Raw genomic sequence first — 112,466 nt, 5'->3', positions numbered from 1 at the left:
ACTGGTTTACGGTTGACTATCCTGAAGCTGGTGCGATGAAACAATTTAAAGCCCATTTCTCATTAAAAAGATAAAAAAACAATGAAGATTAAACATTTTTTACTTGCTTTAGTGGTATTAATTACTAAGCAATCTTATTCACAAGAAATTTTACCTGTATATTCAGATTATTTATCTGATAATTATTTCTTGTTGCATCCATCTATGGCAGGTGCTGCAAATTGTGCAAAAGTTCGTTTAACTGGAAGACAACAATGGTTTGGTCAAGAAGATGCACCTGCGTTACAAACTTTAAGTTTTAATGGAAGTATTACCGAAAAAGACGGTATGGGCATCATTTTAATAAACGACAAAAATGGTTATCATTCTCAAAAAGGATTTCGAGTAGCTTATGCGCATCATATTATGTTTTCAAGAGATGATGTGGATTTAAATCAATTGTCTTTTGGAGTTAATGTTGGATTTGCACAAAGTTTATTGGATGAAACAGATTTTAGAGATAATAACCCTGCTTTTGATCCTAATATTGATGGTACAATAGTTCAAAAAGCTAATTACTTTAATGTTGATATTGGAGCATCTTATAATTTCTTAGATTTCTACGCACATTTTACTGTTAAAAATGCATTAGCTAGCGAAAGAAGAATTTATTCGGTTAGAGAGCCTGTGAATTTGAAGAGACTTATTTACAATATGGGATACACTTTTGGTGACGCAGATAGAATATTATTGGAGCCATCACTTATGTTTCAGCATACTTTCTTAACTAAAGAGTCAACAGTAGATTTGAATATTAAAGCATATAAAAATCTTGAATTTGGAAGAGTTTGGGGTGGATTGTCTTACAGAAGAAGTTTAGACGGTGCTGAATATTTAGATGGTGTTGCAATTGCAAATCAAAAACTGCAATATATTACTCCTATATTAGGTGTTAATTATAAAAACTACATGTTTGCTTACACTTATTCTCAATTGATGGGAGATATAAAATTTGACACAGGAGGTTTTCACCAAATCACTTTAGGTATTAATCTGTTCTGTAAACCAGAGAAATATCACTGTAATTGTCCTGCAATTAATTAATAATATAATAAGTAATCCTGATGTAAAATATCAGGATTCTTTTTTAGTATTCTATGATAATAAAATCAGTAAATGGGAAATCACCAAAGATTCCTGAAGATTGTTACGTAGCTGAAAATGCTACCATTGTTGGTGATGTTGAGTTTGGTTCTCAATGTAGCGTATGGTTTAATGCTGTCATCCGTGGTGATGTTCATTATATTAAGATTGGTAATAAAGTGAATATTCAGGATGGAGCTGTTATACACGCTACTTATTTAAAACATCCTACAAATATTGGTAATAATGTTTCAATTGGACACAATGCCATTGTTCATGGTTGTACATTACATGATAATGTATTGATTGGAATGGGAGCAATTGTTATGGATAATTGTGTTGTGGAAAGCAATGCAATTGTCGCTGCTGGAGCTGTTGTTACTCAAAATACTATTGTAGAATCTGGGACGATTTATGCTGGTGTTCCTGCTAAAAAAGTTAAAGATATTAATGCTTCAGATTTTGCTGGTGAAATTGAGCGTATTTCTAATAATTACGTAATGTATTCGAGTTGGTTTAAAGAAGAGGAATAGGTTTTTGAAACTTTGATTCTATTCAAATCGATTACTAACTAGCCCTGATGTGAGCAACTACCGTGTAGTGCGGACAGCAGGAATAGGGTTTGCAAGAATTACTACTGATTCGCTTCTAAATTTTAAGTAAAGTCTTACCGTGAATCAGTACTTGAGGATCTATTAGTACAATACAGAAAACACCTGATACAATCAAAAATTTCAAAATAATATGCAATTGTAAATACTGTGTTTTATTCTCTGCTTTCCATAAAAGAAGTAAAAAGAATATTAGGATAATTAAACTTACGTAAAAATAAATATCCATATATCCTACATCATATATTTCTACCAATAAGTAAACCGGAAAAATAGTGAGTATGGTTAAACCTGTAATGATTTTTTTGGTAAACTCTTCTCCAAATTTTACAGGAATTGTTTTATAATCATTTGCAATATCTCCTTTTATGTTTTCTAAATCTTTTATCATTTCTCTAATTAATATTAGAAGGCACAAAAATGATGCATGAGCAAATATCTGTGGATACAAGTTTTTGTAGTATAAAAGCACAGCAAAGAAAGGAAGCACAGCAAGAAATGCAGCTGTAAGATTACCAATAATTGGGTATTTTTTTAGTTTGTGTGAGTAAAACCAAATTAAAAATATATAGACAGAGAAAAACAAAACGGCTCTAAAAGAGACTAAAAGCGCTAAAAGAACAATGACAAAATTAATTGTAAAATAGACTTGAAGTTTTGTTCTCTGACTTACTAATCGATCAATTTTGGATTTGTTTGGTCTATTTATTAAGTCTTTTTTGCTGTCGTAAAAATTGTTTATTATGTAACCAGAAGCAATTGTTAAACTTGATGCAAGAACTATGATAAAAAGATTAAAATCTAAAATTACGTATAAGGCTCTTTTCTCTGGAGCCATAATAAAAATTGCAGATAGATATTGTGCTAAAGCAATAACAGGAATATTGTAACCACGAACCACAGAAAACATACTGAGTATTTTCAGTATGGTGAGTTTGGTTTGTCTGCTTAGCATGATTTATAAGTTAAAATTGATAAACAACTTCTAACTTATAATCTTTTAGTGATTTTTTAGCTTTTTCTAAATCTTCTGTGAAACCCAGAATGTAACCACCACCACCAGAACCACAAAGTTTTAAGTAGTAGTCATTAGTGTCAATTCCTTTTTGCCAAATTCCGTGAAATTGTTCAGGAATCATTGGTTTAAAGTTATTTAAAACTACTGCTGAAAGTTTTTTTGTATTAGAAAACAATGATTTTTTATCACCACCTAAAAAGTTTTCTACACATAAATCGGTGTATTTTACAAATTGGTTTTTCAACATAGCACGGAAACCTTGGTCTTTTAGGTTTTCCATGAAAATATTTACCATTGGAGCAGTTTCACCTACAATTCCAGAATCTAACAAGAAGACAGCGCCTTTACCTTCAGAACTTTGAGAAGGAATGCCAGTTGCTTCAATATTATCTTTAGAATTGATAAGTATTGGAATACTCAAATAGCTATTTAAAGGGTCAAGACCAGAACTTTTTCCGTGGAAAAAAGATTCCATTTGAGAGAAAATTGTCTTTAGTTGCAGTAATTTTTCACGAGTTAAATTTTCTAAAACTGTGATTTTATCGTTTGCATATTTGTCATAGATAGCAGCAACTAATGCACCACTACTTCCTACGCCATATCCTTGTGGGATACTTGAATCAAAATACATTCCTCTGGCAACATCAGCTTTTAAAAGTTCTATGTTAAACGTAACTAAATCTGCTTGTTCGTTTTGTAGCTCTTCTAAATAAACTACGAATTTTCGTAGACTTTCATTAGACTTGATGGCTTCTTGAGTTGGATTTTCATCCACTTTTAAAGCGCCATTGTAGAAATTATAAGGAATAGATAAACCTTTAGAATCTTTAATGATTCCGTATTCTCCGAAGAGTAATATTTTTGAATAAAATAGTGGTCCTTTCATATTCTGATTTGAGGTAATGTTAAATTATAACTTTTGTGCTCCAAAACCAATTTCATCACAAATATACTGACCATTTTGACAATAGCCAACTAATTCGTCCTTAATAAATTGCAAAGTTTCAACTCTAACGTTTTCGGGATACAAAACATGAACGTTTGCACCAGCGTCTAATGTGAAACATACCGGAATTTTGGTTTCGTTTCTAAACTTCCAAATTTTATTGATGATTTCTAATGTATTAGGTTTCATTAAAATAAAATAAGGCATTGAGGTCATCATCATTGAATGAAGTGTTAAAGCTTCACTTTCTACAATTTTAATAAACTCTTCTAAATTTCCATTTTCTAAAACGGACTTTATAGCTGATAAATTGTGATGAGCTTGTAAAAACCTTTGTTCTGCAAATGGATGATTGTGCATTAAATCGTGTCCAACAGTACTCGAAACTTGTTTTTCGCCTTTGTCAACAAGCAAGATAGTGTCTTGATAGTTCTCGAAATTTGAGTGAACTTTTGATGAAAATTCAATTCCAAATAAATCGGAACTACCTTCAAGTTCTTTATGTTTTCCCCAAACAACAATATTTCCTTTTATGCTTCTGCAAGCACTTCCAGATCCTAATCTTGCTAAGAAAGAAGCTTTTTGGTGAAAATAATCATCTGTTATTGTAGGATTTAACGCTTTTTCTAAATTCATTATATTCATTGCCAAAGCCGCCATTCCCGATGCCGATGATGCAATTCCTGAACTGTGAGGAAAAGTATTTTGAGTGTCAATTGTAAAATGATATTCTTTTAAATAAGGACAATAAACTTCAATTCGTTCGAAAAATTTCTGAATTTTTGGTTTGAAATCCTCTTTAGGTTTTCCTTCAAATAATAAATCAAATGAGAAACTATTGTCTGTCACACTGAGAGCAGTCGAAGTGTTTTTTTTCTCAAATGATAATTTTGTAATTGTTTTACAATGATTTAAAGTAAAACTTATTGAAGGATTTGCCGGAATCTGATGGTCTTTTTTACCCCAATATTTCACTAATGCAATATTACTTGGAGCACTCCATTCATATGTTCCTTTTTCAATAGTGTTTGAATGTGATGTAGAAATAAAATCCTTTTCGGAAATCATATTATCTTAATTTTAGTACAAAGATACTTATTTTACGAAAACCACACGTTTTTGTTTACTATATTTGTGAAAATTTTAAACAAGATGCAAAAAGTTTTAAGAATAGCATTAGTAGTAATGACCTGTTTGGTAATAGGTTATTTGTCTGGAATGGTTACAAGAGAAAGTATAACTACATGGTATCCAACTTTGATAAAACCTTTTTTTAATCCACCAAATTGGATTTTTGCTCCAGTTTGGACTTCCTTATACATTATGATGGGAGTCGCAGGTGGATTGGTATGGAACAAGCTGGATGGTAACGAAACACTTGTAAAAAAAGCTTTTTTGTTTTTTATAATTCAATTAGCTTTAAATGCGCTTTGGTCGTTGATTTTTTTCAAATTACACAACTTACTTCTCGCATCAATTGAAGTGGTATTGTTGCTTCTGATGATTTTTGAAACTTATACTCAGTTCAAGAAAATTGATAAAATAGCAGGACTACTTTTGATTCCTTATTTAGCTTGGGTAAGTTTTGCCACTATTTTGACAATTAGTATTTGGTATTTAAACTAACATAAAAAAACCGATTCATTTACGAATCGGTTTTTTTTAACTATTGAATTATTAATTTCTTGGTGATTTTTAAGTCAGATTGTGTTGTAATTTGAACTAAATAAACACCTTTTGATAGATCTGAAACATCAATGTTTACATCATTTGATGAAGAGTTGAGCACTTCTTTAATCTTTTTCCCAAGTAAGTCATGAATTTCTACTGAGTTAATTGCCTCTGATGAATTTAACAGACTAACATTAATATTAGAATTTGTCGGATTTGGATACAATACAAAATTAGAACTATCAAAATCTGTAGTTTTTAAAGATTGTACAAATTCAGTTTGAAATTCATTTGTTATAATTGGTGGATTATAATCAAAGTAAATGAATGCTTTATTAGGAATTATATCGCCTAGCGCAAAGCCAGCTGTAGGCTTAATTTTAAATTGAATAAACCCATGACTTCCTGTTGGATTGATTGAAGTTGGAGGTAGATTAATGTTATAAAAATTCCATATCAATTGATTTCCAATTCGTCTCATGTTGTAAGCATGACTTGAACCCAACATTTCTATCGAACTTGGATTTAAAGAGGCATCAAGAAAATCTTCAACTCTTACAAATTCGGCATTTGCAGTTCCAGTATTTTCAAATTGAATGGTATACGTTAAATAATCATTTGAAGTAAAATCATCAATATCAATTTTGCCACCATGAGCTTCTGTTTTGTCATTTGGATCATACGAACCAAAAACTATTTGAGACAAACTCATTTGATTGTCATCAGGAAAAGCATCACCAGTTAATGGAGTAATAGTAACAGAATTTGTAATTAAATCTCCTAAATTAACAGTCGGAATTGTTGGAACTTGCAATGTAACTATAATAAATCGTTCTTCATTTGGTAAAAGGTTTGTAAAATTGTAGGTAAATCCATTTGAAGTTGGAGTAGTACCAGTTTGTGAAATTGCGGTTATTGTAACTAATGGATTGTTTACAAAAGTTACTATTCCATCTATATTCTGAGTACCATTGTTTTTATAGGATACTATATTTGCATAAGTAAATCCTGGTCTAGGTTGTCCAGAAGGAGTAAGAGAAATTTTCAAATCATTATAGGGTTGAAGTAATGTAACTGGAAAATAAAAAGGTGTGATTCCGCTTCCTGCAGGAATTGTTATATTTGAGTAAGTACTTGATGAACTATAGTATGTTGATAAATAGGAATTTACAGCAAAACTTAAATTATAAGTATTAGTGGGATTACCATCAAAAATGCTGAAAGTACCAGAATTTGAATTTGCATTTATTGGTGAGCCAGAATTAATATTATAAACAAAATTTCCTTGCGTAAAAATGTTTTCATTTAAATCTTTAGTACCATTATTATTTAGATCAAAAAAAGCAATTAAATACAAACTATCTGGACATTGTGCGTTGTTTGTGCAACTTGTTGTACAAAAAGTCATTGGTCCGGCCCAAGCGCTTGATTGAGGAGCGTTACATAAGCTTCTTACATAAAAAGAATAACATGTGTTTTGTGTTAAACCAGTAATACTATATCCTTGACTTGTTGTAGCAAATCCTAAAGTAGCTGCTGTTGGAGCAGGAGATCCGTAAGGCACTATTAAAACTTCCCAGCTAGTAGCAGTTGCAGCTTCATTCCATAGTAAAAAAGCACCTGTGTCAAATGTATTTGTAACAGATAAATTACTTGGAGGTAAACATGAATTTGGTCCACAAGAGTTTATAATGACTATTGCTTCACTTGAATCATTTATACATGGAGCAGTTCCATTTATTATATAAATAAATGTACTTGTTGTTGAGTTTGGAGAAGGAGTAAAGGTTCCTGTTACTGTGCTAAAAGTTCCACCAGTTCCTGTAGTTCTTATCCAAGTTCCTCCAAGTTCTTCGTTGGTTATTAAGGAATATAAATCTATAGTTGTCATAGAAGTATCACATATTGTTATTGAACCATCTAATCCTGCGTTTGGTTGATGGTTTAAGTTTACTGTAGCAATACTTGTATCATTAATACAAGGCGCAGTTCCTGTTAAAGTATAAGTAAAAGTACTCGTAGTTGCTCCATATTCTGGAGTGTAAGTTCCTGCTGCAGCATAGAAAACACCACCTGTTCCTGCAATTCTTGTCCAAGTTCCACCAGGTTGTTCGCCAGTAATTAGTGCAAACAAATTAATTACATTTGTAAATGCATCACAAGCAGTAATGCTTCCATCACTTCCGGCATCTGGTTGATTATTGATGAATACTGTAGCTACACTTGTATCATCAATACAAGGTGCTGTACCTGATAAAGTATAGGCAAATGTACTTGTGGTAGCTCCAACAGCTGGAGTGTAAGTTCCAGATAATGAGTTAAAAGTTCCGCCAGATCCTGAAGTTCTTGTCCAAGTTCCTCCGGGCTGTTCACCAGTAATTAGTGCAAACAAATTAATTACCGTTGCTGATGTTTCACAAACTGTAGTTGAACCATCGCTTCCTGCATTTGCTGGTAAATTTACAACTAGATTTAATTGACTTACCCATAATTGTGAAGTTTGTGTATTAACAACTCTTATCCATATAAATTGTGAAAAGGGTTGATTGTTAACATAAGGAACTGATGTAACAATAGGATTAGAACCAAATTGAGCATCTGTATTAGTTGTATGGAAAGAAATATTGTGAATACTTGGATTTTCATTTCCTAAAATCTCAGGTATTTTAGTGTTTAAATCAAATTGAGCAATTCCATCAGAATTTGTATCACAAACATTGTAATTACTCACTTGTGTATTGATTTGAGCGTTTACAAATGAAAATGTGATTAGTAATAAAAAGAGTAGAAATTTTTTCATATCTGTAAAATTTATTTTTTAGCGGTCACATATGGTATCGCCTTTTTATTTATTGGTGTTTGCTTGCGCAAACTTGTTGTTAATGGCGATTTCATAACCTGAAAATTAAAGTTAATCAAATGTAGCTTTTTTATTGCAAATAAAAAGTCCCGAGAAAGTTAATTTTTCGGGACTTTTAAAATTTTATTTTTATTTTTTAGTTGATTACCAATTTCTTAGTGATTTTTAAATCCGATTGTGTTGTGATTTCAACCAGATAAACACCTTTCGATAAGTTAGAAACATCAACTTTCATTTCGTTTGAATTATTTGCAGAAATGGTTTTAACTGTTTTACCTAAAACATCGTAAATAATTACGTTTTCAAGCAACTCAGATGTGTTTTGTAAATTAACTTGAATAAATGAATTTGTTGGATTCGGATATAAAACAAAGTTTTCTAATCCAAAACTTGCATTTGCTAAAGCAGCTGTAAATTCAGTTGTAAAAGTATTAGTAACAATCGCAGGATTAGTATCAAAGTAAATAGAAGCAGTGTTTGGAACAATATCTCCAACAGCAAATCCTGGTTTCATTTTGATTTTAAATGTTACATATCCTTTACTTAAATCTACATTTTCTAAGAAACTTGGTAATTGAATAAAATCAAATTTCCAGATGATGTGATTGCCAACACGCTCCATGATGTAATTGTGACTTGCATCAACAACTCTTATACTTGCTTCATCCAATTGAGCATCTAAGAAATCTTCAATTCTAATATTAATGGCATTAGCTGTTCCTTCATTTTGGAAACGAATAGTATAGTACAAATAATCATTTTGACTAAATTGATTGAATGGAATTTGTTCACCATGAGCTTCCATTTTATCATTTGGATCGTAAGAACCTACAACAACTTGAGTATTTGAATGATTATTATTAGTCAAGTTGATGTCGTTTGCAGTAGCAACAATACTTGCTGTATTAGTTAACAAATCTCCAAGATTAACTGTTGGAATAGCAGGAACACTCATTGTTACATAAATATATCTCGTTTCATATGGAGCTAAATTTGTGAAAGTATAAGTAAAACCTGTTGCATTTGCAATTGTTCCAGCTTGAGAAACATTGGTTATAGAAACATTCGCATCTTTATTAAAGGTCAAAGTTCCGTCAGTAGCAACAACACCTAAGTTTTTGTAAACGATTTTATTTACATAATTGAATCCAGGAACTGGAGCGCCAACTGGTACAATAGTTACAGAAACATCATTAAATCCTTGAGTTAAAGTAATTGGGAAATACAATGTTTGTGTTCCACTATTTAACGGAATATTGATATCATTATAATTTACAGTACCTAATGTATAGTATGGAGCATATTCTGTATTGATTTGATATCCAAAGTCATAAACGTTTGAAGGATTTGCATCATACATTGTGTATGTTCCAGATGGAGATGAAATATTGGTAACATTTCCTGCATTATTTTGTAATGAAGTGAACGAACCGTAAGTAAAGTTTACTTCGTTAGTATCTTTAATTCCATTTCCGTTTTCATCTATGAATGCTACAAGTTCAATTTTGTCAGAACATTGTGGTGGACCAGAAGCAAAAGTTCCTGCTTCAATAAATACAGACGAATCATAAGCAGTATCACTTCTATCTGCAATTACCAACTTAATATGATAATTATGATTTGGAATAATGTTAGCCGATGCAGTCATTTTAACGGTTTGGCCATTATAGTTTGTTGCTGAAGCTGTTTGATTATTTGCATAATAAGAATCAAAAAATAATGGATTAGCAGAAGCACAAGAATTGTTGTGTAAATTATTTCTAATAGTTACAACAGAGACTGGTATAGTTGTTCCTGGAATAACTGCTAGATTAGTTGTGATTCCAGTATCTAAATCAGTCAACAAGAAAGCAAAAGCATCAGCAAAATCACATTGAAAAGTACCATATTCGTCTGAAGCTAATAAGAAATTAAAACTCATGTAAGAATTTAAACTAGTAAAATCAAATTCTAATTTTGTAGCATTTTTAGAAACCATTGGTACACCAATTGCACTTGAAATTATTCCTTCTAATTGGGCATCTCCTGTCCAAGCAGAACTTCCTTCACTTAATATTGAAGTATTCGGACCTGGAGCACTCATTGCGTTTCCTGATGAAAGTACTATTCCTGATGAAATTGGAAATAATGGATTAGTATTCGTAAACGAACCAATTCCATTAACAGAACCAAAGTTAGTTCCAGTACTAGAAGTTATGTTTGAAACCGTTAGACAAGGATTATTAATTAAAACATTAGTAACCAACTGGTCAACTGTATATTGATTAGTACTAGTTGTTAATGGAGGCAATGTAATATTTGGTGTAAATGATCTAGATGTCCAACTACTTACTTCAGTAGCTGAACATACAGCTCTTACATAAAAACTATAAGTTGTTCCTGTAGTTAATCCAGTTGCTTGATAAGAGTTTGTTGGAACCAATATACCAATTGATGTTATTGTAGGTGCTGGTGAACCAAAAGGTAAAACTAAAACTTCCCATTGTGAAACAGAACCAGATTGAGTCCAGCTTAAATTTGCACTTGTTGGTGTAGTACTATTTACAACAACATTTGATGGTGTAATACAATTGGTTTGAAGTGTTGTAAATGCTCTAGATGTCCAATTACTTATTGCTGTTGACGAACAAACTGCTCTAACATAAAAAACATAAGATGTTCCTAAATTTAAACCAGTTACTTGATAAGGGTTTGTAGAAATAAGCGTTCCAGTTGAGGCAGCTGTTGGAGCTGGAGAGCCAGATGGTAAAACCAAAACTTCCCATTGTGAAACCGTACCAGATTGAGTCCAACTTAAATTGGCACTTGTTGTTGTGATATTGTTTGCTAATACATTCGTTGGTACGCTACAAATGTTAGAAAGTGTAGTAAACGTTCTTGCAAAAGACCAATAACTTGAATCTGTTGCCGAGCAAATTGATCTTACATAAGCATTGTAAATTGTAGCATAATTTAATCCAGTAACTTGGAAAGGGTTTGAACTAGTTATTGTTCCAACTGAAGATTGAGTTGGAGCAGGAGCTGTTGAAGGTACTACCATAACTTCCCATTGTGTTGCTGTTCCATTTTCGGTCCAATTAATAGTTGCTGTAGTACCTGTAATATTTGTAGCTGCTAAAATTGTTGGTTGTAAACATGTTGCTTGAGGTAAACATTCAACATTAGCTTCCCAACCAGCTCTGTTTACAGAACTATCACTTCTAAATCTAAAAGTCAAACAACCACTAGTATCAGATGAAACAAATGGACCCGGAATAACAGTTCCCCAAAATGATCCAACTAATCCTCCAGGAACACTTCCAGCTGGATTTCCACTTGAAATTTGTGGTGAAGAAATTGTTGGTCCGTTAAAAACATACAATCCGTCCCAGTTAGCTTCTGTATTAAATGCTGTAAATGTAACAACAACTTGCTCGCCAGGAGAAGTTGGGCAAATGGTATAGGTATTGTCAGAGTTATTTGCATAATTAGCAGTTAAACCACCATTATCTATAAACTGTCCACCACAAACAGGTGATGGTACTGGATTTGCTAAAGTTGTAAATGTAATAGGCTGTGACCATGGACTAGTAAGTGTAGTAGAACAAACTGTTCTAACAAAGACTTTATAACAAGTGCTAGCATTTAATCCAGGTGCAAGATAAGTGTTAGTGGTAACTGACAATCCAGCATTATTAGGTGTTGGATTTGTTGCAGTACATGGTAAAACTAATACTTCCCATTCATTAGTACTGCTTGTCAAAGTCCAATTTATTACACCACTATTATTTGTAATTCCAGTAACAGATTGAATGGTTGGCTCAATACAAGTTACTACTTGTGTAGTGCTAAAAGTGTATGGTGTTGACCAATCTCCAGGCATACCATTACAGATAGCTCTTATGGTAACCATATAAGTGACATCAGGAGTTAACCCAGTTAATTGAAAAGGACTAGAGCCAGCTATAAGCGAACTTCCTCCTAATGCTGGAGTAACTAATATTTCCCAAAGATTACTAGATTGATTAATATCTACCCAAGATAGAGAAACCGTATTGCTATCAATTTGTGTTGTGCTTAATGAAACTGGTGCTAAACAAGGAAAATTTGTTGTTACGCAATCAATCATTGCTTCCCAACCACCACTGTTTCCTGATGTGTTAGATTGAAATACAAATGTTACACATTGTCCAGGATTATTTGTACTTAATGTCATTTGTGTTGGGCTATTGCTATCAATAATTGAAAGTAAATTTCCATTTGGACTAGAACCTTCATAAACATACAGCACATCATCCATTTCCAAAGAAATAGAATTAAAACTAATCAGTAATGTTTCGTTTGGTGTGTTTGGACAAAAAGTATTGATGTCATAAGCGGAATCAGTATAGTTTCCATTTTGACCACCATTGTCATAAAAGAATTGACTACATCCTGTTTGAGCAGCGCTATAAAAAATAGCCCCAAAAAACAAAGAGAATAGGGTTAAAAGTAATTGTTTTTTCATTTTTGATTGATTTATAGTAAATCAAATATACATTGATTTTTAATAACTTATGTTTAAAATCTAAAGTTTTTTTCATAAAATTCTGCAAACTCAATAAAACCAATATCTCATCAAATTTATTTACAAAAAAATTCCCAATTATAAATTTATAATTGGGAATTATGATTTTGATTAACTTTTAAAAATTATTTTATTACAAGTTTTTTATTTTGTTTTAAACCATTTTCAGTAGTTATTTCTAATAAATAAACACCTTTAGATAAACTTGATGTGTCAATTGTAACACTATTAGAAGAAATTGATTTTACTTCTTTAATGATTTTGCCTAAAACATCATAAATAATCACATTGTCAATAATTTCAGAAGTATTATTTAAACTGATATTTATAAATTGACTTGCTGGATTTGGATACAATGTAAAATTAGTACCATCAAAAGCTTGATTGTTTAATGCTGCTGTGAACTCAGTTGTAAAAGTATTTGTTACAATTGCAGGATTGGTATCAAAATAGATATTTGCGGTATTTGGTATTATTGAACCAACAGCAAAACCTGGGTTTAATTTGACTCTAAATTGCACATATCCCATACTTAATTCTTCATTTACTGATATAGGAACTAATTGTATGTTATTGAAATTCCAAACGATATTATTATTAACTCTTGTCATAACATAATTGTGGCTTGAGCTTATCATTCTAATACTTTCAGGGTCAATTTGTGAATCTAAAACATCTTCAATTCTAACATCAATAGCATTTGCTGTTCCATAATTTTGAAATCTAATTGTATAAATTAAATCTTCATTTTGGTTAAATTGACTGAAAAGAATTTCTTCACCATGCGACTCCATTTTATCATTTGGATCATAAGAATTTACTACAATTTGTGTAATTCTAGTTGAGTTATTTGTTAAATTGATATCGTTTGCAGGAGCTGAAATTGTTGCATTTGCAATAAGTAAATCACCTAAGTTTACTACTGGACTTGCTGGCACACTCATTGTAACATAAAACACTCTTGTTTCATTAGGAAGAAGATTTGTAAAGTTATACGTAAATCCAGCTGCATTTGCAATAGTTCCTGCTTGACTAATTGTAGTTATGGTTACTTGTGATGGCTTTTCAAAAGTTATTGTTCCATCTGTTGCAGCTACTCCTAAATTTTTATATACAATCTTATTTGTATATGTTAAGCCAGGTCTAGGTGAACCCATTGGAACAATTGATATTGTAACATCATTATAAGCTTGAGTTAGAGCAATTGGAAAGTAAAGAATTTGAGTTCCACTTCCTACTGGAATATTTATGTCGTTAAATGTTGTTGTTCCAGAACTATAGTAAGGAAGATATTCTGTTTGGATACTGTATGAGAAGTCATAAGTATTTACAGGGTTTGAATCATAAACTGTTTGTCTTCCTGTAGAAGAAAATGCATTTGTAATTGGTCCAGTATTATTTTGCTGATAAACAAATGAACCATTAGTAAAGTAGGTTTCACCAGAATCTTTAATTCCATTATTATTTTGGTCATTGAAGGCAACAAGTGTAATTTTATCTAAATCTGGACCACAAGTAATATTTGCAGACCAACCTGGTTTTACCACTGATGCATCACTTCTAAATCTGAAGGTAAGACAGCCACTAGGATCTGAAGATGTAAACGGTCCAGGAATATTTGTACCCCAAAAAGATCCTGCTAAACCACCTGGAACATAAGCGGCTCCATTTGTACTTGGGATTTGAGGTGAGGTAATTGAGTTACCATCAAAAACGTATAATCCATCCCAATTTGTTTCAGTATCAAATTGTGTAAATGTTACTGTTACAACCTCTCCAGGATTTGTTGGACATATAGTATAAGTATTGTCAGCGTTATTGGTATAATTAGCGTTTGAACCACCATTGTCAACAAATACACCTCCGCATATTGGTGGTGTTGGCATAGTATTGATACTAATTCCGTTTGACCAATCACTTGAATCACTTGCTGAACAAATTGCTCTTACAAAAATACTATAGCAAGTGTTTGCTGTTAGTCCATTTACAATAAATGGATTAGTTGTTGTAATTGTACCTGTTGTTGAGCTGTCAGGAACTGTGTTGCAAGGAAGAGCAACAACTTCCCATGAAGTGGCAGTACTATTGTTTGTCCAAGCTATCGAAGCAGATTGTGATGTAACTGCAGATGTAATCAAGGCTGTTGGTTTTGGACAAGTTGCTGGAGTGTTAAGAGTCGCGCCAATAGACCAATCGCTCATATCTGATGGAGAACAAATTGCTCTAACATACAATTGGTAGCAACTATTTGTAGTTAAGTTTGTAAATGTATAAGGATTAACAGTTGTTACTATACCTACTGATGTTGCAGTTGGAGCAGTTCCGCATGGTAAAGCGATTACTTCCCAACTTGTCGCTGAGCTATTGTTTACCCATCCTAAAGTTGCTGAAGTTGTTGTAATTCCAGTAACAACTAAGTTTGTTGGCTTCGGACAAGTTGGCGCTACACCGCATGTAATATTTGCTATCCAACCAGATTGAACTACTGAAGTATCACTTCTAAATACAAAAGTTAAACATCCACTAGAATGTGTTGAAGTAAATGGACCAGGTAGCGTTGTTCCCCAATAAGCTCCTGCTAAACCTCCGGGAACGTTTGCTGCTCCATTAGTACTTGCTATTTGAGGTGATGTAATTGAATTTCCATTATAAACATATAATCCATCATAATTTGCTTCAAGAGAGAATGAAGTGAAAGTTACTGTAACTTGATCGCCTGTATTGGTTGGACAAATTGTAACAGTTGAATTAGTATTATTTGAGTAATTTGCATTAGCACCTGCAGGATCTGTAAAAATACCTCCACATGTAAATGGGTTTGTTGTATTTGCTAATGTAGTGAATGTATAGGCTTGCGACCAAGAACTAGTTGATGTAGTAGAACAGATCGATCTAATAAAAACAGAATAGCAAGTATTTGGATTCAATCCAACGGCTTGATAATTATTTGTAGTAACAATTACTCCGGTATTATTTGGTGTTGGATTTGGTGTTCCACATGGCGCAACATAAACTTCCCATTGAGAATTGTTAGAAGAAATGGCCCAATTTAAATTAGCTGTAGTTGATGTTATACCAGAAACAGCTATGTTAGTTGGTTCAATACATGTTGCTGTTGTTCCTGTTGTAAAAGTTATCGGAGATGACCAATCACTTGTAGTATTTCCACAGATTGATCTTACAGAAGCTGTATAAATTACACCAGGTGTTAATCCAGTTAAGTCAAATGGATTTGATTGTGCTATAATTGTTTGGGTAATTGCAGTACCATTTGCAGTTAACAAGATTTCCCATGGACCAGTTCCCTGATTAGGGTCTATCCAATTCAATACTGCAGTAGTATTGCTTGTTGGAGATGCATTTACGGAAATAGGTGCTAAACATATTGGAGTTGATCCACAAGTAATGTTTGCAACCCAACCTGCCTGATTTATAGAAGAATCAGATGTGAAAACGAAAGTCAAACATCCACTTGAATCACTTGATGTGTATGCAGGTGGAATTGTATTTCCTGTTAAATCTGCAATTAAAGTTGCACTTGCAGAAGTTCCGTTATAGATTTTTAACCTATCAAAATTGTTTTCTAATGCAAATGATGTAAAAGAAATAGTAACAAATTCTCCTGGATTTGTTGGACAAATAGTTGTTGTTACGTTAGAATTATTTGCATAATTTGTTGTTGCACCTGCAGGATCAGTAAACGTTTCTCCACAAACAGGAGTAGTTTGTGCAAGAGTTAAAAATGTCCCTAAAAAGAGTGCAAAAAAACTTAAAAGTAATTGTTTTTTCATGTTTGTTTGTTTTTTGGTAAATCAAATATAGGTTGATTTTTAAACACTTACAAACAAAAGGTAGTTTTATTTTAATAAAACTGCCTCACGTGTAATGAAATTAAGGGTTCAAAAAACAAACAAGATTTCTAGTTAACGATTAATTTATTGACTTGTTTAAGCTCATTGTTAGTTGTAATTTCAATCATATAAATTCCTTGTGAAAATTCTGAAGTATTTACTTGAGTTTGATTTGAATTTACATTTTCAATTGATTTAATTGTTTTTCCTAAAACATCATTAATAACAATTGATTTAATACTTTCTGAATTATTTAGTAAATAAATTTGAACAAAATCTGATGCAGGATTTGGAACCAACACAAAATTTCCTGAATCAAATGTTGAATTTCCTAAAGCGGCAACAAATTCTGTATTAAAAGTATTAGTAACAATGGCAGGATTGCTGTCAAAATAAATGTTTGCCGTATTTGGGATAACGTCTCCAATAGCAAATCCTGGTTTTAGTTTAGCTTTAAAAGTTACATATCCTTTGCTCATTTCTTCATCAATTGACATTGGTTGTAAATATATATCATTGAAGTTCCAAATTAAATTATTTGAAGTTCGTTGCATTGTGTAAATGTGACTAGCACTAATCATTTGAACACTTGTTTCGTCAATTTTTGAATTTAAAACATCTTCAATTCTAACATTTATTGCATCGGCAGTTCCTTCATTTTGAAAACGAATGGTATAAAATAAATAATCATTAGCTGCAAATTGATTGAACTGAATTTTATCTCCATGCGATTCCATTTTGTCGTTAGGATCATAAGCGCCAACTACAATTTGTGAGTTTGAAAATGAATTATTTGTTGTAATAATATCACTTGTCGGAACAGTTGTTGTTGCACTATTTGATAAAATATTACCTAAGTTTACCGTTGGAATTGAAGGAACACTCATGGTTACATAAATAGTTCTTGCTTCTCCTGGAAGTAAATTCAAGAAACTATGCGAAAAACCTGTTGGAGTTGTTGTTGTAGTTTCGGTAACATTTGTAATAGCAACTTGTGGCGATTTTACAAAATCTAAAGTTCCAGAATAAGTTGTTGCACCAGTGTTTTTTAATTCAATTGCATTGGTGTAATTAAATCCCGGTCTTGGTTGTTCTATTGGAATAATTGAAACAGAAATATCTTCAAAAGGAAGTGTTTGCGTTATAGGAAAATATAATGTTTGTGTGCCTAAAGGCGAAATTGATATTCCTGAATAAGAAGTTGTTCCTGATGAAAAATAACTTGAAAACTGAGGATTTACTTGAAAACTAAAATCATATACATTAGATAAGTTTGCATCATATATTGAATAAGTTCCTGTTGGTGAATTAATATAGTTAGGAACACCTCCATTTTTTTGATATACAAAATTTCCATTAGTAAAATTAATTTCATTTGATTCTTTTACACCATTTGAGTTTAAGTCAAGAAAGGAAACTAGTTCAATTGGAGAACATGAACTTGAAGAAAAACTACCTGCTTGCAAGAAAACAGCTGAGTCAAGAGATGAATCACCAACGTTAGCAATCGCTATTTTGATATGATAAGTTTCGCCGCATTGCACTGTTGAGTTTGCTGTAAGAACTGTCGTAAACCCATCAAATTGAATAGTTGGATTTAAAGTTGGAGTAGATCCATTTCCATTATTTACGTAAAAAGTAGAATTTGAAACGTTATTTACATTATCAATTGAAATTGGAGTAGTAGTAGCTGGTACTAATGCAATATTTGTTGCGCCTCCAGTATATGGCCCAACAATACCAGGACCACTCAAAAAGAAACCAAAAACATCATTAAAACCTGCGTTTACAAACTCTAAGTACTCCTCTGAACCAAAAACAAAACTGAAACTCAAATTTTGACCTATTGGAACAAAATCAAATTCAATGATAGCTTTAGTGTTAATCGAAGCTGACGCTATTGCTCCTAAATCAGCATCTCCAGTCATTGGGTAAATAGAAGGACTTGTTTTGCCGCTTGTATCATTTGGTCCAATAGCTACTGTTGCTTTTCCAGTTGAAAGTATGATTCCATTATTTAAACCAATATTTGTTGCAGAACCATTTAAAAAATGTCCAACCTGATCTCTAACCATAGTAGCATTTGAGGCAGAACCATTAAATGTTACATTTGAAACAGAAATTCCACTTCCTAAAAGTACATTTTGAACTAATTGTGCAGGAGTTTGTGTTGTATTGTCAACTATAAGTTGAGCATTAACTAAGGTAACAAATAATAATGAGATTGAAAGTAATAATTTTTTCATACAAAAGAATTTTGTTTCAAATGTAATTTAAAAATTAATTAGTTAGCACTTTTAGCAAATGTTTTCTGCTATAATAAAACCGCCTGTCCAAGCATTTTGAAAATTGAATCCGCCAGTTATTGCATCAATATTTAAAATCTCTCCAGCGAAATATAAATTTGGATGTAATTTACTTTCCATGGTTTTGAAGTTTATTTCTTTTAAATCAATACCTCCAGCTGTTACAAATTCTTCTTTAAAAGTACTTTTTCCATTGACTTGAAATTCGCCATTAGTTAATTGATTGGCTAAATTAGTTAGTTGATTTTTAGATAAATCTGCCCATTTGGTATCTTCCAAAATTTCAGATGCTAAAACCAAACTTTCCCAAAGTCTGTTCGGAAATTCAAATGGAGATTTTTTTGAAACTGCTTTTTTAGAATGTTCTAATTTTAGTTCCTTAAGTTTTTCAAGTGTTTCTTCAAATGTTAAGTCGTTTAACCAATTGACTTGTAAAACAAAGTGATAATTTTTATCTGCCAAAATTCGTGCGCCCCAAGCGGAAAGGCGCAAAATTCCTGGTCCAGACATTCCCCAATGGGTTATCAATAATGGTCCAGACGATTCCAATTTTGTGTTTTTAACTTTTACAGATGCAAAAGCCGACAAACCCATCAAATCTTTAATTCGTTTGTCTTTTATATTAAATGTAAACAATGATGGAACAGCCGAAATAATAGAATGACCAAGTTCAGTAAGCATTTCCCAAACTTTTGGATTACTTCCAGTAGTCATCACTAATTTTTGACAAGAAAAAGTTGCTACATTGGTTTCTACTTTCCAATAATTTTCTCCTTTGAAAAGTGATTGCACACTTTGATTGGTAAGAATATCAATTTTTAATTTTTGAGCAGCATTAAAAAAACAATCAATGATAGTTTGAGAAGAATCGGTTGTGGGAAACATTCTTCCATCGTCTTCAATTTTTAATTCAACTCCATGTTTCTCAAACCATTCAATCGTATCACCAGAACAAAATTGATGAAAAGGTCCACGAAGTTCTTTTTCGCCACGAGGATAAAATTTGACTAAATCATTTGGAACAAAACACGCGTGAGTAACATTGCAACGTCCGCCACCAGAAATTCTTACTTTAGATAAAACTTCTTTTCCACGTTCTAAAATAGCGACTTTTAACTTCGGATTTTTCTCAACAATATTTATTGCTGTAAAAAAACCTGCTGCACCACCACCAACAATTAGTATGTCGTATTTTGAATTCATTTTTTGTAAATCTTTGTTAGAGTTTTAATCTTTGACAAAGATAAACTTTTAAAGCACTAAACTTTAGTGCAATCTTTCAGGATAATTACAAAAAATTCCGTCAACACCTAAACGAATCATTTTTTTAATGGTATCAGGTTCGTTGACTGTGTAAGTATAAATTTTGAAACCTTTTTTATGAATAAGGTCAATATTTTCTGATGTTAAAGTCTTATACCAAGGATTAATGCTTTGAGCTTTTAATTTTTCACCAATGTTTATGGCATCAATTGGATTTTCTTCTGTTAAAATTCCAATGGAAATAGCATTGTCAAGTTGTCTATAATTTTCTAATTCATCCCAGAGGAAACTTGAAATATTAAAATTATCTTTTGTCCATCCTTTTTCATAAAACGTTTGAACTATATCAAAAACAGGTTTGGCAGTTTTGCTTCCTTTTAGTTCAATGTTTAAAGGAGTTTTTTTATTTATTGTAGAGATTACTTCTTCTAAAAGTGGAATTTTATGGTTTCCTTTTACAGTTACTTTTTTAAGTTCTTCCCAATTATAGTCTTCTATTTTTCCTTTAGCATTAGTCAAACTATCTAAAATGTCATCGTGAAAAACTACAACTTCACCTGATTTAATTACAAAAACGTCAATTTCAATCATATCAACATTAAGCTCCAAAGCTTTTTTGATGGAGGAAATAGTGTTTTCAGTTTCGTGTCCCATTGCTCCTCGATGTCCAATATTGAGTGGTTTTTTCATCACGTTGCATTGAATAAATAAAAATGAAATTAAAAATAAATAACAGATTTTCATTGTAGTATATTAAATTGAAATTATTATTTCAAAACTAATTTGTTGAAAATTATTACTTTAAACTATTGTGTTATGATATTGTTATTAATTTTTTTCCAACAATACTAACCCAAATTCACTATCAATCGCAACTTTTCCATCATTAACTTCTGATGTTGTTCCAGAATAAGCATCTTTTACTTTTGTGCCGTTTTCGAAAATAGTTCCAATGGAAATTTCTTTTTTCCCGATAGGTAAATCCAATCCGACAACAACTTTATCAGAATAATTTCCATTAGAATAGTCTCGACTAAAAACATATGGAGAACTTGTAATTTGCCTGTGAATTCCTGCTCCAACCGATGGATGATTTTTTCTAAATTGTCCTAATTTTTGCCAATGATTTAAGACTTTGAACGTCATTTTATTGGTTTTCAAATCGTCCCAATTCATCATCGAACGCAAAGTAGCATCGCCATTTGTTCCTTCAATATCTAAAGAACGAGCAGTTTCATCACCATAATAAACTTGAGAAACACCTGGAGTAAGCAATAATTTGGTTCCAGATTCAAATGTTTTTTCACGTTTTTTATCAAACGGCCAACCATCATCGTGAGACGAAACGTAGTTCATAACGGTTTTTCCTTTCAAATCATTCTGAAGAATATTGGAATATTTTGAAAACAGCTCTTCATAATTCATTTTGGCTTCATTTCTAAAATCAAAATTGATTAAACTAGTAAATCCGTTGGCATAATAATCTACTTTTTTGTCGCCATAATCATATAGTCTTTTGCTTCCAATGTTGTAACCATAAACTTCTCCAACAGTAAAAAACGCATTATTGTCTAAAACTTTAGATGGATTTTTAGCTTTAAATTCGGCAAAAGTCATTTCGCAAACTTTTCCAAAGTCATACCAAACATCTTCTGTAGTATGCTTCACAGTATCTACACGATAAGCGTCAATTCCGAAATCTAAAATATAATCAGCAAGCCATTTCATAATGTAATATCTTGGCGCTCTTGGATAACCTGTTTTTTTGAAAAAAGCATCCAATTCGGCTACTTCTTCTTCATAACGACCTTCTTTTTTCCATTTTGCAATCAAAAATGGTGGTAATTCAACATTTTCTTTGCTTTCTGTTTTAACGTCAAAAAGTCCTGTAACTAAAGTACAATTGATGTTGGTATCATACGAATTGTATTTGCAATTTGGAGTAGAACGAACCCAATCATCAGGATATTTTTCGTCAAATTCTGTGGCATGACCAGTGTGGTTTATAACCGCATCAAGCATAATTCTAATTCCTTTTGCGTGTGCTTTATCAACTAATTCTTTCAAATCTTGGCGCGTTCCATAACTTGGATCTAATGCTGTCCAATCTTTTGTCCAATATCCATGAAATCCATAAGTATTTCCTGTTCCTTCATCAACTGAACCGTGAATTTGTTCTACAACAGGCGTCATCCAAATGGCGTTGATTCCTAAATCGGTAAAATAACCTTCGTCTAGTTTTTGAATCACACCACGAATATCGCCACCTTCAAAACCACGCAATTTTGCTGTTGGTTTATTTCTTTTAATTATAGCATTGTTGTTTGGATTTCCATCCAAAAATCTATCGGTTAATAAAAAATAGACATTGGCACTTTCCCAAACGAAAGGTGTTTTGGTTTTTTGAGTATAAGTTACCTCTTTGCTTGAGTTACAACTTGAAAAAGTAATAGCAAGTAGTAGGAGTAAGGCTGTTTTTTTCATCTATAGTTTTATTTCAATTTTTTGATTTTTATCTAATTCACATTGTAAAGAAATGTAGATTAGATTATTTTCAAATTTGTATTGGTTATTATTTAAAATCTTATTATTCAGAAGAATTGTTGTTGGATTTTTGTCAAATCCGTGAATAATTATATTTATTGTTTTGGAGGTTGTGGTAGAATAGGTTTTGTCAAATTCAACATCTAAAAAAAGTGAGTTATTATCAATAGCACTTTCAAAATCAAATTCTTCATAAACCGATTTTTCAATGGAAGTAGTTGATAATCCATCATCATTAAACAATTCTAGTTCCGATTTTTTTGTTTCTTTATCATAATAAAAATGCACATCAAAATCATTTAAAATATAATTCTGTGTGTTTTGAACTACTTTACTCATCGGAATAAAACTACCACCACGAACAAACGTTGGAATGTTATTTTTATTTAATTCTATTTTTTGAGTTGTTCCAGCTTCGTATTTTTTTCCAGTGTAGAAATCATACCAATTTGAATTTTTCGGAAAATAAACTTCTTTTTGAGTTTGACCTTTTTCTATAATTGGATAAACTAAAAAATCATTTCCCCAAAGGTAACCATCAGATTTTGAAAGTAATTCTTTGTTGTTTGGTTCATTAAAAAACAATGGTCGCATTAAAGGTGTTCCTTCTGTAGTATTTTCAAAAGCTAAATTGTAATTGTAAGGCAGTAATTGATAGCGTAATTCGACAGCTTTTTTAGCAATTTCTCTCGTGTCAACGTCTTTATAAGCCACTTCTGAAGCTACATCTTCTTGTGCGTGCGGACGAAAAATTGGGTTGAAAACACCATATTGCAACCAACGCAAATACAATTCGTTATCAAAATAATCGCCAGCAAAACCACCTAAATCGCTGTGCATATAAGCCATTCCTTGCATTCCCATTTGAAGCGCAATTTCCATCTGACTTTGCAATCCGCCCCAACTTCTTGAAACATCTCCACTCCACGGAATCATTCCAAAACGTTGGCTTCCTGAATAACCTGAACGCATTAAAATAAAAGGTCGTTGATTAGAAAAATCTTTCTTGTAACCATCAGCAATTAACTTTGCCCAATTGTGACCGTAAACGTTGTGAATTTCATCGGCTGTTCCTGCAAAGGTATTGGCATAAGAAGGAAAAACTTCAGGTTCGCCCAAATCACCCCAAAGTCCGCCAACTCCTTTATTTATTAATCGTTTATAAACATTCCAAAACCAATCTTTTCCTTCGGGTTTGAATACGTCAACAATTCCGGTGTTTCCAAAATAGAAATCCCAAATAGCAGGTTTTCCATCTTTTAAGGTTGCTAAAACTTTTTTATCAACGGTTTCTTGCCATTTAGATGAGGTTGTTAAAATAAAAGGTTCTGTTATTAAAACTGTTTTTACGCCTTTTGCATTCAAATCGGAAATCATTTTATCAGGATTTGGGAAGTTATCTTTATCCCAATCTAGATTTCCCATTGTGCCTTGAACGGTTTTCCCGAACCAATATAAATCTAGAATTATAGCATCGACAGGAATTTTACTTTCTTCAAATTTGCGAATGGTTTTTTCAACTTCTTCTTGTGAATGATAACCAAAACGAGAAGAGAAATTTCCGAAAGCCCAACGTGGTGGCAAAGGTTGTTTTCCGGTTAAATCGGTGTAGTTTTTTACTAAATCTTCCCAAGAATTACCTACAATAACTTGATAGGTTTTTCTACCAGAAATTGTTTCGTACTCTAAAGTGTTATCTTTTTTTGAATCTAAATCCAAATATCCTATGGCTTCGTTATCAAAATGAACTGCATATAATTTGGATGATAAAACTAAAGGAATACAGAAATTCATTAGTTCGGCACGTGTTTCATAACCATATTGAGCTCTGTTATAAAGTGCTAATTTATTTCCACGACGATTCATTCCTATAGCTCTTGCTCCACCACCATAAAGTACTTCGTCTGATGAAATATTGAATTGTAAAACTTCAGTAGAATCGGCAGTAATATTTCCTTTAACATTATCTAAAGGAATATGTTTGCGTTTTAAATAACCTGATTTTTCAGAAATAATTTCTTGGTTATTATTTAAATAAGATATTTTGAATGGTGTTTTTTGAATGAAGATCTTCAAATTACTTGATTTGGAACTACATTCAACTGAGTTTTTATTCTCTTTGAAAGAAATGTTTTTCAATTTATTTTTTAATACAACTGCATCTGATGGATTGTTATTTTTTTCTCCTTTTGGTGTAAATGAAGTTTCAATAATTTTGTCATTTAGAAAATTTATTAAATAATTTCCATCTGAAACTTTAACCGAAAATCCACTAGAAAGTTTTTCAATTTTAAGGAATTTTCTATCTGCATTTTGAGCAAATGAAATTGTTGATATAAATAATAGTGCAAATATTTTTTTCATTTTCATTGTTTATTTTTCAAACATAAATTCTACAGGAATATTAATTCGTTTTTGCCAAGAAGCTTCCGAATGGTTTTCTCCTTCAAATTTAAGACTTTTATAATTTTCTGTTGTATATCCTTTTGATTGTAACACTTCATCAACACGATATTCATACTTTAAATAACTAGCGTCAAGTGTTTCAGTTCCGTAATCGAAATAGATTTTATGATTTTTTGAATCGGGTAAATTTTGCTGCATATAAGTAAAGAAACTTTCAGGAATAGGATTGTTCTCAAAATCACGAAATCCAACCCAATGCGTTGATAGACAACTCGCTTTTCCAAATACATTTGGATATTCACAAATCGCATACATCGAAATCAATCCACCCATACTCGAACCCATAATTCCGGTATGTTCAGCATCCGTGTAGACAGAGTAATTTTGATCTATATAAGGTTTTAATTCTGTAACAATAAATTGAAGATAATTATCAGAATTTATCTTTTTGTCATCAAAAGGGAATTTTGCCTTTTTTACTTCTGTTTGAATTTGTTCTTGAATTTCTTTTGATAGTAATTGATAAGGTTTGTTTGGATATAAATCCATATGACGCAAGTTTGGAATGTTCCAAATGGCAACAACAATAATATCTTGAATTTTATTTTCAGAATTCAATTTTGAAACTACTTCATCAACCATCCATTCTTGTTTGTTCCAAGTTGAAGAGGCATCAAATAGCATTTGTCCGTCGTGCATATACAAAACGCTGTATTTTTTATCTTTAGAATAATTGGATGGTAACCAAACGTCAACAGTTCTCGGAACAATGAATTTTGTTGGAAAGCTATCAATTCGATTGATAATTCCTTCAACTTTTTCTTTGTTAATGATTTGGTGGCTTTCAATTTTGCTTTGGGCAAATGAAAATGTAGCGGTTAATAAGATTAAAAGTAGTTTTTTCATTTTACTTCAATTCTAAAATTAAAACTGATTTTCCTTCAATTTCAATATCATTTTTTAAATCAAATGATTTGTCAGTAAGGACATCTTTTCCTGAAGTATTATTCTTGATACTTTCTTTAAAGTGATTAATGTTTATTTTTTGTTTTTCAACACTATTATTTATTATGACCATTACACTTTCATTTTCACTATATCTGAAATAAACATAAACATTGTTTTCTGGAATGTAGTGTGTTGTTTTTCCTGTGTGAATTACTTCTTTGTTTTTTCTCCAATTAAAAAGTTTCTTAGTTACTGCATGATATTTTTCTTGTTCAGCAGTTCTTCCTTCTTTTGTAAACGCATTTTGTTTATGGTCAGACCATCCGCCAGGAAATTCTCGACGAATATCGCCATCACCAACATTTTTACTTCCAGTCATTCCAATTTCTGAACCATAATACAACTGAGGAATGCCTCGAATAGTAGCAATTAAAGCCATTGTAATTTTGTAATCTTCAAATTTTGGATAGACGAAATTGATACGTTGTGTATCATGATTTTCTGCAAAAACAAACATATTGTTGATGTTTGGATATAAGAAATCATTTGAAAAGGTGTCATAAAATTTGGTTACACCTTCATTCCAATTTTGCTTTTCTTCTTTCAAAACACCTTTTTCTAAAATGGTTTGCAACATAAAATCCATTATAGTAGGGCAATAAGAATTATAGCTTTGAATAGCTGCAATTTTACTGTCTTTTTGCCAATAAGAAATTTGTGCATGAGAATATAACCATGCTTCAGCAGCAATATTGAAATTTGGATATTCGTCAGTTACAGCTTTTGTCCAAAGAGCAATTGATTCCTTATCAGTGTAAGGATAAGTGTCTACTCTAAAACCATCAAGATTTGCATATTCAATCCACCAAATGGCATTTTGAATTAAATAGTTAAGCACTAATGGGTTTTTCTGATTCAAATCGGGCATTGATTTTACAAACCAACCACTTGTTGCTAAGTTTTTATCAGTTTCAGAGGCATTTGTATCGGAATGTGTTGTGGTTTTAAAATTGGTCTGCTTGAATCCTGGAAATTGATGAAACCAATCGTATGTTGGCATGTCTTTCATCATCCAATGGTTATAACTCCAGTGATTAGTTACATAATCCATGATTAATTTCATGTCGCGATTATGAAGTTCATTACTTAATTTTACATAGTCTTCATTTGTGCCAAATCGTGGATCAATTTTATAAACATCTGATTGACCATAAGTGTGATATGAGCCTCTTTCGTCATTATCTTCACAAAGTGGTGTTGGCCAAAGAGTTGTTGCACCTATATTTTTAATGTAATCTAAATTTTTAATCATCCCATCAATATCGCCACCATAACGACCATCAATTTTTGTTCTATCAGCTTTTTCAATTACCGATGGATGGCTGTCATTGTTTGGATTTCCATTTGCAAATCTATCAGGCATTAATAGATAAATCATATCAGAGCTATCGAAACTCTTTCTGAATTTAGAATTTTCCTTTCTCGATTTTAAAGAATAGTTTTGAGTAAACGACTTGTTTTTGTTTTTGAAAGTGAAAACTAAATCTTGAGCCGTTGTATTTTTTGTGTCGATGGTTACGAAAACGTAGTTAGGATTTTCGGTTTTTTGAATACCTTTAATGATAATTCCATTGGAAACGGAAACTTGATTTTCTGCGATATTTTTTCCGTAGAACATTATTTGAACATCAGAATGTTCCATATCACTCCACCAAAAAGGAGGTTCTACTCGTTCAACTTGAGCGAATGATAATGAAGTTACTAGAAAAAGAAGGAAGAATTTTTTCATTTTTTTTTATTTAAAAACCCTTTCAGAATCCAAAACTCTGAAAGGGTTAAATTAATCTTTTTATTCTAAACCGTTACTAAACTATTCGGCTCAACTAATACTTCTTTTCCATTCACGAAAACAGATATCTCTTTGCTTCCTTCTAATGAAAATTTAGTTTCATTTTGTTGCACTTCAACTTTTAAAATTTGATTTCTGAAGTTTATTTTGAACGAATAACCTTGCCATTGTGAAGGAATTTTTGGTTCAAAATGTAAAGTGTCATTCTTAACTCTCATTCCACCAAAACCTTCTACAATACTCATCCAAGTTCCAGCCATTGATGTGATGTGACAACCTTCTTCTACTTCTTTGTTGTAATCATCTAAATCTAAACGAGAAGTTCTTAAGTAGAAAGTGTATGCTTGTTCCATTCTATCAAGAGTTGCTGCTTGAATAGAGTGAACGCAAGGCGAAAGCGAACTTTCATGAACAGTAAATGGTTCATAAAAATCGAAATGTTTTTCTAATTGCTCTTTGGTAAAATGATCTTCAAAGAAATAAAAACCTTGTAATGTATCCGCTTGTTTTATGTATGGCGAACGCAAGATTCTATCCCAAGACCATTTTTGGTTAATTGGACGTTGACTCTTGTCTAAATCATGAACTTTTACCAATTCTTTATCTAAGAAACCATCTTGTTGTAAGTAAACATCATGTTCTTTTGAATATGGAAAATACATATTATCTGCAACCGCTTTCCAATGTGCGATTTCTGCATTATCCAAATTCACTTTACTCATAATTCGAGCATAATCTGATGTGTATTCTTTTTCTACTTTACTTATTTGTTCAATAGCATAATCAATACACCATTTGGCTAAATAATTAGTATAGAAATTATTATTCACATTATTTTCGTATTCATTCGGGCCTGTAACTCCTAAAATCACATATTGATTTCTGTAAGTAGAGTAGGTTGCTCTTTGGTGCCAAAAACGTGCAATTCCAATCAAAACTTCTAATCCTTTTTCAGGAATATAAGAGTAATCTCCAGTAAATCTAAAATAATTAAATATCGCAAAAGCAATCGCACCGTTTCTATGAATTTCTTCAAAAGTGATTTCCCATTCGTTATGACATTCTTCGCCATTCATGGTAACCATTGGATACAAGGCAGCTCCATTTTTGAAACCTAGTTTACCTGCATTTTCAATTGCTTTATCTAATTGATTGTATCTGTAAGTCAATAAATTTCTTGCAACTTGTTGGTCTTTGGTTGCCATATAAAAAGGAATGCAATAAGCTTCTGTATCCCAATAAGTAGAACCACCATATTTTTCACCTGTAAATCCTTTTGGACCAATATTTAAACGAGAATCTTTTCCTAAATAGGTTTGGTTTAATTGGAAAATATTGAAACGAATTCCTTGTTGCGCTTTTACATCACCATCAATAGTAATGTCGCTCATTTCCCAAATTTTTGACCAAGCTTGAATCTGATTTTCTTTCAAATTTGAATAACCAATTTTCAAACCTTCAGCAATAACATTTTGAGCAGCAACTTGTGTGTTTTCATGGTTTAATGAAACCGTATAACCACCTAATTTTTGAATTGTAGCAGTTTGTTCTTTAGCTACATTTATTTCATACGAAAATTGAACTTTTTCGTTGTTTTTTTCAATATTAATAGGTGAAGCATTTACGTTTGAACCATTCAACAGAATGGTATTTTGCATAAAAGTTGTTGCTGTAAAATGCGTTTTGAAAGTCCTAGCAGTTACAAATGCTTCATTATTTGAATGTTGAACGTTCAATGGTTCCCAGAATTTTTCTTCCCAGTTAGCATCTTCGTTGTGAACTCCGGCATCAATATAGGGTTTGTAAATAATTTTGGCATCACCATTTAATGGAGTAATCTCAAAATTAATCACACCTAGTTCGTCAATATCTAATGACAGAAAACGAGTTACTTTAACCGAAATTTCCAATCCGTTTTGCAGTGTAGCAGAGAAAAAACGATAATAAATACCTTCTTTCATATTCAACTCACGTTTAAAATTGGCAACAGTTTTGCATTTAGCCAAATCGAAAACTTCATTGTTTATTTCAATGTCAATTCCAATCCAATTTGGAGCATTTAATACTTTTGCAAAATATTCAGGGTATCCATTTTTCCACCAGCCCACTTTTGTTTTGTCAGGATAATAAATCCCTGCAATATAGCTTCCTTGAAATGTTTTGCCTGAATAGTATTCTTCAAAATTGGCACGTTGTCCCATAGCACCGTTTCCGATACTGAATAAACTTTCAGACGATTTTACTCTTTCTGCATCAAATCCTTCTTCAATGATGGACCAATTGTCTGCTTTGATATAATCTTGGTTCATTTTTATTTTAAGTTTAAAAGTTTAGAGGTCTAAAAGTCTAAAAGTTAATTCTTAAACTTTCAAAACATTTATTCTCTATGTTCTATTCTCTTTTTTCTAATTTATTAACGATTCTATAAAAGAAACATCAATAAATGTAAAATCTTTAAATATATATTTTGCTTCGTGTAATGTTGCTGCTTCTCCAATTCCAATGCTAGTCATATTTGCAATATTAGCGGCTTGAATTCCTGCAACTGAATCTTCAAAAACAATTGAATTCTCGTTGGTTGCGCCTAATTTTTTTGCAGCTTGAAGAAATACTTCTGGATCAGGTTTTGCATTGGAAACATCATTTCCATCAACGATTGCATCAAATAGATTTAGAATACCTGTTTTTTCTAAAATTGGTCTTGCATTTTTACTTGCAGAACCTAATGCAATTAGTTGATTTTTATCTTTTAAATAGTGCAATACAGGAAGTACACCTGGTAAAATTTCACTTTCATCAATATCTACCAAATAGGATAGATAATCTTCGTTTTTTTGAATAAGCCATTTGTTTTTGTCTTCTTGAGAAGCTTGAATTTCTCCAAGCTCTAAAATAATATCAAGAGAGCGAACACGGCTAACTCCTTTTAATTCTTCGTTGTGTTCGGGTGTAAATTCGATTCCTAGTTCTTGAGCTAATTTTTGCCACGCCAAAAAATGATATTTTGCTGTGTCAACAATTACTCCATCAAGGTCGAATATGAATGCTTTTTTGTTATTCATTTAAATTAATTTTCGATTCGTCATTAATTGTCAAAGCAATTATTCCGGCAAGAATCATTGATGCTCCTCCAATTAATAAAGCGTAAATCGGTTCACTATTAAAAAATCTGGATACTAAAAATCCTAAAATTGATGCGGCAACTAATTGAGGAATTACAATAAAAAAGTTAAAAACTCCCATGTAATATCCCATTTTACTGGAAGGTAATGAACCAGAAAGCATTGCATAGGGAATAGATAAAATACTTGCCCAAGCAATACCAACTCCAATCATTGGAAGCCATTCCATTGTGAAAACTGTTGGTTCAGAAATAAAATAAACAGAAATTAAACCTAATCCTCCGCAAACTAATGCAATGAAATGGGTGAATTTTCTACTTGTATATTTTGCTAATAATGGTAAAAGAAAAGCTGCTAGTGCTGCAATTAAATTATAATTTGCAAACATTTCGCCAACTTGATTTGCGCCAATGTTGTATGCTTCAGAAGTTGTATCTGTTGTTTTGTAAATGTGTTGTGTAACGGCAAGTGTCGTGTAAATCCACATTGAAAAAAGTGCAAACCATGAAAAGAATTGAACCCAAGCCAATTGTTTCATTATTTTAGGCATAAACTGAAAATCATTCATAATAGTAACAAAACCATTTTCAGTTTTACTAGCTTTTTGCATCAAGCCAGAAATTAACATAGCTATTCCGCCAAGACCAATTAGTCCAATAGAAAGAACGTATAAATCTTTTTTCAAGTCATAATTATAAATGGCAAAAGAGAATAATGCACTTATAACTAAAAATAATAATCCTTTACTTAAATGTGATTTACCATTAGCTAAAAACCATTCTTTTGAATGCGTTTCTTTTTGGTAAGTTTCTTTGTTATGGTTTTCAAAAGCTTCTAACTCTTCAGGTGAATATTCTTTAGAAGTTAAAACTGTCCATAAAACTGTAATTAGAAAAGCAATTCCACCAAAATAAAATGAATATTTAACTGAGTCAGGAATGATTCCCAATGGCGCTGTATTGCTTACTCCAAAATGAGTAAAAATTAATGGAAGTTTAGAAGCAAAGTAAGCACCAATTCCAATAAAGAAACTTTGCATAGCAAAACCTGTAGTTCTTTGTGAATCAGGTAAATTGTCACCTACAAATGCGCGAAAAGGTTCCATGGAAACATTTATTGACGCATCCATAATCCATAACATACCTGCCGCAAACCATAACATAGGAGAATTTGGCATTATAAACAAAGCAGCTGAAGCCAAAATTGCACCAGCAAGAAAATAAGGTTTTCTTCGGCCCAATTTAGTCCATGTTCTATCTGAAAAATATCCGATAATTGGCTGAATTATTAATCCAGTCATTGGAGCGGCAACCCAAAGAATTGGTATGTCATCAATTTCTGCACCAAGTGTTTGAAATATTCTACTTACATTAGAATTCTGAAGGGCAAAACCCATTTGTATCCCTAGAAATCCGAAACTCATGTTCCAAATTTGCCAGAAACTTAACTTACGCTTTTCCATTATCGTAATTTATTGATTAGAAATACGATAAGCGCGATGCTTATCAAAACTTATTTTTTGTTTTCGAAGTAAAAAGTATAAGCTTTGATTCGGTAAAGATATTTAAAAATTTCAGATTTCAGATTTCAGATTTCAGAAATTTGAATAAATGAGTAACGAAAACGTTTTTTTGTTGATAAAATTTTTGAAGTTATTTTGTAGATTCTCTCTCAACTAACTCGGTTTCAATCACTTCTGTCTTGTATTGTTCTTCGTAGTCTTCTTCTTCAATTTCAAGTTTTTCGAGAAGCATTCTTGCTGCTTTTTCACCCATTTTTACACCATTTTGACTAACAGTAGTAATGGAAGGTGAAGAATATTTAGAGATAATTCCATCGGTAAAACCAATTACAGAAATATCATTAGGAACTGATTTTCCTAATCGAGTTGCAACTTTAATTGCAGTTACTGCAAAAATTTCGTTTACTGCGAAAATTGCATCTAAATCATTGTTCAAAACTAAGTTTTCAATTTGAGCTTCAAAGTTGTCGGTATCTTCTATTTTAACAATTAAATTTTCATCCACTTTAAGATCATTAGTTTTTAAAGCTTTGATGTAACCTTCAGTTCTTAATTTTCCAACACTAACATAATCTACGGTTGTTAATAACGCAATTTTTTTAAATCCTTTATCGATTAAAAATTGAGTTGCGTTGAAAGCAGCTAAGTTGTCGTCAATAATTACTTTGTCGCAAAGAATGTCGTTTGTAATTCTATCAAACATTACTACTGGCATTCCTTGACTAATTACTTCTGTAATATGATGAAAATCTCTTTTTTGTTGGGTTTCTTTTGATAATGACATGATGAATCCGTCAATGCTTCCATTGGCTAACATTTCCATGTTAATTACCTCTTTATCAAATGATTCGTCAGAAAGACAAACGATTACATTGTAGCCATTTTCATTGGCAACATGTTCAACACCACTAATTACGGTAGCAAAAAAATGATGAATAATTTCAGGGATTATTATGCAAATAGTTTTAGATTTTCTATTCTTTAAACTTAAAGCAATATTGTTGGGTTTGTAATTGTATAATTTGGCAAAAGCTTGCACTTTTTGTCTTGTATCTTCACTGATTTCTGAGCTGTCTCTCAATGATTTTGAAACTGTTGAAATTGATACATCTAATTCCTTGGCAATTTGCTTTAAAGTGACTTTTCTTCTCATTATGTGATTTTGATAAATGTTTAATTTTCAATAAAGGTATATTTATTTTTTTATACTATCAATTTTGTAACAAAAAATATGAAATATTCAGAAAGTTTTCAACACGAAAACGTTTTCGGTGACATATAATTAAGGTGTCATTTTTTTATCTGAAAATTTATCTTAAATTTAACATTCGAAGTTAAAGTATAAGCAAAAAACAAATTTATTAACCTAAACAAAATGTATGAAAACAATTTATAAAAAGTTGTTATTTTTATTGCTAATGCTCCCATTAAGTGTTTTGGCTCAAACCACTGTGGAAGGAGTTGTTGTTGATTCAAAATCAAATCAACCGATTCCAGGAGTAAATGTAATTGTTCAAGGTACCCAAGTGGGTACATCAACTGATTTTGACGGTAAGTTTAAGTTAGCCAAAATTAAAAAAGGAGACAAATTGGTGTTCTCTTTTATTGGTTATAAAAACGAAACTGTTACATTCGATGGTCAAAAATCGATTACTGTTTCTATGACAGAAGAGGCTAACGTATTACAAGAAGTTGTAGTACAAGTTGGTTATGGTGCTGTTAAGAAAAAAGATGCTACAGGTGCTGTAGAAGTTTTAACAACAAAAGAAATGAACAAAGGTTATGTTTCTACTGTTGAAGGGCTTTTGAATGGTAGAGCTGCTGGAGTTGTAGTGACTCAAGGAGGTTCGCCAGGTGCAGGTGCGGCAATTAGAATTCGTGGAGAGTCATCTTTATATGCTAAAAATGATCCTTTAGTGGTTGTTGATGGCGTTCCAATTGAAAACGGTATTAATTCTATTAACCCAAATGATATAGAAACTATCTCTGTTTTAAAAGATGCTTCTTCAACGGCTATTTATGGTAACAGAGCTTCTGCTGGTGTAATTTTGATTACTACCAAAAAAGGAGCAAAAGGAGATTTGAGAGTTTCAGTTAATACTACACTTACAGTTAATACTCTTGCCAAAAAATTAGAAACTACTTCAGCTGCTGATTTTAGAGCATTTATGACAAACCCTGCCAATATAGCTCAATATAATATTGATCCAGCTAGAATTGCTAAAATGGGAACAGCTTCAACAAATTGGCAAGACGAAATTTTTTCTAACTCAGTTACATTAGATAACTTTGTTTCTATGAGAGGTGCATTGTTAGGGAAACTTCCTGCTTCTTTCTCTTATGGGCACTCCTATATACCAGGTATTTTAGAAACTTCAAAATACGACAGAACTACAACAGCTTTAAGATTAAATCCTTCTTTCTTGAAAGATCATTTAAAATTTGCTGTTAATGGTAACTTTACAGTTACTAAAAATCGTTATGCGGATGAAGGAGCAATTAAAGATGCTGTAACTTTTGATCCTACCCAACATGTAATGAATGGTAATCCATTAAATGGCGGTTATTTTGAATGGTATGATAATTCTGGTAATCCAAATTTTCAAGCAACAGATAATCCAGTAGCTAAATTACATCAAACTAACAATATAGATAAGTCTTATCGTTATTTAGGAAGTATTCAAGCAGATTATAAATTTCATTTCTTGCCTGAGTTAAAACTTTCTGGAATTGCTTCTATTGATAGAACTACTGGAGAAAAATCTTATTATTTAAGCAACCAAAGTATTGGTGGTCTTTATAATGGGACTGTTAATTTAGGTAATTCTTCTAATGGATGGTGGGTTAATTCTCAAAAATCATTAGAAGTTTATTTGAATTATGCTAAAAAGTTTGGTAAAATTAATGTAGATGTTACTGCGGGACATAGTTTTCAAAGTACTAGAAAGGAAAATTTTAACTCTGGAAATTTAAATGATCCAACTAATGTAATCAATTCTTTTGATTACTTTTTAAATCCTGTTATTAATATGGAATCTTATTTTGGTAGAGCAAATTTAGGATTTGATAGCAAATATTTATTAACTCTTAATTTAAGAAGAGATTCTTCAAACAGATTTGATCTTTCAAATAATACTGAGATTTTTCCAGGTGCAGCTTTTGCTTGGGTAGTTTCTAATGAAGGTTTCTTGAAAAATAGTAATTCTTTAACTAGCCTTAAGTTAAGAGCTGGTTGGGGACAAACAGGACAGCAAGATTTAGGATATGATTATTTCCCTTATTTGCCTAGTTATTTATCTTCAAATATCGGATCTTTTTATAATTTTGGAAATACTACTTATCAACCAGTTAGTGCATTATTCTATTCAGCATTACTTAAATGGGAAACAGTTACTTCAACAAACTTCGGTGTTGATTTTGAATTGTTTAAAAAAGTTAAAGGTAGTTTAGATTTATATCAAAAGGAAACTGAAGAATTGTTAGCAAAAGATGTTCCTTATCCAGATGGTGCGAACTTGTCAAATAATGGACCAAGAAATTTTGGTAACTTAAGAATTAGAGGTGTTGAGTTTAATTTGAATTCAGATATTGTTAAAAGTGATAACTTCAATTGGAATTTAAATTTCAATACAAACTATCAAAAAAGAGAAATTACTGCTACAGCTTTAGATGGAACTGATGCAGCTGGTATTGCTTGGGGTGATTTTGCGGGAGGTGTTGGAAATAAAATTCAGATACAATCAACAGGTCATGCTCCAAGTTCATTCTATGTGTATGAACAAGTTTATGGTACTGATGGTAAGCCACTAGAAGGAGTATTTGTTGATAGAAATAATGATGGTTTAGTAAATTCTAAAGATATGTATCATTATAAAAAACCTTACGCTGATTTTACTTTTGGTTTAATGTCAAATATGACTTATAAAAAATGGGATTTCTCAATGGCATGGAGAGCTAGTTTAGGAAACTATAACTATAATAATACAGATTCATCTCTTGGTTATTTACAAAAATCTACAAGCCAACTTACTCCATTAAATAACATTAATCCAAGTTTCTTTGATACTGGATTTGTTTATGAAGGAAATAATAGATATTTTTCTGATTATTATATTCAAGATGCGTCTTTCGTTAAATTGGATAATGTTTCTGTTGGATATAGCTTTAATGAGCCATTTGGTAAATCTACATCTGCCAAATTGTCTTTTGGAGTTCAAAATGCACTCACTATTACTAAATATAAAGGAATTGATCCTGAGATTTTTGGTGGTATTGATAATACAATCTATCCGAGAGCAAGAATGTATGTTATAGGATGTAATGTTAACTTTTAATAAAAAACGTTATGAAAAATAAATTTTTTAGTCTTTTATTCATAGTGGCAGTAGCTTCTATGTTTATGGTGTCTTGTTCTAAACAAATTGAAGAAACAGAACAAGATTCAGATTACTTTACTTCGGAAGTATTCTTCAAGGATGAAGCTGCTTATAAGCAATTTTTAGCCAAATTGTATATGGGATTGGCAACATCTGGTCAAGGAGGGCCTAATGGAGCTCCAGATATTGCTGGTATTGATGGTGGTTTTGGGCAGTATTTAAGAGCTTATTGGCAATTAAATGAGCTTACAACTGATGAGGCAATTATTGGTTGGGCAGATGGTAATTTACCTTCTTTAAATACTCATACTTGGGGTTCTAGTAATGAGTTTGTTTATGCTATGTTTTCACGTGGTATGTATCAAGTATCTTTGTGTAATGAATTCTTGCGTCAAACAACTGATGAGAAATTAAACAGCAGAAATGTTACAGCAGCAACTCGTGCTCAAATTGTTAATTTTAGAGCTGAAGCTCGTTTCTTAAGAGCATTTTAATATTGGAATTTAATGGATATGTTTGGAAATATTCCATTTACAACTGAAAACGATGCTGTAGGATATTTTCTTCCACAACAGAAAGATAGAAGCTTCATGTTTAGTTATATAGAGAGTGAATTAAATTCTATTGATGGAGATTTATTAGCTTCAGGTACTAATGAGTATGGTAGAATAGATAAAGTTGCTGGTAAAATGTTGTTAGCAAAATTGTATTTAAATGCTAAAGTATATATCAATCAAGATAAATTTGCTCAAGCTTCTACAGCTCTTGCATCTGTATTAAGTTCTACTTACTCAATTAATACTAGTTCTAGTTATGGAAAAGTATTTATGGCTGACAATGATACAAATGGTTCTCAAACGGAAATAATTTTTCCAATTCGTTTTGATGGCCTTGTTACACAAACTTGGGGAGGAACAACTTTTATTACACATGCTTCTGTAGGTGGTTCTATGAATCCATCAAGTTCAGGGATTAATGGTGGTTGGGCTGGTTTAAGAACTAGACCTGAACTTTATAATAAATTTGCTGGTGATCCAAGAGGAATGTTCTATACATCAGGACAATCTCTATTAATAGGTAATGTTGGTACATTTACAGATGGTTATGCTATACAAAAATACAAAAATATTAAATCAACTGGAGGTCAAGGATCTGATGCATCAGGAACTTTTGTAGATATTGATTTTCCTTTATTTAGATTAGGTGATGCTTACTTAATGTATGCTGAATTAGCTGCAAGAGGTCAAGGAAGTACTTCACAAGCTGCTACTTATGTTAATACTTTAAGAACGAGAGCTGGTGCTTCTGCTTCAATTGTTGCTGGAGATATTACTTTAGATTTTGTACTTGATGAAAGAGCACGTGAATTGTATTGGGAAGGTCATAGAAGACAAGATTTAATTCGTTTTGGTAAATTTACTGGATCAGCTTATAACTGGCAATGGAAAGGTGGAGTTCAAGCAGGAACAAGTATTGATGCCAAGTATAACGTTTTTCCAATTCCTTCACAAGCAATTGGTTCTAACCCAACATTACAACAAAATCCTGGTTATTAATTATAACAAAATATCCTCGGAAATAATTTACTATTTCCGAGGAATTTAAAATAGAAAATTATGAAAAAAATATTTTTAAGTTTAATTTTATTGGCAGGAACATTGACATCAATTGTTTCTTGTAGTGATGAAAATTTAGATCCAGTTGCTTCGTCTAGTTCAATAAATATGACGTCACCAACTGGTGGAACTTTTGTATTAACTGGCTCAACAGCAGGTACAGATGCTTTTACAGCAAAATGGACTCCTGCAGAATTTGGATTTTCAGCGGCAGTAACATATTCATTGCAAGCGGTAAAGAGTACAGAAAGTTTTTCTAATACTTCACAAGCAATTGTGTTAGGAACTTACAGCTCTGATGCAGACGTAAATGAAAAAGCAGTTACTCAAAGAATTTTAAATAACTTGTTACTAAGTGCAGGAGGTTCAATAGGAACTTCTGGTGGTTTTAAATTAAGAATTATTGGAAAACCATCTACACAACTTTCAAGTTCAAATAATGGTGTTAGCGCAGTTTCTAATGAAGTAACTATTACTGCAACTCCTTATGACACTTTTGATGAATTTGAAAGATTATATGTGCCAGGTGGATATCAAAGTGCTAGTGGTTATGGAAATGATTGGTCTCCAGATCATGCGAATGTAGCTAAATTATTTTCTGCAGGAAACGATGGAAAATATGAAGGTTTTGTTTGGATGGATGTAGCTAGTCCAGCATTTAAATTTTGTCCTGTTCCTGCTTGGTCAGGAGATAAAGGAGATATTGCTGAAAATCCAAATACTTTTACAACTTTAGTTCAATCTGGAGGAAAAGACATTAAGCCAACTGATGGTGCTGGAACTTATTTCTTAACAGTAAATTGGAATGCTAATACTTACTCAATAGCTAAAAGACAAGTTGCAATTATTGGTCAAGCTACACCAAATGGTTGGGGTACACCAACTTACTTAACTTTTGATGAAAATCCTTCATCTCCATATTATCAAATGTATACTATAGATTTAGCTTTAACTAATGATGAGTTTTTAATTCGTTTAAAAGATGATTGGTCTGTAAAGATGGGAACATTATCAGGTAATACTGAAAATACTACTACAGGTGGTCAATACAAAATAAAATTGAATGGAGGAAACATGAAAGTTCCTGCAGCAGGTAATTATAAAGTTGTTTTAGATATCAGAAATTCTGCTAACTATAACTTGAGGTTAATGCCACAATAAATAATAAATTATAGCACATTCTCGATTTATGAAAGTAGTCGAGAATGTGTTTTTTAATTCAAATCTACGCTATGAAAAGATTTTTACTATTATGCTTACTATTTCCAGTTATTGTTTTTGCACAACAACAAACAGTAACTTATACTATTGCACCTACAGTTTTTGAAGAAAATCAATCAATTACTATTACTTTTAATGGAAGTAGTATTAATGAGTCAACATGGGGTGTAACCAATAACGCACTATACCTTTGGGCATGGAGCTTTGATGCTAGTGATGCTAACATTCAAGATTGCCCAACAAATGGCGCATGGACAAGTTCTAGTGAAACTAATAGACTTACTTATAATTCGGGTACTGATACTTATACTATAACATTTGTGCCAAATACTTTCTACAATAGAACCGGTATAGGTAAAATAGGTTTTTTAATTAAAGCTAAAGACGGAAGTGGGGATAAAAAATCTCAAGATATCACTTCAGAAGTCGGCGCTTTTCAAATGTCTTTAATATCTCCTATAGAAAATAGTAATACAATTATCAATTCAGGAGCTAATGTAAGTATTGTTGCTTCAAACACTGGTGGTAATGCTACTTATTCTGTTACGGCTAATGGTGTTCCAATTTCATGTTCAACTGCACCAACATCATTTTTTACTTGTGGTGACACAAATGTGACTACAACTAAAGTATATGTTGTTTCAGCGACATTAGGAACAACAACAGTTACTAAAAGATTTACAGTAATTGTCAATCCGGGAATTATTAGCTCTCCTTTAGATGCAGGCTTTGTAGACGGAATCAACTATGATCCTTCAGATGACACTAAGGCAACTTTGGTTTTAAATGCACCATTTAAAGATTTTATTTATGTAGCAGGAAGTTTCAATAATTGGTCGCCAACAGCTGCATACGCTATGAAAAAAGACCCTACTACAGGTAAATTTTGGTTAGAGTTAACAGGTTTAACTTCTGGTCAAATGTATGCTTATCAATATTGGGTTTGTGATAATACAAGCAGACCTGCAAATTCTCCAGCAATTGTTAAAACGGCAGATCCATTTTCAACTTTAGTGCTTTCTCCTTTCGATGATCCTCAAATTATTTCATTAGGTGTATATCCTGGTCTTCCTGTATACAATACAATAGCTCCAGGACAAGAAAGAGAAGTAACTGTGCTGCAAACTGGACCAACGGCTTATTATAATTATAATTGGAGTGCAGCAACTACTAATTTTGTAAAACCAAAGAAAAAAGATTTAGTTATCTACGAAGCTTTAGTTAGAGATTTTGATTCAAATAGAAGCTATCAAGATCTAATAAATAAAATAGATTATTTTAAGAATTTAAAAGTTAATGCGATTCAATTAATGCCAGTTATGGAGTTTGAAGGCAACGAAAGTTGGGGTTACAACACTGTATTTCACATGGCTTTAGATAAACGTTATGGACCTCCATCTAAATTGAAAGAGTTCATAGACTTATGTCACCAAAATGGAATAGCTGTTATTTTAGACGTTGCTTTAAATCATGTTTTTGGTCGTTCACCATTAGAAAGAATGTGGATGCTTGACACTGATAATGATGGATGGGCTAATGGAACAGGTTACAAAACATCTGCAGAGAACCCTTATGTCAATCAAGATGCAATGCATTCATACAGCGTTGGAAGTGATTTAAATCATTTTAGAGAACCAGATAATTTAACAAATGCTTATTCAGTTGCTACAATAAAACATTGGATGCAAGAATATAAAATTGATGGTTTTAGATGGGATTTAACAAAAGGATTTACTCAACAATGCCCTCCAAACGTTTCAGGTGGTCAAGATGCATGTACCAATGGATATCGTTCAGATAGAGTTGCTAAACTAAAATGGTACGCTGACAAACAATGGGAAATCGACCCAAATTTTCTTGTAATATTTGAGCACCTAGGTAATGGAGGTTCATATACAGAAGAAGTAGAATGGGCAAATTATCTTCGCTCTGGAGATACAAAAGGGATAATGCAATGGAGAAAAATGACAGACCCATATGCTGATTTATTAAAAGGTAACTTTGCAGATATTTCAGGCATTGCAGACGCTACTGACCGATTTATTGGTTATGCAGAAAGTCATGATGAAGAAAGAGTTGCATACAAAGCATTAAATGAAGCAGGTCAAACACAAGGAAATCTTGCTAAGGTGCATCAAAGACTTCAAGCAATGGGAGCAGTTCATTTATTGGTTCCTGGACCAAAAATGATTTGGCATTTTGGTGAACTAGGATGGAGTAGCTCTTTGTGGACATGTAATAATGGTGTAGTTTCTTATTCTAGTCCAGATTGTAAATTAGATACTAAACCACAACCACAATGGACAGGAAACTGGTTGACAGATACAAATAGAAGTGCTATTTACAATAGTTGGGCAAAAATGATTGACTTGAAAAAAACTGAAAATGTTTTTGAAAATGGAGCATATGCTTGGAACATCGGTAATACAGGACATCCTAGATTGGACGTTTGGACAAGTACCACACAAACAGCAGCATTAAGCTATGTTTTTGTTTTAACCAATTTTACTGACAATACTTACAATGTTGTTGGAGGATTTCCATTCACTGGAACTTGGGCAAATCTAATGGATAATACTACATTTAATGTATCAAACGTTAATATGAATATCAGTATTGAGCCAGGCGGATATAGAGTTTTTGGTAATAAAGCACTTCTTAATAATGATACATTCGATGCTTTAGATTTTGTTGCATTGTCTCCAAATCCAGCTTCAACTTATTTCACAATTAATACTTTGGTAGAGAAAGTTCAAATCTATTCTATCACAGGACAATTAGTGAAATCATTCTCAAGCGCTTCAATAAACGATAGTTTTTCAATCGAAGATTTAACTAAAGGTGTTTACATCGTTAAAATTTCTGATGCAAATAATCGTGAAAAAACTTTGAGATTAATAAAAGAATAATTTTGTTGAGTTAGTTTAAAATAGAATTTTCTAAAAGACCCTTCATAATTTTGAAGGGTCTTTTTTATACTATAACTTTGCAGAATTATATTCAATAGTTAAATGAAGAAAATAGTAGTAAAATCTTTAAAAATCTTTGGAATCACAATTGCAGTTTTATTGTTAGGAATGTTTCTGTTTCCAATAATCTTTCCAGGTAAAATTGAAAAAGAAATTAAAAGTTTTGCAAATGAAAATCTAAAAGGTGAACTAAATTTTAAAGAAGCTAATCTTTCATTTTTCAATCATTTTCCATCACTAACTTTGTCTCTTGAAGAGTTCAGTTTAAAAGGTTCCGAACCATTCAAAAAAGACACTTTAGTTTCTGCAAATGAAATTGCTTTCGGAATCAATCTTAAAGATTTAATCTTTGACGGAAAAGTAACTATTGATGAAATATATCTTTCGGATGCTTTTATGAGCGTAAAAGTTAATGAAAAAGGAGAAGCAAACTACAATGTATATGTTTCTGAAAATAAAAAAGTTTCCAAAGACACAGCATCTACAGCCATTCGATTGGATAAAATTTCTATAAAAAATAGTCATCTTGTTTACGATGATAAATCAACAAAAATATTAATCGATGCTAAAGGATTTAATTATCTCGGAAAAGGCGATTTAGACAAAGCCATATTTGATTTAAAGACCGAAGCTAAAATTGATGATTTTAATTTCATCTTTGGAGATGAGCAATATTTAAAAAATAAAAAAGTCAATGCAGATTTAATTACAAAAATCAATACAAATTCGCTTTCATTTATTTTTGAAGAAAACAATTTGAAAGTAAATAAACTTCCAATTGAGTTTGTTGGAAAATTAGATTTTTTGAAAAATGGTTACGATTTAGATTTCAAAGTCGAATCACAAGATAGTAAATTGAACGATTTTTTTACAGCATTGCCTCCAGCTTATGTTACTTGGTTAGAAAAAACAAAAGTTAAAGGAAGTACAGATTTACTATTGACTCTAAAAGGTAAGTATATAGCTTCTACAAATGAAAAACCAGATTTAGCTTTCAATATGAAAATTAGAGAAGGTGAGATTAATCATAAAGAAACACCTCTTCCAGCTTCAAATATATTTTTGAATTTTGACACAAAACTGCCTTCATTAGATACAGAAAAATTGAAAGTCAACATCGATTCTATATTTTTTAATGTTGGAAAAGATTATGTAAAAGCGATTATAAAATCAGAAGGTTTATCACGTCCTAAAATAGATGCTAGAATAAAAACAGCAATAGATTTAGCCAAATTAGATAAAGCTATTGGAATCCAAAATATGGATTTGAAAGGGCAATTAAATTTGGATGTCAATTCTAAAGGTGTTTATGATTCAAAAAATAAAATTGTTCCAATAACCAAAGGAAAAGTTTTATTCAAAAATGGTTATATCAAAACAGATTATTACCCTAATCCAATAACAAATATCAATGTTTTAGCTGATGTTTCAGACAATACAGGTTCGTTAAAAGATTTAAAAGTTGCCATAAAGCCAGCTTCTTTCAATTTTGAAGGAAAACCAGTATATGTGAATGCAAATCTAGAAAATCTAGAAAATGTCAAATATGATATAGTCGCAAAAGGCGAATTGGATTTAGCCAAAATTTATAAAGTATTTTCACAAAAAGGCCTTGACTTACAAGGTTACATAAAAGCAGATGTTGCTTTCAAAGGAACTCAAGCCGATGCAGTTACTGGAAATTACAATAAGTTGAATAATAGCGGAACATTGCTGTTGAGAAACATAAAAACAAATTCTGAATATTTACCAAAACCATTTCTTATAAAAGAAGGCGAGTTTGTTTTCAATCAAGACAAAATGAATTTCAATAACTTCTCTGCTGTTTATGGTCAATCCGATTTTAAAATGGATGGGTATATGCAAAACGTTATTGATTTTGTTCTTTCAGAAAAAGGTGTTTTAAAAGGAAGTTTCAACATTAACGCTAACTATATTAATATAGACGAATTCATGTCTAATTCAGCAAAAAATCAAGCTGAGAACAATCCAACAATAGCTGCGACTGGAGTTGTAATCATTCCACCAAATCTTGATTTGCAATTCAATTGTTTAGCTCAAAAAGTTGATTTTGATGAATTGAAAATGCAAAATCTTAAAGGAAATGTAACAATCAACAACGGAAAACTCCAATTAAAAAAATCTGGTTTTGATATTATTGGCTCTAATGTAAACATGGATGTTATTTACGGAAGTGAATCGCCAGAAAAAGCTTTTTTTGAGTTTGAAGTACTGGCTAAAGATTTTGATGTAAAACGTGCTTACAACGAAGTTAAAATGTTCAGGGAAATGGCTTCAGCTGCAGAAAGTGCAGAGGGAATTGTTTCATTAGAATACAAAGTTGGTGGAAAATTGAATAATGCAATGCAACCCATTTATCCTTCATTAAAAGGAGGCGGAACTCTTTCTGTAAAAAATGTAAAGATGAAAGGGTTTAAAATGTTTGGAGCTGTAAGTAAGAAAACAGGTAAAGATGCCATAAAAAACCCTGATTTGTCCAAAGTTGATATTAAAACTACTGTAAAAAACAATATAATAACAATCGAGAGATTCAAATTTAAAGTAGCAGGATTCCGACCAAGGATTGAAGGAACAACAAGTTTTGACGGAAAATTGAATATTAAAATGCGCCTTGGATTACCACCATTAGGAATCATCGGGATTCCATTAACAGTGACTGGTACTCAAGAAAATCCAAAAGTGAAACTCGGTAGAAAAGGAGAGGATATTGAAGAAACAGAATATGATGATACAAATCCTGAAATTGTAAAACCTTAAATAAAAAAAGCATCAAGTAATTATTTGATGCTTTTTTTATTTGTCAGATTTATTAAAACAAAAAACCCGAATATTGCTATTCGGGTTTTGTGGTACCTCCAGGGATCGAACCAGGGACACATGGATTTTCAGTCCATTGCTCTACCATCTGAGCTAAGGTACCTTTACAATTTGGAGCATTACTGCTACTTGATTGCGGGTGCAAATATAGAACGATTTTTAATTTATCCAAAACAATTTTTAAAAAAAATCTATTTGTAACTTTGCAACTCTAAACTTAGAATTATGCTTTTAGTCATCGATGTGGGAAATACACAAATCAAAGCGGCTGTTTTTGAACAGAATACGCTTTTGAAAAAAGAAATAATAGCCTATGAAGACTGGCAAATCTCATTGAAAAAAGTCATAAAAAATTTTTCAGAAATCAGTATTTTAGTAGTAGCATCGGTTGGAAAACTAGAAAAAAGTGATTTTTTGACATTAGATTCAGGACTAAATGTTTATTTCATTACTAGAGAAAGTAAGTTTCCTTTTAATAATCTTTATGCTTCTCCATCAACCTTAGGTATTGACAGAATGATTCTTGCATCAGGCGCGGTTCTCCAATTTCCGAAAAAAAACAGATTGGTTATTGATGCTGGAACTTGTATCACCTATGACTTTATTGATTCAAATGATAATTATTTAGGCGGAGCTATATCGCCTGGAATAAGACTGAGATACGAATCATTACACAATTACACTGCTAAATTGCCGTTATTAAAGAAAGAATCTCCTTCACAAATTATTGGAAATTCAACACTACAATCCATTCATTCTGGTGTTATTAATGGTGTTTCTTTTGAAATTGAAGGTTTTATTAACTCTGTTTTAGATAAAAATGATAACTTTATCATAATTTTAACTGGTGGAGACGCAGTTTTTTTGGCTGAACGATTAAAAAATACCATATTTGCCAATCCAAATTTTCTTTTAGAAAGTTTGAACCAAACTTTTCAATATAATAACAATGATTAAAAAAATTATAGTAAGCGTTTGTTTACTTTTTTCGCTAGTTTCATTTGCTCAAGAAGGAACATCTTCTCCCTATTCATTCTACGGAATTGGTGATGTTAGATTTAGAGGTACTATAGACACACGTTCTATGGCTGGTTTGTCAATCCTCCCAGATAGTATTCATATCAATCTTCAGAATCCAGCGATGTATTCTAGTTTGAAATTAACTTCTTTCTCAGTTGGAGGTACTTTTTCAGTAAATCAATTGAAAACAAATCAAAAAGACGAAAAAGCACAACGTACCACACTTGATTATCTTGCGATTGGTATTCCTTTGAAAAAATTAGGTCTTGGATTTGGTCTTATTCCTTATTCTTCTGTTGGATACAACATCAAAAATTCAGTTTATGCTCCAGATGGAAGAACGGATAATTATTATAAAGGAACTGGAGGCTTAAATAAAGTTTTCTTTGGTTTTGGATATCAATTAGCTAAAAACTTCAGTATTGGTGCAGATGTTCAATACAACTTTGGTAAAATTGACACTAGAAGCTTATCGACACAGTTTACTTTAAATTCATCAAATGAATATGAACAAGTGCAATATAGCACTAGAGAAACTAATTCATCCTCTGCTAGTGGAGTAAATTTCAATGCAGGTCTATCTTACAATACTAAATTATATAAAAATATTACTCTTTTTTCTAGTTTAACATATACGCCAGAAGCAACAATTACTTTGAATAACGAAAGATTTATAGCAATTGTTCAATCTGTTAATGGTGTTGCCGAAGCAATTGTAGGTGATGAGGAAGAAATAACAGTAGCTGACACCAAATTGAAAATGCCTTCTAAGTTTTCTTTTGGAGTAGGTATTGGTGATACAAAAAAATGGATTGTTGGTACAGAACTTACTTTTCAAGGAACAAGTAATTTCGGAAATAGATTTAATGATATAGACAATGTATCGTATGAGAATGCTACAAGATTTACAGTAGGAGGTTATTATATCCCAAATTATAAGTCATTTACAAACTATTTTGAAAGAATAGTTTATCGTGGTGGTTTTAGATTTGAAAATACTGGTTTAGTTATCAATAACCAACCTATAGAAGATGCAGCAGTAACATTTGGATTAGGTTTGCCTCTAAGAGGAGCTTTCTCAAATGTAAATGTTGGCTTCGAACTAGGAAATAGAGGAACTCAAAAAGGAGGATTAGTTAGAGAGCACTATATGAACTTTAGCATTGGATTATCTCTTAACGATAGATGGTTCCAAAAAAGAAAATACGATTAATTTTAAATCTCAATTAGCATGAAACGTAAATTAATTATTCTATTAATGATTTTTGCATTCCAATTTGGAAATGCTCAAGAAACGAATTGTGCAGATAAAGAAAGCAAACTTGCAAAGTATTTATCAGAAAGTGATTATGTTAAAGCAAAAGAAGTTTGGAACGACATAAAAATGACTTGTCTTACTTCAAGCGAAAAGTCTTTCCAACTAGGATTACAATTACAACAATATAACATCGAGATTGCTTCAAGAGAAGATAAAGAAAAAGAAGTTCGCGAAATTTTAGGTCTATTTAAATTATACGACAAAACATTCCCAAACAATAGTAATGGGAACTTTGAGAAAAGCGCAATGGCTTTATACTTAAACAAAGTTGGAAACAATAACGAAATCTATAGCTTATTAGATCAAGCATTTGAATTGCAGAAAAAAACATTTCAAGATCCAGAAGCAATTTTTGTTTACCTTCAGTTGTATGTTGAAAAGTATAAATCTGAAAAAGCAACAATTACCAGCGATAAATTATTTAGTAAATACACAGATGTAATTTCACTTATAGAAATGAATAAGGAAACAGTGCCTTCTAATCAAGAAATTTATGATAGAGTTCTTGTTTCTATGGAATCTCTTATGAAAGATTTTTTGGTTTGTGAAAACATTATTTCTCACGCTAAAGTTAATTTCCAAAATAAAATAAACGATATTTATTGGTTGCAATCTGTTGCAAAAATGCTTTCAGTTTCTTGTAAAAACGCGCCAATGTTTGAATCGATTGCTACTGAATTACATACTAGAAAACCTTCTGCTAAATCGGCTTATTATCTTGCAACCTACAATTTAAATACAGCCAAACAAGATAAAGCTATAGAATTCTTTTCGGAGTCAGTGAAATTAGAAAGTGACAAAATTACCAAAGCAACAACAGCTTATACAATTGCATCAATACTTTCAATAACTGATAAAGAAAAGTCAAAAGAAATGGTGCTTACTGCAATTGAAAACAATCCAACTAATGGAAGATACTACATCTTTTTAGGAAATTTATACGCAAATGCTGTTTCAGAATGTGGTACAAATGATTTAGAAAAAAATGCTATTTACAAATTGGCTTCTGATACAGTCTTAAAAGCAATTTTAGTTGAGCCAAGATTAAAAGGTACTTCAGAAGAATTGTCTAAATCTTATTTGCAGAAAATAATTACAACCAAGGCAAATACAAAATCTGTAAAAATCGGATGTTGGATTAATCAAACAGTAATTTTGTAATGCAATTAATGTTTAAAAAATCACTACTTTTTTCATTTACTACAATAGTGGTTTTTTTACTATTTGCTTGCGAAAGTAATTTTAAAGAAGTTCAAAAATCTACTTTTGCAGAGTTTACTCCAAGTGGTGAGGCTGATTCTATAAATATTAAATACACAGATTCTGGTAGAATTAAATCTATTCTTATTAGCGATAAGATGTTAGATTATGCTACAGTTGAATTTCCTTTTACAGAATTCCCAAAAGGTGTAAATGTTACATTATATGATGAAAACGGAAAGCGAACCTTTGTAACTTCAAAATACGCTGTGACTTTCAAAAATACCGATTTAATTGATTTGCAAGGAAGTGTGAAAATTACAAATGAAACAGGACAATTATTTGAAACAGAACAATTGTATTTTGATCAAAAAAACGAATGGTTTTATACCGAAAAAAGATATAAATTTACAGATCCAAAAGGAGTTTCTTTTGGTGAAGGTGTAGATTTCAGTAAAGATTTTAAAATAATAAACTCTCAGAGTGTAACTGGAGAAGTTGAAAACAATAATTAAACATGAACTATCTTAAAATAACAAAATATATTTATTTGCTAATCGGTTTCATAATGGTTTATGATGCAATTTCTAAATGGAATGATGCCGAAAAACCATGGTTGAGCGTTGTTCTTGCTGGATTAGCCTTTTTTACTTTTTTCTTTAGAAGCCGTTTTGCAAAGAAATTTGAAGATAGAAGAAATCAGAATAGTCAAGGTAATCAAAATAATACTTAGTGGAAATAACAGTAATCATAATATGTTTATTACTGTCTGCTTTCTTCTCTGGGATGGAAATAGCTTATATTTCATCCAACAAAATCTATCTTGAAATTGAAAAAAAACAAGATACATTTCTTTCAAAAATTTTAACCAAAATTACCGAAAAACCGTCTAAATTTATTGCCACAATGCTGGTTGGAAACAACATAGCAATTGTAGTTTACGGTTTTTTTATGGTTGATTTGTTAATGAATTGGATTAATTCGTTCGGATTTCAATTGTCTGAATTTTCAAATTTATTATTGCAAACGGTAATTTCTACATTAATAATTTTAATTACTTCAGAGTTTTTACCAAAAGTTTTTTTTCAGATTTATTCTAATAGTTTGATGAAATTTTTTGCGATTCCATCTTATGTATTCTATTTAATTTTCAATTATATATCAACATTTATAATATGGATTTCTGATTTTATTTTAAAAAAATTCTTCAACACAGAAGGTGATTACGTTCCTTCATTTTTTAGTAAAGTAGAATTAGGAAACTATATTAATGAGCAAATGAGTTCAGTTGAAGACCATGAAGATGTTGATTCTGAAATTCAGATATTTCAAAATGCACTTGAGTTTTCAGGTGTAAAAGCAAGAGATATTATGACACCTAGAACAGAATTGGTTGCAGTAGATATATATGATTCTGTCACAGAATTAAGAGAACTGTTTATTTCAACTGGTTATTCTAAGATTTTGGTATACCAAAACTCTATTGATGATATTATAGGTTATGTTCATTCCTTTGAATTGTTTAAAAAACCGCGAAGTATTAAATCGGTAATGATTCCAGTTGAGTATGTGCCTGAAACGATTTTTATAAAGGATGGTTTAAATTTACTAACCAAGAAAAGAAAAAGTGTTGCAGTAATTTTAGATGAATATGGAGGAACTGCAGGAATAATGACTGTAGAAGATATTATTGAAGAGCTTTTTGGAGAGATTGAAGATGAACACGATAGCGATGAAGAATTGGTAGAACAGCAACTTGATGAAACTACCTATCTTTTTTCTGCTCGTTTAGATGTAGAATATCTTAATCAAGAATACAAACTCAATATTCCTGAAAATGATTCCTACGGAACTCTTGGCGGATTTATAGTAAATGCGTCAAAAGAGATTCCGCAAAAAGGTAATCAAATTACAATTGACAACTTTCATTTTGTGATTGAAGAGGCAACAAATACCAAAATTGAAGTAGTAAAAATGACTATTTCTGACTAAGAATAAAAAAAAATCACATTTTATTGTAAATTATAGCATATCAACTATAATTATTTCATAGATAATTGTATTTTCGCAAACTGAATTAAAAAATTAACATATATAAAAATGGCAGTTTTACAAAAAATTAGAAAGCGCTCGGGATTACTTCTATTGGCTATTGGTTTTGCTTTGTTAGCATTTGTTATTCAAGATTTGTTTTCAAATGGAATGAAAAGTCAATCGCATGATGTAGGAAGCGTAAATGGGAAAGACATAGCTTTTGAAGATTTTAGAATTAAAGTCGCAAATACTGAAAAGAATGGACAAAACGGACAACCTGTTACGCAAACGCAAGCAGCTAATCAAGTTTGGGACCAAGAAGTTGCAATTGCTTTAATAAATGAGCAATTTGAAAAAGCTGGTATTCGTACTAGTGATAATCATATTGTTGAATTTTTCAAAAAAGATCCAAATATTGGTCAAAATCCAATGTTCTTAAATCAATTAGGAAAATTTGACTTAGCTAAGTTTAAAGAGTATTTTAAAAATAATCCAGAACAAGCTCAGATGATGAAAGATAGAGAAAAAGATGCTGACATCAACTCTAAATTCCAAATCTACAGTTCAATGATTAAAGCTGGAATGTATGTTACAAATGCTGACGGAAAATTCAAATATGAATTGGAAGCTAACAAAGTGAACTTTGATTACGTTTCTGTGTTATATTCTACAATTAAAGATAGTGATGTAAAAGTTACAGATGCTGACATCTTAGAATATATGAAGAAAAATGAAAAACGTTTCAAATCTGAGGAAACTCGTGAAATTGAATATGTTTTAATTGAAGACAAACCATCTGCTAAAGATGAAGAAGAAATGAAAGCTAAAATCAACGGACTTTTAACAGGTAGCGTTGTTTATAATAAAGAAACAGGTAAAAACGATACTTTACCAAGTTTTAGAAACGCTACAAATGTTGCTGATTTCGTTGGTGCAAACTCTGACAAACCATATGATTCAACTTACGTGACAAAACAAAATTTACCTGCAGAACATGCTGATAAGTTATTTGCTTTGCCAGCAGGTGAAATCTACGGGCCATACATCAACGGAAACTACTACTGCATTTCTAAAGTGATGGGTAGAAAAGCTGGTGACCAAGTTAAATCTAGTCACATCTTGATTAGTTGGGTTGGTGCTGAAAGAGCTGCTCCAAAAGAAAAAAGAACTAAAGAAGAAGCTAAAGTTAAAGCTGATGCATTGTTAGCTCAAGTTTTGGCAAATCCTTCAATGTTCCAAATGATGGCATTAACAAATTCTGAAGACCCATCTGTTCAACAAAATGGTGGTGATATGGGATTCATCTCAAGAGAAACTGGTTTTGCTAAAGGATATAAAGATTTCGTTTTTAACAATCCAGTTGGAAAAATTGGTATTGCAGAAACAGAATTTGGTTACCATATTATTAATGTTACTGATAAGCAAGACGCAGTTCGTTTAGCTACAGTTGCTCAAAAAATTGAAGCATCAGAGCAAACAACTAACGAAGTTTTTACTAAAGCTACACAATTTGAAATGGATGCAGCAGGTAAAGATTTTGCTACAGTTGCAAAAGCAGCTAAACTTACTGTAAATCCATCAATAAAAGCTAAACCAATGGATGAAGCTTTTGGAATTGCTGGTAATCAAAGACAAATTGTAAAATGGGCCTACAGCGATGATACTAATGTTGGTGATGTTAAAAGATTTGAAGTAGTTAATGTTGGAAACGTTATTGCTAGATTGAAAAAAATCAACGAAAAAGGTTTAATGACAGTTGAAGATGCTAAACCAATGGTTGAAAGTATTATCAAAAACAAAAAGAAAGCTGAAAAAATTATTGCTAAAATGAAAGGTTCTTCATTAGAAGCAATTGCTAAAGCTAATGCAACAACTGTTCAAAATGCTCCAGCGGCATCTGTAGATAATGCTGTTTTAGCAAATGTTGGATTAGAAGCTAAAGTAGTTGGAACTGCTTTTGGATCTCCAGCAAATAAAGTATCTGCTCCAATTGAAGGAAATTCTGGAGTTTATGTTATCAAAACAAAATCTGTTGCTAAAGCACCAAAATTGCCTAAGTATGACGATTATGTAAACAAATTGAAAGCTAATGCAGGTCAAGCTTCAGGAAGAGTTTTCCCAGCTTTGAAAAATGATGCTAAAATTGATGATAATAGATTAGAATTCTACTAGTAGATTCTTTCTAAAAATTATATAAAAAAATCCCGAAGTAATTCGGGATTTTTTTGTTTTATAAGATCATATCTTTATAGGGAACAATAACTGTATAGCCTTTTTTGTTGAAATACTCTGTTGGATTTTCTTTAGAAATGGCTAAAACAAAATCGCCACCCCAGGCACCAAGACTTTTAACAACTCCACGAAAATCATCAAACAAAGCTTCTTGAACTGTTTGAAGTTCTAAAACATTACTCATTTCAATTTCATGTTTTTGTAATGCTAATGCAAATTCTTTTGGTTCGGTTGCATCTACAATTGTCTTTGTAATTGCATCAATTATTTTAACAGTTTTGCCAATATCTCCTTGCTTGTCTAGATATGAAGCAATTGCAGATTTGCTACTTTGCTTTCTGTTCAAATAAACGAAATGTATTTTATCAGTAAAATCAGGTTCGAAAGCTATTTTTTCTACTGTTGGTTTTTCATTGACTAATTGGTAGATAATTGCTGAATCATTTTGAGCACAAGCCAAGTCATATCCACTTCCTCCAAAACTTCTTTTAAGTAAATCATAGGCATCAATCTCTAACCATTGAGCAATATTGTTAATTAGAGTAGAAGAAGTGCCCAAACCCCAAAATTTAGGGAATGTAAGTTCCGTTGTAATCTTATAACCTTTTGAATTTGTAATAAAGTCAGAATTCATAAGATATGCTTCGTGCAAAATCTCAATTAGTGTGTTTTTGATGTTATGAATTTCATCATAATTTTTCTTTTCAATAATACTAGAAAATGGAATGTTGTCTTCAAACCAAATACTTCCATCATGGTCGTGACTTCTCCATTGAATAACTTCATTTTCTGAAGATTCAATAATTAAATTCTGACCAAATTTTGTTGGTAACGCTAATGCTTTTGCGCCATCAAGAACCACATATTCTCCTGTGATTAATAATTTTCCGTTGCTGTAGAATTCTTTTTTCACAAAATTATTTTCTTAAATTTTCAATAAATTCTACAACTGCAGCATGAGAAATAGTGTTATTTTCAAAGTGCTTTTTAATCTTTATTCTTTCTTCATCAGAAGTTTGAAACTGATTCAAAATATTATTAATGTGCATTTTCATATGACCTTCTTGAATTCCAGTTGTGGTTAACGAACGCAAAGCAGCAAAATTTTGTGCTAATCCTGTTACAGTAACAATCTGCATTAATTCATGTGCCGATGGTTTGCCTAAAATCTGTAAAGCCATTTTTACTAATGGATGCAATGAAGTTAATCCGCCAACAGTTCCTAAAGCTAAAGGAATTTCCATCCAAAAAGTAAAGACACCATTTTCTATTTTGGCATGTGATAGACTCGAATATTTTCCGTTTCGAGAAGCATAAGCATGAACGCCAGCTTCAACAGCTCGGAAATCATTTCCAGTTGCAAGAATTACTGAGTCAATTCCGTTCATAATTCCTTTATTGTGCGTTACGGCTCTAAAAGGTTCTATTTCCGCAATCTTCACCGCTTGAACAAATTTCTCTGCAAATTCTTGTGGATTTTCAATTTTCTTTTCGGCCAATTCTTCAATTTTACAAGAAACTTCAGCACGAACAATACAATTGGGAACATAATTAGAAAGAATGCTCATCACTACTTGAATGTTTTTTTCTTCTTCAGAAAAACCATCATAATTTTGAGCTTCTACTTTTAATGTTTTAGCAAATTGCTCTAAACAAGAGTTTATAAAATTTGCTCCCATAGAATCTTTCGTTTCAAAAGTAGCATGCAATTGAAAGTAGTTTTCTAATTCATTGGTTTTATTTCTTAGTTCAATATCCAAAATTCCACCACCACGCTTTTGCATGTTTTTGGTAATATTTTCGGTTTCTGAAAAGAATTTGGATTTTGTTGTATTGAAGAATTTTTCTAATTTTTGAACATCACCTTTATAAATAAAATGTACTTGCCCAATTTTTTCAGAATTCAAAACGGTTGCCTTAAATCCGCCACGAGTACTCCAATATTTAGCCGATTTTGCAGCTGCGGCAACAACCGAACTCTCTTCAATCACCATTGGGACCGAATAATAGTTGTTATTGATTAGAAAATTCGGCGCAATTCCCATCGGTAAATAGAAATTGGTAATCGTGTTTTCAATAAATTCATCATGCAATTGTTGCAATTTAGAATCAGAATTCCAATATTGTTTTATAGTAGCAATAGCTTCTGTTGGATTGGTAAAGTATTCAGTAGCAATCCAATTGATTTTATCTTCTTTTGATAGTTTTGAAAATCCGGCAACAGCGTTATTCATGTTCAAATGATTATATCTTATTTTCAGCAAAGATACGCTTTAGAATTAATTCTTATATTTGAATTTAATTTTGATTTAAATTGTTTTATGAAATTAATTATAATGATTTTTGGATGCTTCTTTTTGTCTTGTTCAAATGGGAAAAAGGATGAAATTGAAATAATTGATCCATTTTTAATTTCTGAAATTAAATATTTGATACAAAAAATAGATGATATGCAATATTGTAAATCAGATTATCTCACAGTTACAATAAATAGAAATAAAATTTACATTAGTAATTCAGTACCAACTAATTCTGATAATTATCTTGGGAATTGTTTTGTTGGAAAATCAAAAGTATATTTTTATTCTAATATAAATTACAGTAAATATTTAAATATTAATTCTCCAAAACCATTTAGAATTGATAAAAACTATTCGAATAAATGTCATCCAGATGTTGATAATATTCTTCTCATTAATAACAATGATGGTAGTTTAAAAAGATGGAAACTCGGGAATAAGTAGTTTTGTTAAATGCATTTAACATAAAAATATGCCATTATTTGGGAATTTTTCACTAAAATTGGACTCGTTTTATAATCAATCAAGAAAATGAAAATTACTAAAATTATTACGCTCTTTCTTTTAACAACTTTTTCTGTTGTTGCACAGCAAAAAATTTCGGTTGAAGAAATCTACACAGGCGCTTTTCGTGCCAAAGGAATGGATGCATTACAATCCATGAAAAACACTAATCAGTACACGGTTTTAAATACTGATAGAACTACAAAAAGCCAGCAAATCGATCTTTATGATTTTGCAACATTAAAAAAAGTGTCGACATTAATAGATACTAAAAACTTCAAGGAATTATCAGATGATGGAATTGATAGTTATGTGTTTAGTAATGATGAAAAGCAAATTTTAATTGCTAATAATTCTAACCAAATTTTCCGTCATTCTTTTACAGCAGATTACTTTTTGTATGATACAAAATCTCAAAAAATTTCAGGATTTCTTGGGCAAGTTCAAGAACCAACTTTTTCTCCTGACGGAACTAAAATTGCGTTTGCAAAAACTAATGATTTATACATTTATGATATTGCTTCAAAAAACACAACTCGAGTTACTAATGACGGAGTGAAAAATGCTGTTATCAACGGAATTACTGATTGGGTTTACGAAGAAGAATTTGCCTTTGTTCGTGCTTTCGATTGGAGTACAGATAGTAAAAAACTAGCTTACATTCGTTTTGACGAAAGCGAAGTACCACAATTTTCAATGGATATGTACAAAAAGGATTTATATCCAACTTCAGAAACGTTTAAATATCCAAAGGCTGGTGAGAAAAACGCCTTAGTTTCATTGCATATTTATAATTTAAGCGGCAATATTTCTCAACCAATTAATTTAGGAAATTACTCTGATTTCTATATTGCAAGAATGAAATGGACTAATGATGCTAATTTAGTTTCAGTTCAAGTTCTTAATCGTCATCAAGATAATTTAGATTTGATTTTTGTTGATGCAACTACAGCAAATGCTAAAGTTGTTTTGAATGAAAAAGATAAGGCTTATGTTGATGTAACTGATAATTTAACGTTCTTGAAAGACAACAGTTTTATTTGGACTTCAGAAAAAGACGGTTACAATCACATTTATTTGTATGATAAAAACGGAAAACTAAAAAATCAAGTTACCAAAGGAAATTGGGACGTGACTTCTTATTATGGTTTTGACGAAAAAACTAAAACGGTTTTCTACCAATCAGTAGAAAAAGGTTCTATTTTGAGAGATGTTTATAAAATTTCGCTAGACGGAAAAAAGAAAGTAAAACTATCTTCACAAGTTGGAACAAATGCGGCAACTTTCAGTCCAGATTTCACTTATTTCATTAATACTTATTCTAGTGCAACTGTTCCGCCAACTTATACTTTGAATAATTCTAAAGACGGAAAACAAGCTCAAGAAATTGTAAACAACACAGCTTTGGTTGATAAATTAAAAAAATATGATTTGCCAGCAAAAGAATTTTTCGAACTTACTACAGAAAAAGGGCATAAACTAAATGCTTGGATGATCAAACCAAAAGATTTTGATGCTACTAAAAAATATCCAGTTTTCATGTATCAATATTCAGGTCCAGGTTCGCAAGAAGTGGCTAATAATTGGTTAGATACCAACGATATGTGGTTTATGATGTTGTCGCAACAAGGTTATATTATTGCTTGTGTTGATGGTCGTGGAACAGGTTTTAAAGGTGCTGCTTTCAAAAAATGTACTCAATTACAAATGGGAAAAATTGAAGTAGAAGATCAAATCGATGCTGCAAAAGTAATTGGAAGCTATGCTTATGTAGATAAATCTAGAATTGGTATATTTGGATGGTCTTATGGCGGATTCATGTCGAGCAATTGCTTGTTCAAAGGTGCTGATGTTTTCAAAATGGCAATTGCCGTTGCTCCAGTTACTAATTGGAGATTTTATGATAGTATTTACACCGAAAGATACATGACAACACCACAAGAAAATGCTAGTGGATATGATGATAATTCACCAATTAATCATGTTAGTAAATTAAAAGGAAACTTTTTACTAATTCATGGAACAGCGGATGATAACGTTCATGTTCAAAATTCAATGCAAATGATTGAAGCTTTAGTTCAAGCTAACAAACAATTCGATTGGGCAATTTATCCTGACAAAAACCATGGAATATTTGGTGGAAAAACTAGAATTCAGTTGTTCAATAAAATGACGAATTACATAAAAGAGAAACTATAATCAACTAAATACAAACTAAAATAAATTAAAATGAGTGAAACAGCAGTAAAAACAGGACATCCAAAAGGACTTTGGGTATTATTTGGAACCGAGATGTGGGAAAGGTTCAACTTCTACGGAATGCGAGCTATCTTAACCTTGTTCTTAGTAAATTCATTGATGATGAAAGAAGAAGATGCATCATTAATTTATGGTGGATTTTTAGGACTTTGTTACTTAACTCCAATGTTAGGTGGATTCATTGCCGATAGATTTTTTGGAAATAGAAATTGTATTTTACTAGGTGGTTTAATGATGGCAGTTGGGCAATTTTTATTGTTTTTCAGTGCTTCAGTTTTTGGAACAAATTTGAGCTTGGCTAATATATTAATGTGGTCAGCATTGGGAATTATCATTTTTGGTAATGGTTTCTTCAAGCCAAATATTTCTTCAATGGTTGGAAGTTTATACCCAAAACAAGAGAAAAGCAAACTAGATACAGCTTTTACAATTTTCTATATGGGAATCAATTTAGGAGCTTTCTTAGGTCAATTAATTTGTCCAATTGTTGGTGATGTTAAAGATTCTGAAGGGATAAGAGATATACATGCTTTCAAATGGGGATTTTTAGCAGCTTCATTAGCAATGTTAATTGGAACAGCAGTTTTCTATTTCTTAAAAAACAAATATGTTGTAACACCTGAAGGAAGACCTTTAGGAGGATTACCATCTAAAAACGAAGCATCAGATTATGAAGAAGGAGAATCTCAAAAAGCAGTTTTCTCTAAAAATGCATTAGTTGGAGCAGTAGTAGCTTTCTTTGGATTAGGATTAATCTTTCATTTTGTATTCGGACAAAACTTTATATACTCATTAATTTATGCTAGTGGTTTGTCTCTTGCAGGATTAATTATTTCAGATTCATCACTTACAAAAGTAGAAAGAGATAGAATTTTGGTAATTTATATTGTCGCATTCTTCGTAATCTTTTTCTGGGCAGCATTCGAACAAGCTGGTTCATCATTAACATTTATTGCCGACAATCAAACCGATAGAAATTTCTTTGGATATAATATGCCTCCATCAATGGTTCAAATCTTTAATGGATTATTTGTTGTTGCTTTCGCGGTTCCATTTAGTATGTTATGGGATTATTTAAGAAGTAAAGACAGAGAACCAATTTCTCCTGTTAAACAAGCAGTTGGATTAGGATTAATCGCTTTAAGTTATTTCATCATCGCTTACAACGTAAAAGATTTAGGTAATAACGGATTACTTGCTATCAAATGGTTAATCCTTTTATATTTAATTCAAACTTGTGCTGAACTTTGTTTGTCTCCAATTGGATTATCATTAGTTGGTAAATTATCTCCAAAAAGATTCTCTTCATTATTGTACGGAGTTTTCTTTTTATCAAATGCTTCAGGATATGCTTTAGCTGGAACTTTAGGTTCTATCTTGCCTGCAACTGGAGATAAATTTAATAAAGCAAAAGAACTTGGAATCGATTTACAGGCAGTTTTAGATAAAACAGTAACTCCAACCGCAGAACAATTGGCGTTATTGGAGAAAAATCAAATTAGTCCAACAAATCCAGTTTTTGCTGGTTTTGAAATTCACAACTTATTCGAATTCTTCATGGTATTCGTAATTCTTTGTGGATTGGCAGCTGTAATTTTAATGGCGCTTACTCCAAAATTGAAAAAAATGATGCACGGCGTACGCTAATCATTATTTAAAAATATTTTTATATCTTTCAAACCTACAAGAAATCCTTGTAGGTTTGTTTTTTTAAATTGAATTATTATGTGGAAAAGTCATCCTAAAGCATTGCCTTACTTATTTTTATCTGAAATGTGGGAACGTTTTGGTTATTATTTAATGATTGGAATTTTTACTTTGTATCTTAAAGATGTAGAAGCAGGTTTCGCAATGACAGAAAAAGAAGCATCCGATTTATATGGAACTTTTATCGCTTTGGTATTCTTAACTCCATTCATTGGTGGTTTAGTTGCCGATAGATATTTGGGTTATAAAAAATCAATCGTAATTGGTGGAATAATGATGGGTGCAGGTTATTTTATGATGGGAATTCATAGTTTACCAATGTTATATCTTGCTATGACTTTAGTAATTGTGGGTAATGGATTTTTCAAACCAAATATCTCAACATTATTAGGTAATTTCTACAACGAAGATCAATACAAAGAAAAGAAAGACGAAGGTTATAACATTTTCTATATGGGAATCAATGTTGGTGCTTTCATTTGTAACTTTTTTGGTGCTGCTTTACAAATTTTACTAGGTTGGCAATATGCCTTTATGGCTGCTGGTTTAGGGATGTTTATTGGTGTAATCGTGTTTCTTCTAGGAACAAAACATTACGGCGATAAAACTGATAAAAAAGGAATTCAAGAAGGTGATATGCCATTTTCTAAAATTGTATTGTACATTTTAGTTCCGTCAGTGGTTTTTGGTGTTATTGGTTGGTTGATTAAAGGAGTGCAATCAGATGTAAATCTTGATAGTGCAATTTTTGGTTCTGATAGTACAGATGCCTTTATTTTTGCTTGTCTTCCAGTAGTTTACTTTTATGGAAGTCTATATTTCAAAGCAAAACCGGAGGAAAAACGACCAATTGGAGCTTTGCTTTCAATATTTGCAGTTGTGATTTTATTTTGGGCAGTTTTCAAATTAAATGGTTCGGCATTAACAACATGGGCAGATAGATATACCGACAGAGAAATAAGCGGAACGACTCAAGCTGTTTTTAGTAATTTAAAATTGGCAAAAGATATCGAATACAAAAAGGATTCAACTGAATTATACGATGCGAGTTTTAGACTTCAAAAAGAAAATGGAAAAGTAGTTAAGGAAGTAAACTATCCTGTTTATTTTAGAAATGTTGAAAAAAATAAATTACCTCAAGAAGGTTCGACAGTTTCCATTTGGGCAACCAATTTAAGTCAGTCTATAAATCCTGGTTGGGTTATTATATTAACGCCGCTTGTTGTTGCTTTCTTTACTTTTTTAAGAAGCAGAAAAAAAGAACCATCAACTCCAACAAAAATCGCTTTCGGATTATTAATTTCAGCATTATCTGTTCTAGTAATGGTCGCAGCAGTTCATATTGGAAACAATGGAATGGAAAAAGTATCGGTTTGGTGGTTGGTTGCTAATTACGGAATTATAACAATCGGAGAACTGTTCCTAAGTCCAATGGGATTATCGATTGTTTCTAAATTATCTCCAAAAAATATTACGGCATTAATGATGGGTGGATGGTTTTTATCAACCTCCATCGGAAATAAATTATCTGGAGTTTTAGCAAGTATGTGGGATCAATATGACGATAAAGCCAATTTCTTTTGGGTAAACTTCGGATTGTTAATGTTTGCAACCATATTGATGTTTGCCTTAGTAAAAAACTTAAATAAAGTAATGAAAGACCACGGAATCAATTAATTATGGAAATCAATCAGTCAATAGAAGAAATTCAAAATTTTAAAGGAAAATATCCAAAACAACTTTGGTATTTGTTCTTTAGCGAAATGTGGGAACGTTTTTGCTTCTACGGAATGCGCGGAATGTTGGTGGTTTTTATGGTAAATCATCTAGCTATGGATGAAAAAACTGCCAATCTACAATATGGAGCAACGCAAGCTTGGGTTTATGCTTTTACCTTTATAGGAGGATTATTTGCAGATAAAATTTTAGGTTTAAGAAAATCACTTTTTTGGGGCGGAATTCTAATGATTATAGGAAGTGTAATTCTTGCCGTTGATCCAAAGAATTTTTTCTTTGTTGGATTAGGTTTTACAATTGTTGGAACAGGTTTTTTCAAACCAAATATTTCTTCAATGGTGGGACAATTATATAAAAATGATGATCCAAGAAGAGATGCTGGATTTTCATTCTTTTATATGGGTGTAAATCTTGGAGCATTAATTGGAGGTTACATTTGTATTGCTGTAGCTGAAGGTTCGATGTGGCAATCCTTAGTTCCAGAAAATTTAAGATGGAATGTAGGTTTCGGATTTGCAGCAGTTGTAATGATCATTAGTTTATTGACATTCACTCAAACTCAAAAAAGTTTGGGACCAATTGGTCTTTCTCCTTTGATGGATGTTGAAAAATCTAAGAAAAAAATTCTTGAATTTGCTACTTATTTAGGTTCACTTATTATTGTTCCAATTATCATAGTTATGGTTGCTAATACAAAGTATACCGATTATTTTATGATGTTTATAGGTCCAGCTTCTATTTTATATCTATTTTATGAAATGAAGAATTTTTCATCTGCGGAAAATAAAAAACTTTTAGCTGCTTTGGTTTTCATCATTTTCTCCATTTTCTTTTGGGCATTTTTCGAGCAAAGCGGTGGTTCATTAAGTTTATTTGCAGCAAACAATTTGAATAATGAAATCTTAGGAATAGAGTTAAGTCCAAACGGAGTTAATAATTCTGCTAATTCATTATTCGTAATTGGTTTTGCAGCTTTGGTTGGATTAGTTTGGTTATGGATGGCGAAAAGAAAAATAGAACCTAATACAGTTATAAAATTTGGATTAGCATTTATATTTCTTGCAGGTGGTTTTTGGATATTTTATTACACTAAATTCTTTGCCGATTTAAACGGAAGAACTTCTTTAGGAATTTTTACTTTTGGATGGTTTATCATCACTTTTGGAGAACTTTGTTTATCTCCAATTGGAATGAGTGCTATGACTAAATTATCGCCACAAAAAACGCAAGCTGTAATCATGGGAATGTGGTTTTTAGCAAGTGCTTATGGGCAATATTTTGCTGGATTATTAGGAGCAAACATAGCAGAAGCATCAGAAAACGCAACCAATTTAGATAAATTAAACGTATATGCTGATGGATATTATCAGTTAGCAATTTATGCTTTAGTTGCTGGATTAGTGTTAATCGCAATTTCACCACTTATTAGAAAACTAATGCAAGAAGTAAAGTAGCCGACATTTTTTGGTACTATTTTTGAATATATTTGTAAAAAAAAAGAAATGAAGAAATTATTTATAACATTATTACTTGTCGTTTCATCAATGACAATTCAAGCCCAAGAAAAATTAACTTGGCATACTAATATCGATGAAGCCATTGCAGTTTCAAAAACTGAAAACAAACCATTATTCTTGTTTTTTACAGGAAGTGACTGGTGCGGATGGTGTATTCGTTTGCAGAATGAGGTTTTTAAAACACCTGAGTTTATCGCATGGGCAAAAGAGAAAGTGGTTTTGGTAGAGTTAGATTTTCCAAGAAGAACACCACAATCTGATGCTTTAAAAATTCAAAATAGTCAATTGCAACAATTTTTTGCTATTCGAGGATATCCTTCAGTTAGAATTGCAAAAGCTGGCGCACCTATTGATGGTAAAACTAGTTTTGAGCTACTAGGAGAAACTGGTTATTTAGCTGGCGGACCAACAGTTTGGTTAGATGGAGCCAATAAAATGGTTGACAAATTTGTTCCTTACACTGCAGAAGAACAAAAAGCAGCTAAAAAAGCAGCTAAAAAGAAAAAATCAACTAAGAAAAAAGCTTAGTTATAATTTATAGAATCCCTTTTCTGATGTATCATGAAAAGGGATTTTTTCTTTTCTACAAGTTTCTCGCCACACTTTGATATAGGTTTTATAATTGGTAGCATCAACAATAACTTGTTGAGGTTTCCATGATTGAAATATACGCTCTAAATTTACTTTTGGCGAATTTGTAAGTAATATAATATCTGGTTTTTCTTCTTCAATAAAAACGGCACTACTATCTATTAAAAGAATTTTCTTGTCTTTGAAATAAAACAAGTTTGACAAAGCTTTTTTCTTTTCAATCTTACAAAAATTGGCAACTAAATAAGATTTTAAAGCAAGATTGTCGTCAGTTGTTTTTAGTATGCTATCGTTACTATAAAGTGTAACTTTATTTCCTTGTCTTTCAGTAATTATAGTTACTTTCTTTTTGCTAAAAACGATAAATTCACTATTTTTCTGACTGTCATATTTTGCATAAATGGTAACAAGTTGTAATCCAATAATGGCAATCATACTAAAAGCCAATTTCTTGAAAGTTGGTTTTTTGAACCAAAGAATTATTCCGATGATGACTAAATACCAACACCACATCATGTAGGAGTTGAGTGATAAATCTTTAAATATAAAATTTTCAAACGATGCTACCCAAGAAATAATCTTGTTCAGTAACCAAATGCTCAATTCTAACAATTTCATCATCGGAATCCATACAACATTGAATGCAGCAAGAATCATTACAATAACTCCAATACCAAGAATTACACTCAAACCTGGAAGAATTACAATATTGGTAATAAAAAATAATCCAGGAAATTGATGAAAATAGTAAATACTTAAAGGGAATGTTCCTATTTGAGCGGCAAATGAAACAGTAATTATGTCCCAAAAATACTTGACGATTTTGTTTTCTGGAGTCCAAATAGAAGTTAGGAGCGGTTGTAGCCAAACAATAAAAAATAAAGCAACGTAACTCAATTGAAATCCAATATCAAAAAGAAAAGAAGGTTTTACTAATAAGATTAACAAAGCAGATACTAACAAAGTATTGTAAATATTGATGCTTCGTCTTAAAAACATTCCAACAGCTACAAACGAAAACATTGTTACAGAACGAACTACTGATGGTGCTAATCCTGCTAATATTCCAAAAGTCCAAAGTGATAGAATGACAAGAACTAACTTAAGAATAGACCCTCTTTTTGTATTTGGAATTGGAGTTAGTAAAAAGGTTACGAATAATAAAATACAACCAACATGCAAACCTGAAACTGATAAAACATGAACAGCACCAGCATATTGATAATCACGTATTACTTCTTGAGAAATATCTTGTTGTTGACCAAGAATTAAGGCGATAACAACACTTAATTCGGTTTTGTTAAAATTATTTTTTTCTAGATTCTGTATAATCCTATTTCGAAGTTTACTTGCATAATAAGAAATGCTTTTATCTACAATTGGATTGATTTTGATATCGGTCACATCGGCATAAATCTGAGCATAGATTTGCTGATTTTCAAGATACTTTCCATAGTCAAATTGGTTTGGATTGTTTGGTTTCCTGTTTTTGTAGAAAGAGCCATTAACCATTAAATGAGAACCAATTTCTATAGTAGGAAGCACGCTATCTTTTCTGATATTTAAAATTATTTTACCATAACTTTTTTTACCATTCAATAGAATCATTTCGGTAACATAACGATCATTATTCAAAGTATTTTTTAGTTTTTCTTTGATAATTAGTCCTGTTGAAATTTCATTTTCTGTTTCTTTTACTTGATGTAAATAATGATTCTTATTCAAGGTTTGATTACTAATGCTCAAAGTAACCATTCCGATTAGGAAAGAAGTAAAAAGTGCTACAAATCCAAATAAAGGTTTTTGAATTAAGTCGTTTTTAATTTTGAAATAGAAAAAAATCAAAGAAAAAATGCAAAGTAATAGTACTATAAATAGCAATAACAAATTAGGTTTTGTGATTTGAGAAAAAATTATTCCAAACACAAAACAAAGCGTTATTCTTACTAAAGGGAATTGTAATACTTTCATTTCTATAAAAGTATGCAAAAAAGTATATTCCTACAAAAAAATAATTATTCTAAAATTCGGTTAATTTGAGCAAAGGATTTTCGGTAATAATCTTCGGTTATTGAAGAAATGATTACACCTTTTTTGGTAGACGAATGAACAAATTTTATATCATCGCGATTTACATCAATAATCAATCCAACATGATTAATTTGACTAGAACCACCAGTTTTGAAGAAAATTAAATCACCTTTTTGAGCGTTACTTTTAGTAATAATTTTTCCTTCTTTTGCCATTTCTTTTGAAGTTCTCGGAAGCGATAAATCATATTTTTTAAAAGATGTAAATACTAATCCAGAACAATCGTAGCCAGCATTTGTAGTTCCGCCAAAACGATAAGGTGAACCAATTTTACTTGTAGCATCATCTATGATTTTTTCTGCTAATTTATTGTTTGAACTAGTAGTCGACGAACTTGTTTTACAAGAAGAAACCAAAATAAGTAGTGTGAAAAGCAGTAGGATTTTTTTCAAAACAATAGGACTTTATTATTTTCTAACGATAAAAATAGGCTAATATTATTTTAAAGCGCTAACTATCAAATGAGCTGTTTTTTCGCTTGCTCCAATTCCGCCCAGTTTTTGTTCTAAATCATCATACTTTTTAAGTAATTGTTTTCTGTGATTTTCATCAAGAATTTTAGTCAATTCAGACTTAATTCTTTTTGGATTGCATTCTTCTTGAATCAATTCAGTTACCACTTCTTCATCCATAATTAAGTTTACTAACGAAATATATTTTAAAGTAATAATTCGTTTTGCAATCTGATAAGAAATCCAACCACCTTTATAGCAAACCACTTCTGGGACTTTAAACAATGCAGTTTCTAAAGTTGCTGTTCCAGAGGTAACTAATGCTGCATGAGAATTACTTAATAAATCATAAGTTTTATTTGAAATAAACTTGATATTTTTATTGTTTAGAAAGGTTTCATAAAAAGAATATTCCTGACTAGGAGCGCCAGCAATCACAAATTGATACTCTGGAAAATCATCGACAACACTTAGCATTACCGAAAGCATTTTAGAAATTTCTTGTTTTCTACTTCCTGGTAAAATGGCTATAATCGGTTTGTTGTCTAATTTATGTTCTTTTCGGAAAGATTCAGAATCAATAACAGTTCGATTATGAATAGCATCAATTAGCGGATGACCAACAAATTCTACCGGAAAATTATGTTTTACTTCATAAAAATCTTTTTCAAATGGAAGAATGACATAAAGTTTGTCAAAATCACGTTTGATGTCTTTGATTCTACTTTCTTTCCAAGCCCAAATTTGTGGTGAAATATAGTAGTGTGTTTTTATACCTCGTTCTTTAGCCCATTTAGCAATGCGCATATTAAAACCGGGATAATCAATGAAAATTATAACATCTGGATTGAATTTTTCAATATCCGATTTGCAAATTTTGATGTTATTTAAAATGGTTTTTAGATTCATAACCACTTCAGCAAATCCCATGAAAGCTAGTTCACGATAGTGCTTTACCAAAGTTCCACCAATATTTTGCATCAAATCACCACCCCAAAATCGGATATCAGCATTTGTATCTTCTTTATACAATGCTTTCATCAAATTGGAACCATGTAAATCGCCTGATGCTTCTCCAGCTATGATATAATATTTCATGTATTTTGATATAGTTTTTTAGCGGTGATAAAATGTATTGACATCGCCTTGCGGAAGTGGAGAATTAGTAAGTTGTTATTTTAAATAATTTTTAAATAACTTAACTTATATTAAACCTAAAACCACCATTTTTTGCAAACAGCTATTACACAGTGTTATTTTTTAAAATTTCTTTTATAAAGCATTCTTTTTTTTCCTTCGATAATTCTATATTTTTTTTCCCACAAACCAGTTTTGTCATATTTATATTCGAAATTTTCAGTTTCGTAGAGAGACAAACCTCCACCTATAATAATAGGAAAACTTTCTTCAGGATTATTATTTCTTTTAATTTCTATTACATATCCAAATTTATCGTATTTGTAAATATTTGTTTCTACTTTTAATCTCTTAATGGTATCACTTTTAGAATCGGGATAAGCAATTTCAGTTTTTATTTCTTTAACTAAATTTCCGTTTTCATCAAAATCTCTGATTTCAGTTATTGGCCAAAAATACAATGTTTCTCCACTTTTTTCAAACCTTTCAATTAATTTTGGTTTCGAATTTTTATCAAATTTTGAAAATTTTTCAACCATACCAAAACTATATTCTTTTTCAATAACTCTTTTCAATTCGTCATATTTATATTTGTATTTAAAAAGCGTATCTATTTTCTTTCCTGTATTAATATTATATGTAGAGATTTCAAAAATCATATTTCCATAATCGTCATATATTTTTTCGTGTATTGACATTAATTTTTCTTCCAAGTAATTCTCTTCTTGATACACTAATCCATTTCTTATTTTACATTTTTTTGACCAATGTCCACCACCACAATTTATGTATGATTTTTCATTAAAAAAAGCGTAATTTTTTAGCTTATTTGCTTCTTTTTCGTATGATTGTGAAAAAGAACAGTTATATATTAAAATTAAAAAAGTAATTATTAGAAGTAGTTTTTTCATAATGTTGTCTAACTTACTTATTTATTTGTGTTTGTTATAAGAACATTGTTGTTATTGCTAAAATTATTGTTGCCATTACAACACCTCTTGCCATAAATTCTTTATTCTTTTTTAACAAAATGAAGAAAATTATTATGTTTAAAACAGCTCCAAGCGCCACAACTTTTCCGAGTAATCCTTCAGTTTTTAATATGGAAAAATCTTCAATTAAATCATACTCAGTTTGGGTTTTTAAAAATAAATAAGAACCTATAAATGTAGCAACCAACCCAATAAAAAATCCGATAAGTAAATCTGTTTTCTTCATTTTAATAATATTTTATATCTATAATTATAAATCCCAAGTATTTAATGTTTGAATAGCATGATGAGCAGTCAAATCAAATTGAACTGGAACAATAGAAATGTAGCCGTTTGCCAAAGCAAATTCGTCAGTATCTTCTCCTTTATCTTGATTAATGAATTCGCCAGTTAACCAATAATATTCTTTTCCAAAAGGTGTTACTCGTTTATCGAATTTTTCTTGCCACATAGCTTTCGCTTGACGACAAATCTTAATTCCTTTAATTTCCTCTGTTTTTAATTTAGGAAAATTGACATTTAAAACGGTTCCTTCTGATAAACCATTTTTCAAAACTTGTAATGCAATTTTCTTTACAAAAGGTTTGATTTGTTCAAAATCGGCATTCCAATTATAATCTAAAAGTGAAAATCCAATGGCTGGAATTCCTTCAATTCCGGCTTCAACAGCAGCACTCATAGTTCCCGAATAAATTACATTTATGGAAGAATTAGAACCGTGATTGATTCCAGATACACACAAATCTGGTTTTCTTTTCAGGATTTCATTTACAGCCATTTTCACACAATCTACAGGAGTTCCAGAACAACTGTATTCCAAAATCTCAGCATTTTCTGCAGAAATTTTATTCAAATGCAAGGTGTTGTTTATAGTAATAGCATGCCCCATAGCACTCTGCGGACTATCTGGCGCAACCACAACAACTTCTCCAATTTCAGACATAACTGCAATTAATGTACGAATTCCTGGTGCAGAAATACTATCGTCGTTGGTTATTAGAATTAAAGGTTTTTTAGACATTTGAATTTTATTTGTGTAACAAAAGTAATTATTTTAAGACTTATTCCATTACAAATTTTATAACTTTGAGCCATAGCAATGGTTTTAACAAAAAATTATGCGATGTCTTTATTTTATGGCATAGTTTTTTATGTATTTTAGTAGAAAAATTAATGAATACAATAGTTCAATTTATGAAAAGACATTATAAAATAGTACTTTTAGTGCTAGCGCTTTCCGTTGGTTTATGGAGTTTTATCCCAAAAGATAAAAATGATCCAGAAAAAGATAAATTGCTTATTGAGTTATTGACTTATGTAATTGAAAAAGGACATTACAGTCCGGCTCAAATAGATGATACTTTTTCTAAAGGAGTTTACAAAGATTATATCACGGCTTTAGATCCATCAAAAAGATTCTTTTTGCAATCAGATATTGATGAGTTTTCTAAATATGAATTGCAAATTGATGATCAAATCAACAACAAACAACTTACTTTTTTTGATTTGACTTATACACGTCTTATCAAAAGAATGAAAGAAAGTGAAAGCTACTATAAAGCTGCGCTAGATAATCCTATTGATTATTCTGTTAATGAAGATATTGATACAGATTATGAGAAAGCACCTTATTCTAAAAATGTTTCTGATTTAAAAGAACGTTGGAGAAAACAAGTAAAACTTTCAACATTATCTTCTTTAGTTGAAAAACAAAAAATTCAAGAAGACATTCAAAAGAATAAAAATAAATCTCCAGAAGAGCGTTTGAAAGAGTATCGTTTAAAAATGGGTGATAAGCTGACTCCTGAATTGGAGAAAAAGTTTCAAGAAAGTATTGCTAAAACCGAGAATGATGCTCCAAAAACATTTGAGCAATTAGAAAAAGAAACAAGAGAAAGTACTTTAAAATCATTGAATGAGAATTTCACTTTTATTAGTAAAGAGTTAGATCGTTCTGATTGGTTTTCTGTTTATGTAAATGCTATTGCTTCTAGATTTGACCCACATACTTCTTATTTTGCACCAGACGAAAAAGAACGTTTTGATGTTAGTATGAGTGGAAAATTAGAAGGAATTGGAGCACGCCTTCAAAAGAAAAATGACTTCACTGAAATCACAGAATTAATTTCTGGAGGACCAGCTTGGAGAGGAAAAGAACTAGAAGCAGGCGATGTAGTTCTTAAAGTTGCTCAAGGTGATAGCGATCCTGTAGATGTAGTTGGAATGCGTTTGGATGACGTGGTTAAAAAGATAAAAGGTCCAAAAGGAACTGAAGTTCGTCTTACTGTTAAGAAAACAGATGGTTCGCTTAAAGTAATTTCAATAATAAGAGATGAAGTTGAAATTGAAGAAACCTATGCAAAATCTAGTGTTGTTGAGAAAAATGGTGTGAAGTATGGAATTATCTATTTACCAAAATTCTATATCGATTTTGAAAATAAAGATAGTAGAGATGCCGGAAAAGATGTTGCTCAAGAAGTAGCTCGATTGAAAAGCGAAGGTGTTCAAGGAATTATTGTAGATGTTAGAGATAATGGAGGAGGTTCTTTAAAAACAGTAGTTGATATTGGTGGATTGTTTATTGAACAAGGTCCAATTGTACAAATTAAATCAGCTGCAGGGAAAAGAGAAGTGCTTTATGACAAAGATGCTAAAGTAGAGTGGGACGGACCATTAGTTATTATGACCAATGAATTTTCTGCTTCTGCTTCAGAGATTTTGGCTGCAGCAATGCAAGATTATAAACGTGCTGTGATTTTAGGAAGCAAGCAAACTTATGGTAAAGGAACTGTTCAAAATGTTATCGATTTGAATCAGTTTGTGAGAGGAAATACTTTAGGTGATTTAGGTGCGTTGAAAACAACTACGCAAAAGTTTTACAGAATCAATGGTGGTTCTACACAACTTGAAGGTGTAAGCAGTGATATTGTGATGCCAGATAGTTATGCTTATTTAAAAATGGGTGAACGTGACGTAGACAATGCAATGCCTTGGGATAAAATAGAAGCTGCTGATTACAAACTTTGGAATAAAGCTGCTAATTATGATTTGGCTATTCAAAATAGCAAGAAACGTATTGCAAGTAATCCGCAAATGAATTTGATTGATGATAATGCTAAATGGCGTCAAGCGCGTAATGAAGAAAATGTATATAGTTTGCAAATTGACAAATTCAAGCAAGAGCAAAAGCAATTAGAGGAAACTAATAAAAAGTATAAGTCAATTGCTGATTATACAAATACGTTTAAGTTCAAATCATTGCCTTATGAAGAAGAGCAAATGAAAAGTGATGTAACGTTAAAAGAAAAACGCGAAAGATGGCACGAAAGTCTTTCTAAAGATATTTATATTGAAGAGGCAATTCATGTTCTTGATGATTTACAGTCAGGAAACACTAAAAAAGCATTGACAACTAAATTGAAAAAAGAAAAAGTTATTAAGTCTTAAGAGAATTTAAGTAATAAAAAAACGCTCCTAAATCTAGGAGCGTTTTTTTTATCTAAGTTTTTTAAGTTTCTTTTGAGCTTTTTCTAAATCTTCTTCAGCTTCTTTTATTTTAAGTTGTTGCTTTGTTAAAGCAACATTTCCTTTTTCAATTTCAACAGGAGAAAGTTTTCCTTTAGCTATTGCTTTCTCATGTTTGGCTTGCATTTTTTCAAGATTCTTTCTTTCTTTTTCAATTTTACTTTGAGCTTTTTCAACATCTTTCTCAGCGTTTGCTAATTTCTTTTGCTCTTTTTCAAACTTCTTTTGTTCTTTTTCTAATTTGTCTTGTTGTTTTTCGGCTTTTTTTTCAGCATCCTTAGCTTCTTTTTCTGCTTTTTCAACTTTCTCTTCAGCTTTTTCTTTTTCTTTTAAAGCTTTTTTTTCTTCTTTTAGTTGTTTTTCTAAACGTTCTTTTTCAAGAGCTCTTTGTTTTTCTACATCTATTACATTTTGTTTAACAGAATCAACAGCTTGTTTTACTGGAGTCTCTTGTGCAAAAAAGTTTTGAAAACTTACAAGAAGAATGGCTGTAAGTAAAAATTTAATTTTCATATTTGTCAAGTTTTAAATTATTAGTATCAACTATCATTATGATGAAATAGGATAGTTAAATCAATGTATAAAATTATGAAAAAATCCTTAGTATTGAAAATCATTTTATGTCTAATATTTTCTACAATAACTGTTTCTTGTAGAAAAGAAATCGACTCTAGTTTAGAACCTAAAAATTCAACTGATTCAATAGAAAAAAATGAAACTTCAATTCAAACTGACAATGCTGAGTTTAATTTTCTTCCTTCTTCAACAACCAATCAAGTTGTTGAGCATAAATATTATACATTGTCCTATAATGAAACATACGAACAAGCAGAATGGGTTGCGTATGAACTTAAAGGAATAAAATCATACCATGATTATGATAGGCCTTTTTTTATTGAAGATGAAAAGGTAAAAACTGGTTCTGCAGATTGGAGAAATTACAAACGTTCTGGTTATGATAAAGGTCATTTATGTCCAGCAGGTGATATGAAATTTTCTAAAGAAGCTTATGATGAAACTTTTTTAACATCAAATATTTCACCTCAAAAGCATAATTTCAATGATGGAATTTGGAATACTTTGGAGCAAAAAGTTCGCTATTGGGCATCAAAATATGATGGGATTTATGTTGTAACAGGAGGTGTTTTGAATGATAATTTAAAAACTATTGGAGAGGAAGATGTTGCTGTTCCTGAATATTTTTACAAAGTTTTATTAGATACTTCAAGAAGTGAGTATAAGATGATAGGCTTTTTAGTTCCAGCTGTAGATAGTAATAAACCGCTTTACGAATTTGTTGTTTCGGTTGATGAAATAGAAAAAATGACCGGAATTGATTTCTATCCGAGTTTGAATGATAAAATTGAGAATAATTTGGAAAAAAGTAGCGATTATAAATCGTGGAGTTTTAATTAAACTACCATTCATTCACTTTATTGGCATCCATTTTTAAGAAAATAAACAATAAAATGGTAAAACCCCAAAGTCCAGAACCTCCATATGAAAAGAAAGGTAACGGAACCCCAATTGTTGGGAATACACCTACAACCATTGCTATATTTACAAAAAAGTGGATAAAGAGAATTCCGGCGACGCAATAGCCATAGACTCGACTGAATTTAGTCTTTTGTCGTTCTGCCAAATATATTATTCTTAAAATCAATCCAACAAACAATCCTATAACGAAGATAGAGCCTAAGAAACCCCATTCTTCACCAACAGTTGTAAAAATATAATCGGTATGCTGTTCTGGTACAAAACCACCTTTTGTTTGTGTTCCTTCTAGGTAACCTTTTCCAAAAAATCCTCCCGAACCAATAGCAATTTCAGATTGATTTGTGTTGTATCCAACACCTTTCATATCTACTTCTTTTCCAAGTAAAATATTGAAACGATCTCTATGGTGTTGTTTGAACATATTGTTAAAAACAAAATTCACAGAAAAAGAAAAAGCCGTTATAATAATTAAAAGAATAGCACTTGCAATGATATTTCTATCAACTAATCGACTTCTAAAATAGTTTATAATTAATACTAAAGCTGTAATTCCTATTACAATGTATGGGTTATTGGTTGCTAAGGTTAATACGAATAAAACAATGGCAATAAAACCTGTAAGTAAATACCAACCAGGTAAACCTTCTCTGTAAAGCACTATGAAGAATACACTATAAATTAAGGCACTTCCAGGATCGGGTTGAGGTAAAATCAACATCACAGGAAGGAAAATGATAATTAAAACTTGAATTTGCCTATTAACGTCTTTTAAGTTAACCTGAACATCACTTAAGTATTTAGCTAAAGCTAGTGAAGTCGCAGCTTTTGCAAACTCTGAAGGTTGTAAGGTAAAACTTCCTATAGCATACCAACAGCGTTGACCAGCAATTGTTTTTCCGAAAAGGAATAAGCCTACTAATGATAACAGCGCTATTGCAAAAATAATTATAGAATACTTTTCATAAAATTTAGCTTCAACTGATAAAACGATGAAAATGATAGGAATAGAGAAGGCAATGAAAAGAAACTGTTTTCCATAAATTTGAGTAAAATCAAAAATAGAGGCATCTTCAGAAACTGTAGACAATGATGAAGAATAGATATTTAGCCACCCCATTACAACTAATGCAATGTAAATGACAATACTAATCCAGTCGATATTATTGGTTACACTTTGATTTCTCATTTCTAACTTAAACTAGGGATTTTGTAAAGTGTCAATTTTAATTTCCTTTTTCAAAACACCATTTATTGAATCTCTTGTTCTTTTAATTTTTGCTAAACTATCTTTAATTCTATTATTAATTAATGAAATACTATCCTGATGTTTTCTTGGGTATAATTTGTCGTATTGTGCTTTCAAACTTCCAGTTAACATTCTTTTTTCGAAATCAACTTTAGTGATTTTTTTGTTCAAATATTTCTCAATCATCAAAGTTGTAATTGGTCCAGCCCAACGTTTACCCCAATATCCATTTTCAACAAATACAGCTATAGCAATTTTAGGATTGTCTCTTGGTGCAAAAGCAACAAAAATCGAGTGATCTTGAAGTTTTACTCGCTTTCCATTTACTTTCAAATAATTTTCTGCGGTTCCAGTTTTACCGCAGATTTCAATACCGGTTACTCCAAGCCCTGAAGCTGTTCCGCCTGGACCATAAACTGCATTCATACCTGTGATTATAGGCTCAAAATATTTTCTATCAATAGTAGTAGTATGTTTGGTTCTGAATTTTTTGTCAATAGTATTTCCTTTTATTCTTTTTACAATATGTGGAGTGTAAAAATAGCCTCTATTAGCAATTGTTGCCATAAAATTAGCAAGTTGAATAGGAGTCATCAAAACTTCTCCTTGTCCAATGGCATTTGAAACGATTGTTTTTCCATCCCAATTCCAACCATTATAAACCCTATTATAGGTTTTAGAGGTTGGTATGTTTCCTTTTTTTCCGATTGGCAAATCATAACCCATAAAAGCGCCTAAGCCAAAACTTTTTAAATGGTCTGCCCATCTGTCAACTGCATAACTGTGGTCTTTATATTTGTTAATCAATTTGATATAACAATTAGAAAAATACGTATTACAAGATTGATAAATTCCTCTGTGTAATTGAACTGCTCCACCAGAACAGTGACATTTCATAAAACGACCTCTTGCATAACTAAAACCTCGATGACATGAAAATCGTGTACTATCAGTGACAACTCCTTCTTGTAAGGCAATTAATCCAGTTAGAATTTTGAAAGGTGAACCTGGTGTGTATTCTGCCAAAAGACCTCTATCGTATAATGGTTTTGCAATAGAATCATTATGTAGCAAAGTATAATTTTTTGAACGTTGTCTACCTACTAACAAAGCAGGATTAAAACTTGGAGCACTAACCAATGCTAAAATTTCACCAGTTTTAGGTTCAATAGCAACAATTCCACCCCATTTATTAATCATTAATTCTTCACCATATTTTTGAAGTTCTCCATCAATAGTTAAAGTTAAATCACTTCCTTGTTTGGAAATCGTATCGTATTTTCCTTCTTTATAAGAACCAATTTCTCTATTGAATTTATCTCTTAAAATGTATTTTACACCTTTTTGACCTCTTAAGAATTCTTCATAACTTTGTTCGATACCTTGTTTTCCAATTAAATCACCACCTATATAATAAGGATTCTTCTTTACAATATTCTCATTTACTTGTGTGATAAAACCAAAAACATTAGCACCATAATCAACTTGATAATCTCTTAATGAACGTTTTTGAATATAAAAACCACCAAATTTTCTAATTTTTTCTTGAAAAGCAGCATATTCCAATTTGTTTAATTGAGGTAAAAAAACAGATGGAAGCATTGGACTATAGACTTTAGCTTTATTAATTTTTTTGATAAAAAATTCTTTGCTAATATCAAGTAGTGAACAAAACTCTAAAGTATCTATGTTTTTTACATCTTTTGGCACAACCATAATATCATAGGATGGTTGATTGGCAATTAATAATTTTCCATTTCTATCATATACATAACCTCTTTCAGGATAATCATATTTGATTTTAATGGCGTTATTCTCCGACTTTAGTTTGAAAGAGTCGTCTATAACTTGCAAATAAAAAATTCGGAGCAACAACAAAGATGCTGCTATAATTACTACAGAAGGTAATAATGCTTTTCTCATCGTTTACTTGGCTTGATTAAGTAAATAATTAAGATACAAATTATAATAGTAAAAATGGTGCTAATAATAGTTCTAAGAACAATATCCCAAAGGTATTCAAAAGTAAAAACTTCAAGAACAAAAAGTGTTAAATGATGTATTATTACTGCTAATAGGATAAATGAAAAACGCTCTGGTGTTAAAGTATCATTCAGTCTAACAGTTTGATATTCATAACTTAATCCGAAAGAGAATTTAAAAATAGATGGCCTTACAAATGCTAATAGTAGACAAGCTGCAGCATGGACTCCTCCAGAATTACAAAATAAATCCATCGTAATACCTAGAAAAAAACTTGACATTAGTAATGCATATTTGTTTCCATTAACTGGATAAAGAATAATAAAAAGGATGTAAGGAAACGGATTGATATAACCTAAGAAATTGAAATTATTAAAAATAACAACTTGTACCGCAAGCAGTAAAATAAAACGGGCCATATTGAACAACATAGCACTATTCATTTTTTTGAGTCTTCTTTTCTAAGTTAATGATTTCTTCTCTATCTTTATTTCTGATGATGTATACGTGACCTAAACTTGTCATATCATTGAAAAGTCTTACATCTATCATGTACAAATTAGTTTCATTGTCGATGTAAATTTTTTCAATTGTTCCAATTCCGATGTTTTCTGGAAAGATGGTAGACTGCGCTCCGGTAACAATAGTATCACCTTTTCTAACAGTTGCCAATCTTGGAACGTCTGTTAGTTGAACGAAACCAGTATTTTTACCATTCCAAGTTAATGAACCAATATGATTAGATTTTTTAACTTTAGCATTTAAAGGAGATTCAGTATTTAAAATACTTAATACAGTACTATAATTTGCTGAGGTATTTTCTACAACTCCTACAATTCCTAAACTATTAATTACACCCATTTCTGGTTTAACACCTTGATTAGAACCAGAGTTCAGTGTCAAGAAGTTAACCTGATTACTATAAGAGTTTTTGATAACTTTCGAAATAATGATGTCAGTTTTCTTAACTCCTTTGATAGAATCTAAATTTGGGACTTTTGTAGAGTCTTTAATATTAAAAAGTAATCCTTTCAAACGAGCATTTTCTTTGGCAAGTTCTTCGTTTTGTACTTTTAAATTGAAATAACCTTCCACATTGCTCGTCATTTCATAAACGCCTCCAGTGAAGAAATTAGCAGAACTAATAACTTTACTTTTGTGATAAGAATGTGATTGAATAGTTAAAGAAACAGCTATTATCATAAGCAGCAAAAACAGCATTCGATAGCTGTTTTTAAATATGAAATTAAATATTTGCTGCATCTTTTAAAAGTTATAAAACTTCAAATTCCAAATTCCAATATAGATTTTAAAACGCTATTTGGAATTTGGGATTTAAAAAAATTGGAATTTTATTTAATTAATATGCTTCTAAATTTTGGGATGTTTTTCAACGCCATACCTGTTCCTCTTACAACTGCTTTCAAAGGATCTTCAGCGATGTAAACTGGTAAATCTGTTTTAAGAGAAATACGTTTGTCTAATCCGCGTAGCATCGAACCACCACCAGCTAAATAAATACCAGTATTATAAATATCGGCAGCTAATTCTGGCGGAGTTTGTGATAAAGTCTCCATCACAGCATCTTCAATACGTTGAATTGATTTATCTAAAGCTTTAGCAATTTCTCTAAAAGAAACTTCTACTTGTTTTGGTTTACCTGTAAGTAAATCTCTACCTTGAACTGACATGTCATCTGGTGGAGAATCTAAAGTATCTGTAGCGGCACCGATTTGAATTTTGATTTTCTCTGCAGTAGTTTCTCCAACAAATAAATTGTGTTGTGTTCTCATGTAGTAGATAATATCATTTGTAAAAACGTCACCGGCAATTTTTACCGATTTGTCACAAACAATTCCACCTAGAGCAATTACAGCAATTTCTGTTGTTCCACCACCAATATCTACAATCATGTTTCCTTTTGGTTGCATAATATCGATACCAATACCGATTGCTGCAGCCATTGGCTCATGAATTAAGTAAACTTCTTTTCCGTTTACACGCTCACACGATTCTTTTACCGCACGCATTTCTACTTCAGTAATTCCTGATGGAATACAAACCACCATACGCAAAGCAGGAGTAAACATTTTTTTCTTTAAAGCAGGAATACTTTTGATAAACATGCTAATCATCTTTTCTGATGCATCAAAATCGGCAATAACTCCGTCTTTTAATGGTCGAATGGTTTTGATGTTTTCATGGGTTTTACCTTGCATCATGTTGGCTTCTTTACCAACTGCGATGATTTTTCCAGTGATTCTATCTCTTGCAACAATAGAAGGACTATCAATAACAACTTTGTCGTTGTGAATGATTAGTGTATTAGCGGTACCAAGGTCAATTGCTATATCCTCGGTCATGAAATCAAAAAATCCCATATTCAAAAAAGGGTGTTTAGTTTGTTAAATTTTTATCAGCCTACAAAAATAATAAAATTAATGTTTAAAATGACGTGTTCCTGTAAATACCATTGCAACTTTATTTTCGTTACAATAATTGATGCTCAATTCGTCTTTTATAGAACCACCAGGTTGAATAACAGCCGTAATTCCAGCATGATTTGCAATCTCTACACAATCAGGAAACGGAAAGAAAGCATCGCTTGCCATCACAGCTCCATGTAAATCAAATCCGAAAGTGTTTGCTTTTTCAATGGCTTGTTTTAAAGCATCTACACGAGAGGTTTGTCCCGTTCCAGAAGCAATTAAAGTATTGTTTTTGGCAAAAACTATAGTATTTGACTTGGTGTTTTTACAGATTTTAGAAGCAAACAATAAATCTTCTACTTCTTGCTCTGTAGGTATTGTTATAGTAACGTTTTTTATGTCTTGTTTAGTATCTGTGATGTTGTTTTTATCTTGTACCAACAATCCGTTTAAACAAGTTCTTACTTGGCGTTGAGGTAAAGGTACATCATTTATTGTCAATACAATTCGGTTCTTTTTTTCTTGTAGAATATTTAACGCTTCAGCATCATAACTTGGTGCAATTACTACTTCACAAAATAAAGAATTGATTTCTGTAGCAGTGGCAGTATCAATGTGACCGTTTGCCATCAAAACTCCTCCAAAAGCAGAGGTTGGATCACAAGCCAAAGCAGCAAGATATGCCTCTTTCATTGTTGGTCTAGTTGCCAATCCGCAAGCGTTATTGTGTTTTAGAATGGCAAAAGTTGGTTCGTTGTTTTTAAATTCTTCAATCAAATTTACAGCAGCGTCAACATCTAACAAGTTGTTATATGATAATTCTTTTCCGTGAAGTTTGGTAAACATAGCATCAAAATCGCCAAAGAAGAATCCTTTTTGGTGTGGATTTTCTCCATAACGCAACACTTGACCATTAGCTATACTTTCTTTATAATAAGTATCTTCTGTATTAAAATAATTAAAAATAGCCGTGTCATAATTTGATGAAACGTGAAATGCTCTTGTAGCCAAATATTTTCTTTGTTCTAAAGTTGTTGCTCCGTTTCCTTCAGAAATCATTCCTAGGAACAATTCATATTCTGCAACTGATGGAACAATTACGGTGTCTTTAAAGTTTTTTGCAGCAGCACGAATTAGTGAAATTCCTCCAATGTCAATTTTTTCGATAACATCGGTTTCATTTGCACCAGAAGCAACTGTTTTTTCAAACGGATATAAATCAACAATAACCAAGTCGATTTGCGGAATCTCAAACTGTTTCATTTGTTCCACATCGGTTGGGTTGTCTTGACGGTTTAAAATACCACCAAAAATTTTAGGATGTAATGTTTTTACTCTTCCACCAAGAATCTCTGGAAAAGCAGTGATATCTTCTACAGGAACTACAGGAATACCAAGATTTTTAATAAATTCTTCGGTTCCTCCAGTAGAATAAATAGTTGCGTTTTGTTTGTGAAGTTGTTTCACAATAGGCTCTAATCCCGTTTTATCAAATACCGAAATAAGAGCAGATTGAATTGTTTTTGTAGTGCTCATTGTGTTGTGTTGTTAAGCACGCAAAAGTAGTTTTTTTTATCGGATTTTATTTTAGTTTTTTGTAGAATATTTTAACAAAATTGGATGTTTTTTAGGTTTATAAAATGATAGTTATTAGTTAATTTTTCAAAAATATTATGACAACTTATAATTTCACTTTAATTTCTGTAACAATTCCATCATTCTATTTACTAATATCTTAAATTTGACCTAGAAAATAAAACCGATATGCTTGTTTACCTTCGATTATTGAGTGAAAGTTTCAGTTTTGCAATGAATGCGTTGCGAAACAATAAGTTGCGTACACTTCTTTCGCTGCTTGGAGTAACGATTGGAATATTTTCTATCATTGCGGTTTTAGCAGCAGTCGATTCTTTAGATCAAAAAATCAAAAAGGAGTTAAGCAGTTTAGATAAAAATACTATTTATTTATTCAAAGGTAGTTTTGGTCCTTCAGAAGTGCCAAGATGGAAGCGAGAACAATTTCCAGATGTGACTTATACAGAATATGAATATCTTAAAACGTCACTTCCAGACGCACAAGAATTAGCTTTTCAGATTTTCTTGAGTTGGGAAACCGTAAAATATGAAGAGAAATCGGTTAGTAATGTAAATGTGGTTCCGGTTTCTTATGAGTTTATTGATATTCAAGGTTTAGAATTTACCGACGGACGATTTTACAACGAATCGGAATCGAATTCTGGTGCTGCTGTAACGGTAATTGGACACGAGTTAGCCAAGAGTCTTTTTGAAAATTTAGATCCCATCGGAAAGGAAATCAGACTTTACGGACAGCGTTTTACTGTGATTGGCGTATTAAAAAAACAAGGCGCTGGAATGTTTGGTGACGATGATACTTCGGCATTTATTCCGGTAAATTTCATTAGAAGAATGTATGGTGATAACAACGATTCGATGACTCCAGTAATAGTTATCAAACCCAAAAAAGGCATTGATATGGAGGCGTTTAAAGCCGATTTAAAGCAAAAACTACGTACGTTTCGTGGTGTAAAAACTGGTGAGATTGACAACTTTTTTGTCAATGTTTTTTCAGGGTTTACGGATATGATTGATGGAGTAATTGGTTTTATGAATCTCGGTGGATGGGTAATAGCAGGATTTTCACTTTTAGTAGGAGGTTTTGGTGTAGCTAACATTATGTTTGTTTCTGTAAAAGAACGAACCAACTTAATCGGAATTCAAAAATCACTTGGTGCTAAAAATAGGTTCATCTTATTTCAGTTTTTATTTGAAGCCGTAATCTTATGTTTAATTGGCGGATTAATAGGAATTTTTCTAGTCTGGATTATTGCAATTACCTTAACAAAATTACTCGACTTTGAATTTGTATTGAGTTTAAGCAACATTATGCTAGGCTCAGGTTTAGCCATTATAATTGGATTAATTGCAGGAATTTTACCGGCAATATCAGCTTCTAAACTTGATCCAGTTGAAGCCATTAGAAGCGGTATGTAATTTTAATCTTTAGTTCAAAATTCAAAATTAATATTTGCAATATTCTAATATAATACATTTGAATCAAAAATAAGGTGCAAACATGATTAAGGACGTTTTAAATTTTTTTCTAATAATTAGTGTTTTCATTGGGTTTACTTTTATTTTTAAAACTTTTTTTTCAAAAAAAGGAAGTGATAAATCTATTATTTATTTAAACTTAGTTGTTGTATTTCTCGTGTTAAACTATTTGCAAATTGTGTTAATTGATAATATTTTCACAGATGCAAATTATTTTATTAAAATGTTGCGTCTTCCGTTTTATGTATTAATACTTCCTGCATTTTACACTTTTGTAACCTATTATTTAAGCGTTGAAAGAAAGATTAAATCTTTTGTAATCATTTCATTAACATTGTTTTTTTTTGAAATAATAATCAGATTAGTTTTATTCAATTTTAGAAATAATCATTATTTAATAGCTCAATATCGACAAATTGAAGAGATAATAAATTTTCTTTTCTCTTTATTTATATTTTTTAAAGCCTTTTTACTGCTTTATACAAGAGAAAACTTATATCAATCTGTTTTAAAATTTGATAATTTGAAATGGTTGAAAAAATTTATGATTATTGCAACAATTATAATGTTTACATGGTTATCTGCAGTAATTTTTAATTTGGATAAAGTTGAAAAACCACCTATGTATATATATTATCCATTGCGATTCAGTATTTTTATTTTAATTTTTTGGTTGTCCTACAATGGTTTTTTTAATTATTCATTGTTGTCAGAAAGAATTTTAATTAGAGAAGAACTATTTAAAGAAAAAAATAAGATAATTAAGTTAAATAACTCAACTTCTAAAAGCGAAAAATTTATTAGTATTAAAAATCATATTGAAAATAATCTTAATTATCTCAATCCTGAATTTAGTTTAGAAAAACTTTCATCAGATATAAAAATGAGCTCAAGTTCACTTTCTCATATAATAAATGAAGAAAGTGGTTATAATTTTTCGGACTATATTAATTCCTTGCGAGTAGAAAAAGCAAAAGAATTGTTATTGTCAATTGATTTTAAAGAATACACCATTTTATCAATTGGTTTAGAATGTGGTTTTAATTCAAAATCAACATTTTATCTTGCTTTTAAGAAGTTTACAGGCAAAACCCCAACCGAGTTTAGAAAATATAAATTTTAATTTTAGAAGTCCTAAAATCTGCAAAATTGTCCTAATTTCTCCAGAATAGAGATTTTAGGACATTTTTTTTTATAGTAAAATTACTTTTGAAGAAAATTTAAAACTTAGACTTATGAAGAAAGTAATTACATTATTAGTATTAATTTCGTTTCTAATGCAAAGTTGTTACAGTTATAAAGCAATTGATAAAAATGTAACTTCAAAAGAGGTTGGAAAAACTTATAAAATAAAATTGGGTGGTATGGAATACAAAGGAAAACTTATAGCCTTTAATGATAGTGTTACAACATTTAAAGTTAGGAAAAGTGAAATGGCATTTAAAACATCCGAAATTAACATTATAAAGGTAAGAAAGCTATCATCATTGAAAACTATTGGATTTACTACAATGCTTGTTGTTGGAACTGTTGGTTTGTTTGTAGCAACTTATGATGGTCCAAAATTAAATATGAATAATTTGAATTCACCAAATTAATTTCGTGCTTTGTAAAAATTTAAAAAGCATTACAATTTTTTTTAATCATTGATGTATTGATATTAAAGGATGAGTTTTTTTAAATTTAAATGCATCAAATGATTTACTATAAAGAAATTATTATTGTTGTTGAGTAATAAATTATCTAATATAAATTTCCGAAAACTAAAAAACACAAAGCAATTACTTTGTGTTTTTTGTTTTTAAATATCTTTTAAAATCTATCTAATTTCTTGATTCAAAATTAAATCGATGTATAAATTGATTTTGTCTTTTAGTTCTTTTCTTGGAGTAATAAAATCTAAGAAACCGTGTTCTAACAAAAATTCTGATGTTTGAAAACCTTCTGGTAAATCTTTACCTGTGGTATCACGAACTACTCTTGGTCCAGCAAATCCAATTAATGCTCCTGGTTCAGCGATATTAATATCACCTAACATAGCGTAAGATGCTGTAGTTCCTCCAGTTGTTGGGTCTGTACATAATGAAATGTAAGGAATTTTTGCTTCGGCTAATTGCGCTAATTTTGCTGAGGTTTTGGCTAATTGCATCAATGAAAAAGCCGCTTCCATCATACGAGCACCACCTGATTTTGAAATCATTAAAAACGGTACGTTATGTTTGATAGAATAATCAATTCCACGAGCAATTTTTTCTCCAACAACTGCACCCATTGATCCACCAATAAAGGCAAAATCCATACAACAAACAACCAAATCTTTACCTTTAGATTTTCCAACGCCTGTTCTAACCGCATCTTTCAATTTGGTTTTGTCCATAACGTCTTTCAATCGGTCAGAATATTTTTTAGTATCCGTAAAGTTTAATGGATCTTTAGATGTCATTTTAGCATCCAATTCTTTAAATTCATTGTTATCGAACAAAATTTCGAAATATTCTTTACTTCCAATTCTAACATGAAAATCGTCTTCTGGACTTACCCAAAGATTTCTTGCTAATTCGTCAGTATCAATAATTTTTCCTGTTGGCGATTTGTACCACAATCCTTTAGGAACATCTTTTTTGTCCTCAGTTGCAGTAGTAATTCCTTTTTCTTTTCTTTTAAACCAAGCCATAGTTTTGTATTTAGGAATTAGGAATCTGAGAATTAGGATTTTAAAATCCTTAATCCCAAATCCTTAATCTTACATTATAAAGTGTTCACGTTGTTTAAATCAGCAAATGCTTGCTCTAATCTTTTGTTGAAAGTAACTTCTCCTTCACGAACCCATTTTCTTGGGTCATAATGTTTTTTATTTGGTGAATCAGCACCTTCTGGATTACCGATTTGAGTTTTTAAATACTCAATATTGTTTACCATATAATCACGAATTCCTTCAGTGAAAGCAAATTGTAAGTCAGTATCAATATTCATCTTGATTACACCATAAGAAATAGCTTCTCTAATTTCTTCTAACGTAGAACCTGAACCACCGTGGAATACAAAATCAACTGGATTTGCACCAGTATTGAATTTGTTTTGAACATACTCTTGAGAGTTTTTCAAGATTTTTGGAGTTAATTTTACATTTCCGGGTTTGTAAACACCGTGAACATTTCCGAAAGAAGCTGCGATTGTGAATCTTGGGCTAACTTTTAAAAGTTCTTCATAAGCATAAGCAACTTCTGAAGGTTGTGTGTATAATTTAGAACTATCAACATCAGAATTATCAACTCCGTCTTCTTCACCACCAGTAATTCCTAATTCGATTTCTAAAGTCATTCCCATTTTACTCATGCGAGCTAAATAAGTTTTACAGATTTCGATATTTTCTTCAATTGGTTCTTCAGACAAGTCAATCATGTGTGATGAATACAAAGGTTTTCCTGTTTCTGCAAAATGTTTTTCAGAAGCATCTAATAAACCATCAATCCAAGGTAATAATTTTTTTGCACAATGGTCTGTATGAAGAATAACAGTTGCTCCATAAGCTTCTGCTAATGTATGAATGTGTTTTGCTCCAGCAATTCCACCAGCAATAGCCGATTTTTCGCCAGCATTTGAAAGTCCTTTTCCAGCATTAAATTGTGCTCCACCATTAGAAAACTGAATGATAACAGGTGCATTTAATTTGGCTGCTGTTTCTAAAACACCATTGATGGTACTTGAACCAGTTACGTTTACCGCAGGAAGCGCGAATCCTTTTTCTTTTGCATAAGCAAAAATTGCTTGAACTTCATCTCCAGTGGCAACTCCAGGTTTGATATTGTGTGACATCTTGTAGTTATGTTTTTTAGTTAAGTTTACAAAAGTAATAATTTCTAAAATTAGAAAGGATAATTTATTCCAATATTTAATACAGATTTAGAAAAATTCAATTCTCTAAACCATCTTTCATTTTCAATTTTTGAAGGATTATAGGTTTTAAATCCGAGGTCAAATCGCACTACAAAAAGACCTTGGTCGTATCGTAAACCTACTCCAGTTCCTACAGCAAGTTCTTTCATGGATTCTAATCCTTTAAATTTATTTGCTTCATCGGTAACGTTGTCAAAAACATTCCAAATATTTCCGATATCAGTAAAAATCGCACTATTGAATTTTCCGAATAAGTTATATCGAAGTTCCGCACTAAAAGCTAGTTTCATGTTGGCTTCATTGAAATCATTGATAGCACCACTGCTTCCTGGACCTAAACTATAAGGTTGCCAAGAACGGTTATCATTTGAACCTCCAGAAAAATAACTTCGAGAAAAAGGAATACTATTCGAATTTCCGTAAGGAACAGCTATTCCAGCAAAACTTCTCATAGCAATAACTTTTTTTGTACCAAAATTCCAGTGTTTAATAAATTCAAATTCACCTTTTATGTATTGAGAATATTCTACTTCAAAAAAAGTGTTGGCGCCAGATTGATTTTCAAGCTGTTTGGAAGCTCTAGCCAAGATTGAAAGTAGATTTCCTGCAGATTCAATTTTAGTTTTATACGAATAGAAACTATTGTCGTTTAGACCTTTGCTAGTGGTTTTAGAGTAGCTTATATTCGTCGCAAAAATCAAGTTGTTCTCAGTTAATCTTTTTCTTCTTTCTTCAATACTTCTAATGGTTTTTAAATCGCTTGCGCTTATAGAACTTGATAAAGAACCAAATAAAGCATCATTTACAAAACCATCTGTTCCTAATCCAATAATCAATTTATTATTATCGAAATAGGCTAGATTACTCGAATAATTGTTTGCTAGAAGATTCAAAACATTATAGGAAGATTGATATATATTAAAATAATTTCCAATATTTACATTTTTAACAAATTGAATATTCAAAATGTCAAATCGGAAAGCAGTATTTCTTGTTGGTGTCCAATTGTAGGAAAAAGCACTTGTAAAGTTTTGTTTGTCCAATCCGATGTTTCTTTGTTTTGCAAAACCTACACTTATAGAAGTAGATGGAATCATACTTTTTGCAATAATTTTTTCTGTATTAAATGGGAAGAAAATTCTAGGAAAGTTCAACTTGGCATCAATACCAATTTCAGATATATTAAAAAAATTATTGTTTGGATTAGCATTATCTCTTGATGCACCAACGTTTCCTCTAAATCCAATTTCAAAAGTTTCAGCTCCGTTGAATACGTTTCTAATTCCCATAGAAGTGTTTCCGGAAATACCAAAATCTTGAATATTAGAATGTGTAAAATCTACCGAGGCACCAAAAGTATATTTCTTTCTTGGAGTTAAGAAAATATTTGCAATCAAAGCATTTTCATCTTTAGGGTCAACTTTATATTGAATTGTTGGATAGTTAAATACTTTTAGATTACTCAAATAACGAGTGGTAAGTACATTAGAGTTGTCAGAATACAGACTTCCTTTAGTAATAAAAACGGCATCTGTAATTGCTTTTGGACGGTATTTTAATTTGTTTTCACTATAAAGTATAAAATCTTTGTATTCAATACTGTCTTTTATTTTTATATCGTTTTTGTTGGTTGTGTGGTCAGTATAAATGGCAACTTTACTTATTTTATATAATTTAAAAGGAGCTGTTTTAGAAGAATCATCTTCTCTATACGAATAATCTTTTATCAATAATTTTACATTTACTTTTTTGTTAGTATCAATAGTGTCTAACTTGTAAGTAATATAATTTTGTTGAAAAAGAAAGGCTCCATTGTTTCTAAAATGAGTGGTTATTCTATTTCTTTCATTATTGAAATCTTCTGTATTGTATTGTACATTTGATTTAATAATCGAATTGCTTTTTCTTGTTTGATACAACGAATCTAGCGCCGGAGTTTCAATTACGGTTTTTAGAGAATCAATTATGTAAGGTTTTTTTAAATCAACATTGTATTTAATTCCAATTTTTTTGGAAACGCTCGTGTCTCTTGTATAGTTTGCTTTTACATCAAAATAACCTTTGTTGTAGTAGAAAGATTCTAATCTTCTAAGTGATTTTTTTGTACTAATTGTATCAAAAACTACTGGAGCTTCACCAGTTTTCATCAAAAAATTACTAAATCCAGAAACTAAAAATGATTTTCCAAGTCGATCTACTTGCTTTTCAGAAAGTAATTTTGCTAGATTTTTTCTACGATTAGGTTTTTTTGCCAACCATTTTGCATAAGAAGTGTCGGCGTTTTTCTTTGCCAGATTGTATAAATTCAAACGCAAACGATACCCAAGAATGGAACTATTGGGTTTTTGATACAATTGAATAAACACATCTTCTTGCTTGGTTTCTTTATTATCAACGGTTATTTCGTTTTTAACAAGAAGTCGTTTTCCAGCAGGCACTTTTTTTGTGACATTACAAGAGACAATTATGAGTCCGATTAAAATAAATAATGATATTTTTGTAACGTGTTTTTTCAATGGGTTGGAAAATTTAATTCAAAAGTACATTTTTTTATGGTTAGTAAAAACCAAATAAAGCTAATTACGAGTTTACAACAAAAAAAATTCAGACAAATTCATCAATTGTTTATTGCTGAAGGTGTAAAGGTAATCCAAGAACTCTTACAATCAAATTTTGTGCTAGAACATTTGTATGTGACACAGAATATTTTTGAAACAATAAGTTCTGATAAAAAAACACAAATTTCGGATCAAGATTTGAAAAGAATATCTTGTTTATCAACGCCTAATAATTGTTTGGCATTATTTCAAATTCCGGAACAAAAACCAAGAAATGATAAGGGTTTAATAGTTGCGTTAGACGATATTAGAGACCCTGGAAATTTAGGTACAATTGTTAGATTGTGTGATTGGTATGGTATTGATCAAATGGTTTGTAGTGAACAAACAGTTGATGTTTACAATCCAAAAGTAGTTCAGGCAACAATGGGTTCAATTTCGAGAGTTTCTGTGGCTTATTTAGATTTAGAAAAATACCTAAAAAGAGCAAGCACTCCAATTTTTGGAACTTTTATGGATGGAAAAAATGTCTACAAAGAAAATTTACCTCAAGAAGGAATTTTAGTTTTAGGTAATGAAGCCAACGGAATTTCAGAAAAAATAGAAAAAATAGTTTCCGATAGATTGGCTATTCCAAGATTTGGTGATTTACAACAAACAGAAAGTTTGAATGTAGCAACAGCAACCGCCATTTTCTTAAGTGAATTTAAAAGAAATTCTTAGTGGAAAGTGAAATTCACAAAAATTCCACGAGACTGCATAGATTTGATATTTCCTGTCCAAGGACTATTTGGATTGTTGTCGCGAATTAGCTCGTCATTCAAGCCAAAAACACCTCTAATAGATGGTGAGAATTTGAAATATTCTAAATATAAATCAACTCCAAAACCAATTTGATAGTTTTGTGTCCAAGGTTTCACTCTAAAACGCTGTTGGTAGTTATCGTCCAAAGATTTTGAATTACTTGCAAGGTTTAATGTTGCAGAAACTCCACCTACAAGATAAGGTCTAATATTTCCAGTTCTTAATGAAGAAAATTTTACTAATAATGGAAAATCAATATAAGTTGATCTTACTTCTCTTTCGGCATCAAGTTTTTTGGTAAAACCAGAAAAAGTTAGATTTCTTTGCGAATAATAAAGACCTGGTTCAAATCTCAAATCAATGTGTTCATGAAGTCTTAGGTTTCCAACTAAACCAACATTAAAACCCGTATTTCGTTTTACTGCAATATCAACATCTGGTGTGTCTAAATAATCAATTTTAAAATCATAGATATTAAATCCTAAAAAGTAACCCCAATGAACTCGCTGTTTGTCGAAGTTTTCTAAATTCAAAATCGGGTTTTTAGAAAAAATTCCTTTAGATTGCGAGTACGTCGTAATGCTAAGTAATAATAGTATAATATAAAGTAGTTTCTTCATTTTAATTTGGCTTGAACTTAATCAAACGTACCTATTTTATTTTTTTGATGCTTTGTAAATGGTTGCAACTCCAAATGTTTGTGGCATTGCTTCAACATCTATAAACCCAATTTTTCTCAAAATATTGTTTAACTTCTCACCATAAGGAAAAACAGAAGCAGATTCAGATAAATATCCGTAGGCAACATTGTCTTTCGAGAAAAGTTTTCCAATGATAGGTAAAATATTTTTACTATAAAAATTATATCCTTGTTTGAAAGGTGTTTTTTCTGGAACAGAAGTTTCTAAAATAACAAAAATCCCTTGTGGTTTCAATACTCTCAAGATTTCTGAAAGTCCTTTTTCAAGTGTTTCAAAATTTCTAATTCCGAACGAAACAGTTATTGCATCAAAGTGATTGTCTGGAAAAGGCATGTTTTCAGAATCGCCTATTACCATGTCGATAATATGGTCTAATTTTTTTTCAGCAATTTTCTTTTTTCCTACTTCAAGCATTCCAGCAGAAATGTCTAATCCAATGATTTTTTTGGCTTTAGTTTTGGTCATTAATATTGCCAAATCACCAGTTCCTGTAGCAATATCTAAAATGTTTTCAGGGTTTTTCGCACTTACAAGATCTAAAACTTTCTTACGCCATTTTACATCAATTCCAAAAGAAATTACACGGTTTAAACCATCATAATTTCCTGAAATGTTATCGAACATTTGAGTAACTTGTTCTTTTTTTCCTAAAGTAGAATCTTTATATGGAGTAACATTTTTTGACATTTTCAGCGCTTTTTAGGGTGCAAAAGTACAAATAATAAAAGTCAAAACATCAAAAACAATCCCGAAAATTCGGGACTAAAAGTATCTTAATAAAGCGATTACTTTTTCACAAAAGTTTGAAAGGTAAAGTCAAAATTATGTTTTTCGTCTTTGGTGTGAAATTCTTCAAAAATTAATTCCCATTCGTTGAGATTGATTTCTGGAAAATAAGCATCTGCATCAAAATTAGCATGAACTCTTGTTAGTTCAATTTTATCGGCAAAATCAATAGATTGATTGTAGATTTCTGCACCACCAATTATAAAAACCTCTTCGTCTTTTGGGCTAATTTCAATTGCTTTTTCTATTGAATTTACAACGTGACAGCCTTCAACTTTGTAGTTTTTTTGTCTTGTAATAATGATGTGAGTTCTGTTGGGTAATGGTTTAGGAAAACTTTCAAATGTTTTTCTTCCCATAATGATATAATGACCAGAAGTTATTTGTTTGAAACGTTTAAAATCGTTAGGTAAGTGCCAAACTAATTGATTGTCTTTTCCTAAAGCATTATTTTCAGCCGCAGCTGCTATGAGAGTTATCATTAAACAATTTTTTTATTTTCAACTTCGTTTTTAAGTTGTTCTATTTTTTTTTCTTGCATGGTCATCAAACGATTAATCTGTTCTCGTTCCCAGTTTTTGTTCATAAAACTATCTGTTATAAAGACTTTGATGAAGTGCAAAATAAACATGAAAAGCCATGCTGTTATAACCCAAATATACCAATTTGTTGGTTCTCCAACATTCATCCATTTATTCAATGCAAATATAAAAAGACCTCCAAGGAAAAATAAAACAAAATGAAAATACAATCCTTTTTTTTGTTTAATTCTTCTTCGTGCGTATTCATACATTTCGTGTTGTTCTGTATTCATAAGTCGAAAATTTGAATTTAAAGATACAAATATTTTTGAAATTATAAAAATGGCAAATGGATATTATTTATTAAGAAAACGTTTTCTTATTTTAATATCAAAATTTAACTGCTTAAAAATTAAGAATGTATCTTATTTTTTTGAGCAAATATGATAAAATAATAATTCGTCATTTCGATGTAAAATCTATATTTTTATTCCTTTACTTTGTTGCATTAATCTATAAATGAAATAGTTATGGCAATTAAGAAACAATTTATAAAAACAAAACCAGTTTGTAAAGTTACTTTTTCACTAGAAGCAAAAGAAGCAAATGCAGCTGCTGTTGTTGGTGATTTCAATAATTGGAATCCATCAGAAGGAGAATTATCTAAGTTAAAAAACGGAACGTTCAAAGCGGCTTTCGATTTACCAAAAGATAATTCGTTTGAATTTAGATACATCGTTGATGGTTCATATGTAAACGAACCAGAAGCAGATAGCTATCGTTGGAATGAATTCGCAAATGCTGAAAACAGCGTTTTAGAAGTATAGGTTTAGTTTGTTTGTTTAAAAATCCGTTTGGCAATTTTTTTGTTAAGCGGATTTTTTTATTCAACACCATTAAGTTGAATAGGAATATTGTAAGAGCACCTTACCTTTATTCCTTTTTGTTTTGCAGGTTTCCAGTTTTCGTAACTAGATAATACTCTTATAGCTTCTTCATCTAGCCCATATCCTAATCCTTTTATAACTTTTATATCAGTAATTTTTCCATCTGTATCAACAACAAAACTGAGTATTATTTTTCCTTTTATGTTTAATTTTTCTGATTGTTTGGTATAGTTAAAGTTTTTCCCAATATGCTTGTAAAAGTCTGTAATACCTTTTTTTGGTTCTGGTTTTGTTTCTAATTCTGTGTATTCATATGTAGTGCCATCTTCTTCGGTACTTACTCCGGAAACTAAATTTCCATCTGAATAATTTTCCTCGAAACTGTACATGTTTATCATTGATTTTCCAGACCATTTCCCATATTTATAACCGTCTTTATAGTTTCCGTTCTCTTCGTAAAATTCACTTTTAAAATTCACTAAACCATTACCATCACTTACTGTTTTTTCTCCTTCTTCATTCCAGTAATTTATTATTTTGAAACGAGTCTCAGTAGCATTTGGAACACTTATAAATTCACCTTCCTCTTTTAGTTTTCCATCTTCATACCAACTAAATGTTTTCCCAAATCTTTGTTTATTTTCATAAAGTATTGATGAACTTTTATTTCCATTTTCATAATAACTAATTGCTTCACCAATAACATAACCACCATCTTTTCCTGAAACTGTTTTTTCTTCTTTTAATTTACCACTTTTATAAAGTGTTAAGAATTTATATTCAGATTTTTCTAAATAATAGTCTTTTATGATTTTTGTGTAGTATTTATTTTCAACACTAACTTCTTTGTATAAAGAATCCAAATAAATAATTTTATCGTTTGATTCTTGTGAAAAAACTACTTTAGAGAAAAGCAGAAAGAAAAGAATAATTTTTCTCATAATATAAATTTATACAGCAACAATTCCTTTAATATGTGGATGCGGATCATAACCTTCTAAAGTGAAATCTTCAAAAGTGAAATTAAATATATTTTTGATATTCGGATTTAATATCATTTTCGGAAGTGGTTTTGGTTCGCGAGACAATTGCAATTCCACTTGTTCAAAATGATTGTTGTATATGTGTGCGTCTCCAAAAGTGTGAATGAATTCGCCAACTTGTAAATCACAAACTTGCGCTATCATCATGGTAAATAAGGCATAAGAAGCAATATTAAATGGAACACCAAGAAATATATCAGCACTTCTTTGGTATAATTGACAAGATAATTTTCCGTCAGCTACATAAAACTGAAAGAAAGCGTGACATGGAGGCAAAGCCGCTTTTCCATTGGCAACATTTTCAGAAAATGATTTAGATGTATCAGGTAAAACCGATGGATTCCATGCAGAAACTAACATTCTTCTGCTGTTTGGATTGGTTTTTAAAGTCTCAATTAATTCAGTAATTTGATCAATTTCTTCACTATTCCAATTGCGCCATTGGTGTCCGTAAACCGGACCTAAATCGCCATTTTCATCAGCCCATTCGTCCCAAATTTTCACGCCATTTTCTTTTAAATAGCCAATGTTGGTATCGCCTTTCAAAAACCAAAGTAATTCGTAAACTATCGATTTTAGATGCAACTTTTTAGTGGTAACCATCGGAAAACCGTCAGCTAAATCAAAACGCATTTGATAGCCAAAAACACTTTTGGTTCCTGTGCCTGTTCGGTCACCTTTTTGAGTTCCGTTTTCTAAAACGTGTTTAACTAAATCGTGGTATTGTTTCACTTTGAAAAAGGTTTAAAAGTTTACCCTGAAATAAATTCAGGGTTTATGTGTTTAAAAGTTTAAGAGTTACGACTCTCTTTTCGAAATTTCATCTCTTATTCTTGCTGCTTTTTCGTAATCTTCGTCTTGAACAGCGCTTTCTAAAAGTTCGTGAAGTTCAGATAAACTTAGTTTTGCATAAGAATTTTCAGTATTTGAATCGCTTTCAATTCCGAAAGTTTCAGGAGTTGAAAGTGCGCCTTCATCTTCTGTGTTTTCAGTTTCAGATGGATTGGCATTCAGATAAATTCCGGCTTTATCAAGAATGTTTTTATAGGTAAAAATCGGTGCAGAAAAACGCAATGCTAAAGCAATAGCATCAGAAGTTCTAGCATCAATAATCTCTTCAATTTTGTCTCTTTCACAAATGATACTGGAATAGAAAACACCATCAACTAGTTTATGAATAATAACTTGTTTGACTACTATATCAAATCGGTCAGCAAAACTTTTAAATAAATCGTGCGTTAATGGTCTTGGTGGTTTGATTTCCTTTTCTAAAGCTATTGCGATGGATTGTGCTTCAAAAGCTCCAATAACGATTGGTAGTTTTCTTTCTCCATCAACTTCGTTTAAAATCAAGGCATAAGCTCCATTTTGGGTTTGACTGTACGAAATTCCTTTTATAGTAAGTTTTACTAAACTCATTTTTATATTTTATCAAATTTGGAAAACAATAATACTTTGTATTTCTATTGATTGCAAAGTAACAAAAAACTTTCTCTTTTTTAAACAAAAAAAATAAGCTACCTAAAAATAATTTCAGATAGCTTATCACGTTTGAGTTAGTTTTATTTTTAGCTATTATTTGCTTTAAATTCTTTTAATTTTTGAGTCAATCTTGGAACAATGTCTAAAGCATCACCAACAATTCCGTAATCAGCTACTTTAAAAAATGGCGCTTCAGCATCAGTGTTGATAACCACTTTCACTTTTGAAGAGTTGATTCCAGCAATGTGTTGAATTGCTCCAGAAATTCCTACAGCGATGTATAAATTACTTGCAACTGGTTTTCCTGTTTGACCAACGTGCTCACTGTGAGGACGCCATCCAATATCAGAAACTGGTTTAGAACAAGCTGTTGCTGCTCCAAGAACTGATGCTAATTCTTCTAACATTCCCCAATTTTCTGGACCTTTCATTCCGCGTCCACCAGAAACAACGATGTCAGCATCTGCAATAGTTACTTTTCCTGTAGTTTTTTCTACAGATTCAACTTTCACTGAAAAATCAGCATCGTTTAATGTTGGTGCAAAATCTTCTTCAGATACTGATGAAGCAGTTTCAACTAAACCAAAAGAGTTTTTGCTAATTGAAAGTACTTTTACATCTGTTGAAATTTCTGTGATATTGAATGCTTTGTTTGAAAAAGCGGTTCTTTTTACTTGAAATGGTGAAGTTGAAAGTGGTAATCCAACAACATTTGAAGCAAAACCTGCTTCTAATCCAACAGATACAAGAGGAGCAAGGTATAAACTGTCTGTTGTTGAAGAAAGTACAATTACTTTTGCGCCTTCTTTTTGTGCAGCTTGTTTTACTAAATCTGCGTAAGCTTTTGCGTTAAAGTTAGCCAACTTATCGTTAGTTACTTTTAAAACTTTATCTACACCATATTTAGATAACTCAGAAACATTTCCTGCGTTAACTGTTACAGCGGTTACTGTTGTGCCAAGTGATTCGGCAACTTTTTTTGCATAAGACGCTAATTCGAAAGCAACTTTCTTGAATTTTCCGTCTGCTGATTCTGCATATATTAATACTGACATAATAATTTAGGATTAAGGATTTTTTTAATTAAGGATTTTGAGAGTTAGGAGTTTAGATTAAGGATTATAAATCCCAATTCCAGAATCCTAATTCTTAAATAACTTTTGCTTCGTTGTGTAATGCGCTAACTAATCCGTCTAAATCGTCAGCTGAAAATAATTTCACTGCCGATTTTGCTGCTGGTTTTTCAAATTTCACCGCTTTAGTGTTATTGTCAGCTGCTACTGGCTCAAGTACAGTTAAAACTTTAGTTCTTGCTGTCATAATTCCTCTCATATTTGGAATACGTAGGTCTTTTTCTTCAACCAAGCCTTTTTGTCCACCTACAATTAATGGTAACGATGCAGAAACGATTTCTTTTCCACCATCAATTTCTCTTCCTACTTTTGCAGAAGTTCCATCAACGGTCATTTCAACAGCTGAATTTACAAAGTTATATCCTAGTAAACCTGCCAACATTCCTGGAACCATTCCACCATTATAATCTAATGATTCTTTTCCGCAGATTACTAAATCATAACCACCAGATTTTACAACCTCTGCCAATTGTTTTGCAACGAAGAAACCATCAGTTGGAGTTGCATTTACACGAATGGCTTCGTTCGCTCCAATAGCTAATGCTTTTCTTAAAGTTGGTTCTGTATCTGGTCCGCCAACATTCACAACAGTTACGTTTGCTGCTTGTTGTTCTTGAAACCAAATGGCTCTAGTTAATCCGAATTCATCATTTGGATTGATAACATACTGAACTCCGTTGGTGTCAAATTCAGAATCGCCATTCACGAAGTTGATTTTTGAAGTAGTATCAGGCACATGGCTGATGCAAACTAATATTTTCATTATATATTTTTTAAAAAGTTTTTTCTGAGTGTAAAAGTATAAAATATATTTCGAATATTTGTATGCGTGCATACTATTTTTTTAAAAAAAGTCAGTATTATATCGATTTCGCTACTATTATAAGGAAGCCAAACAGAAGATTTAACTTTTGTTGAATTAAAAAACCATTGACTGACTGCGATATTATTTAGGTTTAATATGTTTTTTTATCATTTTTAATTTTTACTTTTGCTATCCAAAATAGATTTTAAGAAACAATATATATGAGAACGATACAATTTAGAGAAGCGATTGCCGAAGCGATGAGTGAAGAAATGCGTCGCGATGAAGCCGTATATTTAATGGGTGAAGAAGTTGCCGAATATAATGGTGCCTATAAAGCATCCAAAGGAATGCTTGACGAATTTGGTCCAAAAAGAGTAATTGATACTCCAATTGCTGAGTTAGGTTTTGCAGGAATTGCAGTGGGTTCAGCTATGAACGGTTGTCGTCCAATTGTAGAATACATGACTTTTAATTTTTCATTAGTTGGAATTGACCAAATTATAAATAATGCTGCTAAAATGCGTCAGATGTCGGCTGGACAATTTCCAATGCCAATGGTTTTTCGTGGGCCAACAGCTTCTGCCGGACAATTAGGAGCAACACACTCACAAGCTTTTGAAAATTGGTTTGCTAATACGCCAGGTTTAAAAGTTGTAGTTCCATCCACTGTTTATGATGCTAAAGGTTTATTGAAAGCAGCAATTCGTGATAATGATCCAGTTATTTTCATGGAATCAGAACAAATGTATGGTGACAAAGGTGAAGTGCCAGATGGTGAATACATTATTCCATTAGGAGTTGCCGATATTAAAAGAGAAGGAACTGATGTAACTATCGTTTCTTTTGGTAAAATCATCAAAGAAGCTTTCATTGCTGCTGACGAATTAGCTAAAGAAGGAATTTCTTGTGAAATTATCGACTTAAGAACGGTTCGCCCAATGGACTATGATGCGATTATCAATTCTGTTAAGAAAACAAATCGTTTGGTAGTTCTTGAAGAAGCTTGGCCTTTTGCAAGTGTGGCTTCAGAAATCACTTATATGGTTCAAGATAAAGCATTCGATTTTCTTGATGCGCCAGTTCAAAGAATCACAACTGCTGACACTCCAGCGCCATATTCACCAACTTTATTGAAAGAATGGTTACCAAATGCGCAAGATGTTGTTAAAGCAGTAAAAAAAGTAATGTACAAATAATATAATCTATTATATTTGAAGCTTCATCGGAGAAATCTTGATGAAGCTTTTTTTTTACCAAAAATTCGCAAATAGTATTATGCTTAAAAAAATATCTTTTTCTATAGTTCTTTTTCTTCTTTTTTCTTCTTTTGTTTTTTCTCAAACAAAAGTAAGCGGAGTTGTTGTTGATAAGAAAAATCAACCAGTTTCCTATGCAAATATCGTGTTTAAAGGTTCTAACGAAGGAACTGTTAGTGATGAAAACGGTAAGTTTTACTTAGAATCATCAAAAAATTATACAACATTAGTAGTTGCTTTCGTTGGTTTTACTACTAAAGATGTAGATTTAGAAAAGCTGGTAACTTACAACATGAAAGTGGTTTTGAATGAAGAGGAAATGTTGCAAGAGGTTGTTATCTATAAAGGAAAAACTTCAAAGAAAAACAATCCAGCATTAGATATTCTGAGAAAAATTTGGGAAAGAAAAAGAAAGAATGGCTTGCGTATGTTTGATCAATATCAATACGAAAAATACGAGAAAGTTGAATTTGATTTGAATACCATAGATAGTGCTTTTATGAAACAAAAAATCTTCAAAGGAATGGAGTTTGTTTTCAATAAAGTAGACACTTCTAAAGTTACAGGAAAAACATATCTTCCAATTTTCATCAATGAGTCTATGTATGATGTTTATGGTGACAATAAATTAAAGAAGGAAAAATCAATTATCAAAGCAAACAAAAACTCAGGTTTAGGAAATGGCGATGGCGTAAACACTTTCATTAAAGACCTTTACAACGATTACAATATCTATAATAATCACCTAACTTTTTTTGATAAAAGCTTTACAAGTCCACTATCTACTACTGGTATAGATGTTTATAATTATGTTTTAAGAGACAGCTCTTTCATTGATAATAAATGGTGTTACAACATTGTATTTTATCCAAGAAGAAAAAACGAACTAACTTTTAAAGGAGATTTTTGGGTTAATGATTCTACTTATGCTATCAAAACCATCAATATGGCGGTTTCTAAAAGTGCTAATATTAATTGGGTTAAAGATATTTATATCGAGCAAGAATTTGAAGTGGTAAATGATTCTGTTTTTCTTCTTACCAGAGATTATATGATGTCAGATTTTGCAATCAACAAAAAAGAAGAATCTAAAGGTGTTTATGGAAAACGAACAACTTTAGTAAGAAATCATAAATTTAACGAAGTAAAACCCGATAAGTTTTATAAAGAAGAAGTCAATTTTATTGATAATGAAGTTTACACCAAGTCAGATGAATATTGGGAAGAAAACCGATTTGAAAAACTAAATAAAGATGAAATTGGGGTTTACAAAATGCTTGACACTTTAAAAACGGTTAAAAAATTCAAGCAAATGTATAATCTTGTAACCATCTTAGGAAGTGGTTATATACAAAAAGGCAATATTGATTTCGGACCCATTTTCTCAACTTTCGGATATAACGAAGTAGAGGGGATTCGAGTTCGACTTGGAGGAAGAACTTATTTTGGACCAAATGATAAATGGCGTTTGCAAGCCTACACAGCTTATGGATTTGATGATAATAAATTCAAATATGGCTTATCTGGAAAATGGATGGTTGATTCTAAAAAGCGTATCATTATTACAGCAGGAAATAGAAGAGATGTTGAGCAAATCGGTGCAAGTTTGACAACAACAAACGATGTTTTGGGAAGAAGTTTTGCTTCTTCAAGTTTATTTAGTTCTGGTAATAATGGAAAATTAACCAACATCAATCTTACAACAGCTTCTGTTGAAATTGAACCAGTTAAAAATTTAATTCTTCAAACAGGATTTTCTTATCGTACCTTAGAATCAGCTTCACCAACATTTAGTTTAGATTATTATTCTGATGATACTTATACAACTACAAAAAGTGAAGTTAAACAATCTGAAGTTAATCTCCAAGTAGAATATACGCCAGGCAAGAAAACGGTTGGTTATGGAGTAGAACGTCTCAATGTAGATAATCCATACAGTCGCTTTTTTGTAAATTATAGTCAAGGATTTAAAGGATTAATAGATAGTGATTTTGATTACAGCAAACTTCAATTGTATTACAAACAACCAATAACAATAGGGCCATTAGGAAGAACAAACTTAACAATGGAACTTGGAAAAACTTTCGGACAAGTGCCTCTTGGTTTGATGAGTGTAGTTCCAGGAAATCAAACTTATTTTATTATTGGAAATACATTTAGTAACCTAAATTTTTATGAGTTTGTAGCCGACGAATATGCTACTTTACAATGGGATCATAATTTTCAGGGACGATTATTGTCTAGAATACCTCTTATGAGAAAATTAAATTGGAGAGAAATAATTGGTGTTAGAGGAGTTTATGGAACAATTTCTCAAGAAAATCAACTAATAAATGCCTCAGGTTTGGTTTATCAAGCTCCAAAAAAACCTTATTGGGAATATAGTATTGGAATCGGAAACATATTCAAGGTATTCCGAATTGATGCTAGTTGGAGAGGAAATTACAGAGACATTCCAGGAACAAATAACTTTACGATTAAAGGAGAATTTGGTTTCTATTTTTAATTTGAAGCTATCTCCAGCTATCCATTACAAGAATTTATCAAAACAGCTATTTTTGTAAAAAGTAAAAAGAGCTTCTATGGTCGCTTTTTTACTTCAACAAAAATCAGCCATTTTCAATAAATTGCTTTCCATTTCTATCTGGGCTAAACTATGCAACAAGCAATCACATTTCTAATTTCTAAAGACGAAAAGCTAAAAAATATTTTAGAAAATTTTGGCACTCCTATCATTCAAAAAAGAGAAGAAGGATTTGCTTCTATGTGTCATATTATTCTTGAGCAACAAGTTTCAATAGAATCTGCCAAAGCATGTTATGTTAAACTAGAAAATTATTTCAAGAAAATCACACCAGAAAACATCTATTATTCTTCAGATGATGAATTAAAATCATGCGGTTTATCTCGACAAAAAATAGTTTATCTCAAAGATTTAGCAACCAAAGTACTTTCCAACGAAATTAATTTCGATAGCTTTTCATCCAAATCCGAACAGCAAATCCGCTCCGAATTAATCACTATAAAAGGAGTCGGAAATTGGAGTATTGAAGTTTATTTAATGTTTTGTCTTCAATCACCAGATGTTGTACCGCTTGGCGATATCGCAATTAAAAACACATTAATAGAATTGTATAATTGTCAATCATTAGAAGAAATGGAACAAGTTTCAAATCATTGGAAGCCTTTTAGAACATTTGCTTCTTTTACCATTTGGCATTATTATCTGAAAAAGAGAAATAAAATTTAATCGTTTTTACCAAATAACTTTTGATCCAAGCTATATTTTCCTGGTCCTGTAAAAAATAACCCAAGATAAATAATAAAATATAAAAAAGCATCATTAAATTGATAACCATTATCACCTTTATCTAAAATTGAAAATGGAAAAATCACCAAGAAAATATAAGCCATACAAAATAGTAGGAAAAACAAATTAATTCTTGTTAAGAATCCAGCAATAAGAAACAAGCTGCAAAAAAATTCAGCAAATACAGTTAGAGCCAATGGAACTGAGCCACTCATTCCTAAAAAATTTACATTTTTTGTCCAAAATTCAGAAGCTGCCATTTCATTAAAATGAATTAATTTTTCGTAGCCATAAAAAGCCATAAGCAATCCTACTATTAGTCTAATAAGAAATAAGCCTAAGTCTCTATTGATTTCTTTTGATGAAAATAACTATAATCTCTTCATTTTTTACTGGATTAAGTTTTTTGAATTGGTAATTATACATTCCAAAAGTCTATAATTTCTGTCAAAATTCCAATTATTTATAATGTTTATTGAAAAATTCAAGCCTTAACTATATAAATTTAGCACATTTCTTTTTATAATATGAATCAAGTTGCATAAGTTCTTAAAATTTTGTTATTTTTGCACCCGATAAAATTTATAACAAAAATTATATTTATGGAATCAATGATGATTTATGTGCCTATTGTAATGGCATTAATTGGATTAGCTTTTATGGCAATCAAAAGATCTTGGGTTTTAAAACAAGATGCAGGTGATGGAAAAATGAAAGAAATTTCAGATTACATCTACGAAGGTGCCTTGGCTTTCCTTAAAGCAGAATACAGATTATTAGCAGTTTTCGTACTTATTGCAAGTGTGGTTTTAGCTGGTATCACATTCTTGCCTGGTGTTAAAACTCACTTATTAATTGTTATTGCGTTTGTTTTCGGTGCTTTCTTCTCGGCTTTAGCTGGAAACATGGGTATGAAAATTGCAACTAAAACTAACGTAAGAACAACTCAAGCTGCTCGTACAAGTTTGCCACAAGCATTAAAAGTTTCTTTTGGTGGTGGTACTGTAATGGGACTTGGAGTTGCTGGTTTAGCAGTTTTAGGTTTAACAGGATTCTTCATATTACTATTTAGATATTTTATGCCTGGTGGCGTTTGGACAAACACTGAAGATATGACAGTTGTTCTTGAAACGCTTGCAGGTTTCTCTCTTGGAGCTGAATCTATTGCATTGTTTGCTCGTGTTGGTGGTGGTATTTATACAAAAGCTGCTGACGTTGGTGCTGACTTAGTAGGTAAAGTTGAAGCTGGTATTCCAGAAGATGACCCAAGAAATCCTGCTACAATTGCAGATAACGTTGGAGATAACGTAGGTGACGTTGCTGGTATGGGTGCAGATTTATTTGGTTCTTATGTGGCTACAGTTCTTGCTGCAATGGTTTTAGGTAACTATGTAATTAAAGATATGGGTGGTAAAATCGAAGACGCTTTTGGTGGAATCGGTCCAATTTTATTACCAATGGCTATCGCTGGTTTTGGAATTTTATTCTCAATCATCGGTACAATGTTAGTAAAAATCTCTAGTGATGATGCTAAAGAAGCTCAAGTTCAAAAAGCATTAAACATTGGAAACTGGGTTTCAATTGCATTAACAGCAGTTGCTTGTTTCTTCCTTGTAAAAATGATGTTACCAGAAACTATGAAAATGACATTCTTTGGAGAAGGATTAAAAGATATTTCTTCAATGAGAGTTTTCTATGCTTCTTTAATCGGATTATTTGTTGGTGGAGCTATTTCATCAGTAACTGAATATTATACAGGTTTAGGTACAAAACCAGTTTTGGCAATTGTACAAAAATCTTCAACTGGTGCAGGAACTAACGTAATCGCTGGTTTAGCTACTGGTATGATTTCTACATTCCCAACAGTATTATTGTTTGCTGGAGCAATCTGGTCAACTTATGCTTTAGCTGGTTTCTACGGTGTGGCTCTTGCTGCTTCTGCGATGATGGCTACAACGGCTATGCAATTAGCAATCGATGCTTTCGGACCAATTTCTGATAACGCAGGTGGTATTGCTGAAATGAGTGAATTACCAAAAGAAGTTCGTACAAGAACAGATATTTTAGATTCAGTTGGTAACACAACTGCTGCAACAGGAAAAGGTTTCGCAATCGCTTCTGCTGCTTTAACATCGTTAGCTTTATTTGCTGCTTATGTAACTTTTACAGGAATTGATGGTATTAATATCTTCAAAGCTCCAGTATTAGCAATGTTATTTGTTGGAGGTATGATTCCTGTAGTGTTCTCTGCATTAGCAATGAACTCTGTAGGTAAAGCTGCAATGGACATGGTATATGAAGTACGTCGTCAGTTCAAAGAAATTCCAGGAATTATGGAAGGAACTGGTAAACCAGAATATGGTAAATGTGTTGAAATTTCTACAAAAGCTGCATTACGTGAAATGATGTTGCCTGGAGTTATGACTATTGGTTTCCCAATTGCAATTGTATTATTAGGTAAATTAGTTTACGGAGATAACAACCAATTAATCGCTGAAATGTTAGGTGGATATATGGCTGGAGTTACTGTTTCAGGTGTACTTTGGGCTGTGTTCCAAAACAATGCTGGTGGTGCTTGGGATAATGCTAAAAAATCATTTGAAGCTGGTGTTGAAATCAATGGAGAAATGACTTTCAAAGGTTCTGATGCTCACAAAGCTGCTGTAACTGGAGACACTGTTGGAGATCCATTTAAAGATACTTCTGGTCCATCGATGAACATTTTAATCAAATTAACTTGTTTAATTGGTTTAGTAATAGCTCCAATTTTAGGAAGCGGACATTCTGATGATGCAAAAGCATCATGTTGTGCTAAAACTGAACAATGTGCTTCAATGAGCAAAGAGGAATGTGAAGAAAAAGGATGTACTAATGCTTCATGCGAAGTTAAAGGTGCAGCTACAGGAAAATGCGATATGAGCAAATGCGCTTCAATGACCAAAGAGGAATGTGCAGCAATGTGCGATAAAAATGGTTGTTCTGCAGAAGACAAAGCTAAATGTATGGCTATGTACGATGAAAATGGTAAATTTAAAGGTGAAGTAAAAGAAAATATTTCAGTTAAAGTTATCATGGAAAAAGTAAGTAATGATAAAGTTAAAGCTACTGTTACTAAAACAAATAATGGTAAAGTAACGGAAGAAATTATTGAAGGAACTGAAGCTGAAGTAAAAGCTAAAGTTGACGCTTTAAAATAATAGAATAAAATGTTTTATATAAAATGCCTCACGAAAGTGGGGCATTTTTTTTGACTTTTTTTATGTAAATTTAGCCATTGATAAATTCAAAATTGCATGAAAAAGAAATTTTTATTTTTACTACTATTGATTTTCAACACTGTTTTTTCGCAAAATCAATTACCTATAATTCCATATCCTTCTCAAGTAGAGTTAGGCTCAGGAAGTTTTGTACTTAATGATAAAACTACAATACAAGCTTCTGAAAATTCTTTTGAAGCAAAATATTTGAAAGAAATACTTAAATCAAAATCAGGATTAGATTTAAGTATAAGTGAAGTTTATAGTTCAAATAGTATTCAGCTTATAATGAAACTTCCAGACACTATAAATTTTGATAAAGAACACTATGAATTAAATGTTTCAAATAGTAAAATCACAATAACATCATTTTCAAATCAAGGTATTTTTTATGGAATTCAAACACTTTTACAATTAATTCCTTCTGATAAAAAGAATAAAATATCAATACCTTGTTTACAGATAAATGATTACTCAAAATACAAATGGCGCGGAATGCACCTTGATGTAAGCCGACATTTCTTTCCAAAAGAGTTTATTAAAAAGTATATTGATTATCTCGCTAGATACAAAATGAATGTTTTTCATTGGCATTTAACTGATGATCAAGGTTGGCGTATTGAAATAAAAAAATATCCAAAACTTACCGAAATCGGAGCATGGCGAAAAGGCTCGATGATTGGTCACTACAGAGAACAAAAATTTGATGATAAACCTTATGGTGGTTTCTACACCCAAGAGGAAATTAAAGAAATTGTAGCTTATGCAACAGAACGTCACATTACCGTAGTTCCTGAAATTGAAATGCCTGGACATGCAGTAGCTGCATTAGCTTCATATCCTCAATATTCATGCACTGGCGGACCATTTGAAGTAGCATTAAAATGGGGTGTTTTAGATGATGTGTTTTGTCCAAAAGAAGAAACTTTCGAATTCCTAGAAAATATTTTATCAGAAGTGTTGACTTTATTTCCATCAGAATATATTCACATTGGTGGAGATGAGTGTCCGAAAACTCGTTGGAAAAAATGTGCAAATTGCCAATCTGTGATAAAAAGAGAAGGTTTGAAAGACGAGCATGAACTACAAAGTTATTTTATTCGAAGAATTGAAAAATTTGTAAACAGCAGAGGAAGAAAAATAATGGGTTGGGACGAAATTCTCGAAGGTGGTTTGGCACCAAATGCTGCAGTAATGAGTTGGCGCGGAACAAAAGGAGGAATAGAAGCTGCTAAACAAAATCATTTTGTAGTAATGACTCCAGGATCACATTGCTATTTTGATCATTATCAAGGTGAACCAAAAAACGAACCTTTGGCAATCGGAGGTTTCACAACAGTTGAAAAAGTGTATGGTTTTAATCCAACACCAACAACTCTAAATAAAAATGAAGCTAATTATATTTTGGGCGCACAAGGAAATGTTTGGACCGAATACATGGAAGATGCGAATAAAGTTGAATATATGATTTTCCCAAGAATGTTGGCGCTTTCAGAAGTGCTTTGGGGCACATCTAATACTGAAAAATATAAAGAGTTTCAAGATAGAATGATACAACATTTTCAATTTTTTGAAGAAAATAAAATCAATTACAGCAAGGCGATTTTCGAATTAACTTCCAAAATAAGTCAGTCAGAAGTTGATAAAAACATTCTATTTTCAATAAAATCCTCTAAAAATCAAGAAGGAATCCGATTTACTTCTGATGGTTCTAATCCTAGTTTAAATTCTAATAGCTATCAAAATCCAATTGCAATAACAAAAAGTCAAACAATTAAAGCTGCTTATTTTGAAAATGGAGAACAAAAAAGCGCAACCATCGAACAATCATTTTCTATAAATAAAGCAACAGGCAAAAAGATTTCTTTACAAAATCAACCAAGCGAAAGTTATGCAGCAAATGGCGCTTTTACCTTAGTTGATGGTGTTATTGGTGATAGACAAAAATTTGGTCGCGATTGGCTCGGATTTTCAGGTAAAGATATGGTTGCAATCATCGATTTAGAAAAAGTTGAGGTTATAAATAAAGTTTCAATAAGTAGCTTGGCTAATGAAGGAAGTTGGATTTATTTTCCAAAAAATATTGAATTTTTACTATCCGATGATGGTGTAAATTTCAAAAGTTTGCAATCAATTTCAGCAAAAGAAATAATTGAAAAAAGAGGAGAAATTACAATTGAAGTAAAATCCGTAAATGCAAAATTCATAAAAGTTATTGCCTCAAATCTGGGTAAAATTCCGGAAGGAAATCCAGGCGCTGGTTCGAATGCATGGTTGTTTATTGATGAAATTGGTGTGGAATAAAAAAACATAAGTATGGCAAATCGTAGAAATTTTATAAAAACTGCTGCTATTGGTTCGGTAGCCATTGCTTTGAATTCGTTCAAATCAAAAGAAGATGAGGTTTTGTTTGATGAAGGAAAAATAAATAAACCAATAGTTATTTCGACATGGAATTTCGGAGTTCAAGCCAATGGAGCCGCATGGGAAATCCTAAAAAATAATGGAAGAGCTTTAGATGCTGTCGAAGCTGGAGTAAAAATCCCAGAAGGCGATCCAAACGAAAGAAGTGTAGGCTATGGCGGAAGACCAGACAGAGACGGAAGAGTTACGCTTGATTCCTGCATAATGGATGAGTTTTCAAATATTGGTTCGGTTGCTTGTTTGGAGTATATTAAACATCCAATTTCTGTGGCAAGAGCTGTTATGGAAAAAACACCACACGTCATGTTAGTTGGTGATGGCGCATTACAATTTGCTCTTTCTCAAGGATTCAAAAAAGAAAATTTGTTGGTGGAAGCATCAGAAAAAGAATGGAAAGAATGGCTTAAAACAAGTGAATATTTACCCAAAGCTAACATAGAAAATCACGATACTATTGGAATGATTGCATTAGATAGTCACGGAAATTTATCTGGAGCATGTACGACAAGCGGAATGGCTTTTAAAATGCACGGAAGAGTTGGAGATTCACCAATTATTGGTGCTGGATTATATGTAGATAACGAAATTGGAGCAGCAACTGCTACAGGTCACGGAGAAGAAGTTATTAGAATTACAGGTTGTCATTTGGTTGTAGAATTGATGCGTCAAGGAAAGTCACCACAAAAAGCTTGTGAAGAAGCAGTGGCTAGAATTGTAAAATTGACTAAAAATCGAGGAAAAGAACTGAAAGATATTCAAGTAGGTTTTATTGCTTTAAATAAGAAAGGACAATACGGTTCCTATTGTATTCAAAGTGGATTTAATTATGCAGTTAACGATAATTCCGGAAGTAAATTAATTGACGCAGCTTATTATTTGAAGTAATGTACAAATTAGAAATTGCTTGTTTTAATGTTGAATCGGCTCAAATTGCTCATGAAAATGGAGCAGATAGAATTGAATTATGCGACGGAATTGAAGTTGGTGGAACTACTCCAAATCCAATGGATGTTATAAATACTAGAAAATTTTTATCTTCAGATTTGTTTGTAATGATTCGACCTCGAGGCGGAAATTTTGTTTATTATAACGAGGAGTTTGCTCAAATGAAACTGAATATTTTGCACTTTAAATCACTAAAAGTGAATGGTTTTGTTTTTGGAATTTTAGATGAAAATAATAAAATAGATATTGAAAGAAACACCGAATTGGTGAATTTAGCCAAGCCATTTCCATGTACTTTTCACCGTGCTTTTGATGAGGTTGCAGATTATGAACAAGCATTGGAAGATGTCATTTCTTGTGGTTTTTCGATCATTTTAACTTCAGGAAAGCATTCCAATGTTATGGATGGAATTGATGTTTTAAAAAATTTGGTTCGCTTAGCTCAAAATAGAATTACAATTATGCCTGGTGGAGGATTACGCTCTGCAAATATCAATCATATTCAAGAAGTAACTCAAGCAACTTTCTATCATTCTTCAGCTATTATTGATGGAAGTCAAATTGCAAATCCAGAAGAAATTTTCAAATTAAAAAGTAATTTAAAGTAATGAAGCGTCAATTTAAATTTTTAATTCTAATCTTGTTACCATTAATTTTATGGTCGCAAAATTCTAAAAGAAATTTGAATTCTGAAAATTGGAGTTTTAAAAAAATATCCGATTCCAATTGGCTTCCAGCGAAAGTTCCAGGAACTGTTCACACGGATTTATACAACAACAAAATTATCCCAAATCCTTTCTTCGGAAACAACGAAAAAGACTTGCAGTGGATTGAAAATGAAACCTGGGAATATCAAACAAGTTTTAAAATTTCCAAAGAGGAATTAAAAAATCAAAACACCATTTTACAATTTGAAGGATTAGATACTTATGCAGAAGTCTTTTTGAACAATAAAAAGATTTTAGATGCCAATAATATGTTTCGCACATGGAAAGTTGATGTGAGAAATAATTTGAAAGTTGGTAAAAATAATCTAAAAATTGTTTTCAAATCGGCTGTTGAAATTGGTAAAGCAAAAGCTCAAAAGTTACCTTACACTTTACCAGAAAAGGAGCGAATTTTTTCAAGAAAAGCGCAATATCATTTTGGATGGGATTGGGGACCACGATTTGTAACCTCAGGAATCTATAGATCAATAAAACTTCTTTTTTGGAATAATGCCAAAATAGAAAATATAAAATATGAACAAGAAGAATTAAATGAAGTTATTGCAAAATTGAATTTTAAAGTAACTATAGATTGCCAATTTGCAGGAAATTATGATTTAAAGATTAATGGAGTTCAAAAGGTATTTGAGTTAAAAAAAGGAAGCAATGTTATAGATTTCCCATATGAAATTAAAAATCCAAAACTTTGGTGGACGAATGGTTTAGGAACTGCAAATCTTTATCCATTTGAAATTAATTTATCTAAAAATAAAGTTCAATTATCTCTTAAAAAATTGAATATTGGATTAAGAACCATCGAGTTAATTCAAGAAAAAGACAGCATAGGTAAAAGTTTTTATTTTAAATTAAACGGAAAACCAGTTTTCATGAAAGGTGCAAACTATATTCCGTCGGATAGTTTTTTACCAATTGCAACAAATTCTACATACAAAGAGATTGTACAAAACGCTGTTGATGCTAATATGAATATGCTGAGAGTTTGGGGTGGAGGCGTTTATGCAGAAGATACTTTTTATGATGAATGTGATAAAAACGGAATTTTAGTTTGGCAAGACTTTATGTTTGCATGCGCCATGTATCCTGGCGATGAGGAATTTCTTGATAATGTAAAAAATGAAGTAATCGACAATGTAACTCGTTTGCAAAACCATCCAAGTATTGCGCTTTGGTGTGGCAATAATGAAAATGACGAAGGCTGGAAAAATTGGGGTTGGCAAAAACAATTCAAGTATTCAAAGCAAGATTCCATTCAAATTTGGAACGATTATGAGAAACTTTTTCATCAATTAATTCCGAAAACTTTAGATAGTTTATTGTCCAAAAAAGAGAATCGATATTGGCCATCGTCGCCATCAATTGGTTGGGGTAAAAAGGAGAGTTTGACTCAAGGTGATTCACATTATTGGGGTGTTTGGTGGGGCAAAGAACCTTTTGAAATTTACAAACAAAAAGTAGGTCGCTTTATGAGTGAATACGGTTTTCAAGGAATGCCAAATATAGAAACATTAGAAAAAGTCATCCAAAAAGAAGATTTGAATTTTACTTCGGAAGCCTTTAAGAACCATCAAAAGCATCCAACAGGTTTTGAAACCATAAATGAGTATATGGCACGCGATTTTCCGGTTCCAAAATCTTTAGAAAAATATAATTATGTATCGCAAATTTTGCAAGCTTATGGTATGAAAACCGCTATAGAAGCGCATCGTCTTGCAAAACCTTATTGTATGGGCTCATTGTATTGGCAATTGAATGATTGTTGGCCAGTGACTTCGTGGAGCACTTTAGATTATTATGGAAATTGGAAAGCGTCTCATTATCAAGTGAAGGAAAGTTTTGCACCCACACTTTTAATGGTAACAGAAATCACTAACGGACTTTCAATTATTGGTAGTAATGATAATCTCGAAGTACAAAAAGGGACACTAAATGCTAAGTTAATTGATTTTTCTGGAAAAGAACTTTGGACGGCTTCAAAAGAGTGCGAACTTAATTCTGAAATAAACACAAATTGTATGGATATTCTTTTTACTGAATTACCAAAATTTGCAAAAGAAAAAACGGTACTACAATTAGAATTTATATGCAAAAACAAGAAAACTGTTGCCTATCATTATTTTGTTAAACCAAAAGAACTACAACTAGAAAAGCCTACTATTGAAATTAAAATTGTAGGCGAAACATTAATTGAACTTAAAACAAATACGCTAGTTAAAAATTTGTATTTACATTCCAATGATAGTTTTTTTAAAGAAAACTATTTTGATTTATTGCCAGGAATTTTCAAAATAATCAAGACTGATAAACCATCAGAAAACATAAAGATGGTTTCTTTATTTGATATGTTAAATGAATAAAAAAGCACCTCAATTGAAGTGCTTTGTTTTTTAAAATAATCCGTTTATTTCGGCATCGATTCTGTTGATAATCATTTTGAAGTCTTCGGAATTACTTACAAAGTCAATATTGTTCATTTTGATGATTTTTAGTTTTTAATGCAAATTTATTTACAATTTGTTCTGCAGTGTTTTATTTTTATAATAGTTTAGATTAAATCTCGTTATATTTTTTTTGTTTTATTAAAGTAAAAAATCAAATTCAGAAAAAAAAATCAAATTCAGAAATTAAAATATTGTCGACGCAACCATTTTAACTTTTTTGTATCTAATTAATAAAATCCTTTATGAGAAATAAGTTAATAAAATTATTTGCTAGTTTTCTTGCAATAATTTTAATTTCATGTACGTCTGAAGAAATTCAAAGAGCTCCACTTGTTAGCGATGTGTATGTTTCAGGTTCGAAAGCTAGTCATGCTACTTATTGGAAAAATAATATATTATCATCTTTAACTGATGTTGGTTTTTCGTCATCAAGTTCTGATACTTTAATTGTTAAGAATAATGATATTCATGTGCTAGGTAATGGTTTTATTGGCGGAAATGTCAAAACGCTATATTGGAAAAATAATGTGCTTACCAATCTGACGGACACTTTTTCTACATCAACTGAGATTGCTACTATTTGCTCTATGGAAGTTGATAATAATAATGATGTTTATTTTGCAGGAATAACTCAAAACATAAGTGTTACACCAAATACTTATGATTTGGTTTATTGGATGAATGGTATTAAGTATATTGTTGATTCGTTTACTACTGAACCTGTTCATTTAATATGTATAAAGGTGAATAATAGCAATATTTATCTTACTTCATACGGAGCATATTATGTCAATGGCACCAGCTATTCTTCAACTGATTTTATTTGGGGTGTTAATTCCTCAAGTACTGATGTTTATTTATATGGCAGATCTTATGTTAGTTCTGTGTGGGGTAGTCCTTTTTACAAAAGTATAACAACTAATGTACAAACAAATTTACCATCTATTTATGTACCAATTTATAAAATGTGTTTTGATAATGGTGATGTTTATGCTGTTAATGAATTGAATGTATATAAAAATGGTGTTATTTTATATACA

General features: G+C 31.3%; 83 protein-coding genes, 1 tRNA gene and 1 pseudogene (1 of these 85 running past the window's edge). 38 read left to right on the top strand and 47 right to left on the bottom strand.

Features of this window, described 5'->3' with window-relative positions:
• Positions 1-81 precede the first annotated feature (81 nt).
• Positions 82-1,083, top strand: a complete 1,002-nt coding sequence (locus ACYU7A_RS07385) for a PorP/SprF family type IX secretion system membrane protein (RefSeq protein ID WP_460575403.1) — start codon at positions 82-84, stop codon at positions 1,081-1,083.
• Between the two features lie 53 nt (positions 1,084-1,136).
• Positions 1,137-1,655 (top strand): gamma carbonic anhydrase family protein, encoded by a 519-nt coding sequence (locus ACYU7A_RS07380; RefSeq protein WP_298303074.1) that lies wholly within the window; start codon positions 1,137-1,139, stop codon positions 1,653-1,655.
• Positions 1,656-1,770: 115 nt separating this feature from the next.
• On the opposite strand, the gene ACYU7A_RS07375 is transcribed toward ACYU7A_RS07380, so the two are convergent.
• Genes ACYU7A_RS07375 through ACYU7A_RS07365 form a run of 3 tightly spaced genes read right to left on the bottom strand, consistent with a single transcriptional unit; the run spans position 1,771 to position 4,765 of the window.
• The gene (locus ACYU7A_RS07375; protein ID WP_460575400.1) at positions 1,771-2,688 is read right to left on the bottom strand and encodes a geranylgeranylglycerol-phosphate geranylgeranyltransferase; all 918 of its coding nucleotides are present in this window, start codon (positions 2,686-2,688) and stop codon (positions 1,771-1,773) included.
• Between the two features lie 10 nt (positions 2,689-2,698).
• Positions 2,699-3,637 carry a mevalonate kinase family protein gene (locus ACYU7A_RS07370; RefSeq protein WP_345090733.1) on the bottom strand — a complete coding sequence of 313 codons (939 nt, stop codon included), beginning with the start codon at positions 3,635-3,637 and terminating at the stop codon, positions 2,699-2,701.
• Between the two features lie 24 nt (positions 3,638-3,661).
• A complete protein-coding gene (locus ACYU7A_RS07365; protein ID WP_460575397.1) occupies positions 3,662-4,765 on the bottom strand; it encodes a diphosphomevalonate decarboxylase in 1,104 nt (367 codons plus the stop codon).
• Positions 4,766-4,849: 84 nt separating this feature from the next.
• On the opposite strand from ACYU7A_RS07365, the gene ACYU7A_RS07360 reads away from it, so the two are divergent.
• Positions 4,850-5,323 (top strand): TspO/MBR family protein, encoded by a 474-nt coding sequence (locus ACYU7A_RS07360; protein WP_460575395.1) that lies wholly within the window; start codon positions 4,850-4,852, stop codon positions 5,321-5,323.
• A gap of 40 nt (positions 5,324-5,363) precedes the next feature.
• Here ACYU7A_RS07360 and ACYU7A_RS07355 read toward each other — a convergent pair whose 3' ends face one another.
• From ACYU7A_RS07355 to ACYU7A_RS07290, 14 genes are all read right to left on the bottom strand, one after another.
• A complete protein-coding gene (locus ACYU7A_RS07355) occupies positions 5,364-8,168 on the bottom strand; it encodes a T9SS type A sorting domain-containing protein (RefSeq protein WP_460575393.1) in 2,805 nt (934 codons plus the stop codon).
• A gap of 196 nt (positions 8,169-8,364) precedes the next feature.
• The gene (locus tag ACYU7A_RS07350) at positions 8,365-12,714 is read right to left on the bottom strand and encodes a DUF7619 domain-containing protein (RefSeq protein ID WP_460575391.1); all 4,350 of its coding nucleotides are present in this window, start codon (positions 12,712-12,714) and stop codon (positions 8,365-8,367) included.
• 185 nt (positions 12,715-12,899) lie between these two features.
• Positions 12,900-16,565: a DUF7619 domain-containing protein gene (locus ACYU7A_RS07345; protein WP_460575389.1), complete on the bottom strand. Its 3,666-nt coding sequence runs from the start codon at positions 16,563-16,565 to the stop codon at positions 12,900-12,902.
• Positions 16,566-16,693: 128 nt separating this feature from the next.
• A complete protein-coding gene (locus ACYU7A_RS07340; protein WP_460575387.1) occupies positions 16,694-18,871 on the bottom strand; it encodes a choice-of-anchor L domain-containing protein in 2,178 nt (725 codons plus the stop codon).
• A 51-nt stretch (positions 18,872-18,922) separates the two neighbouring features.
• Positions 18,923-20,134 (bottom strand): BaiN/RdsA family NAD(P)/FAD-dependent oxidoreductase, encoded by a 1,212-nt coding sequence (locus tag ACYU7A_RS07335; protein ID WP_460575385.1) that lies wholly within the window; start codon positions 20,132-20,134, stop codon positions 18,923-18,925.
• Positions 20,135-20,197: 63 nt separating this feature from the next.
• Positions 20,198-20,884, bottom strand: coding sequence for a glycerophosphodiester phosphodiesterase (locus ACYU7A_RS07330; RefSeq protein ID WP_460575383.1), 687 nt, complete (start codon positions 20,882-20,884; stop codon positions 20,198-20,200).
• A gap of 138 nt (positions 20,885-21,022) precedes the next feature.
• Complete coding sequence (locus ACYU7A_RS07325; RefSeq protein WP_460575381.1) at positions 21,023-22,678, bottom strand: alpha-amylase family glycosyl hydrolase; 1,656 nt, start codon at positions 22,676-22,678, stop codon at positions 21,023-21,025.
• A complete protein-coding gene (locus tag ACYU7A_RS07320) occupies positions 22,679-25,102 on the bottom strand; it encodes a glycoside hydrolase family 31 protein (RefSeq protein ID WP_460575379.1) in 2,424 nt (807 codons plus the stop codon).
• A 9-nt stretch (positions 25,103-25,111) separates the two neighbouring features.
• Positions 25,112-26,050, bottom strand: a complete 939-nt coding sequence (locus ACYU7A_RS07315; RefSeq protein WP_460575377.1) for an alpha/beta hydrolase — start codon at positions 26,048-26,050, stop codon at positions 25,112-25,114.
• A gap of 1 nt (position 26,051) precedes the next feature.
• Positions 26,052-27,881 (bottom strand): glycoside hydrolase family 13 protein, encoded by a 1,830-nt coding sequence (locus ACYU7A_RS07310; RefSeq protein ID WP_460575375.1) that lies wholly within the window; start codon positions 27,879-27,881, stop codon positions 26,052-26,054.
• Positions 27,882-27,946: 65 nt separating this feature from the next.
• Positions 27,947-30,250, bottom strand: coding sequence for a glycoside hydrolase family 65 protein (locus ACYU7A_RS07305; protein ID WP_460575373.1), 2,304 nt, complete (start codon positions 30,248-30,250; stop codon positions 27,947-27,949).
• Positions 30,251-30,346: 96 nt separating this feature from the next.
• Positions 30,347-31,003: a beta-phosphoglucomutase gene (pgmB, locus tag ACYU7A_RS07300; protein WP_460575371.1), complete on the bottom strand. Its 657-nt coding sequence runs from the start codon at positions 31,001-31,003 to the stop codon at positions 30,347-30,349.
• A complete protein-coding gene (locus ACYU7A_RS07295; protein ID WP_460575369.1) occupies positions 30,996-32,525 on the bottom strand; it encodes an MFS transporter in 1,530 nt (509 codons plus the stop codon). Before ACYU7A_RS07295 ends, pgmB begins: the two co-directional genes overlap by 8 nt.
• A gap of 190 nt (positions 32,526-32,715) precedes the next feature.
• A complete protein-coding gene (locus tag ACYU7A_RS07290; protein ID WP_460575367.1) occupies positions 32,716-33,738 on the bottom strand; it encodes a LacI family DNA-binding transcriptional regulator in 1,023 nt (340 codons plus the stop codon).
• Positions 33,739-33,964: 226 nt separating this feature from the next.
• Here ACYU7A_RS07290 and ACYU7A_RS07285 point away from each other — a divergent pair, with 226 nt between their 5' ends.
• From ACYU7A_RS07285 to ACYU7A_RS07260, 6 genes are all read left to right on the top strand, one after another.
• On the top strand, positions 33,965-36,919 hold the full coding sequence (locus ACYU7A_RS07285; protein ID WP_460575365.1) for a SusC/RagA family TonB-linked outer membrane protein: 2,955 nt from the start codon (positions 33,965-33,967) through the stop codon (positions 36,917-36,919).
• 11 nt (positions 36,920-36,930) lie between these two features.
• Positions 36,931-37,455 carry a hypothetical protein gene (locus ACYU7A_RS07280; RefSeq protein WP_460575363.1) on the top strand — a complete coding sequence of 175 codons (525 nt, stop codon included), beginning with the start codon at positions 36,931-36,933 and terminating at the stop codon, positions 37,453-37,455.
• Positions 37,456-37,473: 18 nt separating this feature from the next.
• Positions 37,474-38,517 carry a RagB/SusD family nutrient uptake outer membrane protein gene (locus ACYU7A_RS07275; RefSeq protein ID WP_460575361.1) on the top strand — a complete coding sequence of 348 codons (1,044 nt, stop codon included), beginning with the start codon at positions 37,474-37,476 and terminating at the stop codon, positions 38,515-38,517.
• A 60-nt stretch (positions 38,518-38,577) separates the two neighbouring features.
• Positions 38,578-39,738, top strand: a complete 1,161-nt coding sequence (locus ACYU7A_RS07270; protein WP_460575359.1) for a SusE domain-containing protein — start codon at positions 38,578-38,580, stop codon at positions 39,736-39,738.
• A gap of 71 nt (positions 39,739-39,809) precedes the next feature.
• Positions 39,810-42,707 carry an alpha-amylase family glycosyl hydrolase gene (locus tag ACYU7A_RS07265; protein WP_460575357.1) on the top strand — a complete coding sequence of 966 codons (2,898 nt, stop codon included), beginning with the start codon at positions 39,810-39,812 and terminating at the stop codon, positions 42,705-42,707.
• A gap of 102 nt (positions 42,708-42,809) precedes the next feature.
• On the top strand, positions 42,810-45,545 hold the full coding sequence (locus tag ACYU7A_RS07260) for a hypothetical protein (RefSeq protein WP_460575355.1): 2,736 nt from the start codon (positions 42,810-42,812) through the stop codon (positions 45,543-45,545).
• A gap of 90 nt (positions 45,546-45,635) precedes the next feature.
• On the opposite strand, the gene ACYU7A_RS07255 is transcribed toward ACYU7A_RS07260, so the two are convergent.
• Positions 45,636-45,708, bottom strand: a tRNA-Phe gene (locus tag ACYU7A_RS07255).
• A gap of 122 nt (positions 45,709-45,830) precedes the next feature.
• Here ACYU7A_RS07255 and ACYU7A_RS07250 point away from each other — a divergent pair.
• From ACYU7A_RS07250 to ACYU7A_RS07220, 7 genes are all read left to right on the top strand, one after another.
• Positions 45,831-46,562 carry a type III pantothenate kinase gene (locus tag ACYU7A_RS07250; RefSeq protein WP_460575353.1) on the top strand — a complete coding sequence of 244 codons (732 nt, stop codon included), beginning with the start codon at positions 45,831-45,833 and terminating at the stop codon, positions 46,560-46,562.
• Positions 46,555-47,838, top strand: coding sequence for a hypothetical protein (locus tag ACYU7A_RS07245; protein ID WP_460575351.1), 1,284 nt, complete (start codon positions 46,555-46,557; stop codon positions 47,836-47,838). The genes ACYU7A_RS07250 and ACYU7A_RS07245 overlap by 8 nt, the downstream gene beginning before the upstream one ends.
• An 18-nt stretch (positions 47,839-47,856) precedes the next feature.
• Positions 47,857-49,104: a hypothetical protein gene (locus tag ACYU7A_RS07240; protein WP_460575349.1), complete on the top strand. Its 1,248-nt coding sequence runs from the start codon at positions 47,857-47,859 to the stop codon at positions 49,102-49,104.
• Positions 49,104-49,658: an LPS export ABC transporter periplasmic protein LptC gene (lptC, locus tag ACYU7A_RS07235; RefSeq protein ID WP_460575347.1), complete on the top strand. Its 555-nt coding sequence runs from the start codon at positions 49,104-49,106 to the stop codon at positions 49,656-49,658. Before ACYU7A_RS07240 ends, lptC begins: the two co-directional genes overlap by 1 nt.
• 2 nt (positions 49,659-49,660) lie before the next feature.
• Positions 49,661-49,876: a hypothetical protein gene (locus tag ACYU7A_RS07230; RefSeq protein ID WP_396145581.1), complete on the top strand. Its 216-nt coding sequence runs from the start codon at positions 49,661-49,663 to the stop codon at positions 49,874-49,876.
• Complete coding sequence (locus tag ACYU7A_RS07225; protein ID WP_460575345.1) at positions 49,876-51,135, top strand: hemolysin family protein; 1,260 nt, start codon at positions 49,876-49,878, stop codon at positions 51,133-51,135. Before ACYU7A_RS07230 ends, ACYU7A_RS07225 begins: the two co-directional genes overlap by 1 nt.
• A gap of 108 nt (positions 51,136-51,243) precedes the next feature.
• Positions 51,244-53,349 carry a peptidylprolyl isomerase gene (locus tag ACYU7A_RS07220; protein ID WP_460575344.1) on the top strand — a complete coding sequence of 702 codons (2,106 nt, stop codon included), beginning with the start codon at positions 51,244-51,246 and terminating at the stop codon, positions 53,347-53,349.
• Between the two features lie 58 nt (positions 53,350-53,407).
• Here ACYU7A_RS07220 and ACYU7A_RS07215 read toward each other — a convergent pair whose 3' ends face one another.
• Complete coding sequence (locus tag ACYU7A_RS07215; RefSeq protein ID WP_460575343.1) at positions 53,408-54,322, bottom strand: GYDIA family GHMP kinase; 915 nt, start codon at positions 54,320-54,322, stop codon at positions 53,408-53,410.
• Between the two features lie 4 nt (positions 54,323-54,326).
• Complete coding sequence (locus ACYU7A_RS07210; protein WP_460575341.1) at positions 54,327-55,643, bottom strand: hydroxymethylglutaryl-CoA reductase, degradative; 1,317 nt, start codon at positions 55,641-55,643, stop codon at positions 54,327-54,329.
• Positions 55,644-55,730: 87 nt separating this feature from the next.
• Here ACYU7A_RS07210 and ACYU7A_RS07205 point away from each other — a divergent pair, with 87 nt between their 5' ends.
• The 6 genes from ACYU7A_RS07205 (at position 55,731) to ACYU7A_RS07180 (ending at position 63,961) form a co-directional block, all read left to right on the top strand.
• On the top strand, positions 55,731-56,153 hold the full coding sequence (locus tag ACYU7A_RS07205; RefSeq protein WP_460575339.1) for a hypothetical protein: 423 nt from the start codon (positions 55,731-55,733) through the stop codon (positions 56,151-56,153).
• A gap of 87 nt (positions 56,154-56,240) precedes the next feature.
• Positions 56,241-58,412, top strand: coding sequence for a S9 family peptidase (locus ACYU7A_RS07200; protein ID WP_460575337.1), 2,172 nt, complete (start codon positions 56,241-56,243; stop codon positions 58,410-58,412).
• Between the two features lie 30 nt (positions 58,413-58,442).
• Positions 58,443-60,119: a peptide MFS transporter gene (locus tag ACYU7A_RS07195; protein WP_460575335.1), complete on the top strand. Its 1,677-nt coding sequence runs from the start codon at positions 58,443-58,445 to the stop codon at positions 60,117-60,119.
• Positions 60,120-60,197: 78 nt separating this feature from the next.
• On the top strand, positions 60,198-61,856 hold the full coding sequence (locus tag ACYU7A_RS07190) for a peptide MFS transporter (RefSeq protein ID WP_460575333.1): 1,659 nt from the start codon (positions 60,198-60,200) through the stop codon (positions 61,854-61,856).
• A gap of 2 nt (positions 61,857-61,858) precedes the next feature.
• The gene (locus tag ACYU7A_RS07185) at positions 61,859-63,370 is read left to right on the top strand and encodes a peptide MFS transporter (RefSeq protein ID WP_460575331.1); all 1,512 of its coding nucleotides are present in this window, start codon (positions 61,859-61,861) and stop codon (positions 63,368-63,370) included.
• Between the two features lie 48 nt (positions 63,371-63,418).
• Positions 63,419-63,961 carry a thioredoxin family protein gene (locus tag ACYU7A_RS07180; RefSeq protein ID WP_460575329.1) on the top strand — a complete coding sequence of 181 codons (543 nt, stop codon included), beginning with the start codon at positions 63,419-63,421 and terminating at the stop codon, positions 63,959-63,961.
• Here the strand turns inward: ACYU7A_RS07180 and ACYU7A_RS07175 are convergent, their stop codons facing one another.
• The 6 genes from ACYU7A_RS07175 to surE all read right to left on the bottom strand — a co-directional run bounded on the left by ACYU7A_RS07175 (position 63,962) and on the right by surE (position 69,717).
• Entirely contained in the window at positions 63,962-65,995 is a 2,034-nt protein-coding gene (locus ACYU7A_RS07175) for a ComEC/Rec2 family competence protein (RefSeq protein WP_460575327.1), read from the bottom strand.
• Positions 65,996-66,039: 44 nt separating this feature from the next.
• Positions 66,040-66,507 (bottom strand): C40 family peptidase, encoded by a 468-nt coding sequence (locus ACYU7A_RS07170; RefSeq protein ID WP_460575325.1) that lies wholly within the window; start codon positions 66,505-66,507, stop codon positions 66,040-66,042.
• 45 nt (positions 66,508-66,552) lie between these two features.
• Positions 66,553-67,665, bottom strand: coding sequence for a lipid-A-disaccharide synthase (gene lpxB / locus ACYU7A_RS07165; protein ID WP_460575323.1), 1,113 nt, complete (start codon positions 67,663-67,665; stop codon positions 66,553-66,555).
• A 155-nt stretch (positions 67,666-67,820) separates the two neighbouring features.
• Positions 67,821-68,615 carry a hypothetical protein gene (locus ACYU7A_RS07160; protein ID WP_460575321.1) on the bottom strand — a complete coding sequence of 265 codons (795 nt, stop codon included), beginning with the start codon at positions 68,613-68,615 and terminating at the stop codon, positions 67,821-67,823.
• Between the two features lie 34 nt (positions 68,616-68,649).
• Entirely contained in the window at positions 68,650-68,922 is a 273-nt protein-coding gene (locus ACYU7A_RS07155; protein WP_298302993.1) for a hypothetical protein, read from the bottom strand.
• A 24-nt stretch (positions 68,923-68,946) separates the two neighbouring features.
• A complete protein-coding gene (gene surE / locus ACYU7A_RS07150; protein ID WP_460575319.1) occupies positions 68,947-69,717 on the bottom strand; it encodes a 5'/3'-nucleotidase SurE in 771 nt (256 codons plus the stop codon).
• Positions 69,718-69,869: 152 nt separating this feature from the next.
• Here surE and ACYU7A_RS07145 point away from each other — a divergent pair, with 152 nt between their 5' ends.
• Complete coding sequence (locus tag ACYU7A_RS07145; protein WP_460575317.1) at positions 69,870-72,143, top strand: carboxy terminal-processing peptidase; 2,274 nt, start codon at positions 69,870-69,872, stop codon at positions 72,141-72,143.
• 48 nt (positions 72,144-72,191) lie between these two features.
• On the opposite strand, the gene ACYU7A_RS07140 is transcribed toward ACYU7A_RS07145, so the two are convergent.
• Positions 72,192-72,734 carry a hypothetical protein gene (locus tag ACYU7A_RS07140; RefSeq protein ID WP_396145548.1) on the bottom strand — a complete coding sequence of 181 codons (543 nt, stop codon included), beginning with the start codon at positions 72,732-72,734 and terminating at the stop codon, positions 72,192-72,194.
• Positions 72,735-72,809: 75 nt separating this feature from the next.
• Here ACYU7A_RS07140 and ACYU7A_RS07135 point away from each other — a divergent pair, with 75 nt between their 5' ends.
• Entirely contained in the window at positions 72,810-73,637 is an 828-nt protein-coding gene (locus ACYU7A_RS07135; RefSeq protein WP_460575315.1) for a DNA/RNA non-specific endonuclease, read from the top strand.
• A 1-nt stretch (position 73,638) separates the two neighbouring features.
• Here the strand turns inward: ACYU7A_RS07135 and rodA are convergent, their stop codons facing one another.
• The 6 genes from rodA to purH all read right to left on the bottom strand — a co-directional run bounded on the left by rodA (position 73,639) and on the right by purH (position 80,912).
• The gene (gene rodA / locus ACYU7A_RS07130; protein ID WP_460575313.1) at positions 73,639-74,904 is read right to left on the bottom strand and encodes a rod shape-determining protein RodA; all 1,266 of its coding nucleotides are present in this window, start codon (positions 74,902-74,904) and stop codon (positions 73,639-73,641) included.
• Positions 74,905-74,916: 12 nt separating this feature from the next.
• Positions 74,917-76,887 carry a penicillin-binding protein 2 gene (gene mrdA / locus ACYU7A_RS07125; RefSeq protein WP_460575311.1) on the bottom strand — a complete coding sequence of 657 codons (1,971 nt, stop codon included), beginning with the start codon at positions 76,885-76,887 and terminating at the stop codon, positions 74,917-74,919.
• Positions 76,884-77,390, bottom strand: a complete 507-nt coding sequence (locus ACYU7A_RS07120) for a rod shape-determining protein MreD (protein ID WP_344815341.1) — start codon at positions 77,388-77,390, stop codon at positions 76,884-76,886. Before ACYU7A_RS07120 ends, mrdA begins: the two co-directional genes overlap by 4 nt.
• The gene (mreC, locus tag ACYU7A_RS07115; RefSeq protein WP_396145276.1) at positions 77,383-78,210 is read right to left on the bottom strand and encodes a rod shape-determining protein MreC; all 828 of its coding nucleotides are present in this window, start codon (positions 78,208-78,210) and stop codon (positions 77,383-77,385) included. The genes ACYU7A_RS07120 and mreC overlap by 8 nt, the downstream gene beginning before the upstream one ends.
• A gap of 89 nt (positions 78,211-78,299) precedes the next feature.
• Positions 78,300-79,328, bottom strand: coding sequence for a rod shape-determining protein (locus ACYU7A_RS07110; RefSeq protein ID WP_298302974.1), 1,029 nt, complete (start codon positions 79,326-79,328; stop codon positions 78,300-78,302).
• Positions 79,329-79,385: 57 nt separating this feature from the next.
• The gene (gene purH / locus ACYU7A_RS07105; protein ID WP_460575308.1) at positions 79,386-80,912 is read right to left on the bottom strand and encodes a bifunctional phosphoribosylaminoimidazolecarboxamide formyltransferase/IMP cyclohydrolase; all 1,527 of its coding nucleotides are present in this window, start codon (positions 80,910-80,912) and stop codon (positions 79,386-79,388) included.
• A 228-nt stretch (positions 80,913-81,140) separates the two neighbouring features.
• Between purH and ACYU7A_RS07100 the strand changes: the two genes are divergently transcribed.
• From ACYU7A_RS07100 to ACYU7A_RS07090, 3 genes are all read left to right on the top strand, one after another.
• Positions 81,141-82,388, top strand: coding sequence for an ABC transporter permease (locus tag ACYU7A_RS07100; RefSeq protein WP_460575306.1), 1,248 nt, complete (start codon positions 81,141-81,143; stop codon positions 82,386-82,388).
• 238 nt (positions 82,389-82,626) lie between these two features.
• On the top strand, positions 82,627-83,571 hold the full coding sequence (locus tag ACYU7A_RS07095; protein WP_460575304.1) for a helix-turn-helix domain-containing protein: 945 nt from the start codon (positions 82,627-82,629) through the stop codon (positions 83,569-83,571).
• Between the two features lie 112 nt (positions 83,572-83,683).
• The gene (locus ACYU7A_RS07090; RefSeq protein WP_460575302.1) at positions 83,684-84,046 is read left to right on the top strand and encodes a hypothetical protein; all 363 of its coding nucleotides are present in this window, start codon (positions 83,684-83,686) and stop codon (positions 84,044-84,046) included.
• Between the two features lie 221 nt (positions 84,047-84,267).
• Here ACYU7A_RS07090 and accD read toward each other — a convergent pair whose 3' ends face one another.
• From accD to tamL, 3 genes are all read right to left on the bottom strand, one after another.
• Positions 84,268-85,122 (bottom strand): acetyl-CoA carboxylase, carboxyltransferase subunit beta, encoded by an 855-nt coding sequence (gene accD, locus ACYU7A_RS07085; protein WP_460575300.1) that lies wholly within the window; start codon positions 85,120-85,122, stop codon positions 84,268-84,270.
• A 74-nt stretch (positions 85,123-85,196) separates the two neighbouring features.
• Complete coding sequence (gene fbaA, locus ACYU7A_RS07080) at positions 85,197-86,264, bottom strand: class II fructose-bisphosphate aldolase (RefSeq protein WP_460575298.1); 1,068 nt, start codon at positions 86,262-86,264, stop codon at positions 85,197-85,199.
• A 50-nt stretch (positions 86,265-86,314) separates the two neighbouring features.
• On the bottom strand, positions 86,315-88,861 hold the full coding sequence (gene tamL / locus ACYU7A_RS07075; protein WP_460575296.1) for a translocation and assembly module lipoprotein TamL: 2,547 nt from the start codon (positions 88,859-88,861) through the stop codon (positions 86,315-86,317).
• Positions 88,862-88,897: 36 nt separating this feature from the next.
• On the opposite strand from tamL, the gene ACYU7A_RS07070 reads away from it, so the two are divergent.
• Positions 88,898-89,626, top strand: coding sequence for a TrmH family RNA methyltransferase (locus tag ACYU7A_RS07070; protein ID WP_460575294.1), 729 nt, complete (start codon positions 88,898-88,900; stop codon positions 89,624-89,626).
• Here ACYU7A_RS07070 and porT read toward each other — a convergent pair.
• The 4 genes from porT to ACYU7A_RS07050 all read right to left on the bottom strand — a co-directional run bounded on the left by porT (position 89,623) and on the right by ACYU7A_RS07050 (position 92,008).
• Positions 89,623-90,327, bottom strand: a complete 705-nt coding sequence (porT, locus tag ACYU7A_RS07065) for a type IX secretion/gliding motility protein PorT/SprT (RefSeq protein ID WP_460575292.1) — start codon at positions 90,325-90,327, stop codon at positions 89,623-89,625. The genes ACYU7A_RS07070 and porT overlap by 4 nt on opposite strands.
• 36 nt (positions 90,328-90,363) lie before the next feature.
• On the bottom strand, positions 90,364-91,095 hold the full coding sequence (gene ubiE, locus ACYU7A_RS07060) for a bifunctional demethylmenaquinone methyltransferase/2-methoxy-6-polyprenyl-1,4-benzoquinol methylase UbiE (RefSeq protein WP_460575290.1): 732 nt from the start codon (positions 91,093-91,095) through the stop codon (positions 90,364-90,366).
• Between the two features lie 98 nt (positions 91,096-91,193).
• Complete coding sequence (locus ACYU7A_RS07055; protein WP_396145261.1) at positions 91,194-91,676, bottom strand: dihydrofolate reductase; 483 nt, start codon at positions 91,674-91,676, stop codon at positions 91,194-91,196.
• Positions 91,676-92,008: a 2TM domain-containing protein gene (locus ACYU7A_RS07050; RefSeq protein WP_460575288.1), complete on the bottom strand. Its 333-nt coding sequence runs from the start codon at positions 92,006-92,008 to the stop codon at positions 91,676-91,678. Before ACYU7A_RS07050 ends, ACYU7A_RS07055 begins: the two co-directional genes overlap by 1 nt.
• A 237-nt stretch (positions 92,009-92,245) precedes the next feature.
• Between ACYU7A_RS07050 and ACYU7A_RS07045 the strand changes: the two genes are divergently transcribed.
• A complete protein-coding gene (locus tag ACYU7A_RS07045; protein WP_396145257.1) occupies positions 92,246-92,542 on the top strand; it encodes an isoamylase early set domain-containing protein in 297 nt (98 codons plus the stop codon).
• Positions 92,543-92,598: 56 nt separating this feature from the next.
• Here ACYU7A_RS07045 and ACYU7A_RS07040 read toward each other — a convergent pair whose 3' ends face one another.
• From ACYU7A_RS07040 to ACYU7A_RS07020, 5 genes are all read right to left on the bottom strand, one after another.
• Positions 92,599-93,543 carry an energy transducer TonB gene (locus tag ACYU7A_RS07040; RefSeq protein ID WP_460575286.1) on the bottom strand — a complete coding sequence of 315 codons (945 nt, stop codon included), beginning with the start codon at positions 93,541-93,543 and terminating at the stop codon, positions 92,599-92,601.
• 9 nt (positions 93,544-93,552) lie between these two features.
• Positions 93,553-94,377: a thymidylate synthase gene (locus ACYU7A_RS07035; protein WP_460575284.1), complete on the bottom strand. Its 825-nt coding sequence runs from the start codon at positions 94,375-94,377 to the stop codon at positions 93,553-93,555.
• Positions 94,378-94,443: 66 nt separating this feature from the next.
• Positions 94,444-95,064, bottom strand: coding sequence for a bifunctional nuclease family protein (locus tag ACYU7A_RS07030; RefSeq protein WP_298302924.1), 621 nt, complete (start codon positions 95,062-95,064; stop codon positions 94,444-94,446).
• A gap of 149 nt (positions 95,065-95,213) precedes the next feature.
• A complete protein-coding gene (locus tag ACYU7A_RS07025) occupies positions 95,214-96,182 on the bottom strand; it encodes an electron transfer flavoprotein subunit alpha/FixB family protein (protein ID WP_460575281.1) in 969 nt (322 codons plus the stop codon).
• Positions 96,183-96,276: 94 nt separating this feature from the next.
• Complete coding sequence (locus ACYU7A_RS07020; protein ID WP_298307949.1) at positions 96,277-97,023, bottom strand: electron transfer flavoprotein subunit beta/FixA family protein; 747 nt, start codon at positions 97,021-97,023, stop codon at positions 96,277-96,279.
• 263 nt (positions 97,024-97,286) lie between these two features.
• On the opposite strand from ACYU7A_RS07020, the gene ACYU7A_RS07015 reads away from it, so the two are divergent.
• The 3 genes from ACYU7A_RS07015 (at position 97,287) to ACYU7A_RS07005 (ending at position 101,574) form a co-directional block, all read left to right on the top strand.
• Complete coding sequence (locus ACYU7A_RS07015; RefSeq protein WP_298303726.1) at positions 97,287-98,264, top strand: pyruvate dehydrogenase complex E1 component subunit beta; 978 nt, start codon at positions 97,287-97,289, stop codon at positions 98,262-98,264.
• 79 nt (positions 98,265-98,343) lie between these two features.
• Complete coding sequence (locus tag ACYU7A_RS07010; RefSeq protein WP_460575279.1) at positions 98,344-100,830, top strand: DUF5686 and carboxypeptidase-like regulatory domain-containing protein; 2,487 nt, start codon at positions 98,344-98,346, stop codon at positions 100,828-100,830.
• Between the two features lie 150 nt (positions 100,831-100,980).
• Complete coding sequence (locus ACYU7A_RS07005; protein WP_460575277.1) at positions 100,981-101,574, top strand: DNA-3-methyladenine glycosylase family protein; 594 nt, start codon at positions 100,981-100,983, stop codon at positions 101,572-101,574.
• Here the strand turns inward: ACYU7A_RS07005 and ACYU7A_RS07000 are convergent.
• The gene (locus ACYU7A_RS07000; RefSeq protein WP_460575415.1) at positions 101,571-101,960 is read right to left on the bottom strand and encodes a DoxX family protein; all 390 of its coding nucleotides are present in this window, start codon (positions 101,958-101,960) and stop codon (positions 101,571-101,573) included. The genes ACYU7A_RS07005 and ACYU7A_RS07000 overlap by 4 nt on opposite strands.
• Positions 101,961-102,236: 276 nt before the next feature.
• Between ACYU7A_RS07000 and ACYU7A_RS06995 the strand changes: the two genes are divergently transcribed.
• The 5 genes from ACYU7A_RS06995 (at position 102,237) to ACYU7A_RS06975 (ending at position 111,342) form a co-directional block, all read left to right on the top strand.
• Positions 102,237-104,831, top strand: a complete 2,595-nt coding sequence (locus ACYU7A_RS06995; RefSeq protein WP_460575275.1) for a sodium-translocating pyrophosphatase — start codon at positions 102,237-102,239, stop codon at positions 104,829-104,831.
• A gap of 96 nt (positions 104,832-104,927) precedes the next feature.
• Positions 104,928-107,195 carry a glycoside hydrolase family 20 protein gene (locus ACYU7A_RS06990; RefSeq protein WP_460575273.1) on the top strand — a complete coding sequence of 756 codons (2,268 nt, stop codon included), beginning with the start codon at positions 104,928-104,930 and terminating at the stop codon, positions 107,193-107,195.
• A gap of 12 nt (positions 107,196-107,207) precedes the next feature.
• Positions 107,208-108,200, top strand: a complete 993-nt coding sequence (locus ACYU7A_RS06985; RefSeq protein ID WP_460575271.1) for an isoaspartyl peptidase/L-asparaginase family protein — start codon at positions 107,208-107,210, stop codon at positions 108,198-108,200.
• Positions 108,200-108,868, top strand: a complete 669-nt coding sequence (locus ACYU7A_RS06980; protein ID WP_460575269.1) for a copper homeostasis protein CutC — start codon at positions 108,200-108,202, stop codon at positions 108,866-108,868. Before ACYU7A_RS06985 ends, ACYU7A_RS06980 begins: the two co-directional genes overlap by 1 nt.
• Positions 108,868-111,342: a beta-mannosidase gene (locus ACYU7A_RS06975; protein ID WP_460575267.1), complete on the top strand. Its 2,475-nt coding sequence runs from the start codon at positions 108,868-108,870 to the stop codon at positions 111,340-111,342. The genes ACYU7A_RS06980 and ACYU7A_RS06975 overlap by 1 nt, the downstream gene beginning before the upstream one ends.
• Before the next feature lie 30 nt (positions 111,343-111,372).
• Here the strand turns inward: ACYU7A_RS06975 and ACYU7A_RS06970 are convergent.
• Positions 111,373-111,477, bottom strand: a pseudogene (locus tag ACYU7A_RS06970) (deoxynucleoside kinase); the annotation flags it as partial.
• A 191-nt stretch (positions 111,478-111,668) separates the two neighbouring features.
• On the opposite strand from ACYU7A_RS06970, the gene ACYU7A_RS06965 reads away from it, so the two are divergent.
• Positions 111,669-112,466 carry the 5' portion of a hypothetical protein gene (locus ACYU7A_RS06965; protein ID WP_460575265.1) on the top strand. The gene runs 171 nt beyond the window's last position, so 798 of the gene's 969 nt are visible here — the first part of the coding sequence; its start codon is at positions 111,669-111,671; its stop codon lies off the right edge, out of view.

The organism is Flavobacterium koreense (assembly GCF_054776075.1).
The sequence above is the reverse complement of the archived record's forward strand: the minus strand, read 5'-3'. Positions and strand labels throughout refer to the sequence as shown.

What these genes read in the sequence shown, in the direction of transcription:
- lpxB (WP_460575323.1), bottom strand. Translation starts at nt 67,665, where the DNA reads ATGAAATATTATATCATAGCTGGAGAAGCATCAGGCGATTTACATGGT.
- ACYU7A_RS07345 (WP_460575389.1), bottom strand. Translation starts at nt 16,565, where the DNA reads ATGAAAAAACAATTACTTTTAAGTTTTTTTGCACTCTTTTTAGGGACA.
- ACYU7A_RS07160 (WP_460575321.1), bottom strand. Translation starts at nt 68,615, where the DNA reads ATGAAAAAACTACTTCTAATAATTACTTTTTTAATTTTAATATATAAC.
- ACYU7A_RS07310 (WP_460575375.1), bottom strand. Translation starts at nt 27,881, where the DNA reads ATGAAAAAATTCTTCCTTCTTTTTCTAGTAACTTCATTATCATTCGCT.
- ACYU7A_RS07360 (WP_460575395.1), top strand. Translation starts at nt 4,850, where the DNA reads ATGCAAAAAGTTTTAAGAATAGCATTAGTAGTAATGACCTGTTTGGTA.
- ACYU7A_RS07005 (WP_460575277.1), top strand. Translation starts at nt 100,981, where the DNA reads ATGCAACAAGCAATCACATTTCTAATTTCTAAAGACGAAAAGCTAAAA.
- ACYU7A_RS07030 (WP_298302924.1), bottom strand. Translation starts at nt 95,064, where the DNA reads ATGAGTTTAGTAAAACTTACTATAAAAGGAATTTCGTACAGTCAAACC.
- ACYU7A_RS07100 (WP_460575306.1), top strand. Translation starts at nt 81,141, where the DNA reads ATGCTTGTTTACCTTCGATTATTGAGTGAAAGTTTCAGTTTTGCAATG.
- mreC (WP_396145276.1), bottom strand. Translation starts at nt 78,210, where the DNA reads ATGCAGCAAATATTTAATTTCATATTTAAAAACAGCTATCGAATGCTG.
- ACYU7A_RS06980 (WP_460575269.1), top strand. Translation starts at nt 108,200, where the DNA reads ATGTACAAATTAGAAATTGCTTGTTTTAATGTTGAATCGGCTCAAATT.
- ACYU7A_RS07330 (WP_460575383.1), bottom strand. Translation starts at nt 20,884, where the DNA reads ATGAAAAAACCACTCAATATTGGACATCGAGGAGCAATGGGACACGAA.
- ACYU7A_RS07355 (WP_460575393.1), bottom strand. Translation starts at nt 8,168, where the DNA reads ATGAAAAAATTTCTACTCTTTTTATTACTAATCACATTTTCATTTGTA.
- ACYU7A_RS07280 (WP_460575363.1), top strand. Translation starts at nt 36,931, where the DNA reads ATGAAAAATAAATTTTTTAGTCTTTTATTCATAGTGGCAGTAGCTTCT.
- ACYU7A_RS07155 (WP_298302993.1), bottom strand. Translation starts at nt 68,922, where the DNA reads ATGAAGAAAACAGATTTACTTATCGGATTTTTTATTGGGTTGGTTGCT.
- ACYU7A_RS07275 (WP_460575361.1), top strand. Translation starts at nt 37,474, where the DNA reads ATGTTTGGAAATATTCCATTTACAACTGAAAACGATGCTGTAGGATAT.
- ACYU7A_RS07220 (WP_460575344.1), top strand. Translation starts at nt 51,244, where the DNA reads ATGGCAGTTTTACAAAAAATTAGAAAGCGCTCGGGATTACTTCTATTG.
- fbaA (WP_460575298.1), bottom strand. Translation starts at nt 86,264, where the DNA reads ATGTCACACAATATCAAACCTGGAGTTGCCACTGGAGATGAAGTTCAA.
- ACYU7A_RS07090 (WP_460575302.1), top strand. Translation starts at nt 83,684, where the DNA reads ATGAAGAAAGTAATTACATTATTAGTATTAATTTCGTTTCTAATGCAA.
- ACYU7A_RS07025 (WP_460575281.1), bottom strand. Translation starts at nt 96,182, where the DNA reads ATGTCAGTATTAATATATGCAGAATCAGCAGACGGAAAATTCAAGAAA.
- ACYU7A_RS07245 (WP_460575351.1), top strand. Translation starts at nt 46,555, where the DNA reads ATGATTAAAAAAATTATAGTAAGCGTTTGTTTACTTTTTTCGCTAGTT.
- porT (WP_460575292.1), bottom strand. Translation starts at nt 90,327, where the DNA reads ATGAAGAAACTACTTTATATTATACTATTATTACTTAGCATTACGACG.
- lptC (WP_460575347.1), top strand. Translation starts at nt 49,104, where the DNA reads ATGCAATTAATGTTTAAAAAATCACTACTTTTTTCATTTACTACAATA.
- ACYU7A_RS06985 (WP_460575271.1), top strand. Translation starts at nt 107,208, where the DNA reads ATGGCAAATCGTAGAAATTTTATAAAAACTGCTGCTATTGGTTCGGTA.
- ACYU7A_RS07315 (WP_460575377.1), bottom strand. Translation starts at nt 26,050, where the DNA reads ATGAAAAAACTACTTTTAATCTTATTAACCGCTACATTTTCATTTGCC.
- ACYU7A_RS07250 (WP_460575353.1), top strand. Translation starts at nt 45,831, where the DNA reads ATGCTTTTAGTCATCGATGTGGGAAATACACAAATCAAAGCGGCTGTT.
- ACYU7A_RS07070 (WP_460575294.1), top strand. Translation starts at nt 88,898, where the DNA reads ATGGTTAGTAAAAACCAAATAAAGCTAATTACGAGTTTACAACAAAAA.
- ACYU7A_RS07380 (WP_298303074.1), top strand. Translation starts at nt 1,137, where the DNA reads ATGATAATAAAATCAGTAAATGGGAAATCACCAAAGATTCCTGAAGAT.
- ubiE (WP_460575290.1), bottom strand. Translation starts at nt 91,095, where the DNA reads ATGTCAAAAAATGTTACTCCATATAAAGATTCTACTTTAGGAAAAAAA.
- ACYU7A_RS07020 (WP_298307949.1), bottom strand. Translation starts at nt 97,023, where the DNA reads ATGAAAATATTAGTTTGCATCAGCCATGTGCCTGATACTACTTCAAAA.
- ACYU7A_RS07305 (WP_460575373.1), bottom strand. Translation starts at nt 30,250, where the DNA reads ATGAACCAAGATTATATCAAAGCAGACAATTGGTCCATCATTGAAGAA.
- ACYU7A_RS07340 (WP_460575387.1), bottom strand. Translation starts at nt 18,871, where the DNA reads ATGAAAAAATTATTACTTTCAATCTCATTATTATTTGTTACCTTAGTT.
- ACYU7A_RS07140 (WP_396145548.1), bottom strand. Translation starts at nt 72,734, where the DNA reads ATGAAAATTAAATTTTTACTTACAGCCATTCTTCTTGTAAGTTTTCAA.
- accD (WP_460575300.1), bottom strand. Translation starts at nt 85,122, where the DNA reads ATGGCTTGGTTTAAAAGAAAAGAAAAAGGAATTACTACTGCAACTGAG.
- ACYU7A_RS07110 (WP_298302974.1), bottom strand. Translation starts at nt 79,328, where the DNA reads ATGGGATTTTTTGATTTCATGACCGAGGATATAGCAATTGACCTTGGT.
- ACYU7A_RS07045 (WP_396145257.1), top strand. Translation starts at nt 92,246, where the DNA reads ATGGCAATTAAGAAACAATTTATAAAAACAAAACCAGTTTGTAAAGTT.
- ACYU7A_RS07335 (WP_460575385.1), bottom strand. Translation starts at nt 20,134, where the DNA reads ATGAATTCAAAATACGACATACTAATTGTTGGTGGTGGTGCAGCAGGT.
- ACYU7A_RS06975 (WP_460575267.1), top strand. Translation starts at nt 108,868, where the DNA reads ATGAAGCGTCAATTTAAATTTTTAATTCTAATCTTGTTACCATTAATT.
- ACYU7A_RS06990 (WP_460575273.1), top strand. Translation starts at nt 104,928, where the DNA reads ATGAAAAAGAAATTTTTATTTTTACTACTATTGATTTTCAACACTGTT.
- ACYU7A_RS07385 (WP_460575403.1), top strand. Translation starts at nt 82, where the DNA reads ATGAAGATTAAACATTTTTTACTTGCTTTAGTGGTATTAATTACTAAG.
- ACYU7A_RS07320 (WP_460575379.1), bottom strand. Translation starts at nt 25,102, where the DNA reads ATGAAAAAAATATTTGCACTATTATTTATATCAACAATTTCATTTGCT.
- pgmB (WP_460575371.1), bottom strand. Translation starts at nt 31,003, where the DNA reads ATGAATAACAAAAAAGCATTCATATTCGACCTTGATGGAGTAATTGTT.
- ACYU7A_RS07015 (WP_298303726.1), top strand. Translation starts at nt 97,287, where the DNA reads ATGAGAACGATACAATTTAGAGAAGCGATTGCCGAAGCGATGAGTGAA.
- ACYU7A_RS07285 (WP_460575365.1), top strand. Translation starts at nt 33,965, where the DNA reads ATGAAAACAATTTATAAAAAGTTGTTATTTTTATTGCTAATGCTCCCA.
- mrdA (WP_460575311.1), bottom strand. Translation starts at nt 76,887, where the DNA reads ATGAGAAAAGCATTATTACCTTCTGTAGTAATTATAGCAGCATCTTTG.
- ACYU7A_RS07190 (WP_460575333.1), top strand. Translation starts at nt 60,198, where the DNA reads ATGTGGAAAAGTCATCCTAAAGCATTGCCTTACTTATTTTTATCTGAA.
- ACYU7A_RS07010 (WP_460575279.1), top strand. Translation starts at nt 98,344, where the DNA reads ATGCTTAAAAAAATATCTTTTTCTATAGTTCTTTTTCTTCTTTTTTCT.
- ACYU7A_RS07205 (WP_460575339.1), top strand. Translation starts at nt 55,731, where the DNA reads ATGAAATTAATTATAATGATTTTTGGATGCTTCTTTTTGTCTTGTTCA.
- ACYU7A_RS07120 (WP_344815341.1), bottom strand. Translation starts at nt 77,390, where the DNA reads ATGAATAGTGCTATGTTGTTCAATATGGCCCGTTTTATTTTACTGCTT.
- ACYU7A_RS07135 (WP_460575315.1), top strand. Translation starts at nt 72,810, where the DNA reads ATGAAAAAATCCTTAGTATTGAAAATCATTTTATGTCTAATATTTTCT.
- ACYU7A_RS07375 (WP_460575400.1), bottom strand. Translation starts at nt 2,688, where the DNA reads ATGCTAAGCAGACAAACCAAACTCACCATACTGAAAATACTCAGTATG.
- ACYU7A_RS07050 (WP_460575288.1), bottom strand. Translation starts at nt 92,008, where the DNA reads ATGAATACAGAACAACACGAAATGTATGAATACGCACGAAGAAGAATT.
- ACYU7A_RS07180 (WP_460575329.1), top strand. Translation starts at nt 63,419, where the DNA reads ATGAAGAAATTATTTATAACATTATTACTTGTCGTTTCATCAATGACA.
- ACYU7A_RS07350 (WP_460575391.1), bottom strand. Translation starts at nt 12,714, where the DNA reads ATGAAAAAACAATTACTTTTAACCCTATTCTCTTTGTTTTTTGGGGCT.
- ACYU7A_RS07200 (WP_460575337.1), top strand. Translation starts at nt 56,241, where the DNA reads ATGAAAATTACTAAAATTATTACGCTCTTTCTTTTAACAACTTTTTCT.
- rodA (WP_460575313.1), bottom strand. Translation starts at nt 74,904, where the DNA reads ATGAGAAATCAAAGTGTAACCAATAATATCGACTGGATTAGTATTGTC.
- ACYU7A_RS07260 (WP_460575355.1), top strand. Translation starts at nt 42,810, where the DNA reads ATGAAGAAAATAGTAGTAAAATCTTTAAAAATCTTTGGAATCACAATT.
- purH (WP_460575308.1), bottom strand. Translation starts at nt 80,912, where the DNA reads ATGAGCACTACAAAAACAATTCAATCTGCTCTTATTTCGGTATTTGAT.
- ACYU7A_RS06995 (WP_460575275.1), top strand. Translation starts at nt 102,237, where the DNA reads ATGGAATCAATGATGATTTATGTGCCTATTGTAATGGCATTAATTGGA.
- ACYU7A_RS07270 (WP_460575359.1), top strand. Translation starts at nt 38,578, where the DNA reads ATGAAAAAAATATTTTTAAGTTTAATTTTATTGGCAGGAACATTGACA.
- ACYU7A_RS07195 (WP_460575335.1), top strand. Translation starts at nt 58,443, where the DNA reads ATGAGTGAAACAGCAGTAAAAACAGGACATCCAAAAGGACTTTGGGTA.
- ACYU7A_RS07185 (WP_460575331.1), top strand. Translation starts at nt 61,859, where the DNA reads ATGGAAATCAATCAGTCAATAGAAGAAATTCAAAATTTTAAAGGAAAA.
- ACYU7A_RS07365 (WP_460575397.1), bottom strand. Translation starts at nt 4,765, where the DNA reads ATGATTTCCGAAAAGGATTTTATTTCTACATCACATTCAAACACTATT.
- ACYU7A_RS07210 (WP_460575341.1), bottom strand. Translation starts at nt 55,643, where the DNA reads ATGAATAACGCTGTTGCCGGATTTTCAAAACTATCAAAAGAAGATAAA.
- ACYU7A_RS07240 (WP_460575349.1), top strand. Translation starts at nt 47,857, where the DNA reads ATGAAACGTAAATTAATTATTCTATTAATGATTTTTGCATTCCAATTT.
- ACYU7A_RS07325 (WP_460575381.1), bottom strand. Translation starts at nt 22,678, where the DNA reads ATGAAAAAAACAGCCTTACTCCTACTACTTGCTATTACTTTTTCAAGT.
- ACYU7A_RS07290 (WP_460575367.1), bottom strand. Translation starts at nt 33,738, where the DNA reads ATGAGAAGAAAAGTCACTTTAAAGCAAATTGCCAAGGAATTAGATGTA.
- ACYU7A_RS07230 (WP_396145581.1), top strand. Translation starts at nt 49,661, where the DNA reads ATGAACTATCTTAAAATAACAAAATATATTTATTTGCTAATCGGTTTC.
- ACYU7A_RS07055 (WP_396145261.1), bottom strand. Translation starts at nt 91,676, where the DNA reads ATGATAACTCTCATAGCAGCTGCGGCTGAAAATAATGCTTTAGGAAAA.
- ACYU7A_RS07370 (WP_345090733.1), bottom strand. Translation starts at nt 3,637, where the DNA reads ATGAAAGGACCACTATTTTATTCAAAAATATTACTCTTCGGAGAATAC.
- ACYU7A_RS07040 (WP_460575286.1), bottom strand. Translation starts at nt 93,543, where the DNA reads ATGAGAAAAATTATTCTTTTCTTTCTGCTTTTCTCTAAAGTAGTTTTT.
- ACYU7A_RS07145 (WP_460575317.1), top strand. Translation starts at nt 69,870, where the DNA reads ATGAATACAATAGTTCAATTTATGAAAAGACATTATAAAATAGTACTT.
- ACYU7A_RS07175 (WP_460575327.1), bottom strand. Translation starts at nt 65,995, where the DNA reads ATGAAAGTATTACAATTCCCTTTAGTAAGAATAACGCTTTGTTTTGTG.
- surE (WP_460575319.1), bottom strand. Translation starts at nt 69,717, where the DNA reads ATGTCTAAAAAACCTTTAATTCTAATAACCAACGACGATAGTATTTCT.
- ACYU7A_RS07265 (WP_460575357.1), top strand. Translation starts at nt 39,810, where the DNA reads ATGAAAAGATTTTTACTATTATGCTTACTATTTCCAGTTATTGTTTTT.
- ACYU7A_RS07295 (WP_460575369.1), bottom strand. Translation starts at nt 32,525, where the DNA reads ATGGAAAAGCGTAAGTTAAGTTTCTGGCAAATTTGGAACATGAGTTTC.